99 protein-coding genes, 1 tRNA gene, 3 pseudogenes and 1 riboswitch (2 of these 104 only partly in view) are annotated in these 115,343 nt (G+C 42.1%); of the genes and pseudogenes, 45 read left to right on the top strand and 58 right to left on the bottom strand.

The genetic code is table 11. From position 1 onward, the window contains the following. Positions 1–17, bottom strand: partial view of a sulfite exporter TauE/SafE family protein gene (locus P9989_RS20595; protein ID WP_283076706.1) — the 5' portion only. The gene continues 703 nt to the left of window position 1, outside the view; only the first 17 of its 720 coding nucleotides appear in the window; its start codon is at positions 15–17; its stop codon lies off the left edge, out of view. Positions 18–235: 218 nt separating this feature from the next. On the opposite strand from P9989_RS20595, the gene P9989_RS20600 reads away from it, so the two are divergent. Then, positions 236–481 (top strand): DNA alkylation repair protein, encoded by a 246-nt coding sequence (locus P9989_RS20600; RefSeq protein ID WP_283076707.1) that lies wholly within the window; start codon positions 236–238, stop codon positions 479–481. Positions 482–589: 108 nt separating this feature from the next. Here P9989_RS20600 and P9989_RS20605 read toward each other — a convergent pair whose 3' ends face one another. From P9989_RS20605 to P9989_RS20615, 3 genes are all read right to left on the bottom strand, one after another. After that, positions 590–1,189 carry a hypothetical protein gene (locus tag P9989_RS20605; RefSeq protein WP_283076708.1) on the bottom strand — a complete coding sequence of 200 codons (600 nt, stop codon included), beginning with the start codon at positions 1,187–1,189 and terminating at the stop codon, positions 590–592. Between the two features lie 9 nt (positions 1,190–1,198). Then, positions 1,199–2,371 (bottom strand): ParM/StbA family protein, encoded by a 1,173-nt coding sequence (locus P9989_RS20610; protein ID WP_283076709.1) that lies wholly within the window; start codon positions 2,369–2,371, stop codon positions 1,199–1,201. A 434-nt stretch (positions 2,372–2,805) separates the two neighbouring features. Continuing rightward, entirely contained in the window at positions 2,806–4,002 is a 1,197-nt protein-coding gene (locus P9989_RS20615; protein ID WP_283076710.1) for a class I SAM-dependent rRNA methyltransferase, read from the bottom strand. Positions 4,003–4,188: 186 nt separating this feature from the next. Here P9989_RS20615 and P9989_RS20620 point away from each other — a divergent pair, with 186 nt between their 5' ends. The 4 genes from P9989_RS20620 to P9989_RS20635 all read left to right on the top strand — a co-directional run bounded on the left by P9989_RS20620 (position 4,189) and on the right by P9989_RS20635 (position 6,459). Next, a complete protein-coding gene (locus P9989_RS20620) occupies positions 4,189–4,605 on the top strand; it encodes a MarR family winged helix-turn-helix transcriptional regulator (protein WP_283076711.1) in 417 nt (138 codons plus the stop codon). Positions 4,606–4,615: 10 nt separating this feature from the next. After that, the gene (locus tag P9989_RS20625; RefSeq protein ID WP_283076712.1) at positions 4,616–5,821 is read left to right on the top strand and encodes an MFS transporter; all 1,206 of its coding nucleotides are present in this window, start codon (positions 4,616–4,618) and stop codon (positions 5,819–5,821) included. A 129-nt stretch (positions 5,822–5,950) separates the two neighbouring features. Continuing rightward, positions 5,951–6,304, top strand: a complete 354-nt coding sequence (locus tag P9989_RS20630; protein ID WP_283076713.1) for a DUF488 domain-containing protein — start codon at positions 5,951–5,953, stop codon at positions 6,302–6,304. Between the two features lie 20 nt (positions 6,305–6,324). After that, a complete protein-coding gene (locus tag P9989_RS20635; RefSeq protein ID WP_283076714.1) occupies positions 6,325–6,459 on the top strand; it encodes a hypothetical protein in 135 nt (44 codons plus the stop codon). Between the two features lie 46 nt (positions 6,460–6,505). On the opposite strand, the gene P9989_RS20640 is transcribed toward P9989_RS20635, so the two are convergent. Continuing rightward, complete coding sequence (locus tag P9989_RS20640; protein WP_283076715.1) at positions 6,506–7,855, bottom strand: dipeptidase; 1,350 nt, start codon at positions 7,853–7,855, stop codon at positions 6,506–6,508. A 144-nt stretch (positions 7,856–7,999) separates the two neighbouring features. Here P9989_RS20640 and P9989_RS20645 point away from each other — a divergent pair, with 144 nt between their 5' ends. Then, positions 8,000–9,640, top strand: coding sequence for an SLC13 family permease (locus P9989_RS20645; RefSeq protein WP_283076716.1), 1,641 nt, complete (start codon positions 8,000–8,002; stop codon positions 9,638–9,640). 142 nt (positions 9,641–9,782) lie between these two features. Here P9989_RS20645 and P9989_RS20650 read toward each other — a convergent pair whose 3' ends face one another. Together P9989_RS20650 and P9989_RS20655 are read right to left on the bottom strand one after the other, a co-directional pair. Further along, the gene (locus P9989_RS20650) at positions 9,783–11,345 is read right to left on the bottom strand and encodes a BCCT family transporter (RefSeq protein WP_283076717.1); all 1,563 of its coding nucleotides are present in this window, start codon (positions 11,343–11,345) and stop codon (positions 9,783–9,785) included. A 408-nt stretch (positions 11,346–11,753) separates the two neighbouring features. After that, positions 11,754–12,608: a MurR/RpiR family transcriptional regulator gene (locus P9989_RS20655; RefSeq protein ID WP_283076718.1), complete on the bottom strand. Its 855-nt coding sequence runs from the start codon at positions 12,606–12,608 to the stop codon at positions 11,754–11,756. Positions 12,609–12,745: 137 nt separating this feature from the next. Between P9989_RS20655 and gnd the strand changes: the two genes are divergently transcribed. The 4 genes from gnd (at position 12,746) to P9989_RS20675 (ending at position 18,263) form a co-directional block, all read left to right on the top strand. Then, positions 12,746–13,642, top strand: a complete 897-nt coding sequence (gene gnd / locus P9989_RS20660; RefSeq protein ID WP_283076719.1) for a phosphogluconate dehydrogenase (NAD(+)-dependent, decarboxylating) — start codon at positions 12,746–12,748, stop codon at positions 13,640–13,642. Between the two features lie 71 nt (positions 13,643–13,713). After that, entirely contained in the window at positions 13,714–15,255 is a 1,542-nt protein-coding gene (gene gntK / locus P9989_RS20665) for a gluconokinase (RefSeq protein WP_283076720.1), read from the top strand. A gap of 148 nt (positions 15,256–15,403) precedes the next feature. Continuing rightward, the gene (locus P9989_RS20670; protein WP_283076721.1) at positions 15,404–15,823 is read left to right on the top strand and encodes a hypothetical protein; all 420 of its coding nucleotides are present in this window, start codon (positions 15,404–15,406) and stop codon (positions 15,821–15,823) included. Positions 15,824–15,842: 19 nt separating this feature from the next. Further along, complete coding sequence (locus P9989_RS20675) at positions 15,843–18,263, top strand: molybdopterin-dependent oxidoreductase (protein ID WP_283076722.1); 2,421 nt, start codon at positions 15,843–15,845, stop codon at positions 18,261–18,263. Positions 18,264–18,332: 69 nt separating this feature from the next. Here the strand turns inward: P9989_RS20675 and P9989_RS20680 are convergent, their stop codons facing one another. The 3 genes from P9989_RS20680 to gltB all read right to left on the bottom strand — a co-directional run bounded on the left by P9989_RS20680 (position 18,333) and on the right by gltB (position 26,651). Then, on the bottom strand, positions 18,333–20,381 hold the full coding sequence (locus tag P9989_RS20680) for a catalase (RefSeq protein ID WP_283076723.1): 2,049 nt from the start codon (positions 20,379–20,381) through the stop codon (positions 18,333–18,335). 165 nt (positions 20,382–20,546) lie between these two features. Beyond that, entirely contained in the window at positions 20,547–22,034 is a 1,488-nt protein-coding gene (locus P9989_RS20685; RefSeq protein WP_283076724.1) for a glutamate synthase subunit beta, read from the bottom strand. Between the two features lie 24 nt (positions 22,035–22,058). Beyond that, positions 22,059–26,651: a glutamate synthase large subunit gene (gene gltB / locus P9989_RS20690; protein WP_283076725.1), complete on the bottom strand. Its 4,593-nt coding sequence runs from the start codon at positions 26,649–26,651 to the stop codon at positions 22,059–22,061. Between the two features lie 352 nt (positions 26,652–27,003). Here gltB and P9989_RS20695 point away from each other — a divergent pair, with 352 nt between their 5' ends. Beyond that, the gene (locus P9989_RS20695; protein ID WP_283076726.1) at positions 27,004–28,065 is read left to right on the top strand and encodes a DmpA family aminopeptidase; all 1,062 of its coding nucleotides are present in this window, start codon (positions 27,004–27,006) and stop codon (positions 28,063–28,065) included. Between the two features lie 44 nt (positions 28,066–28,109). Here the strand turns inward: P9989_RS20695 and purU are convergent, their stop codons facing one another. From purU to cudC, 4 genes are all read right to left on the bottom strand, one after another. Next, positions 28,110–29,009 (bottom strand): formyltetrahydrofolate deformylase, encoded by a 900-nt coding sequence (purU, locus tag P9989_RS20700; protein ID WP_283076727.1) that lies wholly within the window; start codon positions 29,007–29,009, stop codon positions 28,110–28,112. Positions 29,010–29,144: 135 nt separating this feature from the next. After that, positions 29,145–30,509 carry a sigma-54 interaction domain-containing protein gene (locus P9989_RS20705; protein ID WP_283076728.1) on the bottom strand — a complete coding sequence of 455 codons (1,365 nt, stop codon included), beginning with the start codon at positions 30,507–30,509 and terminating at the stop codon, positions 29,145–29,147. Between the two features lie 244 nt (positions 30,510–30,753). Continuing rightward, entirely contained in the window at positions 30,754–32,406 is a 1,653-nt protein-coding gene (locus P9989_RS20710) for a high affinity choline transporter 1 (RefSeq protein ID WP_283076729.1), read from the bottom strand. Between the two features lie 99 nt (positions 32,407–32,505). Then, the gene (cudC, locus tag P9989_RS20715; RefSeq protein ID WP_283076730.1) at positions 32,506–33,063 is read right to left on the bottom strand and encodes a choline uptake/conversion transcriptional regulator CudC; all 558 of its coding nucleotides are present in this window, start codon (positions 33,061–33,063) and stop codon (positions 32,506–32,508) included. A 274-nt stretch (positions 33,064–33,337) separates the two neighbouring features. Between cudC and P9989_RS20720 the strand changes: the two are divergent. Beyond that, positions 33,338–33,487: pseudogene (locus P9989_RS20720) on the top strand (aldehyde dehydrogenase family protein); the annotation flags it as partial. A 133-nt stretch (positions 33,488–33,620) separates the two neighbouring features. Continuing rightward, positions 33,621–33,786: pseudogene (locus P9989_RS21750) on the top strand (NAD-dependent alcohol dehydrogenase); the annotation flags it as partial. A 166-nt stretch (positions 33,787–33,952) separates the two neighbouring features. On the opposite strand, the gene P9989_RS20725 reads toward P9989_RS21750, so the two are convergent. The 15 genes from P9989_RS20725 to P9989_RS20795 form a co-directional block, all read right to left on the bottom strand. Then, positions 33,953–34,954: a S8 family peptidase gene (locus P9989_RS20725; RefSeq protein WP_283076731.1), complete on the bottom strand. Its 1,002-nt coding sequence runs from the start codon at positions 34,952–34,954 to the stop codon at positions 33,953–33,955. Between the two features lie 252 nt (positions 34,955–35,206). Continuing rightward, positions 35,207–35,908, bottom strand: a complete 702-nt coding sequence (locus P9989_RS20730) for an ATPase (RefSeq protein ID WP_283076732.1) — start codon at positions 35,906–35,908, stop codon at positions 35,207–35,209. A gap of 16 nt (positions 35,909–35,924) precedes the next feature. Continuing rightward, positions 35,925–36,512, bottom strand: coding sequence for a cob(I)yrinic acid a,c-diamide adenosyltransferase (locus P9989_RS20735; protein ID WP_283076733.1), 588 nt, complete (start codon positions 36,510–36,512; stop codon positions 35,925–35,927). A gap of 13 nt (positions 36,513–36,525) precedes the next feature. Next, positions 36,526–36,930, bottom strand: coding sequence for a bifunctional adenosylcobinamide kinase/adenosylcobinamide-phosphate guanylyltransferase (locus P9989_RS20740; RefSeq protein WP_283076734.1), 405 nt, complete (start codon positions 36,928–36,930; stop codon positions 36,526–36,528). After that, positions 36,891–37,493, bottom strand: a complete 603-nt coding sequence (locus P9989_RS20745; protein ID WP_283076735.1) for a histidine phosphatase family protein — start codon at positions 37,491–37,493, stop codon at positions 36,891–36,893. The genes P9989_RS20740 and P9989_RS20745 overlap by 40 nt, the downstream gene beginning before the upstream one ends. Beyond that, positions 37,466–38,242 (bottom strand): adenosylcobinamide-GDP ribazoletransferase, encoded by a 777-nt coding sequence (locus P9989_RS20750; RefSeq protein WP_283076736.1) that lies wholly within the window; start codon positions 38,240–38,242, stop codon positions 37,466–37,468. The genes P9989_RS20745 and P9989_RS20750 overlap by 28 nt, the downstream gene beginning before the upstream one ends. After that, entirely contained in the window at positions 38,239–39,711 is a 1,473-nt protein-coding gene (locus P9989_RS20755) for a cobyric acid synthase (protein ID WP_283076737.1), read from the bottom strand. Before P9989_RS20755 ends, P9989_RS20750 begins: the two co-directional genes overlap by 4 nt. Next, on the bottom strand, positions 39,677–40,240 hold the full coding sequence (locus P9989_RS20760) for a bifunctional adenosylcobinamide kinase/adenosylcobinamide-phosphate guanylyltransferase (RefSeq protein ID WP_283076738.1): 564 nt from the start codon (positions 40,238–40,240) through the stop codon (positions 39,677–39,679). The genes P9989_RS20755 and P9989_RS20760 overlap by 35 nt, the downstream gene beginning before the upstream one ends. Continuing rightward, on the bottom strand, positions 40,237–41,304 hold the full coding sequence (locus tag P9989_RS20765) for a pyridoxal phosphate-dependent aminotransferase (RefSeq protein WP_283076739.1): 1,068 nt from the start codon (positions 41,302–41,304) through the stop codon (positions 40,237–40,239). Before P9989_RS20765 ends, P9989_RS20760 begins: the two co-directional genes overlap by 4 nt. Continuing rightward, positions 41,279–42,238, bottom strand: a complete 960-nt coding sequence (gene cbiB, locus P9989_RS20770; protein WP_283079005.1) for an adenosylcobinamide-phosphate synthase CbiB — start codon at positions 42,236–42,238, stop codon at positions 41,279–41,281. Before cbiB ends, P9989_RS20765 begins: the two co-directional genes overlap by 26 nt. 2 nt (positions 42,239–42,240) lie before the next feature. Beyond that, the gene (locus tag P9989_RS20775) at positions 42,241–43,707 is read right to left on the bottom strand and encodes an adenosylcobinamide amidohydrolase (protein ID WP_283076740.1); all 1,467 of its coding nucleotides are present in this window, start codon (positions 43,705–43,707) and stop codon (positions 42,241–42,243) included. Further along, positions 43,704–44,729, bottom strand: coding sequence for a FecCD family ABC transporter permease (locus P9989_RS20780; RefSeq protein ID WP_283076741.1), 1,026 nt, complete (start codon positions 44,727–44,729; stop codon positions 43,704–43,706). Before P9989_RS20780 ends, P9989_RS20775 begins: the two co-directional genes overlap by 4 nt. After that, positions 44,722–45,714 carry an ABC transporter substrate-binding protein gene (locus tag P9989_RS20785; protein ID WP_283076742.1) on the bottom strand — a complete coding sequence of 331 codons (993 nt, stop codon included), beginning with the start codon at positions 45,712–45,714 and terminating at the stop codon, positions 44,722–44,724. Before P9989_RS20785 ends, P9989_RS20780 begins: the two co-directional genes overlap by 8 nt. A gap of 144 nt (positions 45,715–45,858) precedes the next feature. Further along, a riboswitch (cobalamin riboswitch) is annotated at positions 45,859–46,041 on the bottom strand. 87 nt (positions 46,042–46,128) lie between these two features. Further along, on the bottom strand, positions 46,129–47,361 hold the full coding sequence (locus P9989_RS20790) for a CynX/NimT family MFS transporter (protein WP_390305712.1): 1,233 nt from the start codon (positions 47,359–47,361) through the stop codon (positions 46,129–46,131). A 230-nt stretch (positions 47,362–47,591) separates the two neighbouring features. Next, positions 47,592–49,055 carry an aldehyde dehydrogenase family protein gene (locus P9989_RS20795; protein WP_283076743.1) on the bottom strand — a complete coding sequence of 488 codons (1,464 nt, stop codon included), beginning with the start codon at positions 49,053–49,055 and terminating at the stop codon, positions 47,592–47,594. A 141-nt stretch (positions 49,056–49,196) separates the two neighbouring features. Between P9989_RS20795 and P9989_RS20800 the strand changes: the two genes are divergently transcribed. Further along, positions 49,197–49,658 carry a hypothetical protein gene (locus P9989_RS20800; protein ID WP_283076744.1) on the top strand — a complete coding sequence of 154 codons (462 nt, stop codon included), beginning with the start codon at positions 49,197–49,199 and terminating at the stop codon, positions 49,656–49,658. 61 nt (positions 49,659–49,719) lie between these two features. Here the strand turns inward: P9989_RS20800 and P9989_RS20805 are convergent, their stop codons facing one another. The 11 genes from P9989_RS20805 to P9989_RS20855 all read right to left on the bottom strand — a co-directional run bounded on the left by P9989_RS20805 (position 49,720) and on the right by P9989_RS20855 (position 64,295). Beyond that, complete coding sequence (locus P9989_RS20805) at positions 49,720–50,862, bottom strand: thiolase family protein (protein WP_283076745.1); 1,143 nt, start codon at positions 50,860–50,862, stop codon at positions 49,720–49,722. After that, a complete protein-coding gene (locus P9989_RS20810) occupies positions 50,863–52,329 on the bottom strand; it encodes an AMP-binding protein (protein WP_283076746.1) in 1,467 nt (488 codons plus the stop codon). Between the two features lie 68 nt (positions 52,330–52,397). Further along, positions 52,398–52,973, bottom strand: a complete 576-nt coding sequence (locus P9989_RS20815; protein WP_283076747.1) for a biotin transporter BioY — start codon at positions 52,971–52,973, stop codon at positions 52,398–52,400. Positions 52,974–53,141: 168 nt separating this feature from the next. Then, positions 53,142–53,516 carry a PH domain-containing protein gene (locus P9989_RS20820; RefSeq protein ID WP_283076748.1) on the bottom strand — a complete coding sequence of 125 codons (375 nt, stop codon included), beginning with the start codon at positions 53,514–53,516 and terminating at the stop codon, positions 53,142–53,144. A gap of 162 nt (positions 53,517–53,678) precedes the next feature. Continuing rightward, positions 53,679–55,598 (bottom strand): glycoside hydrolase family 13 protein, encoded by a 1,920-nt coding sequence (locus P9989_RS20825; RefSeq protein WP_283076749.1) that lies wholly within the window; start codon positions 55,596–55,598, stop codon positions 53,679–53,681. A gap of 22 nt (positions 55,599–55,620) precedes the next feature. Next, positions 55,621–58,059 (bottom strand): glycogen/starch/alpha-glucan phosphorylase, encoded by a 2,439-nt coding sequence (locus P9989_RS20830; RefSeq protein WP_283076750.1) that lies wholly within the window; start codon positions 58,057–58,059, stop codon positions 55,621–55,623. Between the two features lie 24 nt (positions 58,060–58,083). Beyond that, complete coding sequence (gene glgA / locus P9989_RS20835) at positions 58,084–59,514, bottom strand: glycogen synthase GlgA (protein ID WP_283076751.1); 1,431 nt, start codon at positions 59,512–59,514, stop codon at positions 58,084–58,086. A gap of 83 nt (positions 59,515–59,597) precedes the next feature. Further along, positions 59,598–60,704, bottom strand: coding sequence for a glucose-1-phosphate adenylyltransferase subunit GlgD (gene glgD / locus P9989_RS20840; RefSeq protein WP_283076752.1), 1,107 nt, complete (start codon positions 60,702–60,704; stop codon positions 59,598–59,600). A gap of 13 nt (positions 60,705–60,717) precedes the next feature. Further along, a complete protein-coding gene (locus P9989_RS20845) occupies positions 60,718–61,878 on the bottom strand; it encodes a glucose-1-phosphate adenylyltransferase (protein ID WP_283076753.1) in 1,161 nt (386 codons plus the stop codon). Next, complete coding sequence (gene glgB, locus P9989_RS20850) at positions 61,868–63,757, bottom strand: 1,4-alpha-glucan branching protein GlgB (RefSeq protein ID WP_283079007.1); 1,890 nt, start codon at positions 63,755–63,757, stop codon at positions 61,868–61,870. Before glgB ends, P9989_RS20845 begins: the two co-directional genes overlap by 11 nt. Positions 63,758–63,983: 226 nt before the next feature. Further along, positions 63,984–64,295, bottom strand: a complete 312-nt coding sequence (locus P9989_RS20855) for a YrhK family protein (RefSeq protein ID WP_283076754.1) — start codon at positions 64,293–64,295, stop codon at positions 63,984–63,986. 147 nt (positions 64,296–64,442) lie between these two features. Between P9989_RS20855 and P9989_RS20860 the strand changes: the two genes are divergently transcribed. Both P9989_RS20860 and P9989_RS20865 read left to right on the top strand, forming a co-directional pair. Continuing rightward, positions 64,443–65,471: an LLM class flavin-dependent oxidoreductase gene (locus P9989_RS20860; RefSeq protein ID WP_283076755.1), complete on the top strand. Its 1,029-nt coding sequence runs from the start codon at positions 64,443–64,445 to the stop codon at positions 65,469–65,471. A gap of 3 nt (positions 65,472–65,474) precedes the next feature. Next, positions 65,475–66,191, top strand: coding sequence for a 3-ketoacyl-ACP reductase (locus tag P9989_RS20865; protein WP_283076756.1), 717 nt, complete (start codon positions 65,475–65,477; stop codon positions 66,189–66,191). A 57-nt stretch (positions 66,192–66,248) separates the two neighbouring features. Here the strand turns inward: P9989_RS20865 and P9989_RS20870 are convergent, their stop codons facing one another. The 3 genes from P9989_RS20870 to P9989_RS20880 all read right to left on the bottom strand — a co-directional run bounded on the left by P9989_RS20870 (position 66,249) and on the right by P9989_RS20880 (position 69,445). Then, entirely contained in the window at positions 66,249–67,067 is an 819-nt protein-coding gene (locus tag P9989_RS20870) for a carbohydrate ABC transporter permease (RefSeq protein ID WP_283079008.1), read from the bottom strand. A 54-nt stretch (positions 67,068–67,121) separates the two neighbouring features. Then, positions 67,122–68,015, bottom strand: a complete 894-nt coding sequence (locus P9989_RS20875; protein ID WP_283076757.1) for a carbohydrate ABC transporter permease — start codon at positions 68,013–68,015, stop codon at positions 67,122–67,124. 89 nt (positions 68,016–68,104) lie between these two features. Beyond that, positions 68,105–69,445, bottom strand: a complete 1,341-nt coding sequence (locus P9989_RS20880) for an ABC transporter substrate-binding protein (RefSeq protein WP_283076758.1) — start codon at positions 69,443–69,445, stop codon at positions 68,105–68,107. A 339-nt stretch (positions 69,446–69,784) separates the two neighbouring features. Between P9989_RS20880 and P9989_RS20885 the strand changes: the two genes are divergently transcribed. Next, the gene (locus P9989_RS20885) at positions 69,785–70,213 is read left to right on the top strand and encodes an SRPBCC family protein (RefSeq protein WP_283076759.1); all 429 of its coding nucleotides are present in this window, start codon (positions 69,785–69,787) and stop codon (positions 70,211–70,213) included. A gap of 46 nt (positions 70,214–70,259) precedes the next feature. Here P9989_RS20885 and P9989_RS20890 read toward each other — a convergent pair whose 3' ends face one another. The 5 genes and pseudogenes from P9989_RS20890 to P9989_RS20905 form a co-directional block, all read right to left on the bottom strand. Then, positions 70,260–71,654 carry a hypothetical protein gene (locus tag P9989_RS20890; protein ID WP_283076760.1) on the bottom strand — a complete coding sequence of 465 codons (1,395 nt, stop codon included), beginning with the start codon at positions 71,652–71,654 and terminating at the stop codon, positions 70,260–70,262. After that, the gene (locus P9989_RS20895; protein ID WP_283076761.1) at positions 71,655–72,353 is read right to left on the bottom strand and encodes an ABC transporter ATP-binding protein; all 699 of its coding nucleotides are present in this window, start codon (positions 72,351–72,353) and stop codon (positions 71,655–71,657) included. Between the two features lie 133 nt (positions 72,354–72,486). Continuing rightward, positions 72,487–72,594, bottom strand: a pseudogene (locus P9989_RS21755) (class D sortase); the annotation flags it as partial. A 39-nt stretch (positions 72,595–72,633) separates the two neighbouring features. Beyond that, the gene (locus tag P9989_RS20900; protein WP_283076762.1) at positions 72,634–74,154 is read right to left on the bottom strand and encodes an alkaline phosphatase; all 1,521 of its coding nucleotides are present in this window, start codon (positions 74,152–74,154) and stop codon (positions 72,634–72,636) included. Between the two features lie 275 nt (positions 74,155–74,429). Beyond that, the gene (locus tag P9989_RS20905) at positions 74,430–75,725 is read right to left on the bottom strand and encodes a globin-coupled sensor protein (RefSeq protein ID WP_283076763.1); all 1,296 of its coding nucleotides are present in this window, start codon (positions 75,723–75,725) and stop codon (positions 74,430–74,432) included. Positions 75,726–75,904: 179 nt separating this feature from the next. Between P9989_RS20905 and P9989_RS20910 the strand changes: the two genes are divergently transcribed. The 5 genes from P9989_RS20910 to P9989_RS20930 all read left to right on the top strand — a co-directional run bounded on the left by P9989_RS20910 (position 75,905) and on the right by P9989_RS20930 (position 81,363). Continuing rightward, on the top strand, positions 75,905–76,573 hold the full coding sequence (locus P9989_RS20910; RefSeq protein ID WP_283076764.1) for a response regulator transcription factor: 669 nt from the start codon (positions 75,905–75,907) through the stop codon (positions 76,571–76,573). After that, positions 76,574–77,944 carry a sensor histidine kinase gene (locus P9989_RS20915; protein ID WP_283076765.1) on the top strand — a complete coding sequence of 457 codons (1,371 nt, stop codon included), beginning with the start codon at positions 76,574–76,576 and terminating at the stop codon, positions 77,942–77,944. 73 nt (positions 77,945–78,017) lie between these two features. Then, positions 78,018–79,046, top strand: a complete 1,029-nt coding sequence (locus tag P9989_RS20920) for an ABC transporter permease (protein ID WP_283076766.1) — start codon at positions 78,018–78,020, stop codon at positions 79,044–79,046. Beyond that, positions 79,046–79,696 (top strand): ABC transporter ATP-binding protein, encoded by a 651-nt coding sequence (locus P9989_RS20925; protein ID WP_283076767.1) that lies wholly within the window; start codon positions 79,046–79,048, stop codon positions 79,694–79,696. The genes P9989_RS20920 and P9989_RS20925 overlap by 1 nt, the downstream gene beginning before the upstream one ends. Before the next feature lie 293 nt (positions 79,697–79,989). Beyond that, entirely contained in the window at positions 79,990–81,363 is a 1,374-nt protein-coding gene (locus P9989_RS20930; RefSeq protein ID WP_283076768.1) for a M28 family peptidase, read from the top strand. A gap of 70 nt (positions 81,364–81,433) precedes the next feature. Here the strand turns inward: P9989_RS20930 and P9989_RS20935 are convergent, their stop codons facing one another. Both P9989_RS20935 and P9989_RS20940 read right to left on the bottom strand, forming a co-directional pair. After that, complete coding sequence (locus tag P9989_RS20935) at positions 81,434–81,895, bottom strand: hypothetical protein (protein ID WP_283076769.1); 462 nt, start codon at positions 81,893–81,895, stop codon at positions 81,434–81,436. A 225-nt stretch (positions 81,896–82,120) separates the two neighbouring features. Next, the gene (locus P9989_RS20940) at positions 82,121–83,158 is read right to left on the bottom strand and encodes a TDT family transporter (protein WP_283076770.1); all 1,038 of its coding nucleotides are present in this window, start codon (positions 83,156–83,158) and stop codon (positions 82,121–82,123) included. Between the two features lie 347 nt (positions 83,159–83,505). Here P9989_RS20940 and P9989_RS20945 point away from each other — a divergent pair, with 347 nt between their 5' ends. The 9 genes from P9989_RS20945 (at position 83,506) to P9989_RS20985 (ending at position 92,339) form a co-directional block, all read left to right on the top strand. Next, entirely contained in the window at positions 83,506–85,617 is a 2,112-nt protein-coding gene (locus P9989_RS20945) for a BglG family transcription antiterminator (RefSeq protein WP_283076771.1), read from the top strand. Positions 85,618–85,639: 22 nt separating this feature from the next. Next, positions 85,640–85,906 carry a PTS sugar transporter subunit IIB gene (locus P9989_RS20950; RefSeq protein ID WP_244755292.1) on the top strand — a complete coding sequence of 89 codons (267 nt, stop codon included), beginning with the start codon at positions 85,640–85,642 and terminating at the stop codon, positions 85,904–85,906. Between the two features lie 29 nt (positions 85,907–85,935). Next, positions 85,936–87,303 (top strand): PTS ascorbate transporter subunit IIC, encoded by a 1,368-nt coding sequence (ulaA, locus tag P9989_RS20955; RefSeq protein ID WP_283076772.1) that lies wholly within the window; start codon positions 85,936–85,938, stop codon positions 87,301–87,303. Positions 87,304–87,439: 136 nt separating this feature from the next. Continuing rightward, on the top strand, positions 87,440–88,225 hold the full coding sequence (locus tag P9989_RS20960) for a TerC family protein (protein WP_283076773.1): 786 nt from the start codon (positions 87,440–87,442) through the stop codon (positions 88,223–88,225). 193 nt (positions 88,226–88,418) lie between these two features. Beyond that, positions 88,419–89,471 (top strand): Delta(5) desaturase DesA, encoded by a 1,053-nt coding sequence (gene desA / locus P9989_RS20965; protein ID WP_283076774.1) that lies wholly within the window; start codon positions 88,419–88,421, stop codon positions 89,469–89,471. A 159-nt stretch (positions 89,472–89,630) separates the two neighbouring features. Further along, on the top strand, positions 89,631–90,764 hold the full coding sequence (locus P9989_RS20970) for a sensor histidine kinase (RefSeq protein WP_283079009.1): 1,134 nt from the start codon (positions 89,631–89,633) through the stop codon (positions 90,762–90,764). Next, a complete protein-coding gene (locus tag P9989_RS20975) occupies positions 90,765–91,364 on the top strand; it encodes a response regulator transcription factor (RefSeq protein WP_283076775.1) in 600 nt (199 codons plus the stop codon). It abuts the gene before it with no gap. Between the two features lie 106 nt (positions 91,365–91,470). Continuing rightward, positions 91,471–91,704, top strand: a complete 234-nt coding sequence (locus P9989_RS20980; RefSeq protein WP_283076776.1) for a hypothetical protein — start codon at positions 91,471–91,473, stop codon at positions 91,702–91,704. Positions 91,705–91,844: 140 nt separating this feature from the next. Beyond that, positions 91,845–92,339 carry a GNAT family N-acetyltransferase gene (locus P9989_RS20985; RefSeq protein WP_283076777.1) on the top strand — a complete coding sequence of 165 codons (495 nt, stop codon included), beginning with the start codon at positions 91,845–91,847 and terminating at the stop codon, positions 92,337–92,339. 45 nt (positions 92,340–92,384) lie between these two features. On the opposite strand, the gene selA is transcribed toward P9989_RS20985, so the two are convergent. The 3 genes from selA to selB form a co-directional block, all read right to left on the bottom strand. Then, positions 92,385–93,794 carry an L-seryl-tRNA(Sec) selenium transferase gene (selA, locus tag P9989_RS20990; RefSeq protein ID WP_283076778.1) on the bottom strand — a complete coding sequence of 470 codons (1,410 nt, stop codon included), beginning with the start codon at positions 93,792–93,794 and terminating at the stop codon, positions 92,385–92,387. Between the two features lie 93 nt (positions 93,795–93,887). Beyond that, on the bottom strand, positions 93,888–94,028 hold the full coding sequence (locus P9989_RS20995) for an Rdx family protein (protein ID WP_283079010.1): 141 nt from the start codon (positions 94,026–94,028) through the stop codon (positions 93,888–93,890). An 88-nt stretch (positions 94,029–94,116) separates the two neighbouring features. Beyond that, the gene (gene selB, locus P9989_RS21000; RefSeq protein ID WP_283076779.1) at positions 94,117–96,051 is read right to left on the bottom strand and encodes a selenocysteine-specific translation elongation factor; all 1,935 of its coding nucleotides are present in this window, start codon (positions 96,049–96,051) and stop codon (positions 94,117–94,119) included. A 153-nt stretch (positions 96,052–96,204) separates the two neighbouring features. Here selB and P9989_RS21005 point away from each other — a divergent pair. From P9989_RS21005 to P9989_RS21035, 7 genes are all read left to right on the top strand, one after another. After that, positions 96,205–96,301, top strand: a tRNA-Sec gene (locus P9989_RS21005). A gap of 46 nt (positions 96,302–96,347) precedes the next feature. Beyond that, positions 96,348–97,400 (top strand): glycosyltransferase, encoded by a 1,053-nt coding sequence (locus tag P9989_RS21010; protein WP_283076780.1) that lies wholly within the window; start codon positions 96,348–96,350, stop codon positions 97,398–97,400. Between the two features lie 49 nt (positions 97,401–97,449). After that, the gene (gene selD, locus P9989_RS21015) at positions 97,450–98,499 is read left to right on the top strand and encodes a selenide, water dikinase SelD (RefSeq protein WP_283076781.1); all 1,050 of its coding nucleotides are present in this window, start codon (positions 97,450–97,452) and stop codon (positions 98,497–98,499) included. Between the two features lie 74 nt (positions 98,500–98,573). Beyond that, a complete protein-coding gene (phnD, locus tag P9989_RS21020; RefSeq protein ID WP_283079011.1) occupies positions 98,574–99,482 on the top strand; it encodes a phosphate/phosphite/phosphonate ABC transporter substrate-binding protein in 909 nt (302 codons plus the stop codon). Between the two features lie 11 nt (positions 99,483–99,493). Then, a complete protein-coding gene (gene phnE / locus P9989_RS21025; RefSeq protein WP_283076782.1) occupies positions 99,494–100,249 on the top strand; it encodes a phosphonate ABC transporter, permease protein PhnE in 756 nt (251 codons plus the stop codon). A gap of 60 nt (positions 100,250–100,309) precedes the next feature. Continuing rightward, complete coding sequence (gene phnC, locus P9989_RS21030) at positions 100,310–101,065, top strand: phosphonate ABC transporter ATP-binding protein (protein WP_283076783.1); 756 nt, start codon at positions 100,310–100,312, stop codon at positions 101,063–101,065. Between the two features lie 89 nt (positions 101,066–101,154). After that, complete coding sequence (locus P9989_RS21035) at positions 101,155–101,757, top strand: polysaccharide deacetylase family protein (RefSeq protein ID WP_283076784.1); 603 nt, start codon at positions 101,155–101,157, stop codon at positions 101,755–101,757. A gap of 51 nt (positions 101,758–101,808) precedes the next feature. On the opposite strand, the gene P9989_RS21040 is transcribed toward P9989_RS21035, so the two are convergent. Beyond that, positions 101,809–102,003: a thioredoxin family protein gene (locus tag P9989_RS21040; RefSeq protein WP_283079012.1), complete on the bottom strand. Its 195-nt coding sequence runs from the start codon at positions 102,001–102,003 to the stop codon at positions 101,809–101,811. A gap of 189 nt (positions 102,004–102,192) precedes the next feature. Continuing rightward, a complete protein-coding gene (locus tag P9989_RS21045; RefSeq protein ID WP_346274879.1) occupies positions 102,193–102,960 on the bottom strand; it encodes a redoxin domain-containing protein in 768 nt (255 codons plus the stop codon). A gap of 265 nt (positions 102,961–103,225) precedes the next feature. Between P9989_RS21045 and P9989_RS21050 the strand changes: the two genes are divergently transcribed. The 7 genes from P9989_RS21050 to P9989_RS21080 all read left to right on the top strand — a co-directional run bounded on the left by P9989_RS21050 (position 103,226) and on the right by P9989_RS21080 (position 112,431). Continuing rightward, positions 103,226–103,669 carry a MarR family winged helix-turn-helix transcriptional regulator gene (locus tag P9989_RS21050; protein ID WP_283076786.1) on the top strand — a complete coding sequence of 148 codons (444 nt, stop codon included), beginning with the start codon at positions 103,226–103,228 and terminating at the stop codon, positions 103,667–103,669. Positions 103,670–103,759: 90 nt separating this feature from the next. Continuing rightward, complete coding sequence (locus P9989_RS21055; RefSeq protein ID WP_283076787.1) at positions 103,760–105,190, top strand: MDR family MFS transporter; 1,431 nt, start codon at positions 103,760–103,762, stop codon at positions 105,188–105,190. Between the two features lie 136 nt (positions 105,191–105,326). Beyond that, entirely contained in the window at positions 105,327–106,787 is a 1,461-nt protein-coding gene (locus P9989_RS21060; protein ID WP_283076788.1) for a helix-turn-helix domain-containing protein, read from the top strand. 303 nt (positions 106,788–107,090) lie between these two features. Then, positions 107,091–108,758, top strand: a complete 1,668-nt coding sequence (gene hutU / locus P9989_RS21065) for a urocanate hydratase (protein ID WP_283079013.1) — start codon at positions 107,091–107,093, stop codon at positions 108,756–108,758. A gap of 18 nt (positions 108,759–108,776) precedes the next feature. Continuing rightward, positions 108,777–110,051, top strand: a complete 1,275-nt coding sequence (gene hutI / locus P9989_RS21070; protein WP_283076789.1) for an imidazolonepropionase — start codon at positions 108,777–108,779, stop codon at positions 110,049–110,051. Then, positions 110,048–111,034, top strand: coding sequence for an agmatinase family protein (locus tag P9989_RS21075; protein ID WP_283076790.1), 987 nt, complete (start codon positions 110,048–110,050; stop codon positions 111,032–111,034). The genes hutI and P9989_RS21075 overlap by 4 nt, the downstream gene beginning before the upstream one ends. Before the next feature lie 68 nt (positions 111,035–111,102). Beyond that, the gene (locus P9989_RS21080; RefSeq protein ID WP_283076791.1) at positions 111,103–112,431 is read left to right on the top strand and encodes a YjiH family protein; all 1,329 of its coding nucleotides are present in this window, start codon (positions 111,103–111,105) and stop codon (positions 112,429–112,431) included. Between the two features lie 89 nt (positions 112,432–112,520). On the opposite strand, the gene P9989_RS21085 is transcribed toward P9989_RS21080, so the two are convergent. The 3 genes in view from P9989_RS21085 to P9989_RS21095 are tightly spaced (at most 24 nt apart) and all read right to left on the bottom strand, a layout consistent with a single transcriptional unit that may run on beyond the window. Then, the gene (locus P9989_RS21085) at positions 112,521–113,531 is read right to left on the bottom strand and encodes a C40 family peptidase (protein ID WP_283079014.1); all 1,011 of its coding nucleotides are present in this window, start codon (positions 113,529–113,531) and stop codon (positions 112,521–112,523) included. A 24-nt stretch (positions 113,532–113,555) separates the two neighbouring features. Beyond that, a complete protein-coding gene (locus tag P9989_RS21090; RefSeq protein WP_283076792.1) occupies positions 113,556–114,620 on the bottom strand; it encodes a dipeptide epimerase in 1,065 nt (354 codons plus the stop codon). An 18-nt stretch (positions 114,621–114,638) separates the two neighbouring features. After that, a protein-coding gene (locus tag P9989_RS21095; protein ID WP_283076793.1) for a DUF819 family protein crosses the window boundary here: on the bottom strand, positions 114,639–115,343 show its 3' portion. The gene runs 462 nt beyond the window's last position; the window shows 705 of its 1,167 coding nt (coding positions 463–1,167); the start codon falls outside the window, past its right edge — the gene reads right to left on this strand; it ends in the stop codon at positions 114,639–114,641.

Genomic DNA, 115,343 nt, shown 5'->3' on the forward strand with positions numbered 1-115,343 from the left:
AAAATAACGAAATCCATCTCTACATCTACCTTTCATAAAACGCAAAACCACGCTTGGCACCATATAAACCATACTTTTAGTAAATCGTTTTTTTATATTTCCTCATACTTTGTATAATTTCGTCGACATTTCCCGGGAAATGTCCATAAAAAGTTTTCTTTCTTCCGCAGGTTATCTGTTATTTTTTGTATAATCAGACAATAGTTGTGCAAAGATAATCCTGGAGGTGATCTATATGAATCCTTATCTTTGTCCAAACTGCAAGACAAACCGTTCGAGATTTAATAAAATCAAACAACTTTCTACTGCTGTCAAACTAGATCCAAGAACTGGAGAAGTTTTGTCAGAATGTGATAGCGGGCAGTTAGCTACCTTCCATATGGATTATAGAGGTCCAGAGTATAAAGTGCAATGTGGAGCATGTGGATTGATTGAGAATGAAAATACTTTTCTTGCTTTCGCAGAACATAACCCATTATAGAGAACTGCACTTCAATAGCAGTTCTCTTTTCTTGGCTTAGTTCGTGGATTTGGTGAGGTTAGTCCGGGTTTTTGAAAACCAAAAGCTGTGATAGCTTTTGGCTGAGTATCATTTATTCATATTTGAGAGAAAGTCATCGAGCATTCCTTCCTCTTCCTCTTCTTCTTTTTCCTGAGGTTGCTCTTGTTGTAGCTCATCCATAAGATTATCCAAGTTTAAATCGCTTAGGTCATTTTCTTCAAACTCAACCGCATTTTCTTCTTTTTCATCTTTATTCATTTCTTGAGGTTCTACTGCTTTTAAGCCCTCAATTGATGTGGCAGCAGCTGTTTCTTCTTGAAGAAACAGCGCCTCATTGATGTCTATAGCATTGCTATTTAAGGAAGCCAGGAGGCTCATAGCCCTTGTCGGATCAATCATAAGCTGATAAATAATGCTTCCCATGAGCGCTTCAGAATGTTCATGTTTGATCCAGTTACGTTGTTCTTTGGTGAGTTTCCGGGGCAACGGAATGGTGATGGTTTCCTTATCTTGTGAAATCGTTGAGCTGACTCCGTCCATAACGTATTGAGCTATCTTACTTGAAAAATTTCTTCTCTCTTGTTCTTTTAGTTCAGAAAGCCGTTTCAATATATGATCCGGCGTGTCAGAAGGGACACGGAATGTAATGGATTGTCCCCTCTCCACGCTTTTTTTTGCATTACTCATTCAATCACCTTACTTTGATGATGAGGCAGTTTCGGTTTTCTTGTCAGCTTTCTCAAATTTACGCACAAAGTCAGAAATGAGTTTGTAATACGCATTGGCCATCATCCAAATGCTTTCATTTTCGTCTTCAAAGAAGTCAATGTTGAAGCCATCCAGCTTATTGTTGAGGGTCTTAATGTAATCTTTAAGGACTGCTGATCCTCCACCGACAAAATAGCAAATTTCAGACTGAGAATTCTTCTGCCAGACATTTCTTAAGAAGCGGTATTGTTTTTTAGCGAGTTCTAACAAGATGCGATCTGTAATATCATGGACACTTGTACGGCTTCCTTTAACCATGATGTGGTGACGATCATTTTTTCGGGTAATAATGTCTACCACGTCACGGCGGCTATCTAACTCTACTCCATGTTTTGTCAGAATTTCGTCTCTAATCTGCTCTAGTGATTCAGATACTCCCAAGTTATAGCCCTGGGCCTTATCATCATCTACATTTCTATTTCTGATGACTGCAATATCTGTTGAGAGACCACCAATATCTTGTATTAGGATTTGTTTATCAATCAGATCTTTATTAATGATATTTAAGTCATTATCCATCACAAGGTTTACGAACGCGGCAAACCCTTCCGGATAAACCTTGACCTCATCAAATTTAAGATTTACTTTCATTCCCTGGTATTGAGGTGTAACAAGAAACTCCACTTGGTGAACAGACCCGAGCAGCTGGGAACGGTATCCTACATCCTTTCCTTCTTTCACTTCACGGAGAGGGAGGCCCGTACCCAGCGTATAATTTGCATCTACGACGTTGTTTTTGGATGATTTAGCATCTTTATTAGATACTGCATCTAAAGCTAAAGAGGCAAATAGCATAACCAATGTCTGGTCTTCTTCCGCTTTACTGCTCCCTGGATCCAGTTCAGTAGAATTATCGCTTTTTGCGGCTAGTGTTCCCACACGATAAATAGCGTTATTTTCATCTAGCGCAGGGGAGTGCACTCTGATATGTAAATTATCAAGCGGGTCTTTGTCATCTAATTCTTCAATCCCGATAACAGGGCGATCTTCCAAGTCTCTAGCCATAACATTAGGGATGTACAACTCAGATTCCATTTTCCCGAAGTTTGCTTTTACTGCATCATTTCCTACATCAACAGCAGCAATTCTTGATTTTGTCATTTAAAACTCTCCTTTAAATTCAAATAGCAGGTTACTAGAATAACCTTACTCTACTATTAAACATATTAAAATCGACCCTAATAGTCAATGTGCCATTTTATGCATTCTTTTCCGCATACTTGAACACAAATTTGTTTTCTTGCAATCTTTTTTGCACGCATGTTGTTTCATCAGTTTGTATTCGCTTTTGTACACATGTAAACTTATTTGTACTCAAAATGTATTCATATTGTTTTCATGTAAACTTATTTGTGTGCACTTCAATAATGGATGAGCTTTCCATTATTGATGAACAGCACTAACTGATTTGTCCCCATAAATAAAAGAGCAGCCAACTCTTGCTTTTCTGCAAGTTAAGCTGCTCTAATCATAAAATTGGAGACAGAGAACCACTAGATTATTTCTTAATAATAGATTTTATTAAGAGGTCCTCATCACCTCTTCTTTTGAATAAACAGGACTTTAAGGTAATTACCTTCTTTAAATTGCGATATAGTTTTAAAGTCCTCCGGGAGGGAGTATTCTTCAAGTATCTGATAACTCATAGCGGATTCCTTAAAGGCTTGGTCAACAAAGGATTTGAACTTCTTCATATTAAATTTACTGCAATTTGTGGAGGCAACAATTACACCCTTGTCCTCCGTAATTGAAATCGTTTCTGTGAGGAGGCTGGTATAGTCCTTCTCTGCACGAAAGGTGAATTTTTTGGAGCGTGCAAAGCTTGGTGGGTCAAGGATGACCAGATCAAACGATTTATTTTTCCTTTTGGCATACTTAAAATACTTAAATACATCATCGACAATTATATCGTGTGCCTCATAATCAATACCATTTAAACTAAAGTTCTCAATCGTTTTCGCATAACTTCGGTTTGCTAAATCGACACTTGTTGTTTGGGAAGCACCTCCTAATGAAGCAAATAAAGAGAATGCACCGGTATAGGAAAACGTGTTAAGTACATTTTTTCCATAGGCGTATTGATCCTTTATGGTGCGTCTGACCTCTCGCTGATCAAGAAATACCCCCACCATGGCTCCTTCGTTTAGATAGACAGCAAAATTCACGCCATTTTCCTTCACGATGATAGGGAAGTCACCGCGCTCCCCTTTCACAAATTCGTCTTCCTCAATATACTGGCCTTGCTTACCAAAGCGTTTCTTTTGATAGATAGCTTTATATTCAACGTTTTGCTCTAAGGAACTGATCAAATGGTCGCTAAAGGAATAGGCCCCTTCGCTATACCAGTTAATTAAGTAATATCCGTCAAAGTAATCAATGGTAAGGCCGCCAATGCCATCTCCTTCTCCATTGAAAACCCGGAATGCAGTTGTTTCCTCATCCTGGTACAGGTTATTTCGATTTTTGACTGCCTTCTTCAACTTCTTATCAAAAAAGCTGGCATCGATAAGTTCTGATTCGTTGTGGCTGATCACCCAGCCATAGCCTTTGTTTTGTTTACCATAATAACCTTTTCCGATAAATTGACCTTTTTCATCAATAAGCTTCATGATCGTGCCTTCTACTCGCAGATTCTTAGAAGCAATGATTGCTTCCTTATGGATTAACGGATAGCCTTTTCTATATTTTTCTGCATACCTATTGCGTACTGTTACATTTATTTCATTAACCATTCCATTCTCCTGCCCTTTCGTGAGAAGTTATACCTTCTAACATATCACAAAATCGTATGACCGCCTAATAGATGGATATACTTGTCCTTTATCCCTGATACATAATCCTTTACAAGAGCTTCAGTTTCTTATAAGATAGCCTTTATGCACATTACTTACCTAGGTAAATAATTGGAGGGAAGGTAATTGGATTGTTCTAACCATCATCTGTTACACCTTTTAAACCAGCAAGTTCGCATATTGAATAAACAGATTAACGACAAGCTAAAAGATTTTGGCTTATATACATCACAATGGTCCGTTCTCTATTGTCTTTACAAAAATGGACCAATGACACAAACAGCCATTTGGCAATATTTAAACGTTGAAGCACCTACGGTTACTCGAACGCTGACCCGTTTAGAGGAGAAAGGCTGGATTACTCGAAAGCCAGGAGTGGATAGACGAGCGCGTATCATCCAGATTAACGAGTCTTCCTTTGATCAAGTAGCAGACTTGGCTGATATCATCAGAACATATGAAGATGAGGAACTTCTTGGGTTAACAAAAGAGGAGGAACACCAATTAAGGTCGCTTTTAAACAGACTTGGAACCAAGGAGTGATCGAACAACTATGACAAACAAAAAAAATCCAATTTGGACAAAAAGCTTTGTAAGTATTTCCTTAACCCAGTTCGTCGTATTTATTACGTTTTACACGTTACTAACCACATTACCTATTCATGTCATCATCAACATGGGAGGAAATGAAGCACAGGGCGGACTGCTTGCGACAATAATGCTAGTTGCTGCCATCCTTGTCAGGCCATTTTCAGGAAAAATACTTGAACGCACCGGTAAAAAGAATGCCCTCATGATGTCAGTCTTCATATTTGCTGTTACTACCTTTTTATATATGTGGATTACTCAGTACGAAGCTTTGCTAGCATTAAGGTTTTTCCATGGACTATCCTTTGGAATACTAACTACGGCGACGGGAGCCATTGCAGCAGATGTAATTCCTCCTGAGCGGCGTGGTGAAGGACTTGGGTATTTTGCTATGGCCATGAATATCGCAGTGGTTGTAGGACCATTTATCGGTTTGTCCCTGCTGCAATTTACTACATTCCAAACCGTTTTTCTAACTTTAAGCTTATCCATGTTACTTGGCGTTATTTCCTCGTGGATCGTATATGTGCCGCAGCAAGCTGAGGAAATCCCTGCTCCAGTTAGAAAAAGGTTATCATTACACGATCTATTTGAAGTTAAAGCCCTGCCCATTGCAGCAATAAGTGGTCTCACTGGTTTTGCCTACTCTGGCATTCTGTCATTTATTTCTTTATACGCTAATTCTTTGGGCTTAGCGGCCATATCCAGTTACTTTTTTGTCGTATTTGCCTTCTTAATGATTTTATCCCGACCTTATTTGGGGCGTGCTTTTGACGTACGAGGACCAAGCTTTGTCATTCTGCCCTGTTTAGTTATCTTTGCTATTGGACTCGTAAGCTTGAGCTTTACACAATCTGCGTGGGGTTTATTGATTTCAGCTGGATTAATTGGACTGGGTTATGGCTCATTATTGCCAAGTTTTCAGACGATGGCCGTCCAATCAGCCTCTAAACACCGAAGCGGACATGCTACGGCTACGTTTTTCACCCTATATGACACAGGGATAGCCGTTGGGTCTTATGTGTTAGGTCTGCTTATCACCTTTGCCAGCTTCTCAACTCTCTATATCATGAGTGCAGCTGTTGTTTTAATGGTGGCTGGGTTGTTCTATTTCTATCAATCTAAGCGTCATCGAGGTCCACAAGAGGAACGTACTACCATGAATGCATAGCGGGAGACTTAAGCTGTCCAGCTTTGGGCTGCTATTCTGCTTCGAGTGGTTCGAAAGAGATTTCCCACGATGGAAAAAGGGTATACCTTTAGAAATAGAATCTTATAAATAGTAGGGAAGGTGATTGTGATGTCAATCGTACTTCATAGAATTTACGACGAAGAGAAGCCTACAGGAGGTCATCGGATCCTAGTCGATCGTGTGTGGCCGAGAGGAATATCTAAAGAGGATGCCGACCTTGATCAATGGATGAAAGGAATAGCACCAAGCTCCTCCTTAAGAAAATGGTTTGCTCATGACCCTGATAAATTTGATGAATTTAAGCAATCGTATAAACAAGAGATTGAGCAAAGTTCTGAACGTCAGGATAAGCTGAAGGAGTTAAAGGAATTGGCAACGAATGAACGGCTTGTTCTCCTGTTCGCAGCTAAGGAGACGAAGTATAATCATGCTGTTGTTCTTAAAGAATTAATTGAGAATTAATAATAGAGGATGGTGTACCCATGAAAGAACATGTAGGCCAGTGCTCCCTATGCAAGAAGGAAATTTATTGCCTAGATGGATTTCTAGATGGTGTAGTATCTGAAGATAAAACCCTTTATTGTTTTAAATGTGCAGCCAAACAAGAAGAATCCTAAGGAGTGAGGCAGCCTCTCATAAATAGAGTGGCTGCCTCACTTTTTACTAGAGCTTATATAAGTACTCGCAAACGGTCTCGATTCCTTTTGTGAAATTATCGATGTAAAAGTGTTCGTTTGGTGCATGGAGGTTTTCCGATGGAAGCCCAAACCCCATCAACACCACAGGAGTATCAAGAACTCTTCCAAACACTTCGACGATTGGAATGGACCCACCCTCTTTCGGGAACATCGGACGAACACCATACACTTTCTCATAGGCATCAGCAGCTTTTTGAAGCATGGCTTCCTGAGAATTCAGGGAAACAGGCTTAGCCTGGATCAGAGTTTCCGTTGTAATATGACTTCCTTCTTGCTTGTGTTTTTCCAAATGCTGTTTAATCCGCTCATAGATAGTTTGAGGATCCTGCATTCCCACCAGCCGACAGCTAATCTTCGCACTGGCTTCACTAGGGACAATTGTTTTAACCCCTTCTCCTTGAAATCCTCCAGTGACCCCATTTATTTCTAGAGTTGGGCGAATTCCGGTTCGTTCTTTAAAGGTAAATCCTTCTTCTCCGTACAAATGGTCTAACCCTAATTCCTCTTTTGTGTGTTCCTCATTAAAGGGAATGGCTGCAACTTCTTTCCTAAGCTGGTCTGTTAACGTCGGAACCCCTACATAAAAGTTCTCCACGGTGATCCTTCCCCCTTCATCATGAAGGGAGTCTAGAATATGTACGAGCGAATGAATTGCATTTGGTACCCCACCGCCGTACGAGCCAGACTGCAAATCAGTATTCGCAGTCCTGACGTTAACGGTCATGGCAAGTGCTCCTCTTAATGAGGTGCATATTGCCGGCTGGCCTTTTTCAATAAAAGAAGTATCGGAAATGAGTACAGCATCTGCAGAGAGCTTCTCGGCATTCTCATGTATGAAAGGAGCCAGACTTGGGCTTGCTATTTCTTCCTCGCCTTCAATGCAAAATTTTACGTTAACGGGAAGTGACCCATGTTCAGCCATCAGTAATTCCAACGCTTTTATATGAATAAACAACTGACCTTTATCATCAGTAGCCCCTCGAGCGTAGATTTTACCCTCTCTAATAGTCGGGTTAAAAGGCTCTGATTCCCAAAGTTCAAGAGGGTCAGCGGGCTGGACATCATAATGACCATAAATAAGAACTGTAGGTTTACCCTGAGCATGCAGCCAGTCTCCATAAACGATCGGATGACCATTAGTTTCTAAAATATTAACATTCTCCATTCCTATTTCCTGAAGAGCATTGACCACCCAATCCGCCCCTTTACGAACATCCTCGCGATGCTCCGATAAGGAAGAAATACTCGGAATCCTTAAAAAATCTTTTAATTCTTCTAGAAATCTATCTTTTTGCAGATGAATATGTTCTCTCATATAAAAACCTCCGAAATGTTTATTTATCTGTATTATAATGGAGTTCAACAGCAATTTACAAAATTTCACTAGTATAAATAACTTGAAATTCAGTTAATTTCGTAATAGTTTTAAAGTTCACACACTTATTAAGGAGGGTAACCTATGAAATATGCAATTTCTCATTGGTGGAATGATATGTGGAAACTTCACCAGCAAGCAAAAGATTTATTGAGTTTTTTTGCAAGCGGAAACACAAATGCCTCTGTGGATAAGAAGAATTCACAAGCTGAACATAATGGTGATGATGAGCCGCCCGTAAGCTATAAGTCTAGTCAAAAAGTAGGTCTATGGCTCGGCCCGTTATTATTTGTTCTTACGATGATCTTTTTCAACCCTGAATCTTTATCGAGTGAAGGACAGGCTATCCTGGCTTCAACTATATGGATCGCAACCTGGTGGATTAGCGAGGCTGTTCCGATTCCTGTTACTTCGCTATTGCCGATCGTGTTGTTCCCGGTTACTGGTGGCTTAGACCTTGATACCACGACCTCATCCTACGGATCTGATACTATATTTTTATTTATGGGTGGATTTATTATTGCGCTGGCAATGGAACGCTGGAACCTGCATAAGCGGATCGCACTCAGTATCATCGCCGCGATTGGAACCAATACGGAGCGTATCATCCTCGGCTTCATGGTTGCTACTGGTTTTTTATCCATGTGGATCTCGAATACAGCTACGGCCATGATGATGGTCCCAATTGGCCTCGCGATTATTTATCAAGTGGCTGACTCTCTCAAAAATGACCCCATTGATACCTCTAAAGAGAATTTCAACTTTGGTAAAGCTCTTATGCTTGGTATCGCTTATTCTGCATCAATCGGGGGACTTGGAACGTTAATCGGTACTCCACCTAACACCATATTTGCGGGCACAATTGACGAACTTTATGGCATTGATATTTCCTTTGCCCGCTGGATGTTATTTGGTGTCCCGATTGCCATCATCTTATTAGCTATTGCGTGGGTGTACCTCGTGAAAATCGCATATCCAATGAAGTTAAAAGAAATTCCTGGAGGCCGCAAAGTTATTTCTGATGAACGGAAGGCTCTTGGGAACATGAGTTACGAGGAGAAGGCAGTCATGACCGTATTTGTTATCACTGCTTTAGCCTGGATTTCACGCTCATTTATTCTAGCCAATTTCATACCAGGGATTGATGACGCGATAATTGCCATCGCTGCTTCCATTGTCCTATTTATCATTCCTGCTCGAAATAAGAATGCCAAAGCCTTAATGAACTGGGATACTGCCAAGGAACTGCCATGGGGGATCCTCTTACTGTTCGGTGGTGGATTGGCTATTGCAGCAGGCTTTAGAGACTCGGGACTGGCGCAATGGATTGGAGAGCAGCTCACTGTTTTAGAAGGGATATCATTCTTTATCATCCTGCTTGCAGTGATTACTTTAGTTATTTTCTTAACAGAAATTACATCAAATACGGCAACAGCAACCATGATGTTTCCTATTATGGCATCGCTTGCTGCAGCGATTAATGTACACCCTTATAGTTTGATGATAGCAGCCGGCGTAGCCGCATCATGTGCATTTATGCTTCCTGTTGCTACACCTCCTAACGCGGTGGTGTTCGGTTCAGGTTATCTCAGGATTCCTGATATGGCTAAGGCGGGGTTCTGGCTAAACCTCATATCCATATTCATCTTAGCCATAGCTGTATATTTCTTAATTCCACTAGTGTGGGGAATCACCTTAACTGAATTCCCTAGTAATCTGCGATAACACAAACAAGCTAAGGGGATTAATTGGATATTCATACAAATTAACCCACCTCAGGTCATCCAGAATATGGATGACCTGAGGTGGGTTTTTCTGACATGAAACATAAACAAACCCTGATCCTGCAGAATCAGGGTTTTAGTATTTATGATTTCGTTTCCTTTCGTTTTCTTAAGGAAGCAACTTTAAACCTATCTTTATTAAATTTCATCCTTGGTCGCCGTTCGGTATGCTTTACTTCGTTGCTCGCTACCTTATAGAAGGAGGCTCCCATCAACAGGATAACGAATGAGAAGGGAAGCGCAGCTATAATCAATACATTTTGTAAGCCTGCTGTTCCGCCGAAGTACACGACTACTCCCGCCATGGCTGACTGGGCGAGTCCCCAAACAATCTTCACATTGCTTGGCGGATTTAAGGCTCCTTTAGTACTCAGCATTCCAAGTACAAAGGTTGCTGAATCTGCCGAAGTAATAAAGAAAATGGCTACGACAAATACCGTAATTAACGACATGAGTTCCCCAAGCGGGTATTGTTCAAGCACCCCAAAGGTAGCTGTTTCTAAAGAGAAATCAGATATCATAGCAATTCCGTTTTGTTCAAGGTGTAAGGCAGATACCCCAAACACTGTAAAGAAGATAAAGCACACAATCGCAGGAACGATAAGCACACCGAGCATAAATTCTTTTATCGTACGACCTTTTGAAATCCGTGCAATAAAGATCCCGACAAAAGGAGCCCATGAAATCCACCATGCCCAGTAAAAGATGGTCCAGTTATTAATCCATGTCCGATTCTCCTGATCCAGTGGTTCAAGGTGAAAACTCATCTCAAAAAAGTTCGCTAAGTAACCGCCAATGGTACTTGTAAACATGTTTAATATATAGAGGGTGGGGCCTACGATAAACAGCATGAGTAACAAAACGAAAGCTAACCCCATGTTAATGTTACTAAGGTATTTAATCCCCTTCCCTATTCCTGACCAAGCTGATCCAATAAATAATACAGTTGCAACAGCGAGAATAACGATTTGAAACCAAAAGGTATCGGGTGCACTAAAGAGAAAAACCAGTCCTTCCTTGATTTGCGCAGAGCCAAAACCTAAAGTTGAGGCTACCCCTACAACGGTTGCTACCACAGCAAGCGTATCAACAACCTTACCCGGGATCCCACTCATGCTTTTTTCACCGAAAATCGGGACAAGCGTTGCGCTCACTAAACCAGGCGCTCCTCTATGAAATTTGAAATAAGCCAGCACAAGAGCAACTATTCCATAGACAGCCCAGGCATGGACACCCCAATGGAAAAATGAGTATTGTAGGGCTTGCTTAATTGCAGTATCAGTCCCTAACTCTCCACTCGGAGAACTCTTAAAAGCATGTGAAATTGGCTCGGCTGTTGTCCAAAAAACGAGCCCCATCCCCATCCCTGCACTAAATAACATGGCAAACCAGGTAGGCAAGCTGAATTCCGGCTTGTCATCCTCTTTTCCGAGTTTAATTTTGCCGATTTTTGAAAAAATTAAATATACACAGAAAGCTAAAAAGATCATAATGATCAATAAATAATACCAGCCAAAATAAGTAGAGAAAAATCCAGTGACGTCAGCTGTTACTGTCTTCAAGTTATCCGGGGCTATGCTTCCCCAGATCACTACGGCAAGACAGACAGCTAGTGCGTTCCAAAATACAACGGTAACTTTCTTCAACCATTCCACTCCCTATTAAATTTATATACGTATAACGACATCAGCATCTATAAATACCCAAAAAAACAACCAACAAAACACCATTTCAACAAACCAATTATTACCACCTCAGGTCATCCATTTAATGGATGACCTGAGGTGGTAATAATTTGAAAGTAAAAACCCACCTTAGCTAGGTGGGTTTGTTTGGGGGGCAGTCCTATTAAAACAGGGAAAGTATGAATCCTATAACTACTATTAACCCGATAATCATTAGTATGGTTCGTATCATAAGAACACCCTCTTTTCGTAGTAATCTTCATTTTTCTTATTCCTTATTATGCCCAATATGAAACAATTACCACGAAAATTCGTTCCTTCTTCCTGTATTACGCTAGTATCTCATTACCAGAAATTTGTTGTTTATTTCTAAAGTCGTTTTAAAGCCATCGCTTTCCGCATATTTTGCAATGCCTTATTCCCCTCTTTTTCTTTAGCCATCATTACATTCGTATACAAAGCATCGATAATACTCAATTGAGCTATTCGTGAGGAGAATGCTTCAGAACGGAAATCAGTCTCCTCAGCTACCGTATAAAGGGGAACATCGGAGGATTTTGTCAGCGGTGATTTCGCAAAGTTTGTAATACTAATCGTTTTTACTTCATTCTCTTTCAACACCTGAAGTACGTCCAAAGTATCTTTCGTTGTGCCAGAATGTGAAATCACGACAGCTACATCATCTTTCGTCAGTTGTGAAGCAGCCATCAGCTGCATATGGGACTCAAGCTGAGCATTCACTACAAGCCCGCTGCGAATAAATTTGTGATAAGCATCTAATGCTACAACAGCAGACCCCCCACATCCAAAAAAGTCAATTTTGCGAGCTTTTAGGATGACATTTACTGCTTCTGTAATCGTTGTTCCATCAACAATTTGCAGCGTGCTTTCCAAGGTTTTTATATTTGACCTGAATACCTTTTCCGAAACTGTTGAAATACTATCTCCATCATTTATCTTGTCGTGAATGTCTTTGATCGGGGTAACAATTTCCGCAGCAAGCGCTATCTTTAACGCCTGGTAACCCTTAAAACCAATCCGTTTACAGAAACGGAATACCGTTGATTCAGCTACACCCAGCTCGTCCGAAACTTGATTGATAGTATGGTGAATGATTGTTTCAGGGTTATTCAGAATGTAATCGGCTATTTTCTTTTCCTTATCACTGAATTTTCCATAGCTGCTTCGTATTCTTGCTAATCCATGCTGTGTTTCATTCTCCATTACTTGATCTCCTCGCTTCATGATAATAGTTATATTATATAAGAAAAGAAGTCACATTAATATATTGAATACGAAAAAAAATTTGATATAATCATAAATATACGGAAAATAATTTTTCCCTTTAAGGAGGAACATATATGAAAATCGGCATGGTAGGTCTTGGTAAAATGGGCCTGAACTTAACTTTAAATTTACTAGATCATGAACATGAAGTAGTAGGATACGATACAGATTTAACCGTTCAAGACAATGTTTCACACAAAAACTTCTCTTATCAGGATTCGTTAGCCAAACTTGTAAACGAACTTCCTACTCCCCGTGTGGTCTGGATGATGGTTCCTGCAGGTGAGATCACTGATTCCGTCATTGAAGAGCTGTCAAATCTTTTAGAAGCTGGGGATATGTTAATTGATGGCGGAAACTCCAATTACAAAGAGACATTAAAACACGCGGAAACTCTTGAAGAAAATGGAATCTATTTCTTTGACTGCGGAACAAGCGGTGGTACGGATGGAGCTAGAAATGGTGCATGCACGATGGTAGGCGGACATCCTGATAAATTTAAACATATTGAACCTCTTTTCGAAGCCGTTTCCATTGAGAATGGATATCTGTACACAGGAAAAGCAGGCAGCGGACACTTTTTGAAAATGATTCATAATGGAATCGAATACGGAATGATGCAATCCATTGCTGAAGGCTTTGATATTCTTAACAAAAGTGAGTTCGATTATGATTACGAGAAAGTTGCTAAAGTATGGAATCACGGTTCCGTTATTCGCTCATGGTTAATGGAGCTGACAGAGCAGGCCTTTTCCAAAGATGCGAATCTGGATGAAATCAAAGGTGTCATGAATTCATCAGGTGAAGGGAAATGGACTGTGGAAACAGCTCTTGATCATCAAGTTGCCGCCCCCGTTATCGCATTGTCCTTAATGATGCGTTATCGCTCATTGGAAGACGACACGTTTACCGGCAAAGTCGTTGCTGCTCTGCGTAATGAGTTCGGCGGTCATGCTGTCGTTAAGAAATAAGATAGGATTCGGGCAGCTTCGCCACTGCCCTTTTTCTTTTTACGGAACTGATAATCATGAGGAGGTCCAGCATGAACGCACATTATTACTTAGGTGTTGATATCGGTACTACGAGTACAAAGGCGGTTCTTTTTAACAAAAAGGGTGACATTAAAACTCAGCATACGGTCAACTACCCTCTCCACACACCGAATCCGCTGGTAGCTGAACAAGACCCTGCAGAAATCTTTGAAGCTGTACTTGATACCATTCGAGAAGCAATTAACAAGGGTGAAGTTTCGACAGATCAGATTCAATTTATTTCATTCAGTTCAGCTATGCATAGTTTGATTGCAGTGGATAAGGACGGAGAGTTATTAACCAACAGCATTACATGGGCTGATACAAGAAGCGCAGCATACGCAAGAGACATCAAAGAAAACCATAATGGTCACGACATTTACTTACGGACAGGCACCCCGATCCACGCCATGTCACCTTTATCAAAGTTAGTCTGGTTAAAATCTGAGAAACCGGATGTATTTACACAAGCTGCTAAATTTATTTCCATTAAGGAGTATGTGTTTTACCGGTTATTTGATCAGTATGTAGTCGATCACTCGATAGCTTCAGCTACCGGACTGTTTAACTTAAAAGCCTTGGATTGGGATCAGGAAGCTTTAGCATTAGCAGAGATTACTCCTGACCATCTCTCTTCCCTTGTACCGACTACTTACTCATTAACAGGCTTAAAGGAAGAATACCAGCAAATCCTCGGGCTTTCGGAACAGACCCCCTTTATCATAGGCGCCAGTGACGGAGTGCTTTCGAATCTTGGTGTAAATGCAGTTGATCCCGGGGTAATTGCTGTTACGATTGGAACGAGTGGTGCGATTCGTACAGTATCTAACGAGCCTCGAACCGATCCTAAAGGACGAATCTTCTGTTACGCGCTAACAGAGAAGCACTGGATCATTGGCGGACCTGTCAATAACGGCGGAATGGTGCTGAGGTGGCTGCGTGATGAGTTCGCCGCAGCTGAAGTAGAAACGGCTGAACGCCTTGGCATCGATCCTTACGATGTATTAACGAGGATCGCTTCAACGATAGAACCCGGATCAGATGGACTGCTTTTCCATCCATTTCTTACTGGAGAGCGGGCTCCATTATGGAACTCGAGTGCACGAGGGTCATTTTTCGGCTTAAGTATTCACCATAAGAAGCAGCACATGGTTAGGGCAGTATTAGAAGGAATTATTTATAACTTATATACGGTCCTGCTAGCTCTTGAGGAACTAACTGGAGAACCTAAGCGCATTCAAGCTACCGGCGGCTTTGCAAGGTCTGAGATGTGGAGACAGTTGATGACTGATATTTTCGACAAGCCTGTTGTTGTACCTGAAAGTTATGAAAGCTCCTGTCTCGGGGCCGTGGTTCTCGGGATGTATGCTACCGGAGAAATTGATGACTTTAGTGTCGTTTCCGATATGATTGGTCAGACTCATACCCATCAGCCAAACAAAGACACAACAGAGGTTTATCGGGATCTTCTCCCTATCTACATTCGCTTATCCAGATTATTTGAAGAAGAATATGAATCGATTGCAAGTTTTCAGCGCAAGCATATTAAATGAATATAATCACCCCCCTTCACATCCAGTTTGTGAAGGGTTTTTTTTGCCTATTGAAAGGTTTAATGCTTCTTATGACGGGAAGTGTCCTATTACTATTCGTTTTTGTTAAAAAAGGAAATGCCTAGTAATGTTTTAAAAGGAGGCCCTTATGAAAGAAGGATATCAGCACCTATCAAACGCCTATCGGATAACTAATTACTTACTTAACTTACCGACCGTCAATGATAATTCCCTTGAACAACGGTTTAGAATCACTCTAAAAAAGAAACAAATAAGCCTTTCTAAAGTGTTAGCTATGATAGATGAAGAGGATATAACCAGGGAAAAATTTCATACGTTATCGTTTGAAATCTACCATGCAGATGAAGTGGGAAATTTACTCTTCGGAGCCTGGAAGCGCACTACTAAGTGGAATGGTCTGCAAGGAGAGGATACCGTAGAGAAAATGAGCAGATACACAGGGCAAATTAAAAGCGATCTCCAGCTCGCAGTGCCCTTTCTAATAGAAATATTAGGAGAGGACGTTAAATACGCAGTACCAGCCTTATATCGTTCTAAAAACAGATAGATAGATGGAGGGAGTCATTATGAAAGAATGGGGACCAATAAAAAATGATCAACATATTAAAGATCAACAGAACGTAGACAGATGGGTCCATAGCACTTGTAACCTTTGTTCCATTGGCTGTGGATGTGAGATTGCTGTAAAGGACAATAAGTTAATTGGTGTCAAAGGCATGAAAGAACACCAAACTAATCTCGGGCGTCTCGATCCAAAAGCTAAAGATCAATGGATGGCCAATAACAGTTCAGATCGTTTGCTTCATCCCTTAGTTCGTAACCAGGAAGGCAAGCTAAAGAAAGCAACCTGGGATGAGGCAATGAGTACAATTGTTGATAAAGCGAAAGAAGTGATTGATGAGAAGGGGCCAAATGGTGCCGCTATTTATAGTACGGGACAAGGATTTCTTGAAGACTATTATACGATTGCTAAGATTGGACGAGCTGGGATTGGCACACATTTGTTAGATGCGAATACTAGATTATGTACGGCAACAACAGAATACTGCTTGATCCAATCTTTTGGTTCTGATGGGGTACCCGCTTCTTTTGAAGATTTAGACTATACAGATACTGTCATGTTCTTCGGTCACAATCCTGCCGAAACGGGCTCCGTCCTTTTTGAGAGAGTAATGACCCGTAAAAAAGAAACCGGTAAACCTTACATCATTGTGGTAGATCCACGCGAAACATTAACAGCGGAATCAGCGGATTTGCATTTATCTTTAAATACGGGATCAAATTTGGCTTTATTAAATGGGTTAATAGGAGAGATGGTCCGTAGAAATTATGTGAACGATTCTTTTATTCGAAAACATACAGTGCACTTTGATGAAATGAAAGAAACAGTTAAAGAATGGTCTTTAGAACAAACCCAACAATACACCGGTATTTCCATTGAAAAGTTAGAAGAAGCTGTAGAACAGCTTGGCCGTACCACTAGTCTTGTGAGCACAACGCTTCAAGGGGCCTATCAAGCTGCTGATGCTACGGCAACGTGTGTTGCCATTAACAACATGCATCTGATGAGGGGATTAATTGGAAAAGAGGGCTCTGGACCATTACATATGGCCGGGCAGCCGAGCTCGTCAGGAAACCGGACTGTTGGTGGTGTCGGGACATATCCAGGGAACCGCAACCCGCTCAACCCTAAACATTTAAAGGAGATGGCTGAACTATGGAATGTTGAAGAAGACAAACTAGAAGTAGGACCAGAGAAAGGGATTATTAAGCAAATCGAGATGATGGAAAACGACCAAATTGGATTCTTCTGGAATATCCATACGAATCCGCTTGTTTCCTTGCCTAACCGTCAGCGAGCAAAGGAGGCTTTAAAGAAAACCTTTGTAGTTGTTCAGGATCCCTTTTTAACAGAAACGACAGAAATAGCTGATGTTGTTCTTCCTCCAGCCATGTGGGGCGAAAAAGAAGGTACAATGGAAAACGCAGATCGAACTATAAATCTACTAAGAAAAGCTGTTGAGCCGCCCAATGGAGTAAAAGCTGACTTTGATATCTTGCTTGATTTTGCGAAAAGGATGGGCTTTCAAGATAAAGATGGGGACCCTCTCATCCAGTTTGAAACCCCTGAGGGATCTTTTGAAGAATGGAAAGTGGTTTCTAAAGGAAGACCAAGTGACATGACAGCTATGAGTTACCAAAACCTTGAGGAAAATAGAGGTATGCAATGGCCGGCAAATGAAGAAAACCCTGAAGGTACAACTAGACTGTATGAAGATTTTCAATTCAACACCGAAGTGGATTATGCACAGAGTTATGGGAAAGATATCATCACAGGGAGACCGCTTGCCAGGGACGAATATAAAGAAAAGAGTGAAGCAGGGAAAGCAATCTTTTATTCAACACCCTACTTCCCTCCTTCTGAACAGCCAAGTGATAGCTACCCTTTCTGGTTTAACTCAGGAAGACTGATCTGGCATTGGCATACAAGGACGAAAACAAGCCGTTCCGCTTCCCTTGATCAAGCCGCCAAAGAAGCCTATGTTGATATCCAAGAAGATGATGCTGGACAAATGGGAATCCTTCCAGGAGAAGAAGTGGAAGTAATCTCTCCGCGAGGATCGATTAAGGTTCCAAGCAGAGTATCGAATTCTGTGCAAAACGGAACGGTATTTACTCCTTTTCACTTCGGAAACTTTGAAAAGGAACCCTCAGCTAACGAATTAACGATTGACGTAGTGGATCCCTTATCCCATCAGCCTCTCTACAAAAATTCAGTCTGCCGAATAGAGAAAAATAGAGGTTCGCATAAAGTAAAAAAAGGTGAAACAGTAAATAGTATTGCAGCGAACTATCATTTAACTGTTCCACAACTAAAAAGAGCGAATCGATTAAAGGACAATTTTGTTAAAGAAGGAGCCACTCTGGAAATCCCATTACGCATTCGTGAAGTTGAGGTTAAGGAATATCCGATCCCATTCGATTAATCGAAGACACTAAGAGGCCTGATGTCCACCTATAGAGGTAGTCATCAGGCTCCTTTTTGAGATAATAAATTATATTAATTGACGATCCCAGAAGCGATGAGAAGCGATTGCCTTACTGAAGTTACTGGCAAATTCACTTGAATCATCTCCAAGTACAACTCCTTTGCTATTTACTAGATCCGCTTTTTTCAACCACTTTTTCCCTTCATGGGTAGCTCCGAGAGGTTTGAAATGTCTGAATGCTTCATCAATAAAGTACATAGCATCCTGATGGAACCTATCGCTTACCTTGCTGCCGCCCACGGCATAGACAGCATCAAACAACACCGAGTCCACAGTTAGAAAGGTGTGATCAGCAGTAAATTCAATGTTATCTGATCCCTTTACATTTCCTAGCTTCTCGCTGATGATTTCGGGAATAACCCCTTCAACTTTTAATGCAGCTAGCACGGAAGAAACTTCCGTACCATCAAACCCTTCACCAACCAGGACGGCCACTTTTCTCGTCGATGGGTTTTTCTTTGTATTTTTTTGACTTAGAGCGGGTGAGGATTTGGTTACATCAGAACCTCCACCTTGAGGATGATCTACGCCAATGTTATCAGCGACAGCTTTGGCCAGGTCCAGACTGACATTCGCAAACATATCAACATTTTGCTGCTGAACTGATTTGCTCCCTACCTTGCCAAGTTCAAAGCTAAAAGCAGAAATGATATGTTGTTTTTCAGGTTCACTCATACTGTTCCAGAAAAGTGTGGCTTGAGAAAAGTGATCCTTAAAGCTCTCACTGCGTTTTCTCACCTTACGCCCTTCCACTTTCTCCTGGTAATGGACGTAGCCTCCTTCTTCTTCACTTGAAGTAGCTGGTGTATTGTCAGCAAGGGAATTATTATGGTAGCTCACTGGACCCTTGTTTATGGTCATACGCCCGTAACCATCACGCTGGTTATTATGATAAGGGCACACAGGCCTGTTGATCGGCAGTTCATGGAAATTCGGACCACCCAAGCGAATTAACTGTGTATCAGTATAGGAGAACAAACGTCCTTGTAATAGTGGATCGTTCGAAAAGTCTATTCCCGGGACAACATTTCCAGGGTGAAAAGCAACTTGTTCTGTTTCCGCAAATACATTATCAACATTCCGATTCAGTGTCATTTTCCCAATAAGTTTAACCGGCACGTCTTCCTCGGGCCACAGTTTCGTAGGGTCAAGGATGTCAAAATCTAAGTTGAATTCGTCTTCCTCTTTAATGATCTGAACCCCTAGCTCGTATTCAGGGAAATCGCCATCTTCAATAGATTGATATAAGTCACCCCGGTGGAAGTCTGGGTTCTTCCCGTTTATCTTCTGAGCTTCATCCCACACCAGTGAGTGAGTTCCTAAAACAGGCTTCCAGTGGAATTTTACAAAATGTGCTTCTCCCTGTTCATTTACAAGACGGAATGTATGAACACCAAACCCTTCCATCATCCGGAAACTTCTTGGAATTGCCCGATCTGACATCGCCCACATGACCATGTGAGCCGCTTCTTGGTTATTGGCGACAAAATCCCAAAACGTGTCATGAGCCGTAGCAGCTTGTGGCATTTCATTATGAGGTTCTGGCTTTAGAGCATGAACTAAATCAGGAAATTTAATTGCATCTTGTATAAAGAAAACCGGGATATTATTCCCGACTAAATCATAGTTCCCTTCTTCTGTGTAAAATTTAGTAGCAAAACCTCTCGCATCGCGAACTGTTTCACCTGAGCCCTTCGATCCGGCAACCGTTGAAAACCGGACAAATACAGGCGTTTTCACTGACGGATCCTGCAAAAAACCAGCCTTTGTGTATTCTTTCATAGATTCATAGACTTGAAATTCTCCATGTGCGGCAAACCCACGAGCATGTACAGCTCTTTCCGGTATTCGCTCATGATCAAAGTGTGTCATCTTTTCACGGAAATGAAAGTCTTCCATCAGCGTAGGTCCACGCTCTCCCGCTTTTAAAGAAAATTCATCTTCTGAAACTTTTACTCCCTGGTCTGTCGTCATTTTCTTCCCATTATCATCAGATCTAAATTGTTCCAATTGCTTATTCTTTTTATTCTTTTTTCCATGAGATGCGTCACTCATCTATAACTCCTCCTTATGGATAAATATAGGAACGAATCTTTCTCTGGTATCGTACCCGTTCCTCATTAATTTAAACTCATTCTAATCTATCAAAAGAGCTTACTTAATATAGAAAACACCTGCTCGCTTACTCCGAGCAGGTGTTTAGCAGGACATATTCAATTACTAAGGTAGAACCGTTTCGCCCATTAAATAGCGATCACATTCACGAGCAGCTTCTCTTCCTTCATTGATTGCCCAAACAATCAAGCTTTGTCCGCGGCGCATATCTCCAGCCGAGAAAATTCCTTCCTCGTTGGTTGTGTATTGTCCGTACTCCGCTTTGACATTCGAGCGATTGTCTGTTTCAATTTCTAGTTTTTCAAGAAGGTCTTGTTCGGGACCACTGAAGCCAATCGCTAACAAGACGAGATCAGCCTTCCATACTTTTTCTGTACCCGGAATCTCTCTTCGCTGGCGGTTACCGTCTTCGTCAAAGACTAGCTCCACATTGATCGTGTGGACTTCCTTCACGTAGCCGTTCTCATCGCCAACAAACTTCTTGGTCATGACTGAATAAGCCCTAGGGTCACGGCCAAATACCGCTCCTGCTTCCTTTTGACCATATTCTACACGATGGACAATTGGATACTGGGGCCATGGGTTCGTCAAATCATCACGGCTTTCCATTTTCTTATCGTAAATATCGAATTGAGTCAGGCTCTTACAGTTATGGCGGACAGAGGTGGAGATACAGTCAGTCCCAGTATCTCCTCCTCCGATAACAATAACGTCTTTCCCTTCAGCCGAAATGTAATTTTCATCATCATGGTTTGAATCCAGTAAACTCTTTGTATTTGCATGAAGGAAATCCATTGCGTAATGAATCCCTTTCAGCCCTCTTCCTTCAGCTTCTATATTACGCGGAATAGTCGCCCCGCCACATAGAATAATAGAGTCAAACTCTTCACGCAGACGTGAAACTGGATAATTCCGGCCCACCTCTGTATTCGTGACAAACTTAATTCCTTCCTGCTCTAATAACGTAACTCGGCGTTTAACTACGGAATAAGGAAGCTTCATTTCCGGAATCCCGTACGTAAGCAGTCCTCCAACACGGTCATTACGCTCAAATACAGTAACTGTATGGCCTGCTTTATTCAACTGTGCGGCTGCAGCAAGCCCTGCTGGACCTGAACCCACAACCGCTACCTTCTTACCGGTACGGCTTTCCGGAGGCTCTGGGACAACCCAGCCTTCATCAAAACCTTTCTCTATAATAGATCGCTCCACGGTTCGAATAGCTACCGGTGGTTCATTAATCCCAAGGACACAGGCTCCTTCACAAGGAGCCGGACAAGCGAATCCAGTAAATTCAGGGAAGTTATTCATTTCGTGTTCTTTCTCTAAGGCTTCCTTCCATTGACCCTTATAGACAAGGTCATTCCATTCCGGAATTAAATGATAGACGGGGCACCCTGTCGTCGATCCATTGATCTCCATTCCTGTATGACACGTTGGGACGCCGCAATCCATGCAGCGTGCTCCCTGTCTCTGAACCTCTTCATCTGACATTGGTATGGTATAGTCTTGCCAATCTTTCGTCCGTGTTACCGGGTCTCGTTCGTCTTGCGTCTGACGTTGATATTCCATAAATCCAGTCGGCTTTCCCATCGTATCCCCTCCTTAACGATCTGATTAAGCTTCTACAGGTTTCTTCTCTTGTTTACTCTCTTCGAATGCTTGCATTTCGGCATCAAACTTACTCAATCCCTGGTCCTTTAATGTTTTGATTCGATTTTGTACTTCAAGGTAAGCTTTCGGGATGATACGTTTAAAACTTGGCACGATTTCCTCCCAGTCTTCAAGGATTCGCTGCCCTTTGGGACTGTGAGTGTAATTCACATGTTTTCGAACTAGTTCATGCAATTCATCAATTTCCTGCTGGTCAGTAAGCTGTTGTACGTACACTAGCTCCTGATTACATTTCTGCTCAAAAGCCACTTCTGAATCATCTAGTACATAAGCGACTCCGCCAGACATACCAGCCGCAAAATTCCGACCTGTGCCGCCAAGAACAATGGCTTTACCGCCTGTCATATACTCACAGCCATGGTCTCCAACACCTTCTACAACAACCTCTGCCCCGCTGTTTCTGACGCAGAAGCGCTCACCAGCCAGTCCGTTGATGTACGCTTCACCAGATGACGCTCCATAAAGCGATACATTACCGATAATGGTATTTTCTTCTGGGATAAAAGTTGACTTCCTTGATGGATTGACGATAATTTTTCCGCCAGATAAACCTTTCCCAACGTAATCATTGGCATCTCCTACAAGTCTAAGGGTCATACCTCGAGGGATAAATGCACCGAAACTTTGTCCGGCAGAGCCTTTAAACGTCAATTGGATCGTATCTTCTGGTAAACCAGCAGCACCATAACGCCTAGTAATTTCACTGCCAAGCGTGGTTCCCGTTACACGATGGATGTTCCTAATCGAACCCGTGCTGCGAACCGGCTCCTGGTGATCTAGTGCCTTTTTGCATAACGGGATGAGCTCTTCATGGTCCACTGTCTTATCTAAGCCATGATCCTGTTTATTCATGGCGTAATGTCCTACACTGGGATCAACCTCCGGCTGATAAAGCAAAGCAGATAAATCTACACCTTTGGCTTTCCAATGATCAATCGCTTCATTCGTTTGAAGGACATCAGTTCGTCCGATCATTTCATTAATCGTTCTAAAACCAAGTTCAGCCATTAATTCTCTGGCTTCCTGAGCAATAAACCGCATAAAGTTGGCCACATGTTCCGGGTCACCGCCGAATTTCTTTCTTAGTTCCGGGTTTTGAGTAGCAACGCCTACAGGACATGTGTCAAGATGACAAACGCGCATCATCACACAGCCTAGCACCACAAGTGGCGCTGTAGAAAATCCGTACTCTTCCGCCCCGAGCAGAGTGGCAACAATAATATCTCTGCCTGTCATCATTTTTCCATCTGTTTCAACAACGATTCGATCCCGTAAACGATTAAGCATCAAGGTTTGATGGGTCTCAGCTAAGCCGATTTCCCACGGCAGTCCTGTATGCTTGATACTTGTTCGTGGTGCAGCCCCGGTTCCCCCGTCATAACCACTGATTAAGACAAGATCTGCTCGTCCTTTGGCAACACCAGCGGCGATCGTGCCCACACCAACAGCGGAAACAAGTTTCACACTGACACGTGCCCTCGGATTTGCATTTTTCAAGTTGTGAATCAGCTCAGCCAAATCTTCAATCGAATAAATATCGTGATGAGGCGGCGGTGAAATCAGTTCAACACCAGGGGTTGATCCGCGTACTTCGGCAATCCACGGGTAAACCTTTTTGCCAGGAAGGTGTCCACCTTCGCCTGGTTTCGCCCCTTGAGCGATCTTAATTTGAATCTCGTCGGCATTGACAAGGTAATCGCTCGTCACCCCAAATCGGCCTGAAGCGACCTGTTTTATCGAGCTTCGGCGTGAATCCCCGTTTTCATCCGGAGTAAAGCGATCAGGGTCCTCTCCACCTTCACCAGTATTACTGCGGCCCCCTACACGGTTCATCGCGATGGCCAGTGCTTCATGGGCTTCCTGACTAATTGATCCATAAGACATTGCACCTGTTTTAAACCTTCTCGTAATATCTTCAACTGACTCTACCTCTTCAAGAGGGATAGATGGACGCTGCTTAAAGGAGATTAATCCTCTCAGTGACTGTAAATTATTCGTTTCATCCGTGAGAAGACTCGAATATTTTTTAAAAAGTTGATAGTCATTTGTACGGCATGCATGCTGCAGGGTATGAATGGTTTTTGGATTATATTGATGGTCTTCACCATTTCCCCGATACTGGAACTCATCGCCTGCATCAAGTTTCTGTCCACTGGTTCTTTGATCGACAAAACCGCGGTCGTGACGCATACGTACCTCTTTTTCAATAATATCTAAGCCGACTCCGCCTAAACGGGAAGCTGTTCGCGTGAAATACTTGGCGATCACATCAGGGTGAACCCCTACAGCTTCGAATATTTGCGCTCCACGGTAACTTTGGATAGTTGATATTCCCATTTTAGAAAGAACTTTAATGACCCCGTCTGTGACGGAATGAATGTAACGATCTACAGCCTTCTCTAAGGAAGGGACGTTTATATCTCCCTTTTCAATTAGAGCACCAAGTGATTCATAGGCTAAATATGGATTGATTCCTTCTGCCCCATAACCAAGCAGTGTGGCGAAATGATGAACCTCGCGAGGCTCACCAGATTCAACCAGCAGGCTGACCTTCGTTCTTGTTCCTTGACGAATTAAGTGGTGGTGCAATCCTGAAACAGCTAGTAATGCAGGAATCGCCGCATGGTTTTCATCAATGCCACGATCTGACAATATCAACAGGGTCGAGCCATTTTCGATAGCTTGATCAGCCTGAGAAAATAGCGACTCAAGGGCTTGTTCCATTTGCTCAGATTCACCTGTTGTATCAAATAAAATAGAAAGTGTTTCCGCTTCGAAACCACCAAGTGTCTGTTGACGAAGCTTTTCCAATTCCACATTTGTTAAAATAGGCGTTTGCAGTCTGATTTTTCTACAACTTTCCGGCTGTGGGTCCACGAGGTTCCCTTCCGCTCCAATTGTCGTTTCAACCATGGTGATGATTTTCTCACGAATGGCATCAATCGGTGGGTTCGTAACCTGGGCAAAAAGCTGTTTAAAGTAGCTATATAAAAGTTGAGGTTTTTTCGATAGCACGGCGAGCGGAGAATCGTATCCCATTGAACCAACTGGGTCTTTTCCATCTGAAACGAGTGGGATCAATATTTTATTTAATTCCTCAGTTGTGTACCCGAAAGCCAATTGATGATCAATCAAATTCTCAACCTGTGACGTTAGCTGATGAGAAGGTTCTGGCAAATCCGTTAAATCCCATTTATACTCATCAAGCCATTCTCTATATGGTTGTTCACCAGCAATTTGCATTTTAATTTCTTCATCCGGGATAATTTTGCCTTTTTCTAAATCAACCAGCAGCATTTTTCCTGGATGCAAACGGTCTTTATATTCAATGTCATCAGCAAAAATATCTAAAGCTCCCACTTCTGAACCAAGGACAATCATGCCGCCTTTTGTAACATAATACCGTGCTGGTCTCAATCCATTTCGGTCTAAACAAGCACCAATTTGTTTTCCATCAGTATAAGCCAGTGCAGCAGGCCCATCCCAAGGCTCCATAAGACAGCTATGGTACTCATAGAAATCTTTTTTCTGCTCATTGATCGACTCATCGTTTGCCCATGGTTCTGGTACCATCATCATGGCTGTATGAGCGAGTGAACGCCCGGACAAGTAAAGAAATTCAAATGCATTGTCAAACATCGAGGAATCACTGCCCTCATCATCAATAATCGGGAGCATTTTTTCTAAATCTTCTTTACTGAAGTGCTCTGACTCACATAGCTCCTGGCGAGCCCTCATCCAGTTCACATTCCCTCTAAGAGTATTAAACTCACCGTTATGAATGGTATAACGGTTAGGATGGGAACGTTTCCAGCTCGGGAACGTATTCGTACTAAAGCGTGAATGTACTAAAGCAAGAGCAGTCTTATAATCAGGATGATTTAAATCGATATAAAATGAATCCATTTGTTCAGGTATGAGCATCCCTTTATAGACAATCGTACTAGTTGAAAGACTGGATAAATAAAAATCGTCAAAACCATCCATCTTAGCAATAGTCGTCTCAGCACGCTTACGAATAATATATAACCTGCGTTCAAAATCCATTCTATTCTTTACTCCCTTACTAGGAGCAATAAAGGCCTGACGAATAAATGGTTTCGTCTTTTTTGCGTCCTTGCCGACAAAGGAGTCGTTAACCGGCACTGTGCGCCATCCGAGGAAAGTCTGCCCTTCATCTTCGACAATCTCTTCAAACATTTCTCTACACTTCATACGTTTATCATGATCATAGGGAAGGAATAACATCCCTACACCATATTCGCCTTCATTCGGAAGTTCAATATCTTCTTTTTCACACTGTTTCTCGAAAAAATAATGAGGGATTTGCGTTAATATTCCCGCTCCATCCCCTGTACTTATGTCGGCAGCCTGGCCACCACGGTGTTCCAAGTTACAAAGAATCGTTACAGCATTTTCAACAATGCTATGTGATTTTGTCCCATCTATATTTGCGATCATACCAATACCACAGGCCTCATGTTCAAAGTCTGGATGATATAATCCTTGTGCTATAGGATAGCCGTTCTTCTGCATTCCAGGTCCCCCTCATCTACGTTTTCATCAGTAGTGTTAAAATTCTGTCTTTTGCAGTTTTTTACTAGTATAGCATGAAAATAATCCTTCTTCACGCGCCAAAGACGGATTTTCTTCGTTCTGAAGGTTAGTTTTCAGAAAATACAAACTATTATCAATTCCATTAACCTACTGAATTCATTGACTTCAAATAAATTGCTCAAAAAATGTAAGCGCATCCATTCTTGTTCAAAAATTTTTTAAATTTTTTCTTTAACTATTAAAATTTTTCCGTGAATTTTTTTAAAATAAAGGACTATTTGTAAATAAGTTGAATGAGTCAAATAGGAAGTTGAAAGAAAGGTGAGTTGAAATGCATGACCAAAAAAGAATTCGGGATTATGGTGTTATTATCGGAAAGTTACCCACAGGATACTACAATTCAATCACAGATATAGACGAAGTCACAGTTGGTCACGTCACATTAAGCCATGAGGAAATGCAAACAGGCGTTACCGCTATCCTCCCCCATCAAGGAAATCTATTTAAAGAAAAATTGATCGCCTCCAGCCATATTTTAAATGGATTTGGCAAAACAATCGGTACGATTCAAATGAATGAACTAGGCACTCTTGAAACACCAATTGTATTAACTAACACGTTAAATATAGGCACAGCAGCCTTAGCTCTGACGAAATACATGATGGCTGAAAACCCTGAAGTTGGCCGGACAACAGGAACACTCAACCCGATAGTAGGGGAATGTAATGATATGTATCTTAATGATATCCGTGCTCAATTCGTAGAAGAACATCACGTTCTCACAGCATTGGCTCACACCTCTTCTGAGTTTCAAGAAGGTGCAATCGGTGCTGGAACAGGTATGGTAAGTTATTCACTAAAAGGTGGGATTGGAACAGCTTCAAGACAAATGGACCTGGGGCATGGCACTTATACACTCGGGGTATTAGTCCTGACAAACTTTGGAATGCTGAGCGATTTAAGAATTAATGGAAGAGCAATTGGACAAGAATTGAAAAAGGTCATTCTTCCACTCGCTGAAGAAAAGGACAAAGGGTCGATTATGGTGATCACAGCTACAGATCTCCCCGTGTCCGAAAGACAGTTGCATCGAATCATCAAACGTTCTGTAACTGGACTATCCCGGACTGGATCAACCATTTCGAATGGGAGCGGAGATGTGATTATCGGATTTTCTACCGCTACAAAAATCCCTCGTGAAAGGCCGCCTCACTGTCTCACCTTGCCAATGATTCATGAGGAAGACATAGACTTAGCGTTCAGGGCAGTAGGAGAAGCAACGGAAGAAGCTGTACTGAATGCATTAATTACGGCTCCCCCTAAAACTGGAAGAGATGGGAATGAAAGTCCGGCATTATCAGACTTACTTACAACATATTCTATTACTTTATAAGTAGGAAGAGAGCGCCCCAGAAGGACGCTCTCTTCCTAAATTTCTTACAGAACAATTGTCTTATTCTCATAAACGATTATACGATCTTCTAATGCCCATTTCACTCCACGGGCCAACACACTACGTTCAACGGACCGCCCTTTCTTTTTCAAATCTTCTACGTTATCCCGATGGTTAACACGAATAATATCCTGTTCAATAATCGGTCCCTCGTCCAAGTCATTCGTCACATAATGGGCAGTAGCCCCAATCAATTTTACGCCTCGTTCAAAAGCACGCTTATGAGGATTAGCTCCAATGAAGGCTGGCAAGAAAGAGTGATGGATATTTATAATTTGCGCCTTATGTGCTGCTACAAACTCAGGTGTTAGAATTTGCATATAACGGGCAAGCACGATCAAATCAACTTCGTAGTCCTCTAATAGCTGAAGCTGCTTTGCCTCTACTTCTTTGCGGATGTCCTTGTTTGCAGGAATATAATAGAAGGGAATGTTGAAGGATTCTACAATCCCACGGCATTCCTCATGATTACTTATCACAACGACAACATCCGTCATCAGGTCCCCACTTTGCCATTCCAGCAAAAGTTCACGTAAACAATGAAGTTCTTTGGATACAAAAATAGCGGTTTTTTTGACATCATGAAGGAAATGAATCTCCCAATCCATTGAAAATGATTCGGCAATTTCTCGGAATTGATTCTCTAGCCTTTGGCCTTTTTCTTGCAAGTCAGGACATTCAAATTCCATACGAATAAAAAATGTTCCACCCTCATGGTCCGTTGTAAATTGATTAGATTCAATTATGTTAGCGCCGTTTTGCTTTAAAAACAACGACATGGCCGATACAATTCCTGGTTGATCAGGACATTTAATGAGCAGCCTTCCTTTGTTTTTATTTTTTTCTATGAAAGCATCGATATGCTCTTGAATATATGATTTCATAAAATATTCACCCCTCCAATATGTACTGTACTAAGTATAAACCTTTAAAGACGACATAGCACCACCCTATATAGCCATTCCCTATGGCAGAATGTATAAAAACGAAAGTGCCAGAGCTAATCAGAGGGCTTCCATTTATATTTGGTGTTTCTTTAGTTTTTCATAAAAGCTCGATTTACTTAAGCCTAATCGACGAGCAGCTTCTAATTTATTCCCGTCAGTTTGCTGCAACGTATTTTCAATTGCTTTTTGTTCTGTATTTTGTATGATTTCCTTTAACGTCAACCCTTCGACTGATGACAGAGTAGGGGATTGCAGATATCCCGGTAAATCAGCCATTGTAATAGTGGAAGAATGACATAAATGTACAGCAGCCTCTACTACATTCTCAAGTTCCCGCACATTTCCCTGCCATTTGTACTGCTTCAGTCGCTCCACAACTTCAGAGGTGAATTCCGTCACCCTTTTCCCGGTTCGATCCGTAACCTTCTGCAGAAAGAATTCGGCCAGCATCGCAATGTCTTCAGATCTTTCTCTTAAAGGAGGAATATCGATTTGTATCACATTAACACGATAAAATAAATCCTCTCGAAACCGTTTTTCTTCTACTAGTCTTTCAAGTGATTTATTGGTAGCCGCTACAATTCTTATATCTATCTTTTGTGGGTGAACCGCGCCCACCGCTTCGACTTCTTTTTCCTGCAGGACTCTCAACAGTTTTACTTGGGCGTTTAGAGGCATATCCCCAATTTCGTCTAGAAAAAGCGTTCCACCATCTGCCAGCTGAAACTTTCCCAACTTCCCTCCCTTTTTCGCTCCTGTAAAGGCACCCTCTTTATAACCGAATAATTCTGATTCAATTAAATTCTCCGGAATGGCTGCACAATTCACCTTTACAAACGGTTTCGTATGGCGTTCACTCAGCAGATGAATGCTATGCGCAAATAATTCTTTTCCTGTACCACTTTCCCCATTTAATAAAATGGACACATCACCAGGGGCAATTTGTTTCACAGTTTCCTTAATTTGTACCATTTTAGGAGAATTAGCAGCAATATCATGAAGCGAGTACACAACACCATGATGACTCTTCATCTGCTCCCGGTAGAACTCAAGCTCTAACAATAAGTCTTTGATGTGACTATTTAACACCATCCACTCTTTTGTATCCCGGAACAATACAGTTCCTACTGCGCCAACTACTTTCTCCCCTGACATTACAGGAATCCGGTTGGCAACCATGTGATTGCCACGAATAAACTGAAGGTCAGCTATTTCCTCCTTGCCAGTACTTGCGACAATGTGCATACGAGTGTTTTCGATCACATCTGTTACGTGCTTGCCAATAACCTCAGATTCATAAACCTCCAGAAACCTGCAGTACGTTTTGTTCATATACGTCACAACACCATTACGGTCCACTACTACAAAACAATGATAGGCATTTTCCAGAATAGTTTCAAAAAGCTCGTCTTTATATTCGCCTCTTACACTTAACACGCCAAGTACCCTCCACATAATTAGATAGTCATTCCATAAAAACGGTGTACCTCACTTCAGTAAACGTTATCATAATAGAGCAACCAAACACCCCAAACCCTTTAACTCCTTATTCTATCTATAATAGTGTATGAATTTACCCCCTTTTTCAAGTTCAGAAAGCGAGACTATCGTTTATTGAATTGAATATTTAATAAACAGCCCCGCTAGATTAGCGGGGCTGGTTTCTGTCATTTCTATCACGTTAAGAGGACAATTTTTGTTCAGCTTGTTCTTTATCTCCCGGCATAACAAGTGACTTTGGCTTGCATGTTTTCTTTGTGAGTTCAGACACTACGTAAATCATCACAAAAGCCGAAACACAGGCAAGTGTTCTAAATGGAAACAGGACGATGCCACCGTCTGTAATCATTGGGTATGGCAGAAAAGCAGGCAATCCAAGGGCCGGCTCACCTCCCCCAATACGAAGAAACAAAGCAACTACGAAACCGGCAATCGACCCGTAAAGATTTGCATTCTTATAGAATAAGGCCATCGTCAATTGTGGAAATAGAATCGTATAGACTAAATCTGACGCCAGATACCATAACGTATAAACACTCTGCACATTTAAGGCAATAATCATAGAGCCTACCCCAACGATAATAATCGTTCGCTTAATGACTTTCTTAAGTTTATCCGCACTGGCATGAGGGTTAATTAATGGTCGATAGACGTTCCATGATGCCATTGAGGAGGCTGAAAGAATGGAAGAGTCCATAGAGGACATAACGGCCGCAGCCAGGGCTCCAAGTCCGATCGCGGCGATCACTTCAGGCGTCAGATAACGTAAAACGTGCGGGAGGATAACCGCTGCATTCTCTGGTGTCGGCAGTCCCATGGCGGCCCAATCGATGTTAGATCCAACGACACCGATAATGACAGCAGGTACAGCTGCAATCAGGCAGATAATCCCTGCAATAATAGAGAACCACATCGCCGTTTTTTCACTTTTGGCGGAAAGGACACGCTGAAAATAAACCTGCCAGGCAATACCACCAAAGATAAGAAGCAGAGCGTAATCAATCCAATTCCAATACCAGTTACCCCATGCAGGGTCCTGCCAGCCGTTGAGCGGTGGGAAAAGGTTAGCATAAGAACCAAATTCTGCGGAATAGCTACTCCAGGCACTTTCCAAGCCTCCCACCTGGCCAAGAGCAAATGGAACGACGAGGAATAGACCTAGTAGTAATACAGCCATTTGGAAGACGTCTGTGTAGGCAACCGCCCACATTCCCCCAGCCACTGTATAAGCAATGGCGATTGCGCCGGAAAGAATAATAGATGTGGTGAAATCAATATTTAGTATTGTTCCAAAGGTTGTACCAAGAGCCGTAAGAATGGCAGCACTCCAAAACATTTCACCTAGCAAAGCAGGTATGTATAGAACACCTGCCATCTTCTTACCAAAACGTTGTTCAAGTGGATCAAGGATTGTCATAAATTCGTAGCGGCGCATCTTACGGGCATAGAAGATCCCGCCAATAATCAAGCTTAATGCATACCCCCATGGCGCTTGTGCCCAGACCAGACCATCACTATATGTGAATTCAGCAGTCCCATTTATATATCCGCCTCCAACCCATGTTGCGGCCATTGTAAACATGGCTACTCCAAGCGGGAGACTTCGCTTCGCAACCATCATATCCGAGAGAGACTCTGATTGTTTAGTTGCGAAAAATGCTCCTATATAATAAACGATTGCATAAAAAACGAGCATCGCGATAAAGCCGCTCCATAATATATCGTCATTGGTTAAAGCTATATACACAACAAAGGCAGCCAGTAAGACGGCCAATAACAATAGAGGACCATTTTTTTGTAAGAAAGATTTATTTGGGTCTGATTTTTTTACCATGTACATCACTCCTATTATCTGAATATTCTGTATTTTATAACAGGCGTACGTCTCCCCTTAAATAACGTAAAGAGTTATTTATGAAGAGGCGTTATTCTTTTATTCGTCGCTTTCATCAATCGGAATCATTTCAAATAATTCTCCGCTCTCGATAGAAGCAACCAGCTTTTGCAGCCAATGATAGTAAGGCTTTGAAGCTTCCAACTTTATATAGGTCTGTTCTGCCTCCTGTCTTATATCTTCTTCTAACTCTTTATCTTTGAGAAGATTGTCCAGGTCTTGCTGTGCTTGCTTAATAGCATCTAAATTAACCTTAGCTTCTCTCACCCATTTTTTCGTAAAAAAGTTCGTGAAGAATTGAAAGAAATCCTTTTCTGCTACAAAAGTCTGTCTGCGTGTTCCTTTACGAAAGGTTTGTTTGACAATGTTGTAATCCTGAAGCTTTTTCACGCCTGTACTCATGCTGGGCTTACTCATGCCGAGCTTCTCGCGCATCTCATCTAAAGTCATATCTTCTTCAAAATACATCGTCCCGTATAAGTTACCGGCACTTCGTGTCACACCATATAAATCCATTGTCTCCGCAATTGAATCGATCACATAAGCCTTCGCCTCTTCAATAGAAGTACGAGCCTGATCATTATTTTCGTTCGACATTTACAACCTCCTCCAACGAAAGGCAATTAATTTTATTAAATTTTTTCTTTACAAACTTATCTTAACGAATAATCTCAGCTTGTCAAAAAGCAAATCTTTTTAAACCCAATCTCAGCCCTATCAGCACATAGGCTGAACATAAATTTTATTTTTTTCCACTTTTGACATATAAAAAAGAGGGTGGTAGAGTGAAAATTTGTTCAAAACGTTAAATATTTTCTTAACTAAGTTAACAAAAGAAAGAAAAGGAGTGAAGCGTGTGGAACTATAAAAGATGTATATCAATAAAGAATGGGTTGGATCCCAATCCAAAAACACTCGCTCCATTATAAATCCTTACAATCAGGAAGTTGTCGCTTCCGCGGCTGAAGGCGATGAGCACGATGCGAAAGAAGCCATTCAGGCTGCGGATAACGCCTTTGATTAAGGTAAATGGGCCAACACACCTGCGAACGAACGCGGTGAAGTTGTTTATGCAGGAATACGATTATCGTCAAGCCGAGTGAAATTACTTCATTAACGACTGTAAAAGTATTCTAATTAATGGAATAAACCAGTGTAACTGGAAGGGGAACCCGGAGAAATTTGCGCCATGGCTGAAGTATTTGGCGTTGATACTTTCCACATGCTACAGAAGAAGCAGCCAGAGCAGCTGTTCAATGGAGGTATGACCTAGTGGAAAATCTGTATGTTCCTACCATCCAAGCTCAAGGTGTGCCGGAATATTAAAAAGGTTGCCCTCCACCTAGCTAGGAAGAGTTACGGAGGGTGAATACTGAGAGACTTCAGCGGAAAGCGAGTGGTTTCGCCGGCAAAAAAATAGCTTGCAGAAAAACACGGGGTTTCTCTACAAGCCGAAGACCTCCCTCAGGAAGTCTTTTTTAATAATTCATTTAGTAGAATAGGATGGTGCTGAACTTTCTTGTTTTCTATTATAGGTACTAAATAAGCTTTCTAATTTATCTTGAAGAGCTAATGATAACAATCCATTTCCTTCTGCAATCTTAGAATTACCAAGAGATACTGTACGCTTCACCAACTGTGAGAAGATTTCAGCTTCGGTCATACGTCGCTGAAATTGCTCTTCTGCTAAACTAATGATTAAAGCTAGGGCTCCCGAAACATGCGGCGTAGCCATTGAAGTTCCAGATAGTTTTGCATACTTTCCTTCTAGATGAGTTGATAAAACTTTCACGCCAGGGGCTACGAGGTCAATCTCGTTGTTTGTATTGGTAAATTCTGCGAGATTACGTTCAAAATCAACCGCCCCCACTTGAATAACTTCATTATAGGCGCCAGGATAACCGTACTCAGGGGTGTCCCCTCGTCCGTCACCTGAATTACCAGCTGCACAAACAACTGAAATGTCATGTTTCAGCACGGCATCCTTAATGACTGTATGAAGTTCAGGTATATCCTTTGGACCGCCCAGGGACATCGACATAACTCTCACCTTTTCACCGTTTGGTCCGGTCCAGTTGGCCGCATATTCTATGGCATCAATGATCCACTGCATTTGGCCACTACCCTCGCCAGTCAGCACCTTTAAAACGAGAAGATTTGCCTGAGGAGCTGCTCCGACTACTCCATTCCCATTTTCAATAGCAGCCACAGTGCCTGATACATGAGTTCCGTGTCCATTGTTGTCGCTGAAATTCTTTTCGTCCCCATCATAATCCGTAGTGAAGTTCTTACCACCGATAATACGGCCTTTAAGGTCAGGATGGTCCATCTGGCAGCCTGTATCAATGATAGCAATGACATTCCCTTTACCTTGCTCTGTTGGCTCCCAAAGAGCAGGCGCTTCGATCATCTCAATTCCTTCAGGTACTTCTGAGGTCGTTTCCAGCACTTCTTCCGTTCGATACGGAATCAATCTCACTTCACTCATGAATTTCCCTCCCAGGATTGAATTGTAATACGTAGAAATTATGCTTACTTACCAGATTACCAAGGCATATATTGGAAATCTTATACACAATTATATCATTCGATTAAATTCAGAATAATATGTCAATGTACTCAAAATATTCTATTCCTATAGTACCAATAGCGTAAGTGTGTTTGTTTATAAAGAATTCGATTAATGGCCTAAAGATATAAGTATACGAGTTTTTAATATATTTTAATTACTGCTACGTATTCATTCATTATGGAAAAGGGTGGTATATTTACCCGTTAAACTTAATAAGTCTTGCCGACAATTCTGATCATAAGTAACTATAAAACTAGTCGAGGGACCGCCAGATGCCCTCACATCGAACGGAATACTTAAATCTGTTTTCCCCCAACGATTCCTTTTTTCCAACTCCCTGACACAGTGTTGGATGCCTTTTGAACCAACAGGCAAAATTTCATAAACCCATTCCTGTTTCGTAATCGTTTGAAAAAGTTCAAGCGGAGCTATTCTTTCAGGATGTGAGAGCACATCCTCCCCGACTAGCGGTTCGCCGATCATCGCTACTCCACACATTTCCGGGGAAATACTGATTCTTTTTTCTGCAGGGTCAACCCATCCAAGCATCGATAAGCTTATTGCCGACTGACTCATTTCCATATTCGATTCCGTACTTCCCGTAATAGTAAGAGAGTACCCAAGTGAATTACCAAGGTTTCTAACGGTTTGTTCAAGCTCATCCCATACTTCGTCGCCAACAAAATTACTGATAGTTACGGCAAAGGGAGCCGCCCCCCATGCTAAACAATCCATGAACGACACACGAAATAAGGATTCCACAACTGTTTTATAAGATACGTGAACGAGGTCATTCGGCTTTGAACCGATTCCTCCTGCGTTATCGGTAGCTATAACAAGTTCACGCCCCTCCTCAATAGGTATACACAAAGGCTGTCCCACCAGATCACTCTTCGTCTTTCGATTTCTTCTTTGCGGAACGGAACACTTTTGCACTGCGGATGTACTCAACATCCTTTGTTTCAAGGATCATATTCACATAGCGTGCAAGAGCAAAAAAGTAATCGGATAGTCGGTTTAAATAAGTCAGGCAGACGGGATGAATCGTTTCATGTTTTTGCAAGGAAACGACTAAGCGTTCGGCACGGCGTGTAATAGTCCTGGCAATATGCAATGTGGATGCAGCAGGAGATCCGCCTGGTAAGATAAATCGTTCTAACTCGGGAGTTTGCTTAATGTAATCATCCATCCGCTGCTCAAGCCATTCGACGCTCTCTTCTTGCAGCTTGAAAGGGCGATTTGATTTCTTATTTGCCAAATCGCTACCACAGTCGAACAGTTCATGTTGGATTTTCTCAAGTTCCTCTTGAACATTACTAAATCGAGGGTCTATTAATTCTGTGCGTGCCTTCCCTACAAAACTATTCGCCTCATCAACCGTTCCATAAGCTTCTACACGCACGTCATCTTTATCCACTCTGCCGCCAATGATACTCGTCTGCCCTTTGTCACCTGTCTTTGTGTATAATCTCATGTCTATCACACTCCTATTTTAGTTGTTGAGGGATGCCGAACCACACTCGAAAGACTCGTTGGGCATCCTTTGTTAATTGCTGATAAATAAAGCCTATCTTATCTCTCCATAAACGGTTTTGCTGATCGATAGGGACGATCCCCCCTGTAATATCTGTTCCTATTATGACAAGCTTTCTTGATGTAGAAGTTTGTTCCCATTTTATTAAGGAATGATAATATTCCTGCCACTTATCCACCCCTTCTTCCTGGTCCCTTAAGAAGTTATAAATCCTGTCTTCGAGCTTATCCACAATCATTAGGGGGGTATCAACTGTTTCAGGCCGATGGTTCTCCTTTAAAATTGCGTAATCGCTATCATAATTCTCAAGCACCCAGTCTAGCTTCCCGTTATAGACTCCGCCTGTGACAAAATCCATTGATCTTCCCCCTTAACTAGTATAACTCTGTAAGCCTCTCCCGGTGCTATTAGCCAATCCCACATCGAATCGGATTGCTTTGACCAATGATGTAGCATCGTTCGTATCACCCCGCCATGAGTTACAATAGCAATAGGCTCATCTGAATGGTGATCATCCTCTAGTATTTGAGCAAAAAAGTGCAAAATGCGATCCTTGAATTGAGTAAAACTCTCCCCGTTTGGCGGTGTAATATTTTCCATATGATTCAGCCATTGCATATAGCTACCTAGCTCCTTCAATTCCTCATATGTACGCCCATCAAAATCACCAAAATCATACTCGCGCAGCTGCTCTGTCACTTTCGTTTCAACTGATGGAAAAAGGATAGACGCTGTTTCACTGCAACGATCTAGGTCACTGGCATAGCTTATAGGCCGTTCAGGCAGGTGTCTTTTTAAACATTCTATTTGTATTTGCCCTTGTTCAGACATCGCCTCATTTCGCCAACCTAAATAACGTCTTTGGACATTTGATGGTGTTTCCCCGTGACGAACTAAATACACAACCAAACGATGAACCATAAAAAAGTCTCCATTCCTTCTAGTGTAGCGCCGCAGACATCCCCTGTTATTCCGCCAAACGACCGTAACGCCCAAACTCTGATACCCCACATTCCTATTAAAGAGACCAGAAGCATAGCGAAACTAACCATAAAGTAACTGAGGGAGTGCAAAGACACTGCAGCACTTGTCACGAACATAAGCCCAATAATTGTTAGGGTTACATTGTGGTGATAATGGCGTTTAAAGAAATGGCTTAGCCCCCTGCTTCTAGCTGGTAACGTGTTTCCTAACAGCATTACCATTACACCTCTTGAGAAAATTGGAACGATGATTATAAACAAGATTGCAGAACTGTCAGTGAGAAACGTTTCATACATGAATACAAAACGCATAATCAGAACAGCCAAAAGAACCAATACACCGAAGGCACCTGTACGAGGGTCCCCCATAACTTCTAACCGTTTATGCGAGTCCTGATAGGAAAAGAAAGCATCTCCTGTATCCATCAAACCATCGAGGTGAAGACCGCCGCTCCAGATCGCTGGAAGCATGATCGCAAAAATGATTAAACTGATTAAACTCATGGTAGTTATAGAGGCTAAACCATAGAAGATGAATGCATTAATTATCCCAATGACTAATCCTAGAACTGGTAACCATATAAGACACGAACGCACTACCGATGAGTTGGGTTCAATGTTTTTCCGTATAGGACACACGGAGAAAAACTGCAAGGTAAACAAAGCACCTAATCCTACGTTTTTCATAAGCCGCTGCCCTCCACCATCTCAAAAATTTTATCCATATTAAGGTGAGCCTCTAAATGAGCAGCCAAATTGTCATAACGCTCCTCACGGTTAACTGTATAGACAATAGGCTGTTCGGGCAGCTCAGACCTCCTGCGCAAGCGATTGAGCCATTCCGTACGCCAGTTATCGTTGTAAAAGCAATCATGAAGATAGGTTCCAACTAAACGACCCTGGTCGAGGCTGATGCCTTCCGGGCCATCTTCTAATTGAAGGAACGGTTTCGTGATAGACCCAGCCGTTCTCCCAAGGTGAATCTCATAACCAGACATGGGTACAGAAGAATAACCGCTTGCTTCATGAGTGTAACCGCTCACACGAATCGTCTGTTTAGATTTCACAAAAGTTGTGGATAGAGGGAATATCCCTATTCCTTTCTCACCCACTTCATCTGTTTCATCCCGATACATGACATCAGAGAGAATCTGATAACCACCGCAAATCCCTACCACTACTCCTCCCCGCTCGGTGTAAGCTCTGATTGCTCCTGTCAATCCCTTCTCCTTACATACAATGTAATCTTCGATCGTGCTGCGCGTCCCCGGTAAAATAAGCGCATCTGGGCTGCCAAGCTGATCGACTGACCGAACGTAACGGATCGATACGTCTTGCTCTTGAGTAAGGGGAGTTACATCCGTTTCATTGGATAAATAAGGCCAATGAATCACAGCTATATCCAGCGATTTCTCCCTTTTTGCCAGGGTAGGTTGAACCGTTAATGAGTCTTCTCCTTCAATACCGTGCTCTTCTAAATGAGGCAGTACACCTAAAACAGGAATACCTGTATAGTTCTCAAGCCATTCTACTCCACTTTCAAATAAAGAACGTTCTCCGCGAAACTTGTTAATGATTAGTCCTTTAACACGCTTGCGATGGTTATCAGGCAACAACTCCAGCGTCCCAACAATACTGGCGAACACCCCGCCCCGATCAATATCTGCAACTAGAATGACCGGCACATCAATAAGCTCAGCCACTGACATATTTACCAATTCGCGGTCATTTAAATTGACCTCAACCGGACTTCCCGCTCCTTCGATAATCAGAGCCTCATAATGGTTCTCCAACCGGTGAACAGACTGCTGAATTGCAAGCTTACCTTTTTCATACCAATGGTTGCGGTACTGTAATCCTGACCAGGCATCCTGGCTGACCCCATGGATAATAATTTCAGACCGCTGATCACTTGTTGGTTTTAATAGTATCGGATTCATATCGGTCGTTGCCTCAACCCTTGCAGCTTCAGCCTGAATACCTTGGGCACGGCCCATTTCCTCTCCATTAACGGTCACATAGGAGTTGTTAGACATATTTTGCGATTTAAATGGAGCTAAACGCATACCTCGATTTACGAGCGTCCTGCATAACCCTGTAGCAATCCAACTTTTCCCCACATTAGAAGCTGTTCCTTGAATCATTATTCCTTTCATACTTTTCCCCCTTATGAAAAATGGGCTGGCCAAACACCATTTCGATCGCTTGATCTGCCTGGCGAATAACATATTTATGTATGGTACCAAGGATGTAAAGATAGTCCTGAACCAGTTCAGAAGAAGAAGGTAGATCACGGGTAAGGTCGTTTGAAATAATATATAACTCTCCCGTATCAGCGATGAGCCGATCAAGCTGTTCGATTAAAAAATCTATCAAATCATCGGGGCGTTTGCCTTGAGGAACCATCATTTCATTCGTTACCCATGTGGTTAAACAATCAAGCAGAACGGCATCGTCTTCTGTAAATGAAAGCTGATCAATTGTTGTCGGCTGCTCCCATGTTTGCCATGACCGCCTGCTTTGCTTGCGGTCCTTTTGGTGACGGAATACTCGTTCTTGCATTTCTGAATCTGTCACCACTCCCGTTGCCACATAGTGGAGGTGCGACAGATTCGATTGCAACATCCAACCCTCTGCATAACTTGTCTTCCCACTCCTTACACCTCCACAGACAAAGGTCATCATGCTTGTACCCACCTTTCCAAAAGTTCAAGCAAGTAATCATTCTCCTGTTTTGTACGGATTGCCAGTCGCACATAATCTCCATTTAATCCAGGGAAATTATAAGTATGACGTACAGCCACTCGGTTTTTTAACAGAAAAGGCAGTAAAGTATCACTTAAAGAAGGGTATCCTCCTAACAAATAGTAGTTGACATCACTTTTCGATACAGTAAAAGATAGTTTCTTAAGCCTGGAGAAAACCTGCTCTTTTTCTGAATAAATGAATTCTCTTGTCTGTTGACGATAGGAATGATCATTGATGCAGCCTACCGCAATGTGCTGCGCCAACGCATTTACGCTCCATGTGGGTTGATAGGAAGCTAGTTTCTGAACTAGTCTCTCAGATCCGGCAAGATAACCGACCCTTAATCCCGGAATAGAGTACATTTTCGTCAAGGAACGTAATATAATCAGGTGAGATGATTCGTTTATGTGCTGAATAAGTGTAGGCTCATTATGAACAAAATCATAAAATGCCTCATCGACAAGGAGCGAAACCCCTCTTCTTTCAAGTTCATTTAATAGCTCAAAAAGCTTGTTTTGTTTATAACTCACACCAGTGGGGTTATTCGGATGGCAGATGACCACGAGATCTATACCACCAAGCTTAGACTTGATCCGTTCTAAAGGAAGCCCCCACCCTTCCGACTCTGTTAGAAATACAGATTCTACTGTACAATTGTTCATGCTTGCAATCATTCGGTATTCAGAAAAAGTCGGCTCAACAATCAATAGTCGTTTTCCAGCAAACTCCCTTCCTATTAGTGTCAGCAGCTCGGAAGCACCATTGCCAACGAGAATTTGTTTTTCTGAAATCCCTTCTTGTAAAGCAATCGTACGACGGAGATCTTCAGCATGGGGATCTGGATAGTTCGTGATGAGTTCAAAAAAACTTCCCCATTGTTCCTGTAACCAAGCCGGAGTCCCTAACGGATTTACATTTACACTAAAGTCATAAGTCACCTCTGGCAGTTGTAGTGGGTCTGTTAAATATTGCGGATTAGCTCCATGTGACGGCCACTTCAATAACTGCACCTCCTATCCATAACAACAAAATCATATAAAGTGTAGCTCGCATCATAATGTGATGGGCTGCTTTAATATGCTCAGCACCCATCTTCTCATAGGGAATCCCAATCGTAGGACGCATGGATATTTCACCGAAATACCGATTTTCGCCTCCTAACTGAATTCCCATTAGAATGGAAAAAACTGCTTCACCCCATCCGCTATTTGGGCTCGGATGACGCTTTGAATGACGGAATAATAAAGTGAATGCTTCCTTTTTCGTTTGAAAACGAGTTTTTTCTAGTATCAAAAGTAAAATCGATGTCAGGCGGGCTGGGACCCAGTTCAGTACATCATCCAATCGTGCGGAAGCCCAGCCAAAAAAGTAGAATCGTTCATGTCGATATCCTACCATCGAGTCACATGTGTTCACGGCACGATAAAGCATGGCTAAAGGCCCACCGCCTAAAAACGCAAAGAAAAGCGGCGCAGTAATGCCGTCGCTCGTATTTTCAGCAACGGTTTCAATCGCTCCTCTTGCCAGCTCAGATTCACCTAAATAATCGGTATCTCTCCCGACAATCATGGATAAATGGTGGCGTGCCCGAGTATAGTCGGACTCCATTAATGGGATATATACATTCATCGATGCTTCTTTCAAGCCTTTTAATGCAATCGTTGTCCAAATAAAGAAGGATTCTATGACAACCCCCAGCACGACATGAACGTGATAGCCGAGTGCAGTAATAGACCATGTAAGCACGAAGACAACACTGCATACAATAAGCACCATTGCCACCCCCTTGAAGCGACGAAGCCTCCCTTTATTCCAGCTGCTTTCAAGAAAATGAATCAAGCCCCCCATGAGGCGGACAGGATGTGGCACCCAGCGTGGATCTCCAATCCATAAATCTAATAAAAACGCTGCGGTTAAAGCAATCAGATGTTCAATCATTAAGTCTTCATTCTTTCCATGTAACGTTCAATAGCCTCTTTGGTAGCTTCATAAATCATCTGTCCAACCTTGCTTCCGAGAAAGGTAATCGGTCCCGCATATTCCAGCTGTCTTCCTGTTTGAGTACTCGCAATCATAATACTGTCTGTGGACGTTCCTGTAGCTGAAGTATTTGTCAGTGGGTCTTTAATTCCACATGTAGAGAAAGCTTGCGTCTTCGCTTCCGTCGCCGTTACGATTCCTTGAATAAATGCCTGCTCGGAGAGGTGGCCATCAATGAAAACCCACGTATTTACTGTCCCGGGCTGATGCTCCTTTACTCGCTTATCCCCGTGAACAACATCTACTGCGTTACCCAGACCAGCTGTGACTAAAATCAAGATGGACATACCCTCTGCCTTAAAATAGCGCTCCGAATAATCTGGCAGGTAGGCTGCTGTCATCATCGCTAACGTGTCATGTTCAGGCAGCTCCCACTGCTGACATTTTTCTATCATGAATTGGGTTGGAAACTCACAATGAAAGCTTTTATCAACATGGTAGTTTATAAAGTTACGATACCAGCCAAATCCTCCTCCCATCACAGCTGATGAAAAAGTTTTAAGCAGTTGAGGTGTTCTTACTAGAACCTTCTCCTCTGTGGCTTCCACAAGCTCGGATTTGATAGTAGTCTTTGTCCTGTCTAAAAAATAATTCGGCAGCAAGTTCATCTGCGGGCTTGATAACGTAGGATTAGGATGAACATCAATAGAAGAATGATAGATGCTCTCAAGTAAGGGCTTTTGCATCACTTCTTCCGGCTTGCCTACCTTAGTGATCTGCCCTTGGTCGATCAATAAAAGCCGATCACAATACAGGCTGGCTATATTTAAGTCATGAAAAATCGACACCACCGTTAAATGGTTTGTCAGCGAAAGCTGTTTTAGTTCATCAAGGAGCTGTTTTTGATAACTGAAATCAAGATGGTTCGTTGGCTCATCTAGCAGTAAAATATCCGGTTCCTGAGCAAGGGCTTGAGCTAGATAGACACGCTGTCTTTCGCCTCCACTTAAGTGAGCAAGAGGGAGAAACTTCATGTCCACCAGTCCTGTTTTTTCTAACACTTTTTCAGTTACTTCTTTATCCCGTTCATTCGGCTGCTTTATGAAGCCCGACTGGTACGCGTAACGTCCCATCATTACTGTTTCATAGACATTATAAGAAAAAAAGCTCTGCTGAATCTGGGGCAATGTCGCTACTTTGCGGGCAAGATGTTTGCGTCCATAATACTCAAGAGGCTGACGGTCAATAATCACTTCTCCCTCCCAAAGGGGAAGAACCCCGTTCAGTAATTTAATTAATGTTGTTTTTCCACTTCCGTTAGGCCCAACGACACCAAAAAACTCTCCACGGTTAACCTGAAAATGGACATGATCAACAATGGGAGACTTATCATATCCTCCTGTTATGTTCTTGACTTGAATCATATACTCGCTCCTTTTCTCCTCTGCCGATAAAGAATAAAAGCAAAAATCGGCGCTCCTATGAGTGAGGTGATCACCCCAATAGGTAACTCAACCGGGGCAATAATCGTTCGTGATACAAGGTCCGCCAATATTAAGAATGTCGCACCATTAATCAAAGAAAGCGGGATAAGGTGACGGTGGTCATTACCGAAAACTCTCCGGCAAATATGGGGAACGACTAGACCGACAAAGCCGATTGTCCCGGACACAGCAACTGCTGCCCCCGTTAAGATCGAAGCAGCTAATAAAATCAGCGCTTTTCTTTTTTCCGTAGGTACCCCGAGCTGCTTTGCCCGTTCCTCACCTAACGACATCGCATTTAATTCTTGTCCCTGCGTCAAAAGAAGCAGCACACCAACAATAAAGAAAGGTAACAGTAACCCTACATGACTCCACCCCCGCATCGCCACACTTCCTAGAAGCCAACCGACAATTTGCCGAAGCTCCTCTCCTGTTAGAGCAATCATGAGGGAAATAACGGAGCCAAGAAAAGACCCCATGACGATACCTGTCAGTATGAGCGTCTCGATAGAAAGCGTTCGATCAAGCATGCGCGCAAACCCAATAACGAACAGCAGAGTAAGAACTGCCGTACAGATGCTGACAATAGGGAGAGTGAAGGAAGCAAAAACCGGGAAGGAAAATCCCACAAACAAAACCAACACTGCCCCGACAGATGCGCCGGATGACACCCCTAATGTATAAGGATCTGCTAACGGGTTTTGCAGCAGGCCTTGAAAGGATGCCCCGGCTATGGCTAGTGATGCACCCACTAGACCGGCCAATACCACCCGCGGTGTGCGAACATCGACAATAATACTGATATTTATAGGATCAATATTCGATTGATAAGGACTTATCGCTTCCGCTATCGCCCCGATAATGACTGGAAGCGGAATAGGTAGACTGCCTACAGCCACCCCTGCCAGCCATGCAGCTACTAGAAGCACCAAGCTTCCTATATATGCTAGCGGTTTATTCATCACCGAACGTTTCCGGATAAACAGCTTCAGCCAACCGCTCTACCCCTTCAATCAAGCGTGGACCCGCACGTGTAACGAGATCAGAGTGAACATCATAAACCTGTTTCTTCTCGATTGCTGGTACTTGTTCCCAGCCTTCTCTAGAAAGCACTTTTTCCACAGGCTTCTCTGTATAATAGCCATATGTTGTAATGATGACATCTGGCTGTAAGTTAATAATGGCCTCCTCGTTCATTTTCACCCATCCTTGTTGGTTTACAGCCGCATTCTCGGCATTAATCGCCTGGAGCATTTGATTCATGAAAGTACCTGTTCCAGTTGTATAAATCTCCGGTGCCGGAGACACTTCTACAAATACACTTTTAGGATCCTTGATTTCAGAGGCCTTTTCTTTAATCCCTTTAAGTTTCTTTTTCATCCCGGCTACAATACTCTCTGCTTTCTTTTGCTCATCTACCAATTTACCGATTGACTGAATCGTTTCATAAACACCCTTAAAATCAGAGGCGTTCTTAACCACATAAACCGAAATCCCTGCATTGCTGATTTGATCAATCGCTGCCTGAGAGTTATGAGCACTTGAACCGTGGGCAAGAACGAGATCAGGTTTTAATGACAATACTTTTTCGGTATTCATTTGCATCCCGCCAACTTTATTAATCTCCTTGACCTGCTCAGGGTAATTATCATGATCTGATACTCCGACAACCTGTTCTCCTGCGCCAACGGCAAACACAATTTCTGTATTACTTGGAATCAATGAAACAATTCGTTCAGGATCTTCTTCCAGAAAGACCTTATTTCCCGCAGAGTCTTCTACGGTCAGAGGGTAGGTCGTTCCCTCTTGAACTTGAGTCTCGTCCGTTTTAGTGTGATCTTCATTTTTGTTTTCCTCTGGCTGACTTGAGTTCTCATTGCCCGCACAGCCTACTAGCAAACCGACTGTCACCAGTAGCATAAGTATGTAATTCGATAGTCGTTTCAAGTTAATCTCTCCCCCTAAAATGTTTTTGAGCACAAAAAAAACACATCCCGCAATGGAGATGTGTACATGAAAAGATTTTGCAATGCCGCTTAATGGCATAACATGCAGTTACCTTTTCCTCATACACCTCCTATCCGCGTAGGTTATTGGTGAGAAAAACAGGTAGGTCTCCTGGCTTATGATCATTGCTCCCTGCTCCTTCCCATGCTTTTCACACAGTGGAACCGTGCAGGTTGCTCACAAATACAGTGGCGGGACCGCGTTGGAATTGCACCAACTTCCCTTTTAAGTGATGAATAACATCACGCCTGTTTTTTTACGCTTATTCAATTATGTATTATTGTACTAAATATGTTGGAAAAAAGCTCGGGTTTTGGAATTTTTCGTCATATAATAAAAAAATTTTGTTGTCTGCTATCGAAGAGGTGCTCGATCTTGTTGAAAGACCGTCTGGTTCCTCCCCGCTCCTAAACCAGCTGCCACCATAACAACTATAACAGCAATGAAAAGCAGCAATGGAACAGTCACTGATGCCGTAACATCGAGGAGTATGCCAATTAATACCGGTCCCACCGCAGCAAGTGAATACCCAATCGATTGAGACATACCGGATAATGCGGCACTTTGCTGAGCATTGTCCGCACGGAGTCCAAGTAAGGTAAGCGCTAAGCTAATAGAAGAGGCTTGACCAATACCAATCAGCATGACACTCAATGTCAACAGAGGAATACCGCTTCCGAACAAAACTCCTAACAAGCCTGTCGTGTAAAGGCATCCAATCATCCCTATAATTCCTCTTTGATTCTTAAAGCGAGTAGCCAGGACGGGGGTTAGGAAGGTCATTGGAAGACCCGTTAACTGCATGACAGATACCATCCACCCAGCAGTCGATATACTTAGCCCTCTGCCGCTTAGGATTTCAGGCAGCCATGCAATCATGGAATAAAATAAGAAAGATTGTAACCCCATAAAGATTGTCACTTGCCAAGCAATTGGGGAACGCCATATCGGATTTTCCTGCAGTGCTGGCGTTTTAACATCCTCTACTTGGGCTGGTTTGCGAAGTTGAGGCAGCCAAACTATCGCTGCCGGAATAGCTAATAAAACCCAGCATACTAGCGTTTTTTCCCAACCTAAACCGAAATCATTAGCTAAAGGAATGCTCAGCCCGGTACCAATGGCTGAAAAAATAGACATGCAAGTCGTATAAACGGCTGTCACTAAGCCAACCTTTTCAGGGTATTTCTCTTTAACAATGCCAGGTAACAACACATTTGATATGGCAATTCCAATACCAATTAATGCAGTTCCAGCAAACAGGGTAAACGTCATTGATATAAAGCGAATTAAGATTCCTGCTATTAAGGTTAGTAAACCCACAAACACGATTCGTTCTAACCCGAATCGTTGACCTAACCTGGGAGCAAGAAAAGAAAACACTGCAAAAGCCACCAAAGGAAGTGTTGTAATGAATCCTGCAGCTGCATTGGATAACCCTACATCAACTTTTATGGAACTGATTAGCGGTCCTACAGATGTAATAGCTGGACGCAAGTTAAAGGCAACAAAGATGATCCCTATAATGGACAATACCTTTTTCATATCTATATATTTGCTCTGAAAGTTCCGCTGTGACTTAGTTCTCATTCTATGTGGCTCCTATTCCCCGCTTGGCTCTTTTAAGAAAACCATTTTTATTCTCACATCATTTCTTTTTCTATATACCTTCCTCTAGTACCTTCTTAATTTCACATCATTTTATGTTTGATTATGGTCATTTATATGTGGCAGAATGATCTACATCCAGTTAATGAAATAATAGAAAAAGAACAAGTACATCCTAAAGTAAAGAGATGTGTACTTGTCCTGCTTCTCCGTTAAAAAGGAAATTCCCTATATTTTTCTTGTACCGAAATCCATTTCAATTTAGTAAACTCATCAATTACCCATGGATTTCCAAACCTGCCTAATCCGCTTTGTTTATTCCCACCGAACGGCACATTGGCTGCATCATTTACCGTCTGGTCATTAACATGTGTCATGCCACTATCTATCTTCAAGCCATACGCTTCTCCTTTTTCTAAATCAGATGTGAATATCGCAGAGGTAAGCCCGTAAATGGTATCGTTTGCTAACTCAATGGCATTATCATCAGATTCTGCCTTGATTATAGAGACAACCGGAGAGAATAATTCGGTCTGTGCGATATCATCTGTGTTTTTCACATCGACAAAAACATGCGGTGTCAGTATATTTCCTTCCCGGTCCCCTTTCAAGGCAACTTTTGCCCCATCTTTTTCAGCCTTCTCAACGGCTTCCAATGCTTTCTCCACTTGCTGGCTATTAATTAATGGTCCAATCACTGTATCAGGATCGGTTTGATCGCCATACGGCAATTGGGATGCCCGTTCAACAAATTTTTCCGTAAATCTATCATAGACATCTTTGTGGGCAATAATCCGATTGATACACATACAAATTTGTCCTTGGTGCATAAATTTACCAAAAATTGCTGCATCAACAGCTTTTTCAACATCCGCATCTTGTAAAACGATGAACGGGTTATTACCTCCCAGTTCCAATGCTACCCGTTTTAGGTTTTTGCCGGCAATTTCTCCTATGTGTTTTCCAAACCCTGTAGAACCCGTAAAAGCAACTAATTGTACCACAGGGTTTTCCAACATCTCGTCACCAATTTCATCTGGTGTTGTCAAAATAGATTGGAACACGCCTCTTGGTAATCCAGCATGATCAAATGCGCGTGCTATGATCGATCCGCCTGTTAAGCCTACCTGTAAATCTGCTTTATGGACAACTGTATTACCAAGCGCTATGGCTGGTGCAATCGAGCGCATCGATAAATTCATTGGAAAATTAAATGGAGAGATGGAAGAGATCACCCCAAGTGGCTGCCGGTAAATTTTATTTCTTTTCCCATCAATCGTCGCATGGACTTCTTTTACTTCGTCAACTGCGTCCATATAATCGAACGTCTCTTTTAAAACGTCAATAGTGAGGTTTAATTCCAATTCGACCTTAAGTAACGTTCCACCTGTTTCCAAATTAGCAATCCGAATAATTTCTTCACGATTACTTTCCAGAAATTCAGCTGCCTTACGAAGTATTTCTTTTCTTTTTTCAACAGAAGAATGTGCCCAATCTTTTTGTTGATCCTCAGCAATTTTATATGCATTCTTGAGTTGTTGTAGAGAGGCCAGTTGAACAGTTGTAATGACTGATCCATCATATGGGTTAACAATATCGTGACCCGTCCCTGTATCCCCGTTTATCCACTGTCCGTCTATATAGTTTTTATTATACTCACCCGTAAAATCCTCCATAATCTTACACTCCTTTCAAATCACTTTATTTATCATCCCTCATTTATTATTTGCTATTAATTTTGCTAAACAACCCGAATATCCCAAGAATCTTAAGATACAATAACTACCAATCGATCTTTAGTATTGGAGAGAATTCAAATGATTACAAACATATTGTTAAATATTTCTTTATTTCTGCCTTGGGTTACATTATTTTTCGCCTCCAAACAAACCATTAAGAGGTATATGCCTGTTACCATCTTCACCTCATTTTTAATGACTATCATCTTCCAAATTGCGTACACCTACAAATGGTGGTTCATCCATGAATATATAGTCCCGTGGGGGTATATGATTGACGTCAGTTTTGCGTACGGAATTTTTGCTGTGGGAACGTTTTGGATTTTCAGACTAACCTCCCATAACTTTTTACTTTATACGGTGGTTAATTTGGTACTTGATGGAATTATGTGTTTTATAGCTCTTCCTACACTTGAGAAGCTAGGTATTTCTGAATATAACCATATCTCTCCGTGGCAATATTTATTAGTCACTTATGGTCTCTCATTCGTTATTTATTTCTACCATAAGTGGCAGGAAAAAATTTTTATAAAAGATTAATGTAATCTGTTCTAAACAAACCTTGCCTTCTCCAGGAAGATGACAAAGCGCTTGGCCTCCCCTAACCGTTTGATTCAAAAATTGTCGCAAGTCCCATTCCCCCGCCAATGCCGAGTGTAGCAATTCCTCGTTTAAAGCTACTACTATTTGCAAATTCATGTACTAACCGTGTCACGAGAATAGCTCCTGATGCGCCATAAGGATGGCCTAAAGCTAGTGCACCACCAGACCGATTTACCTTTTTGTGCGGGATTTCCAAACTTTTCAATGAAGCTATAACTTGGGACGCAAATGCTTCATTAAATTCTACAAGGTCGATATCTTCTTCGGTTATGTTCTGTCGTTCCCATAACTTTTTCACAGCCGGAATTGGGCCGGCCCCAAGTACATGAGGGTTTACACCCGCTGATGTACTATCTACAAACCGGGCTAGCGGGGTTAAGCCTAGCGAACGACATTTTTCCAGTGACATAACCAGGACCGCAGCCGCTCCATCATTCATAGGACAAGCATTTCCCGCTGTCACCGTGCCGCCTTGCTTAAAAACCGGTTTAAGAGTAGATAGTTTGGCTAGCGACGTGTTCGGCCGTGAGCATTCATCTGCTTCTATTCCATCTACCGGCATAATTTCCTCTCTAAAAGCCCCTTCACGCTGGGCTGCAGAAGCCTTCATATGACTGATATATGCAAATTCATCCTGTTCTTCACGTGTGACACCATAATGTGCAGCCACATTCTCAGCTGCTTCCCCCATCTCTGGGTCCCCGATAAATTCTGGAGAGAACTGTGCTCTCGTATAAAGTTCCGGACCTCTCGGGTCATGCAGGGAAGCAGGTTTCTTCACTTTCCATGGAGCCAGACTCGTACTTTCGACACCTCCAGCTATAAACATGTCTCCAGCTCCTGCCTGGACTAAGCGGGCTGCGATATTAATTGCTTCCAGACCAGAACCGCATTGCCTATCTATGGTTACACCGGGCACCGTCACAGGTAGCCCAGCACATAATAAGGACAGGCGTGCAATGTTCCCTCCAGGCCCTACAACATTTCCTAGTATCACGTCATCAATAGCAGCAGAATCCAGCCCCTCTATTAAACCTTTTAAAACAGGTTGAATGAGTTTTTCAGGAGGAAGATGCGAAAGACTGCCCCCTATTTTTCCTATAGGCGTTCGTTTTGCTCTAACAATAACTGCTTCATTCATCTAACCACTCCTAGTGGGAAATTGAAGTTCTTTTCTTGCTATTTTCCCGCTGCTTGTGTAAGGGAACTGGTCCAGCTTGATCCATTCCTTCGGACATTTATATTTTGGCAACGCCTTTGTTATATAAGATTTCATGTCATCTATAACTAGTTGGTGATCTTCAGCACAAGTGACAAAAGCTACTACCTTCTGTCCCCAATAACTATCGTCCATTCCCAATACCGCCGCTTCATCAATAGCCGGATGCTTTCGGATAACTTGTTCCACTTCTTCAGGATAAATATTCAGACCGCCGCTAATGATCATATTTTGTTTTCGTCCTTGAAGGATGATATAACCTTCTTTATTTAAGAAAGCAAGGTCCCCGACTGTCGCCTGATCACCATGAAAAACCTTCGATGTCTCCTCAGGGCGATTTAAATAGCCGTTAAACACCCAGGGACTGCTAACAAACAAATTACCAATTTCCCCTTGGGATACAGGTTTTCCCCCATCATCAAGAATCGAAATTTCTACCTCAGGAAAGGGCTGTCCTATAGCTCCTTCAGGGAGTGTTTCGTCATTTACTTTGCGATAACTAACGAAGCTTAATTCAGAAGCACCATAGAACTCATAAATGCAAGCTTGCGGAAATACCTCTTTAGCTTTCTGCTTCGACGAGTCTGACCACTTGGCTCCAGAGGAAATTAATGTGATTAATTGATCAGCAGTACCGCTGGTTCTTTTTCGATTTAGCGCTTCAAACATAGTCGGCACCATATACATCACTGTGATATCCTGTTTTTTAATTAGACCCCAAACCTCTCTTGCAGAAAAAGGGCATAGATGGAGGGTCGCTCCTATATGTAAACACTGCACAGCAGCATAAAGAAAATGGGAATGAACAAGGGGACCAGGGCATAAAATTTTATCTTCTTCTGTTAGGGAGAAAACTTGACGCCCCAGGGAGAAACAATCTGCCCAGGACGCATGGTTTCTTATAAATCCCTTCGGTTGACCTGTGGTACCTGATGTATATCCTATATAAAAAGGATCATGGCCAGAAAAGTCACTTGCCACCTTCCTAGTTGGAGAAAGCAGCTCTAAGGCTTTTATCGTAAAGGTTTTAACTGAATTTATACCTTTGAATTGATTAGCAAAAGTCTGATCATAGACCACTAGATCTGGTTCAGCATCTCTTATTACCTCGGACAGCTGCCGGGGACTCCATTTAGGATCAAATGGAATAGCGATCCCTCCCATTGAACTGATGGCTATAAATAGTTCTAACCATTTTGGTTCATTAGGAAGCAAGAACCCAATCTTTTTTCCCTTGCCTTTAGGAAATAGAAACGTAAGTTTACGCTGAAGGAGTTGAGTAGACTGGTAGAACTCCTGATAGCTTATTTGCCTCTCCCAGGTTTCAATAGCTACCCGCTCAGGGTCTCTCTTAGCTACTTCTCTTATACTCGTACCGATAACGGACACTTTGCACACCTCTCTCTACTTTTATGTCTTAAAAAAAGGTTTGCCCTGAATTAGGCAAACCCTTCTTCTTAGGCAGCTTTAGATGCTTTGTGAACATTTTTATCCCTTTCAATTAATGGATAGACTCGATTAATTTGTCTGGCTAGTAAGGAAGCTGCCACAACCTTAACAAGATCACCCGGGATGAAAACCAACGCAGCCCATGCCGCTTTTGTCCAAGGTGTTTCCGTTATGAAGGAAAGGTAGGTTACCCCAAGGGCATAAACCAGAATAATTCCACCTGCCACATTAATAGCAATATAGAGACCTATATTGAGTTTTTTCCAGAAAAGTTCTACAAGAAAACCAATGAAAAAAGCTGCAATCGGCCAGGCCATAATATAGCCGCCAGAGGGACCGAAAAGCACCCCGAGTCCTCCCCGACCTCCTGAAAGCAATGGTACACCGATCGAAACGAGTAAAACAAAGACTAATAGACTTAACCCGCCTCGTTTGGCACCTAATATAGAGCCTGCCAGCATTACACCTAGGGTCTGAGCTGTTATAGGCACCGGAGTAAAAGGTGTGACAATTGGCGGAAGCAAACCTAGTGCCCCGATTATTGCCGCAAATAAAGATGCATAAACCATTGTTCTGAGCTTCACTATCAACACCTGCTTTTCATTATGTATGTAGTGAAGATTATCTTATTCGCGACAAATTGTCAACTTAACTTTGTTTTAGGTTAACCTATGAATAATGGTTCTACAACGGCCAATTTAACAACAAGAAGCCAGCATTTTCATAACTAGAAAAGCTGGCTTTTTAAAAATTTATAATACATGCTTGGCAAGGCTTCTCTGAACTTCTTGAATTGGGCTGTCTTTCTTAAACGTTTTTCCAATTGGTTCATTGCTTCCAGACAACCATATTTTCAGCTCCGAATCTAAGTCAAAACCGCCAGCAGTTTCTACACTGAAATGGGTAACACTCTTATAAGGAATCGAATGATACTCTACTTTCTTCCCCGTCATACCTTGCTTATCAATTAAGAGTAAACGTTTATTCGTGAAAATAAAAGAATCTCTTAATACCTTATAACCACTTTGGAAATCTTCACCGTCTACAAGTACTTCCTCAAGTTCTTTGGCAATTTCCTCACGATCAACTTCACTTGCGTTTCCCATTAAACCATCTAGAAACCCCATTATGCTCACTCCTTCGTTTAAGATGACCTCTAGCTTATGTACAAGTATAGCATGTTAGGTTTCAAAAGTTCCAAGCTTCACCATGTGGTGGTTATATAGAGTTATGGGTGAAAGAAATGGGGTATTGCTATCTTGATTCATACCCCACTTCGAACCTTCCGCCTAATTCAAACGCCTTAGCAGTACACTTTCGCAAGGCTTAAGCGTAATTGCCAGTTCATTTTGTTTCACGTGAAACATTTGGTGTTTGTTTAATAAGTTTTGCCACTTTCCTTTTCGCACTGGCAATGCTGCCTCTCTTTCTTCACTGATATTCCGGTTCATGACATATAGTACATGATCGTCTTTTGAAGCATTACCAAAATGATCTACCCCATGTTCAATTAAACGTTCATACCCATATACATCCTCGTGCGGAGCGTGCGAGAGCCAGCTTCCTGTCCTTATAGATGGATGGTCTTTTCTTAAGTTTCCAATCGTTCTATACCAGGAAATAAGACGTTGATCTTCCCTGCCCCACGGGTAAGGTTTACGATTATCCGGATCTTCTCCTCCGGTCAACCCAGCTTCGTCTCCATAGTATAAGGAGGGGATGCCCGGGAATGTATAGAGCCATAGACTTAAGGCCTGTATCTGTTTATGAACTAAATCAGCTCGTTCCTTTTCATCGATACCTTCTGGCAGAAACCCCTCCAGCAGTGTTTTAATTCGTTCAACATCATGAGTGGATAACATATTCATGAGAGAATAAAAGTATTGATTTGGATAATGCTCGCTGAGAGTAAGAAGACGACGATTAAGATAATAAGCATCTACTTCGCCTTTTATAAAACCAAGCATCACATCACGTAAAGGGTAATTCATGACAGAATCCAGTACACCACCTAAGAAATAATCCCTTCGTTTTCCATAAGCAGTTTTATTGGATGCATCCTCCCACACTTCACCTAATAGTACACTGGAAGAATCGTACTTCTTAAGTTGTTTATTGATCTGCTTGATCAAATCATCTGTCAGCTCGTCAGCCACATCAAGGCGCCAATGCTTCACCCCGGATTGCTGCCAGGTCTTTATGACACTGCCATCCTCATGAATCAAGAAGTCCTGGTAGCTTTTATCCTCTTTATTTAATGTTGGGAGCGTTCCAATTCCCCACCATGCTTCATAGTCGTCAGGATAATCATGAAAGGTATACCACGAGTAATAGGGGGATTTCGTAGATTGATAGGCTCCAACCGAATCATATTGATTTCTCTGGTTAAAGTATTTGCTGTTGCTTCCTGTATGACTGAACACACCATCGAGCATGACTTCAATACCCAGCTCGTCAGCCTTTCTAATCAGTTGCTCGAATTCTTCTTTCGTACCTAGAAGAGGATCTATCTTGTGGTAATCGCCTGTGTCATAGCGATGATTGCTTTCTGCCTCAAAGACAGGGTTTAAATAAATAACTGTAACACCTAACGAATGAATATAATCTAGTTTTTCAATAATCCCTCTTACATTACCTCCGAAAAAATCCCAACGAACCACTTCCCCTTGCTTGTTACGAATATAAAAAGGGTCGTTATCCCAATGGGTATGCATCAGGCTCGTTTCAGGTGCATCTTCAAGCTTTACTTCTCCTGATGCATGAAATCGATCAGGAAAGATTTGATACATGGTCGCATGTTTCCACCAAGCGGGAGTTTCATAACTCGGATCGTACACTGTAATCTGCCAGGAAGGAGGTAAACCCTCATAGACTACACCTTCTCCACTTTCCTCGTTATTCAACCGCCCATAATAAAGCTTCTCCCCCTCCATCCTTACCTCAAAAAAGTACCAAATCAGCTGAGGATCTTCTGGCATCTTGAGGGTCGTTTCAAAGGAGCAGCACGGGCTCTTCTCACTCACTCTATCCATTTCGATCGTTTCTTCCTGATCTGTTTTATCGTAAATATAATGAAGCAAAACACATGAATCAGGATAACGGTGATTAATATCGATCGTTAACGTAACAGAGGAGCCTTTTGGTGCTGCACCAAAGGGCTCTCGGTACGTCAGTTCAAAACTATTATGGTAAATATCCTGAGGTTTCACGGTATAGTCTCCCTTCTCTGTTTCACCTTACTATGTTTACAGGCTGTATATTCCATATCTGTGATGCATACTGTTGGATCGTAAGGTCACTTGCGAACTTGCCGGAATGGGCAATATTGATCAAGCTCTTCATATTCCAGTCTCGTTTTTGTAGATAGTCATAGCCAATTCTTTGCTGGGTTGCAATGTAATTGGCAAAATCTTTGAGAACAAAATATTCATCATTGTACGTTATCAGTGAATCATAGAGATCCTGAAATTCGGTACTTCCTTTTGAAAATGGACTGTAATGGACGAGCTGGTCTACGGTGCGGCGCACACGTGCATCCGAATCATACACTTTTCTTGCAGAGTAACCACCATGGTGTGCATAGTGAAGCACTTCTTCCGAGCTTAGCCCAAACGTATAAATGGCATCGTCCCCTACCAGATCATGAATTTCAACATTGGCTCCATCCATCGTTCCCAGCGTCAATGCTCCGTTCATCATCAATTTCATATTTCCAGTCCCTGATGCCTCTTTACTCGCCGTTGAAATCTGTTCACTCACATCCGTTCCCGGAATGATTTTCTCAGCCATAGACACTGAATAATTCGGCAGAAAGACTACTTTCATTAGACCTTGTATGTCAGAATCGTCGTTCACAACATCTGCAATCGTAGTAATAAGTTTGATTACCTTCTTGGCAAAATAGTAACTTGGGGCTGCTTTCGCGGCAAAAATAAATGTTCTAGGTGTCATTTCAAAGGATGGATTTGATTTTAATTCATGGTAAAGGTACATAATGTGCAGGGCATTTAACAGTTGGCGTTTATACCCATGGAGCCGTTTAATATGGACATCAAACATAGATTGCGTGTCAACGGTAATATCTGTAACATCCTTAATAAATGCAGCCAACTGCTGTTTATTTTGCTGTTTAACCTTTCCTAATTGATCTAAAAAAGCTGAGTCGTCTTTCTTTGCCAGCAAATCTTGTAACCGTTCCGGCTGAGTGATCCAATGGTCTCCTATTGCTTCCGTGATCTGGTCAGCTAACGGTTGATTCGTATGCACGAGCCAGCGCCGATGAGTGATACCGTTGGTTTTATTAGTAAAACGTTTCGGAAAAACATCGTAGAACTTTTTCATTTCCCGTGATTTTAGGATCTCGGTGTGCAATTTTGCCACACCATTGACGCTGTGGCTCCCCACAATCGCCAAATGAGCCATCTTCACCTGACCGTCAGCTATGATCGCAAGCTGCGCAATTCGGTCAAAGTCACCTGGACCCTGTTTCCAAAGGCTTTGGCAAAAACGCTCGTTGATTTCTTCGATAATCATATAGAGCCTTGGAAGGAGCTCACGTACTAAGCCGATCGGCCACGTCTCCAGCGCTTCACGGAGTGTAGTATGGTTCGTATAAGACACCGACGATTGTGTGATCTCCCAAGCGTCTTCCCAGCTCATTCCTCTTTCGTCGATTAGGGCACGCATCAATTCAGGAATGACGAGGACAGGATGCGTATCATTAATATGAAGAGCTATTTTTTCAGGAAAGGAAGACAATGGAAGCTCCATGCGTTCAAAGGAACGAAGCACACTTTGTACACCAGCTGAAACGAGAAAATACTCCTGCTTCAATCGCAGTCTCTTCCCCTCTTCATGGGAATCATCAGGATAAAGGAAATCAGAGGTTTCTTCTAAAGACCGCTTATGTGTAAGGTAGTTACCAGACATACTCTGCTTATAAGCCAAAGCTAGGGTATCATCCTGTGTCGCTTCAGCTGACCACAGCCGAAGTGTATGAACGGTTTCATTTTGATAGCCGACTACAGGCACGTCATACGGCACAGCTCTCACTTGTTCATAGTTCTTGTGCTCAAAAGTCAACTGGCCCTCAGGAGTCACCCCCGTATCTACATACCCGCCAAATCGAACTTCAACAGCATCTTCAGGACGGCGAACTTCCCAGACATAAGGTTCAGAAAGCCATGGGTCAGGCAGTTCTACTTGATAACCATCGATCAGTTTTTGATCAAACATGCCATATCTGTAGCGGATTCCATGGCCATGACCGGGCAGCCCCACGGAAGCTAAAGAGTCCAGAAAGCACGCAGCTAATCTCCCGAGCCCGCCATTACCAAGGCCTGCATCATTTTCTACCTCTTCAAGATCTGCCAGAGAAAACCCTAAATCTGTCAACCCTTCTCTTACGATTGAAAGCATCTGCAAATTTAGCAGATTGTTGCCTAGCAGACGCCCTATTAGAAACTCCATCGAAAAGTAATAGACTTGCTTCGGTTGTTCTTTTTCGTATTGCTGATTCGTCTGCAGCCAATTTTTGTTGATATGATCTTTAACTAACGCACCAAGGGATCGATACGCATCTTGTTCTGTCGCTGTTTCTACTTCTTTCCCGATTGTTGTTCTTAGCTTTTCAGAAAAGGCCTGTATGAACTCCTCTTTGCTGTTAAACATATCGCATCCTCCATTCGTTCACTGCTATTGAAACGTCGACTCATACACCTCACTATATCGACGTGCTGAATGTTTCCACGGGAATTGAGTTTTTACCATATTTTTCACTAACTTTTTCCACCCGTCCTCTTCATGGTAAAGCTCAAGCGCACGGCGGATCGTAAACAGCATGTCGTGCGCATTATAATTTGTAAAGGTGAATCCGTTCCCCTCTTCTGTTTGTTCATTAAACGGCTGGACCGTGTCTACGAGTCCACCCGTTTCCCGGACAATCGGTGCAGCTAAATAGCGCAATGCAATTAACTGACCTATCCCGCACGGTTCGAAGCGGGAAGGCATAAGGAACATATCACTCGCAGCATACACCTGCCTGGATAGTGACTCGTTAAACATAATATTCGCAGATACCTTTTCTGGATACTTTACCTGCGCCCACTCAAACATTTTTTCATAATCTTGTTCACCTGTACCAAGAAGCACTAATTGAATATCCTCATGATATAAAAGCTCGTCCATGACTCTGGCAACAAGGTCAAAACCTTTTTGCTCAACAAGCCTGGAAACAATCCCTATCATAGGGACATCCTTTCTTACAGGCAATTGCAGCTGTTCTTGCAACCACATTTTATTTTGGAACTTTTTCACTAATGAACTGCGAAATGGAAAGGCTAGAGATTCATCACTTAGCGGATTGTAATCTTTTGTATTGATCCCATTTACAATTCCCGCTAATCGATCCGATTGTTTTCTAAGCACTCCGTCTAAGTTTTCCCCATAATAAGGAGTTTGAATCTCTTTTGCATAAGTTTCACTTACTGTTGTGATCGCATCCGCGTAATTCAAGGCTCCCTTCATAAAATTGATATCCCCGAAAAACTCTAATCGATCTTCTGTCATCATCTGTTCGTCCAAATCCATTAAATCGTGGAGTACTGAATCCGCAAAGATCCCCTGATACTTCAAATTATGAATCGTAAACACCGTTTTCATACCGTTTAATGCTTCATCAGCTTGATAATGAGTATGCAGAAACACAGGAATCAAGCCTGTCTGCCAATCGTGACAATGCAAAATATCAGGACGCCATTCGATCGTTCGTACCATCTCAAGCACTGCTTTATTAAAAAATACAAACCGCTCTGCTTCATCTTCATACCCATATAAATTGGAGCGTTTAAAATAATATTCATTATCGATGAAGTACACAGGGATCCCATCATATTCCAGATACTCTACCCCCGCATACTGATTCCTCCAGCCAATCTGGACATTCAGCTTATGTAATAATGTCAGCTGATCCTTCCACTCGTCGTTCATTTCTTCATATTTAGGCAGAACAACCCGGACTTGATGCCCCTGCTCTACTAGAGCCTGAGGCAGAGACCCAAGTACATCTGCCAGACCACCTGTTTTAATAAAAGGCGTACACTCTGATCCAACCATTAACACGTTCACCTATGATCCACTCCTCTATTTTCGCTATTATGTAAAAGGGGAACTGCCAGAATAGTAGCTTCAGACAGTTCCCTCCCGGAAATCTACATGGTTTTACGTTTCGCTAACACAAAGGGCTTTTCTGGGGCACCAATTAACGTACGTCCCTGCGAGATTTTGCAATCCTTATCTAAAATAACATTTTCAAGCACTGCGCCACTTCCAATTTCACAGCGCTGCATAATGATTGAATTTTTCACAACAGCCCCTTCTCCTACCTTAACTCCTCGGAATAGAATACTGTCTTCTACCTCACCATCTACTAAACATCCATTTGCCACAAGCGTATTTGTAACATGTGAATTCGGTGAATACTTCGCAGGGGCCTCGTTTTTCACTTTTGTAAAAATCGGGGAATCTTCTTTAAATAATTCACTATGGTTCGCTTCGTTAAGTAGGTTCGCACTGTGGCGATAATAGCTCTCAACAGAGTTGATCAGCGCATGAACACCATTATACTCATAGCCATGAATATGAATATCAGGAAGCTTTGCCTTGATTCCATCCAGAAAAAAATGTGAGCTGCCGTGTGCAATCCCCTCTTCAATCAACTTGTGCAGGAAGTTTTTATCGATCACATACATATCCATGTACACATTGGTATTCTGTTTATCATTATGGATAGCGGTAACCCTTTGGTTTCCATCAAAGTTGAGCTTATGAGCGAAATTATGTTCCGGATATAGCTCTTCTACACTTTTATAAATGACCGTCACATCAGCATTCGATTCTTTATGAGCCTCCAGAACATCTTGATAATTGATGTTACATATATTCTGTGATCCAGATACTAGAATGTAGTCCGCGTAAGTGCGATGAATAAAATCAATATTATTATGAAAATGCTGAAGATCACCGCGGGAAATATCAGTCGGGTCGTTCCAATCTGGTGGCAAAATAAACAATCCCCCACGCTTACGATCTAATTCCCATGCCTTCCCCTGTTCCAAGTGGTCCATTAAAGAACGATATTTGCGTCGAGTGAATACAGCTACCGACTCAATCCGTGAATTCGTCATATTTGAAATGGCAAAGTCAATCATTCGATAACGCCCCGCAAAGGGAACCGCTGCTCCACACCTGAAATAAGTGAGCTCCTCAAGTACATCTTGTTCATGATCTAAATTAATAATGCCGGCCATACGATCCATGAGATTCTCCTCCTTAATTATTGGCTGCATAACTGGTTGCCATGACACTCCCTTCATCTGCAATTAACGTGATATCACTTTCAGGGGATGGGTTTCCGATTACAGCATTATCCTCAATCACACTGCCCTCTGAAATAATAGACCGATAGATTTTTACATTTTTACCGATTTTCACATTAGGCATAATCACTGAATCTTTGACAATCGATCCTTCATTCACATGTACTCCGTAAAATATAACCGACATTTCGACCTGGCCATAAATGCGACAGCCTTCATTGATCAAAGCTCCGCGCACTGAAGCCGCAGGAGATATATATTGGGCAGGCTGGTTGGGGTTCTTTGAGTAAATTCTCCACGTTTGGTCACTCAAATTGAGCTCAGGATTTGATTTTAGAAGATCCATATTGGCTTCCCACAAGCTTTCGACTGTACCAACATCTTTCCAATACCCTTCAAATGTATAGGCCATTAACCTCTTCTGATCAGCAAGCAACGCAGGGATAATATCTTTTCCAAAATCGTGAGAGGAATGACTTTTCTCCTCATCCTCGATCAGATACTTTTTCAAAACTTCCCAGCGAAAAATGTACACTCCCATGGAAGCGAGGTTGCTCATCGGATACTCCGGCTTCTCATCAAACTCTGTAATCCGCCCCTGGCCATCTGTATTCATAATGCCGAAGCGGCTGGCTTCATTCCAGGGTACTTCAATGACAGAGATGGTCGCATCCGCTCCACTGCCACGATGGTAGTCAAGTAATTCTCCATAATCCATTTTATAAATATGATCCCCGGACAGGATCAGGACGTGTTCAGGTTCATATTGATTTAAAAAATCGAGATTCCGATAGATGGCATTGGCTGTTCCGGTGTACCAGCCGCCTCCCCCTGACCGCATATATGGAGGAAGAACCGACACTCCTCCATATTTTCGATCCAAATCCCAGGATGAGCCGATTCCAATATAATTATTTAATATTAGCGGCTCATATTGCGTCAGGACCCCAACGGTATCGATTCCAGAATTGGTACAGTTGCTTAATGGAAAATCGATAATTCGGTACTTGCCTCCGAAATAAACGGCAGGCTTAGCGATTTTCTTCGTGAGTGATTTTAACCTTGTACCTTGACCACCAGCTAATAGCATAGCTACGCATTCTTTACCTTGCATGGGTATCCTCCTTTGATTTCGATATACATTTTAGAAAACTTACAGCTAATGGCGGGATCCTCATGTGAATGTGATAATCCTGCCCTTGCCACGACTGCTTTGTCGTTTCAAGCTTAAGGCCATTCGTTTGTCCTGATCCTCCGAAATGGATTGCATCACTTGAGAAGATCTCTTTATACGTACCATTTTCCGGCACCCCTACTTTATAATCGTGATACACTTCTGGAGTAAAATTACAAACAACCACAAGCTGATCATTGGGCGATCGGCTGTTGCGGACAAAAGATAGAATACTTTGCTCAGTATTGTGCGGATCTATCCAGGAGAATCCCTCCTGCTCATGATCAAGTTCCCAAAGAGCAGGCATTTCCTGATACAACTGATGCAGTTGCTTCATATAATTGAAAATAGACTTATGTGATTCATAATCCAAAAGTTCCCAGTCCAGGTCATCCATATCCTTCCATTCATCAAATTGCGCGAATTCACTCCCCATGAACAGCAGCTTTTTGCCTGGATGGGCGTACATATAAGCAAGAAATAAGCGCAGGTTGGCGAACTTCTGCCAATAGTCGCCCGGCATTTTATTAAGCAGCGACTTCTTCCCATGAACTACCTCATCATGGGAGATAGGGAGTACAAAGTTCTCTGAAAAGGCATAATAAAGCGAGAAGGTCATTAAATGATGATGATGCTTTCGGTGAATCGGATCCAACTGCATATATTGAAGCATGTCATTCATCCAGCCCATATTCCACTTATAATTGAACCCGAGTCCCCCTGTGTATGTAGGTGCGCTAACAAGCGGCCACGATGTAGATTCCTCCGCCATCATCAACACATGGGGAACCTCATCAAAGATGGCTTCATTCATTTTTTTCAGGAATTCGACCGCCTCCAAATTCTCTCTTCCTCCATATTCATTAACTTCCCATTCGCCGTCTTCTTTGCCAAAGTCCAGGTACAACATGCTGGCTACTGCATCAACTCTCAAACCATCCAGATGAAATTCTTTCAACCAATAAATAGCATTTGAGATGAGAAAACTCTGAACCTCATTTCTGGCAAAATCAAACGTCAATGTTCCCCACTGAGGCTTTTCTGCCTTTTTCACATCAGCATATTCATACAAAGCTTCGCCATCAAACCGCCTTAGCCCGTGCTGATCTTTGCAAAAGTGCCCAGGCACCCAATCAAGAATCACCCCGATTCCATGTGCATGACACTGGTCCACGAAATACCGGAAATCATCCGGCGTCCCATACCTTGAAGTGACAGCATAGTAACCAGTAGCCTGGTAGCCCCAGGAGCGATCAAATGGATGCTCTGTCAAAGGTAAAAGCTCAATGTGCGTGTACCCAAGCTCCTTCACATAAGGAATCACCATCTCTGCATAATCACGATAATTGTAGTAAATCTCCGTCTCAATATTTTTCCATGATCCTAGGTGAAGCTCATAGATAGACAAGGGAGATTCATAGACATTCATCCCTTCCCGCCGCTTCATCCATTGCTCGTCGTTCCAATGATAAGCACCAAGAGGATGCACAACCGATGCTGTACGAGGACGAAGCTCACTTGCAAAGGCATAAGGGTCTGCCTTTAACTGTAAATGCCCGTGAGCTGTTAAAATCTCATACTTATACAGGGTGCCTTTGGTTAACTCAGGAATAAACAAACACCATAATCCGTTATCATTCAGCTTTTCCATGGGATGCCGTCTGCCATCCCACTCATTAAACATCCCTACGACACTTATCTTTTCAGCATTCGGGGCCCATACCATGAAGCGGACGCCCTGCTTTCCTCCTACTGTCATCAGATGTGCACCGAGGAGCTGATAGCTATAACGAAGATTTCCTTGATGAAACAAATACATATCATGATCAATAGCTGTTTCGTCTACCACATCTTCACTCCCCTATTCATATGCTAGAATTTCGATAACATAACTACTGTTTTTATGTGTACTATAAGCATAAAAGGTTCTAAGGACGATTACAATTAAATTTTTCAGAAGACTTTGTCAATTTATGATGAATTTTGCCTGACCATAAAAAAAGTGAGGAAAAAGTCTTTGACTCTTCCTCACTTACACATAACGATTATCGTTTCCTCTCATATTCTTCTTCATAGTGTTTCCTCAGCTGAAAGCGGTGGAATAAACGAATAGTGGGACGAATTAACATTTGCAGACTTCCTAATACAAATAATGTCACGCCCCAATCCTTTAACGCTTCAAAGTAAAAGAATATACTGCCGATTAAGAACCATATGCCAAGCAAGAAATCATTAAGCGTATATAAAATGTCATAACCTTTTTTCACGAACAAATCATGATTCCCCATTTTTATATCTACATAATCCTGCTTGCTGTCCGTTTGGGCGTTAGCGGTTTGTTCCTTACGTGTTGGCATGGATATCGCTCCTTTTTCTGACCTCTGTGTAGTATTTTTCCTCATCCACGGCACAATAAACTTTTTAAAAGCAGGATATTTTGAGACTCGAATGTTCATTGATAAGATAAAGTTGTATTCAAGTATTTAAAGAAGGAAGATGAAAACATGTCGGATAAATACGCACAAAATCAAATAGAAAGCACACCGTTTTCCGTGCTCGATCTGGCCCCCATCACTGTTGGAAATACAGCATCTGACGCCTATAAAAATACGATCGATCTAGCTCAGCATGTAGAACAATGGGGATTCAACAGATACTGGCTGGCTGAGCATCATAACATGCCGTTTATCGCAAGTTCTGCCACCTCTGTCATTATTGGACACGTTGCGGCTCATACAACAACAATGCGTATTGGGTCTGGTGGAATTATGCTGCCTAACCATGCTCCTCTTGTTATTGCAGAGCAGTTCGGTACATTAGAATCCTTGTTCCCGGGAAGAATTGATCTTGGTCTTGGTCGAGCACCTGGCACAGATCCAGTTACCATCAGGGCTCTAAGAAGGGATTCTAGAAGCGACGGTCATGATTTTCCTCAACAACTAGAGGAACTGCGTGCTTACTTTGACCCTGAACTGCGGTCTGAAACCAATCGTGTGAGAGCAGTTCCAGGGGATGGCCTGGATATTCCGATTTGGTTATTAGGTTCAAGTGGTTTCAGCGCACAGCTCTCGGGTCAGCTTGGCCTGCCCTTCTCATTTGCCAGTCATTTTTCACCAAATAATACAATGGCTGCCCTGGATTTGTATCGTCGCAACTTCACTCCATCAAAAGCGCTCGATGCCCCTTATGCTATGTTAGGGGTCAATGTAGTAGCGGCAGATACAGATGAGGAAGCTGAATATTTAGCAACTACTCTACAGCAACAATTCTTAAATATCATCCGAAATCGAGAAATACCGCTGCAGCCGCCTGTGGAAAACATGGACGAAGTCTGGACGGAGTATGAAAAGGCTTCTCTCCAACAACAATTAGGAGCCACCATTATCGGCAGCAAAGAAACGGTGAAGCAAAAGCTACAATCGTTTATTGAGGATACAGCAGCAGATGAATTGATGATCACTTCGCAAATCTACGATCACCAGAAACGCCTGCGTTCCTATGAAATTTTGTCCGAGATTAAGGAGGAATCATAATTCATGCAATCACTACAAGGAAAAGTTGCTTTAATTACCGGAGCCGGCCGTGGAATCGGCCGGGCTACCGCGATCGCGTTAGCGGAAGAAGGTGTACATGTTGGACTGGTGGGACTAACTGAAGCGAATATAGAAAACGTTTCAGCTGAACTTGAACATACCGGTGTAAAGAGATCCGTAGCCCAGGGGGATGTGTCTGACATTGATTCTGTAAATCAAGCCGTTAGAAAAGTTTCAAGTGAGTTAGGCCCCGTCGACATCCTGATTAATAACGCAGGAATTGGTAAATATGGAGGCTTCATGGATTTAAACCCTGAAGAATGGGAAAAAGTGATTCAAGTTAACCTGATGGGAACGTATTATATTACAAGAGCTGTTCTGCCAGGTATGGTGGAAAGAAAAAGCGGAGACATTGTTAATATATCTTCTACCTCAGGTCTAAGAGGAACTCCAAATTCAAGTGCTTATAGTGCGTCAAAATTTGGTATTCTTGGTCTCTCCGAATCGTTAATGCAAGAAGTCAGGAAACATAATATTCGTGTGAACGCGATCACACCAAGTCGCGTAGTTACCAACTTTTCAGGGCAATATCAAGAACACGAGGACACAGATCACCTTATGCAGCCTGAAGACTTAGCTGAATATATCGTTTCACAGCTCAAACTTAACCCGCGGACCTTTGTTAAATCTGCAAGTTTGTGGGCTACGAATCCTTTTTAAAAAAATAAACTCCGTCAAGGCGTCTATAAAGTCGCATTGACGGAGTTTTATATTAGTTTACCCTTTGATCGCTCCCTCCGTCATTCCTTTAGCTATACGCTGTTGGAAAATCGCATATAGAATAATAACAGGGACGATAGCAATGGTTAAACTAGCAAAGAGGGTGCCCCATGCATTCGTGTACTGGGCTTCACTGCTAATGAAATCAATAGCCAGTGCCAGCGTGTAATTTTCTTCTGTTTGAAGAAAGATAAGTGCCATAAAATATTCATTCCAAAATTGGATCGCGTTCATAATGGTAACGGTAATGATCCCCGACATCGAAAGAGGGGTAATGATTTTCAACAGTACCCCATAGGGAGAAAGACCATCTATAGCCGCTGATTCCTCCAGTGACTTCGGAATTGTACTCATAAAACTCGTTAATACAAAGATCGTGAAAGGAAGCTGACTTACGGCGTAAACAATTGCCAGTCCATATATATTATCAAGCATATTAAAACGAGCCAGTAAAAAGAATAGTGGAATCCATCCTAATACCATTGGAATCATCATGGCTGAAACATACAGGGTGAATAATAATTGACTGCCACGGAAGCGCAGACGTTCGATAGCGTAGGCTGTTGGAATTGCAAGGACCAGCGTTAACAAAGCACCTACGACCGTGACAATCAAACTATTAAATACGCTGGTATCAATATTGTATTCTGTCCAGGCCGTCGTAAAATTTTCCAGATTAAGAGACTTTGGCAGCCCCCACGGGTTTGCATAAATCTCGCCATTTGATTTAAAGGAACCAATAAACATCCATATGATTGGATAAAGCACAGCAAGCGACCATAGAACCAACGGAATTCGAATTCCCGTTCTCTTCATGATATGCCCTAAACTACTACGTTTCACATTCTCCCCTCCTTCGTCTCGATCACCTTAGTATTCTACTCTCTCACGACGCATAAAGAATTGCAGGATCAACACGGTAACTAGGGACAAGATTAAGATCATAACCCCAATCGCTGCGCCATAACCAAAGTTATATTGCACAAAGGCCTGTTCGTATAAATAAGACCCCATAACGTGAGTAGAATTATTAGGGCCCCCGCCCGTCATGATCTGAACGATAATAAATGACCCATTTAATGTGGTAATCACGATGTAAAGAATAGAGATTTTGATTTGCGGCCAGACAAGCGGCAAGGTTACTTTCCAAAACTGCTGCCATTCATTAGCACCGTCTATTTCCGCTGCTTCATAATAACTTTTTGAAACATTAGCAATCCCGCCCATAAGCATTAGCATGAACAAACCAATCCCTGCCCAGACAGATGGAATTACTAAACTAGGGAGCGCCCATTTTTCACTCCCTAACCACGGCCGGGCCCAGTCTTCTAATCCGATAAACTGCAGTCCGGAATTAATCAGTCCCAAGCTTGGATTGTAAATGAACGTCCATAGAATCCCGATCACAACGACTGACATGATGTTAGGGAAGAAGAAAACAATACGGTAAAATGGTGCTTCCTTTATCTTTAACTGTGTTAAGGCAACAGCAAAGAAAAGGGCCAACACCATAATTCCCAGCACTTTCGCTGCAACGAGAAAATAGTCATGAACAATGGTCATAGGGATGATCTCGTCATTTATTAGTTGTATGTAATTGCTAAATCCAATAAACTCCTTGTCCTGTGAAGCACCAGACCATTCAAAAAAGGAATAGTATAAGCCACTGAACAATGGATATAAAGTAAAAATAGAGAACATCACAAAGGTTGGAATTAAACAAAAGGCTAAGAACAGATACTTTTGTTTTTTAGATTGTACCACCTTAATCCCCTCTTTCTTTGGAGATATAAAGAAGTATGGAATATAAAGACAGCAGCCCCTATATTCCATACCGTAAACATCTCACTTGCTTACTTACTGTTTCGATACTCAGCAGCAGCTTCTTCAGCCTGTTGGCAAAACTCTTCTGCTGTAATATTGCCAAGCATTAACGACACTAATGCATTACTAATTGGTGTTTCCAAATCGGCACTCATTGGATGTGGTTTTTGATAGATTTGAACTTGCTCTGGATCGTTTATCATCGCATTTGCTTCGATAAGGTAACTTGGAACATTTTCATTCTCGGACAAATCCACACCATTGATGTTCATAATCGCTCCCGTATGTTCAGAGAATAAAGTTGCATACTCTTTCGTAAATACAAAATCCACAAAGGCTTTCGCAGCTTCAGGGTTATCCGCTTCCTCAGCAATCGCCAGTGGACGCAAGTCAGGAACTACCGCAAAAGGCTCGCCTGCATCCTGCATGGGGGAAGGAATAAATCCATATTTAAAGTCTTCCGGCTTATCCTTCTCCATTTCATTTGGCAGCCAAAACCCTACAGGAATAAATGCATTTTTATGAAGAAGGAAGTTCATTTGGGATTGGGTATGATTCAAAGCCCCAAATCCTTTATCGATATAGCCCTCTTTCTGCATTTGTTCCACTTTTTTCATAACCTCAAGAACAGGTTCACTCGTCCAGGCACCTTCCTTCCCTGTAATAACGTCTTCAAGGAGTTGATCTCTGCCGGCTGCTCCAAAGGCAGGGTATAACATCCCACGAAGGAAGTAGTAAGGGTGTTGTCCAGTTGTCACAAACGGGGCGATGCCCTCGCCTTCTTTAATATCCCCCATTGTGCTCATAAAGCTCTCAAAGTCAGTTGGCACCTTGTAACCTTCTGATTCGAACCATGCTTCATCATACCAGGTTCCCCAAGTATCAAAGACTAGTGGTAAAGAATAGATTTCCCCATCATATTTAGCCGGATCTACAATAAAACTTTCTAAAATAGGTTTACCGTCAACCTCAACATCCTTCACCCAATCGGTTAGGTTCATAAGCTGACCGTCCTCAACCATCTGTGTTTCACTGGAGCCAGCCCCATCGATATAGACAACATCAGGCGGATCCCCTGAAACCCAGCGCGATCTCATCTCTTCGTTTATATTTGGACCGGCATGCTCCGTTACGGTTACATCAGGATACTTTTCTTTGAAATCTGCAATAACCTCTTTCCACCAGGAGTCTCCATATCCGCCGACAAAATACTGGATTTCAAGCTCGCCATTTACCTTTCCATCGTTCATAAGCTCACTGTTCTCCCCATTAGAAGACGCTTCTTCATCTGATGAACAGCCTACAACTAGAATTAAGCTAAGTATTGCTATCCACCCGAACAAAACAGGACCTTTGAATACCTTCTTCAAGTTGCTTCCCCCTTTGATTAAATTAAATATATGAAACGCATCAACCCTTCATGCCGTGGTTAATGTTGTTTCCTAGCGAACTGAACATCCATTTCACTGGAGATTCACCACTCTACTTTTCAACGAGCAGCTAATTCATCTAAGTTGTTATAAAGCGCTTTCATAATATTTTAAAAAAATTAAGTTGCTCTAATCATAGTCTTACTGAACTATTTTGTCAATAAAGTGACAGATAATTAGAAATTTTATTTCAGTATAGTTTATTTTACTTGGTTCGATTTTATTACTCGGGTAATGGTAACATGAGAACTAAATAACCTATTAAAGGAGAATAGGCATATGAATGAAAAGGTAAAAGCAGTTGTCACTCACCCCTTCACTCAATCGCCAGAGGAAATTTTCAAGGCTTGGCTAGACCCTGAAATTGTAAAAAAATGGATGTTTCCTAATGGAGATGTTGGCCGCATCGAAATAGATCCACGAGTGGGGGGCAGCTTCTCTTTCGTTGACCATCGAGACGGTATGGCAATCGATCATCGTGGAGATTATCTTGAAATTGGATACCCTCATCGGATTGTGTTTACATGGGGAATTCCAGAAGATTCACCTGACAAAGATCGAGTTGAAATCAACATAGCGCCCACAGATAGTGGCAGCAAACTTACCTTGACTGTGGAGATGGATCCGAACTGGGCTGACTACATACAGCCTACGGAAAAGGCGTGGTCCATGATGCTCAATTCTATGGATGAAGTCCTGAATCAATAGAATTAAAAGCTTCTGTACAATCCCTTCTTTTGATCAGAAAGGGTTCTTAATCAGAAGCTTTTATATATTTCCCGATCCATGGCAATAAAAGAACAGCTAACATGATCGGCGCAAAATAGATTCCCAAGCCCAGGAACACATAACCAGCAAGTTGGAGGAAATCATTTTTTTGATAATTTAGTCTTTGTACTTTGTACATTCGCTCCCTAATTTGTTGAAGAAGTTCATATACGGCTAAAAACATAAATCCAATAACTTGAATGAATAGGCTTATCCCCAGACCTGAGAGCAACCAAGTGGTTATGAAAAAAGTGATGGCTAGTAAACTTACTCCTGATACCGCCCATTTGAAATACGTCGTCTTCCAGCCTTTTTCCTCAATCGGAAGGATGCGGAGAATTGGCTGCTGATGAAATTGTTCTTCAAACAAGCTCACAGCTACTTCAATATAAATAAACAAAGCGATAGGCGTTGTAATCCATAACATCCATTCTACCTGTATCGGTAAAATCGTAAGGATGACGATACAAGCGACAATGGTGATCCCTATATATTTAAACTGAGACTGTAAGTGGTTTCTCCAAAGCCTATGATATAGGGAGTAAATGTTTGTGAATCGCTGCTTCGCCCGACGACTCCGCAAGTACGTCTGCAAGATACCATAACGTTTCGGCGGCTTGATTTCTATATTGGTCATTTTCCCGATTAGCTTAATATTCCAAACCTTAGCATCGTTAACACTGATAACTTTAGCCCAATCGACATGTCGTAATACATTGGGCAATATATAGAAGTTGACTCCTATCAAGACGATACATAGCATAACTCCCACAATGAAGCCACTCCAGCCTGCCACTATAATTAAAAAGCGAAGGCTGCCAACGATTATAAAAAGGAGCACAATGATGAAAAGTTTTTTCCACCGTGAGATCGAATACATCTTCCAATGAACCATCATGGTTAACAAGAAAAATAGATTATATATGGCCGCCACTTTTAATAGAAACAGAAGTGAAAACGGTGTGATGATCCCTATTAAACTACCTGTGGTAAAGGAAACAATACCATGAACAAGTCCCCGTTCCACTACTATGAACCAAAACAAACCATGCTTAGAATGAGTGAGCAGGCTCATCTTTAATTCAGATGACGTAAACAAAACCCCAGGATGAAAGAAGGACTGACTGCATGCCCGGAGCAACACGGCGAACGGCAACAACCATAGCCAATAACCGAAGGAACTTTGCCAGGTTTCAACCAATGGTAGGAAACCCTGCAGCCACTCATATATCGCAACCAGCATGATACCTGTGTAAATGGTTAAATAGAGGGCAAGTGTCCAATCAAAGTTTAAGCTAAACGCCTGCTTATACAAGTTACGTTTCTTTCTGGCCCGCTCCCCTCTGACCCATCTATAAACAGTCCAAGTTGAGGATTCCATTTATGGGTGCCTCCGGTCGAGTTCATGAAATTCCTCAACAGCTCCTGTTGAAGATACAGCGCCATCTTTTAACATCACAAAATAATCAGCCAGCTCACGTACTTTGTCCAGTTGGTGTGTGGTTAAAAGAATGCTTGTTCCGGCCTTTTTTAGTTCTACTAATACTCTCTCAAGATATGCCCCCGCATAAACATCAAGCCCCATAAATGGTTCGTCAATAAGAAGCAGCGGAACATCAGGCAGCAAAGCACAGATTGTTTGCGCCTTTTGCCTCATCCCTTTTGACAAGGACTCAGGGTAATCGTCTAATTTATCCGTTAACTCAAATGCTTCACTATATTGATCCACCTTTCTTCTAAATGAGTCATCTGGTATGTTGTAACTCTTTTGATAAAGTTGAAAATGCTGATAGACGGTTAACTCGCTCATTAACAGTGGCTCCTCTGGAATATAACTGAATTGGCGCTTATATTCGGAAAACTGATCGTCTTGACCGACTCCAACAACTGATATTCTCCCGGCCGATTTTTCTTGTGAACCAATAATAGCTTTTATTAAGGTGGACTTTCCCGCTCCATTATGTCCGACTAATGCCGTAATTGTTCCTTGAGGGATTCGAATAGAAACATTCGCAAGAATAGAATGTTCCCTTATATTAACATCACATTTGTCGACTTCTAACACGTTCAATTCATTCATGCTTAAACCCTCCCAGGCACGACCTTTTCATTATATACGATTAAGGACGTGCTTGGTTTCATCCAGACGGAAGGTTAAGAAAGATTTCGTAAAAAGCCAGCCGCTCCCCATGAGAGGCAGCGGCTGGCTTGTTTCAACCTTTATCCACTTTGGCTTTACTAATCAATCCAGCTTGAACAATATACCGATCAGGAGCCGGACAAATATAATCAAAAGGATAGCATGTGGTGAGCGTTAAGGTGATCTTTTTCATAATAAGGTCACCTTTTTTGCTGAAATATTAATGAACAGACTTTTTCCGGAAAAGGATCATACCACCTGCGCCAAGGAGAAGTGTTCCAAGGATAATTCCAGCAGGGTAGTTTGTCGCCGTATCAGCTAGTTCCCCACCTTCACTTCCAGAAGGAGACGCACCTAAGATTTTGAAAATATTCTCCGCTTGCTCGGTATTATCAATATGACCGGCAAACATGTCTGAGCCAGGTCCATACGCGTAAACAGGAACATCTACTCCTGTATGTCCACTGGTCGTCCAGCCAGTTCCAGATCGTTCGTTAAATATTTTCTCAATGGCGTTATCAACTTCGGTCAAACGGTCTTCTTCAGATGAGGTTTCCAAGGCCTCTTTTATAGCTTGGATTTCATCAGATTTTAACTCAAAATCAATGTTTTCATTCAATGTTGCTTCCACTTCTGCTCCTTCTTCCACTATTTGTTGAGCCATGTAATCAGGAGTGTGCTGAGCTGCCTTAATGACGTCGGTATTCCACTTATACGGCCCGCCTTCACCAATGGAAAAACCGCCAGTAGAGTGGTCAGCAGTAGCCACAACCAATGTATGTTTATCTTTCTTAGCAAACTCAATTGCTTCCTGGAATGCTTTTTCGAAATCTTCCATCTCACTCATCGCAGCCACAACATCATTGTCGTGACCCGCCCAGTCAATTTGGCTGCCCTCTACCATAAGAAAAAAACCATCTTGGTCCTGACTTAACGTTTCCAACGCTTCCGAAGTCATTTGTTGAAGCGAAGGCTGCTTTTCAGGACGATCGATTGCCTTATCAAGACCCACAGGCGCAAATAATCCTAACAACTGATCACTTTCGTTACTCATTAAACCTTCTGTAGAAGTTACGTAATTATATCCATTTTTCTGAAATTCCTTGGCCAGGTTACGGTCATCCCGCACAAAGTAGTCCGTACCGCCTCCGAGGAGAACATCCACTTTATGTTCGCCATTAATTAAATCATCATAATAATCATCAGCAATTTTATTATAGCTTTGACGAGAATTTTCATGTGAACCAAAGGCTGCCGGTGTTGCATGTGTAATTTGTGAAGTAGAAACGAGTCCGGTTGCCTTCCCTTTTTTCTTCGCTACTTCAAGCACTGTTTGGGTATCTTTCTGTTGTAAGTCAACAGCAATTGCCCCGTTATAGGTTTTCACTCCGGAGGACATAGCAGTTGCCGTAGCAGCAGAGTCCGGGATATTTTCCTTTTCATCATCAGGACCGCCATCGAAGTGAGGATCATATGAATATGTTGATTGCATGCCTACTAAATGTGGGTCAAAGGCAGTCTGTTCCATCTTCTTCGTATCCGGATTGTCTTTTAAGTATCGATAAGCTGTCGTATAGGCAGGACCCATACCATCTCCAATTAAGAAAATAACGTTCTTAATTTCCGGGTTCTTTTCTCCTTCCGCTTCCACCGGCTCTGCAGTCATCCCAGTGGTTGTCCCAAAGATCATCGATGATAACACCGTCACCGAAAATACCTTTCTCCAAATACTCTTTTTCATCGTTTCTCCCTCCCAATGATATAATTTAACCACATCTAACGTATCACTCATTTGTAAACTGGAGAATAAGAAATAGTTAAAAATTTACTAATCGTTATTTTGGTACAGTATAATTGTTTCAATATTCAATTAATTAATTGCATTTATTAGGAAAAATGAACCAAGTATTAACAGGTTGTGCCGACTTTTTACACAGGACGCCAGAGCAATTATGGATCTACACTAATAGGAGGCATCAAAAAGTGACCCTTTACCAGGGTCACCTTCAGATCATGCTATTCAGTTATTTCTGGTAACTGTTGGGATGAGGCAGCTACTTGCGATACTGCATCATTAATTTCCTGGATCACTTGAGAAAAACCTTCAAGTTCCTGTTCAATGCCTGAATTATATTGTTTGTTTTTAGCCATCGCCTCTACAATCTCAGTGAAGAAGTGGTTGGTTTGGTCCATTTTATCAGTGCCCTCCGTGATTAATTGGTCAATATCAAGCACATTATGGGAAACATTGTGAATCTGGCCATTTGTTGATTGAATAAGCTTAGAAACCTCGGATACAGAAGACTTTGTTTGCTCTGACAATTTCCTCACTTCATTCGCAACCACTGTGAATCCTGCCCCATGTTCCCCTGCGCGGGCTGCTTCAATCGAAGCGTTTAGTGAAAGCAGGTTTGTTTGCTCAGCAATGGAAGAAACGATGGTGACAATTTTACTAATCTCCTCCGCAACGCCTTTTAAAGATTCCATCTCGGTTGAAATGTTCTTGATGCTTTCCTTAATATGGTTCATTTGCTGTTGCTGTAGTTCAAGCTGCTTCTTTCCCTCAGAGGATTGATGTTCAACGTCTTGCGCAACTTCAGTTCCTTTTTTAGAATCGGCTAAAATTTTCTCCGATTGATCCGTTAACTGTTCCGTAGAGGCACTGGCTTGCTGAGAAATAGCCGCCAACTCCTGAGACATCTGCTCAATTCTGCGGTAAGATCGCTCTTTTTCTTCTGCATCCTGTGCCCTTATTCGTAAGTTTTCTTCTTCAAATAGCTCCAGTACGATTTGCTGCTCCAAATTTAAGATTTTTGTAGCCGCACGGACCGCTTTACTAAAATGAATCTGATCCGTTATCTCCTTTTCTAAAATTCCAATTAAGGAGAGCAGTAAGTCTTGAAACGCACACATGTACCATTTGGGCTGCAGACCGATGTGAACATGAACCGCAGCAATACGCTTTCTTGTTTCGACAAAATTAGTATCAATCACACCGTTAAACATCTCTTGAATATGTACAGTCAGTGTCTGCTTAAGCCGCTCTATTGAACTATGTTCGTTAATGATCGTCATAAGCGATTCCTGATGCGTAAGGTTTTTGTAGAATTGGTTGACAATTTCATGAATGTTTTTTGAAACGAACGGTTGCAGAGCTTTCAATGTAGACAAATCGTTGGTCGTTAAATCAACCATTTTAAGCTGTTTATCTAGATCAGAGCCTCGCTCAAGCTGGATCAATCCTTTAACGTCTTCATCAAATGAAAAAGATGGCTGCTTCTCTTTTGTTTTTATGGCAAAAAGTTGGAACATGGTCATCCTCCTATTGTTTCTATGCTGCTTTTTATATCGGCCAAAATCCCTATCTATTAAATGTGAAAAATCATGAACAAGAGAACAATAAAAAAAGAAACAGAGGAGAATAAATGAATGTACATACAGCTCTGATATAATCTAAGTACTAGCTGACATATAAAGATTGAGGTGATTAGATGATCAGAATACTAGTCGTTGATGATGATACTCATTTGCGGAAACTCGTACGTGTTCATCTAGAGCAGAACGGATACAACGTTCTTGAAGCAGCTGATGGAGCAGATGCTTCAACCAAGCTCGAAAACCATACGATAGATTTAACCATCGTGGATCTAATGATGCCGAATAAGGATGGCTTTCAACTGTCAAAAGAGATAAGAGAAGTTTATGATATTCCGATCATTATTTTAACAGCAAAGGACAGTCTGTTTAATAAGGCAAAAAGCTATAAAGCAGGTACGGATGATTATATGGTGAAGCCGTTTGAAGAGGATGAGCTGCTATTTCGTGTCCAAGCCATTCTTAGAAGGTTCAACCGTGTCAGTTCACAAGTGATTGAGTTGAATCGAACAAAGCTCGATAAGCGTTCATATGAGGTGAAACAGGGTCCAAAAATTACCATCCTTCCCTTAAAAGAGTTTGAACTACTGTACCAGCTCGGCAGCTTTCCGAACCGGACATTCACAAGAGAGGAACTCATAGACAAAGTTTGGGGATTAGAATTTGAAGGAGACGATCGAACTGTTGACGTTCATATTAAACGGTTACGCCAACGATTCAAAGATTCTGCCGACTTTTCGATCAAAACAGTGCGTGGGGTTGGATACAAGTTGGAGGAAGCATAAATGAGGACACTTTATTTGCGAATTGTCGTTGTTACTTTGTTAATTATGCTGGTTAGCAGTGTGATCGCCTTTATTGGGGCGAATATTTACTACCAGCAGGTTCTAAAACCTGCCAATGACGCCAAAAACACTGAAATTGCAAAAGACATTGTTCAGCTTTATCATGATACCACTTTACAAGCTGATACTTTTTTCAAGCAAACCGCTGAACTAAGCTATCAATTTTACTTAACGGATGGAGAAGGGAGCGGCACCTTTTACGGAGCTCCTTTTCGTGATCAATCTCTCTCTAATGAGTCTATAAACAAAGTTCTCAGCGGCGCCACGTACCACGGGATGGAGAATTATCCCGGCCAAACCTTTGTTACCGGATTTTTCTCAAACGAATTGACGAACAGCATTGGGGTGCCGGTCGAGATCAACGGGGAGACACATGCATTGTTTATGAGACCTAACATTGAGCAGCAGTTCAATGAGATCCACATCTTGCTTGCCGTGCTGCTCGTATTTACAATTCTGTTGAGCATGGTTCTTGTGCTGTTCAGTACCCGTTACATTGTCCGCCCAGTGAAAGACTTAACGGACGCGACTGAGAAGATTGCTGATGGACAGTACTCGATTCGGTTAAAGCAAAACCGTAAAGATGAGATCGGAACACTAGCGAAATCGTTTCATTCCATGAGCCGTAAGCTTAAGCGTGTGGAGAATATGCGTCAGGAGTTTGTCTCAAATGTTTCCCACGAAATCCGCACACCCCTTTCTTCCATGAAAGGCTATGCGAGATTGCTGCGCTCGTCTTCCCTCTCAACGAAAGAGCGAGATCATTACTTGCAGGTCATCGAATCGGAAAGTACACGACTTTCGAAGTTGAGCAGACAGCTGCTCACACTGGCAGCTCTTGATAAGGATACGATCATCGATCAGCACGATGCTTTCAAGGTAGCTCCTTTATTGCAGCACCTCCTTCAACAAACACGCTGGTTGTGGGAATCCAAAGATATCGCTGTCAGCCTTGAAGCTGAAGATGTTTCTTACAACGGTAGCGAAGAACTACTTTACCAGGCTTTCGAAAATCTTTTGACAAACAGTATCAAATACACGTCGGAAGCAGGCGAAATAAATATGACCGTAACCAAATACAAAGAAGGAATTCAATTTACCATTGAAGATAACGGCATCGGGATCTCTTCTGAAGATCAGGAGAAAATGTTTGATCGTTTTTACAAAGCGGATGCATCACGAGGCCAGCAGAAAGACAGCAGCGGACTCGGCCTGTCGATTGTTAAAAAGATCATTACCCTCCATGATGGCGATATCACCGCCAAAAGCCAACTCAATAAAGGAACAATATTTACTGTGACCCTTCCTTAATGACTTGTTCATCTTCCGTTCATACTTCCCTTTTATGATAAAAGAGAAGTCATGAAAAGGAAGGTGATTTTTTATGTTTCTAGCATGGAAAGAAATGCGCTATGCAAAACTCAGATATGTATTAATTATCGGCATAATTACGCTTATTACAGCCCTTATTCTCTCGATCTCAGGACTTGCGAATGGCCTGGCTGTCGATAATGCCTCCGCCATAAAAAGTATACCAGCCGAAGCTTATGTTGTCGAAGCGGCTGACAAACATCAGCTGGAACGATCACAATTAGCTAAAGCAGATATTGAGGCGATTCAGCGAGGTTCCCTGCTTGGTATGCAGATGATCGAAATAAAGCAGGATGGCGAACCATTGAATGTTAGCTTATTTGCCTTCGATCAGGTGAGTAAATTCATGCCCGAATCGAACGGTGTTTCCAAATTGGAACCGTATGAAGTGCTGGCAGATCCCAGCCTCAAGCAACAAGGCATAAATATAGGTGATTCCTTCACATACAACGAAACGACATGGACGGTGAAAGGCTTTACTAAACAACGATATAGCTACGGGCATACTCCAGCACTGATCACTGGGTTAGACACCTGGCAGTCAGTTTTTGACACGTATCAGGCAGTCTTGTTTTCAACAAAGGCCTCGAAAGATCTTCCTGCATCGGTCGACGCCGTCCAAAAGGAAGATATCCTTGCTAATGTCCCAGGCTATTCAGCTGAACAAGGATCATTGACCATGATGGTAACTTTTTTACTCATTATTTCAGCCATCGTTCTCGCAACCTTTTTCTATGTGATGACCTTGCAGAAGCTTCACCAGTACGGTGTGCTGAAAGCCATTGGAACTAAAGTACGTATCCTGCTAAGTGCCCTCTTTGCCCAAATATCTATGTTGTCAGTAGTTGGGATTGCTGCAGGGGTCGCCCTTACCTATGGACTGACCTTGATCATCCCAGGAGGCGTACCGTTTGAGTTGTCGATCGGAATGATTTTGTTCAACAGTGGACTTATTTTACTTATGGCGTGGATTGGATCCCTCCTATCCTTTAGAAGTATCTCTTCTGTTGATCCACTAGAAGCTATCGGGAGTGTGAAATGATGAGTGAAATCTTAGAATTGGACCATGTATCGAAGAAATATGAACAAGGAAACGAAACGATCACTGTATTGAACCATGTGTCCATGAGCGTAAGGACAGGTGAATTCGGAGCCATTTTGGGACCATCTGGATCTGGTAAAAGTACACTGCTGTCGATCATCGGGGCGTTAACCAACCCTACGGGGGGCGAAGTGAAACTAAGCGGACGAAATGTCCATCACCTTTCAAAAAAAGAACAGACCAACTTGCGCCTTGAGGAAATTGGCTTTATTTTTCAAGGTGCGAACCTAGTCCCTTTCTTAACCGTGAAAGAACAATTACAACTCATCGGTCAACTCATTCATCAGAAAAATAAAATTACGAAGCGCGCGGAAGACTTGCTTACCCATCTCGGCTTAACCGAGCGCAGCAGCCATTACCCTGAACATCTATCAGGAGGAGAACAACAACGTGTTGCCATCGCTCGTGCCTTGATGAATCAGCCAAGCCTTATTCTGGCAGATGAACCGACCGCAAGCCTCGACCGTGATCGAGGAAAATCAGTAGTCAACTTGCTTGCTAACGAGACGAGGAAACGAAACATCGCTACAATTATGGTGACCCACGATGAAGCTATGATCAAAAATTGTGATTGGGTTTACCGGATGTGAAGACTCTTGAAATGTGTAGAACACAAGAGGAGGGCCCTCAAACCGGCCTTCCTTTTTTTGAATCCAGAAAAATGATTCATTGGTAGCATGATCATCGTTCTCCCCTCTGTTATTTAAAAATTTCCAGATCTATTGTCTCATCCATTCGACATATCCGTATAAACCTCTACAACCAATATTAGGAAATAAGTGTGCATCTCAAGAGAAAGCTCTCTCTTTATTCGATTTGCCAAATTTTGAAAAAATGGAATAATGACATTAGTAGATTTTCATTACACGAGGAGGAATAAAGAATGCCTAAGAAACTGCTTACCTTTTTATTAGCTGCTGGGTTGGTAGTAAGTTCAGTACCTTTAACCGCAACTGCGTATGAACATACTCCCAACAAGAATGCAGATCATGCTTTTGACAATAAGGTGATAAAGAAAATTGACGTGAACCGGATGTACAACCATATTGCCTTGCTTTCGGAGAACCCCCGCGAAGCAGGAACACAAGGAGAATATGAAGCTGTTCAATATATTAAAGATGAATTTGAGAGCTATGGATATGATACGGAGATTCAACCATTTACGTTTCAAGAATGGGACGGCGGCACTTCAACTATTTCCATCAATAGCCAAGAGTTCTCAGGTGACGTCCATACTTTCAATGGCTCTATAAATACCAGTGTGGAAGCACCTCTAGAATATGTAGGTTTAGGAGCCCCCGAGGAAGCAGGAAGTGAAGTTAAAGGGAAAATCGCATTAATCGAACGAGGAACTTATACTTTTTATGACAAGGTACAAAATGTAATGGAAAATGGGGCTGTCGGTGTCATCATGTTTAATGGTGAAGGCCAGTCAGGTAACCATTTTGGCTATACGTATGATGGACAAGACATCCCTGCCGTTGCAATTAAACGGGAAGCGGGGCTGGAACTTGTCGAACGTTTGAAAACGGAAGAGGTAAATGCAACCTTAACGGTTGAAGATGCAGGACCGATCGATAAAACCTCCTACAATGTCATTGCAACGAAAGAACCTCACAAGAAAAAGGATAACGGTCAGATTGTGATGATCGGGGCACACCATGACTCTGTAGCAGGAGGGCCAGGGGCCAATGATGATGCCTCAGGCGTATCCGCCGTATTAGAACTCGCTAAAATTATGGCAAAAACGCCAACGGACACAGAACTTCGCTTCATGACATTTGGAGCAGAGGAAAAGGGGCTTGTCGGTTCTTATCATTACGCTAGCACTTTAAGTGAAGATGAAGTTGAGCGTACTGTGGGGCACTTCCAAATGGATATGGTCGGAAGCCGTGATGCGGGAGAACTGATCATGTTCACACCTGATGGCCAAAAGAATCTCGTCACAGATTTAGGCGCTGCAGCCGGAGCCAGGGTTGCGGAAGTAGTTGAATACGGTCAGCTTGGGCGAAGTGACCACGTTCCATTCTTCCAGCGCGGCATACCAGCAGCTCTATTCATTCATGCGCCACTTGAGCCTTGGTACCATTCTCCACAAGATACTCTAGATAAAATCAGTAAAGAAAAACTTCAAGAAGTAACAGAAATTGTCGGGGCCGCTGTTTACCAAATTGCCCGACCTGATACCCCCGCACTTGAGAACGCAGCGGTTGCTCCTGGGCCTGTCCATTATAAATTCGATGACCGGCCACTATAAATTCTATCGAGCCAATCTTCCTTTTTGGGAGATTGGCTTTTACATTCCTATATATGAAAAGGGTGGATCATTACTCGGTACCCACCCACTTCCTCACTATTATTCTCACAAGAAATCCGACTGCTACACCAGGAATCACGGAAAGGATGGGCAGCCAGATTGGCCCCCACAACACACCAAGCACCCTCGTCCCTGAAAACATAGTCCCGACCGTTACAAAGTAAGCAGCAAATACAAAAGGGAAAAAGGAGAAAGCAGTCCTGCCGCCTCCCGCATCCTTATAGGCATCCCACATCGCAAAAAAGTATAAACATGGATAGAACATCAGCCAGCCATAATTTGCTTGCTCAATCGCCTCTTGAATCTGACCACGGAAGCTTAACAGGATGACCTGGTTAAAGTTAGCTTGAACATTAATGATAAACTCAAGTGCTATGAAGAGAATCCCCTTCACGTATTTTCCATTTAGCAGTTGGCCAAACCCCGGCAGGGCAATACTCCAGAACAGTTTCTCAATAGAATTTTTCCCCATTCATAAGCATCCTCCCTCGTCATTCATTCTCCTTTTCAAAATCCCTCCTGATACACCCGTTTTTATAAAAAATAAGGTTGCTGCCATAATCACACCATTTTGACGTCACATAAAAAGATATTATGTAGTCTGCTGCATTTCGTTGAGATTATTCTTAAGGTAAAAACCATAATAAAAAGGCCCCTGATATACTGGGACCTGTGAGCCATCAGCCTGCAAAAAGGTTTAAATAGCCTTTTCATTCATTTTTTCATCAAGAATACCCAACTTCGAATCAGCCCAGAGGAAAGTTTCTATAATGAGAGCAATTAGAACAATCCATGCCCAAATGGCTAAAAATGATTCGTGGAAGTTATACATAGCATTCATATAATGAGGATTACTATGCATAGTCATCGAGAACGCGTAAAACATGCCAAACGTAAAATTTCTTGACCACTGACTAATATTGTACGTAAACAGCCCTTTCCTCCAGCCTAATTGGCGAATTCGCTTTACTGCCCGTATTGCTTCTAACGATTCAACTACAATAAGAAGGGCAAACACAACTAACCAGAAGATCATCAAAAACAAGGAAGTCCCTGCATCAGCAGACACAAGTGCCAAGCCTGTAATGGAGAGCGCCCCATGAATAATGCAATTCGTATTAGTCCAATGGTCAGCTAACGTCCATTCCGCTTCACTTCCATAACGAACAACAATTAATGTTACACCACACAAATAAAAGATGAACCCAAGCCCTATCACTATATTGATCAAAGATTGTGGTATAAAAGAAAACAAATTAATCCAGGCAATGACCACAGACTGGGTAGCCACTGTCGATAACAAAACGACTCCATGAATAGCATGACTCGTAGGACGCGCCATTAACTCTTTAAAATTATAGGCACAGCTTAGTAGAAAAACGACCCACAAAAGAGTGTTTACAGCTGCGATGGTTTGCACGACCAGAATCGTCGCAGGATAATACTTCTCTATCACATTACACAGGACAGATATCCCTGCGATCCACGTCCCCATCGTAAAGGAGTTTACCGGATTCCTTAAAAAAGGAATCAGGAAATTCCGATCAAAAAATTGCCTCGTCAAACCCTGATAAATGCTAATCCCTACTATACCAAGTCCAGCTGCAAGTATCCCTCCCAGCACTTGATGTAAAAAAGGAAAAGCATTGATCGGGGCAAACAGGAATATCCCGATCGCCATGACAATTGCCCCAGACGCTGGATTTATTGTTTTAGAATTTCTTCTGCGAACCATGATCGTTCCACCCGCTTCTGTCTTTAATCCATTCCTTCATTATACGACTTTTATCCCGAGGAAAAAAGCCACGCTTTTTTTGGTCTGGTTTATCGTGTGGCCTTTCTTGCTTTATCGGCGCTCACTCTTCGAATAGGCCAAATTGGCCTATTCATCATCGTTCGCCCTCCTTAACCAACTATTCGTTCACTTTTGCAAATTTAGTTTATACAAATTATGAACAATGAAACCACTTACATATTGATGCAATAGGGATTATACTTAAGTCAAGTGATGATCATCCACTCATAAACAAGTATAAATTTGCAAATTAAGACAATGAAAATACCGGTAAAGGGGAGAATCACATGGTACTGGATAAAAGGCGTGCACACTTATTATCCGTCATTCGACAATCTACGACTCCCATCCCAACTAAAAATCTGGTCGATAAAATGAAGGTGTCACAACGAACCATTTATTATGATCTTGAGCATATTAATGGCTGGCTTACAGGTCAGGGATTAGATCCAATCGAAAATAAGCATGGCAAGGGATATTTCTTACCTCAACGTTCTAGAAACAAAGTTATTATTTCCAATGAGGAAAGTTTTGACGTTTGGCAATACCAACTATCTAAGCCAGAACGTGAACTGCTCATTAAAGCGAAAATCCTATTAGAAGAACACGATGCCTCCATGAAAACATTCATGGAAATTACCGGGATGAGTCGAGGAACCGTGGCCAAAGCTCTACAAGTTATCAAACAAGATTTTATGCAGCATGGGTTGTTTTTGCATTATAACAAAGGAGTAGGCTATCACTTGAGTGGGTCAGAGGAAGTAAAAAGAAAAATACTTTCAGACCTCCTGTCGACCATTTTCTCTCATGAAAATTGGCATAATGTTCGTCCTGAAGTTCATAAGATGGTTCAACCCGAATCGAAAGACCCTTCCCAAAAACTAGACCGAAGAGAACATGTAAAGAGCCTGCTATACGACGCAGAAGAAAAAATGGGATTAACACTCACAGATGAAATGGTAGAGATGTTATCTCTGCAAATTTTAATTATTATAAGGCGAATTCATTCGAAGAGCTTCATCCATGTGGACTCCGAGGAAAAGGGAATCCTAAAACAAACCGAAGCCTACCAAGCTTCCTTGCTTATCACCCAAAAACTTGAGTATTTATGGGACATTTTATTTCCAGATGATGAAGTTTGTTTTGTTGCAATGAATCTGCTTGGGGCAAAAGTGCAACATGACGATTTTAGTAGATATACCAGACAAGAAATGGCTGGGCTAAAACAAGTCGTTCAACGCATGGTTTCTGACTTCCAAACCTATTCCTGCGTCATATTTGACGATAGACAAGGCCTGGAAGAAAATCTGATCTCCCATATAAAACCAACCTACTACCGGTTGAAATATGGTGTGCAAATCGCGAATGAGCTCTCAGATAGTATACAAGAAAACTATCAGGATATTTATCATTTAACGAAGCGTGTCATGATACACTTAGAATATTATGTCGGTCAACCAATTCCCGACGAAGAAGCCGCCTATATTACCTTACACTTTGGCGGCTGGCTTACTAAGGAGAAGAAAAAGGTAGAAACGAAGTTCAAAGCCATTATTGTCTGTGAAAACGGGATAGGCACTTCTAACATGCTACGATCACAACTAGAAAATTTAATTGCAGGACTAGATGTGACAGCCACCCTTTCTATGAGGGAGTATCAGGCAGGTCACGATCATGCAGATATTATATTTTCTACTAATTTTATTAAACCGAAGAACACCCCTGTTATACATGTCCCAGCTATTTTGACCAACCTTGAAAAAGAACATGTTATGAAGCGGATGAATGAGCTCTTCTATTCCAAAGGTTCTCCAAAAGATCCTACCGACCATGTAATGGAGGTCATAGAGCGTCATGCAACTATTCATGAAAAAGATGAACTTAGGAGATCCTTAAATCAGTTATTGGAGAACAAAACCTCCGGAACAAAGGAGTTAAGAAAACCAATGCTCAATGAATTATTAACCGACCAAACCATTCAATTTAGAGACTCTGTTTCAAGTTGGGAGGAAGCGATTACCTTTGCTGCTCAACCATTGATTGAACAGCATTCTATCCACTCCCATTACGTTAATGCAATGATTGAAAATGTAAACGAGTTAGGTCCTTATATCGTGATCGCTCCACGAATTGCCATTCCACATGCCCGCCCAGAAACAGGGGTGGAACGTTTAGGAATGAGCTTACTTCGGCTGAAAGAACCCGTCTATTTTTCTGAAAAAGAAAAGCATCGGGCACAGCTAGTTATTGTACTGGCTGCGATCGATAACCAGACTCATCTAAAAGCATTAGCCCAGCTGACCGAAGTTTTATCAAACGAGGAAAATGTTGAGCAGTTAATTGCAGCAAATGACAGCAATAGTGTGATTCAGTTGATTAACCAATATGTTCAAGCGTAGAAAATAAGAGGAGGAATTTGAAATGAAAAAAGTATTAGTTGTATGTGGAAATGGATTAGGAAGCAGTATGATTGTTGAAATGAACGTAAAGGCCGCCTTAAAAGATATGGGTAAAGATGCTGAAGTATCTCATACAGACCTAACAACAGCCAAGACAGAACAAGCTGATTTATTTCTAGGTTCTGAAGATATAGTTGAGAGCCTCGAAGATGGAAACAAAAATGTAGTCAAGCTGAAAAACTTAATGGATAAGAACGAGCTCCGTGAAGCATTAGAAAACAATTTGTAATTCAAATTTGAACTAAAGGGGCGTTACAAATGGTTGATTTAATCATGAAAGATATCTTAGGTACTCCCGCTATCCTAGTCGGTCTATTTGCATTAATAGGCCTGCTTGTTCAACGTAAGAATTCAGGGGATGTTGTTTCAGGAACATTGAAAACAGTGATGGGTTTCGTCATTCTTAATGCTGGTGCTAATGTACTTGTCCAATCCCTGGCTCAATTCAGCAGTATGTTTGATGAAGCATTTGCTGTGGAAGGTGTCATTCCAAACAATGAAGCTATCGTCGCCCTTGCTCAAGAAAGTTTTGGAACAGAGACGGCAATGATTATGCTCTTTGGTATGATTGTCAATATTCTCTTAGCACGATTCAGTCCTTTTAAATATATCTTTTTAACCGGACATCATACAATGTTCATGGCATGTCTAATTGCCGTAATCTTAACAACTGGAGGGTTTTCCGGAGCTTCTGTAATCGTTCTAGGTTCCATTATATTAGGAGCCTTAATGGTGCTTTCACCAGCTATGCTTCAACCCTTTACACGTAAAGTGACAGGTTCTGATGATTTCGCAGTTGGACATTTCGGTTCTATTGGATATTTTGTATCTGCCGTTGTTGGAAAATCCGTAGGAAAAGGTTCCAAATCTACGGAAGAAATTAAGGTTCCAAAATCGTTAGGATTTCTACGTGATACATCAGTGTCAGTATCCTTAACAATGGTTATTCTATTTTTCGTAGTTGCCGGGTTTGCAGGTCCTTCATTCGTTGAATCAGAATTAAGTGGAGGTCAAAACTTCCTTGTGTTTGCCTTTATGCAAGGTCTTACATTCGCAGCAGGGGTGTATATTATTCTAGCTGGTGTTCGTATGCTGTTAGGGGAAATTGTACCAGCCTTTAAAGGGATTGCTGATAAGATTGTTCCTAATGCTAAACCCGCCCTTGATGCTCCGGCCATCTTCCCTTTTGCAGGAAACGCTGTGATTATTGGCTTTCTTTGTAGCTTTGCAGCAGGACTTGTCAGTATGTTATTCCTTCCGCTGTTAGGATTAAGTGTAATTGTACCGGGATTGGTTCCTCACTTCTTCACAGGGGCTGCAGCAGGAGTCTTTGGAAACGCAACAGGTGGCCGCCGAGGAGCTGTTTTTGGCTCCATGGCAAATGGTGTAATGATTAGTTTCTTGCCCGCGTTATTACTTCCTGTACTTGGTTCTCTTGGCTTTCAAGGAACCACCTTTGGAGATGCAGACTTTGGTGTAGTTGGAATTGTTCTTGGAAACTTCATTCGCTTGATTGAGTCGAACCTATTCGTTAGTATAGCTATACTCGGGGTGTTGGCTCTCCTATTCATATTAGGAGCGAAAACTAAAGCAAATGTGAATAAAAAGGATATCAATGCGGCTTAACTATATAGAAGAGGGGGAATTCGGGATTTGATCAGAGCTCGAATTCCCCTTTTTTAACGGAAGAGGTCGCCAAGAGTTTATTCCATTTTCCAATAGGGAAAAGACTATCATGTCTAGAGTAGAAAGGTGGTTTCCAATGGGATTATGGCTTGAATACGGATGGGCGCTCCTCGTGATCATCGGCCTAGAAGGATTACTATCAGCTGATAACGCCCTCGTCATGGGTGTACTCGTAAAAAACCTCCCTGAAAAGAAACGAAAAAAAGCTTTATTTTACGGAATCTTCGGGGCATATGTTTTTAGATTTGCTGCCTTATTTGCTATCTCTTTTGTTGTGAATATATGGCAAATCCAAGCGATTGGCGCAGCTTACTTAATATATTTAGGTGTTAAGAATGTGATACAGAACAAGAAAGAGGATCAAGAGAAATCCAAATCCGATTCCAATTCACAATCCGATAGCAGCCAGAGCTTGTGGAAGGTTATTGCTAAAGTGGAGTTTACGGATATTGCCTTTGCTATCGATTCTATTCTTGCTGCCGTTGCTATCGCTGTAGCCCTGCCTAACACACCCCTGCCGAGCTTCGGGGGCATGGATGGCGGGAAATTTTTAGTTGTCTTCATTGGGATGGCCGTTGGTCTGGCTTTTATACGATTCGCAGCCAACTATGTCGTCAAATATATGAGGAAATATCCCGTTCTAGAAAAAGCAGCATTCATTATTGTCGCATGGGTCGGGGTAAAACTTGCGATTCACACACTTGCACATCCTGATGTTCAATGGGGCTTGGTTCCAGAAGGCTTCACCCACCACACGTGGTGGAAAATTACGTTCTGGGGAGTTATGGCTTTAATTGTCATTATAGCGATAATATTTTCTAAGAAAGGTGCAAATAAAGAAGAAGAAGCTAGTTCTTCTTAGTCTAGAACTCAACTAACACTATAGAAGCAAAGTGTCTGTCCCCAGCATCAGGGACAGACACTTTTTATTCTCGTTGTGAATCCATACATGACATTTATCATATACCTCACCTGACGTTTATGTCTTATAACTCCCTGGTATTTTACCTATAATAAAGATATAAATAAAGTTTGTAACACTAAGGAGTAATCCCATGAGTATACAAAAACAGACTGAACTGAAAAAGAATGTAGCTTCGTTTGCTAAAGCAGATACAACCGCAGGGGTAAGGCAGTTAATCAATACACTTGTACCTTTTTTCTTGCTTTGGTTTCTTGCCTACCAGAGCCTGGCCGTTTCCCTTTGGCTGGCGATCCCGTTAGCTATGGTGGCCGGTGGCTTCGTTATTAGAATCTTTATCATTTTTCACGATTGCACGCACCAGTCATTTTTTAAAAATAAAAAAGCCAACCGCATTATTGGAACAATTACCGGAATTCTTACCTTGTTCCCTTTTGAAAAGTGGAAACGAGATCACTCCATTCACCACGCCACAAGTAGTAATTTAGATAAACGCGGTACAGGAGATGTGTGGGTGATGACAGTCGATGAATATGTGGCTGCAACTTTCTGGGGCAGACTGGCGTACCGTCTCTACCGCAATCCAATTATAATGTTTGGATTAGGACCGATCTACCTGTTCTTAATCTCAAATCGCTTCAATCGTAAAGGTGCGAAACGTAAGGAGCGACTGAACACATATGTAACGAATGCTTCCGTAGCTATCATTTACAGCCTTTTAATCTGGGCGATTGGGTGGCAGGCGTTTCTGATCATACAAGTTCCAATTCTTTATGTGTCAGGCACACTTGGGATTTGGCTGTTTTATGTTCAGCATCAATTCGAAGATTCATATTTTGAAGAAGAAGACCAGTGGGATTTTGTTAAGGCAGCTGTTGATGGAAGCTCCTACTACAAGCTACCGAAAATCCTGCAATGGGTGTCAGGAAGTATTGGGTTCCACCATGTTCACCATTTAAGTCCAAGAGTTCCTAATTATAAATTGGAAGAGGCGCATGAATCCACGCCTCCTTTACAAAAGGCAACGACCATTACACTTGCTTCTAGTTTGAAATCGATTAGGTTTCGTCTATATGATACTGAAAACAAGACGTTTGTCAGCTTTAAGGAAGTTAAACCGCTTCTACGCAACGCGAAGTCTGGCAGCACGCTCCCAAATAAGCAGCCTAGCTTGCAAGAGAAATAATATCCATGCGAAAAATCCCATTCCATACGTATTGGATGGGATTTTTCCTTGTTTATATATCGGTTCACTATGTAGTAAGATGGAAAGAACAGACTAGAAACACTGGTATAATGACCTTATGGGAAGAGCCTTCTACTGAAAACAATGGAGGAGACAATTATGCAGCATTGGTATCACATTATCCCGAAAAACACAGGCTTAAGTTCGTATATTTGGATTATTTTCTGTGGACTGCCTTTCTTTTTCATTTTCCGATCATCGTCCATAGTCGAAATTATTTTTGGTATTTTTATGATCTTATTATTTTTCCTTTCTTATCGTCTCTCTTTTATTTCTAATAGTGGGGTTGTTTATTTGTGGGTCAGTATAGAAATGGCGATAAGTATGATTATGACGATGTTTTTCGGGTACATTTACTTTTCATTGTTTATTGCTTTTTTCATCGGAAACATCAAAAGTAAGGCCGGTTTTCTTACGTTATACGTCATTCATCTTGTTAGTACAATAGCGGTAACTGCACTTGTTTTTTTTACAAAGAGCCCATTACTATTTACGCAATTGCCTTTTATCATCATTAGTATGATCGGTGTGATCCTGCTCCCTTTTACAATATACAACCGCAATAAGCGGCTAAAATTAGAGGGTCAATTGGAGGATGCTAATAAGCGCATTTCCCAATTAAGAGTAATTGAAGAAAGAGAGCGCATCGCCCGCGATCTTCATGATACTCTAGGTCAGAAACTGTCCCTTATCGGGTTAAAAAGTGATTTGGCCGGAAAGTTAATGGACACTAAACCTGACACCGCAAGAAATGAAATTCACGATATCCACCAGACGGCACGCACAGCGCTAAAAGAAGTTCGAGAGATGGTTTCCAACATGAAGGGATCCAAACTTGAAGATGAAATGATCCGTGTCCAACAGATATTGGAAGCCGCACAAATAGAGTTCCATTTCGAAGGGGAGTCAGAGCTAACCCATACCCCTTTATTAGTTGAAAACGTACTAAGTATGAGTTTGAAGGAGGCCGTTACCAACGTTGTCAAACATAGTAAGGCTACCTCCTGCAGCGTGACCGTTAAACAGACACCTAAGGAAACAGTTATTGCTGTGGAAGATAATGGTGTAGGCGTTCCAACTAAGAAAGATGTTTCTAAGGGGCATGGACTTCAAGGTATGAAGGAACGTCTTGAATTTGTAAATGGCAGCCTGGATGTGTCATCTTCCAACGGCACAACCCTTCATATTCGTGTACCTAATGTTATTAAACAAACTAAACGGGAGGGGTTGTAATTGATTCGAATTGTTATTGCTGAAGACCAGCAAATGCTGTTAGGGGCTCTTGGTTCTCTTCTGGATTTAGAAGAAAATATGAAAGTTGTAGCGAAAGCCAAAAACGGTGAGGAAGCATGTACTCTAGTAAAAACACACAATCCTGATATTTGTATTATGGACATAGAAATGCCATTAAAGAGCGGTCTTGATGCAGCAGAAGAGCTGAAAGAGCATCCTTGCAAAGTGATCATTTTAACCACATTTGCTCGATCAGGCTATTTTGAACGTGCGCGACAGGCCGGTGTCAGCGGGTATCTATTAAAAGACAGCCCCAGTGAGGAACTAGCCAATTCCATTCGCACCATCATGGAAGGACAACGTATTTTTGCCCCTGAATTGGTTGATATGGCGTTTGGAGATGAAAATCCACTTACGGAACGTGAAAAGCAGGTCATTCAACTGATGGCTGATGGAAAAAATACGAAGGAAATTTCGAGTCAGCTTTATATTACTCCTGGTACAGTACGGAATTATATTTCTGTCATTCTCGATAAGCTTGAGGTGAGTAATCGAATTGAAGCCATTTCTCGTTTTAAGGAGAAGGGCTGGTTTAAATAATAGGCTAGGAGAGAAAGCTTCAGCCTTAAAGGACTACGACAGCCCTATTAGCTGTACACTTAATAACATAATTATTATGTTTTCCGTGTTTAAGTAGAGGGAAATAATGATTTGGAGAATATGGCTATTATTGGAGGATTTCATCGTGATCGTTTCAGGTACCATTCGTTACAACCATAATCATGTAGATTTTGAGGTAAAGCTCCCTCATGAAGAGGTGAAGGATGAATCCACTCCTGACCCTGCAGCTAAAAAGGCTATTATAGACGCGGTTAATCGAAAATTCCGTGTGAAATATCCTTCTACAAGTACGTTAGATTCGTTGCATATTAGAAACTAGAGGTTTCTGATTAAAAGTCTGTTCGGTGTTTCGATGTGGATGGAAGCACTCCGAATAGGCTTTTTTCTTACACAATTCCCCCTATAATTGAGTGATAATAGATTATAGCAGATACATATAAGGAGAAGGAGCGTGTAGAAGTGAAGGAAATTCTTGAAGCAAGGCCAGAGGATGCATCAGAGATTCTGCGCATACAAAAAAAGGCGTATAGGAGTGAAGCTGAACTATATAACGACTATGATATCCAACCTTTAAAACAAACCCTATCAAGTGTGGAACAAGATTTTGAGAGCCATTTCATATTAAAATATCTACTCGATGGCAAAATTGTCGGATCCGTCAGAGCTATTGAAGAGAACGGAACTTGCCTCATCGGTAAGTTAATGGTCGATCCAGAATTCCAGGGAAGAGGAATTGGTAAAGAGTTGATGCATGAAATTGAGGGTTTGTATAGTAATGTTCGCTTTGAGTTGTTTACAGGAAATAAAAGCACCAAAAACATAACTTTTTACGAAACATTAGGTTACACAGGTTATAAAACCGAGCAATTACCTCGCGAAGACACAGTATTTCTATTTATGGAAAAAAACCCGAAAAGTAAAATGGTAAATTCCCCCACCTCAGGTCATCCATAATATGGATGACCTGAGGTGGATATAATTGGAATGTGAAAGATAGGCTTAGTTTCTCTGACTTATAGTTGAGAACCCTTCGATAAGCTCTTTCATTTCTTTTTCTGCAATGGTTCGAAAGTCGACACACACTCGCTCATCTTGTATTCGGGTAACGATAACAGGTGTATGCGCCCTTAATTTGGCTGCCAGTTCATGGGCAGAAAGAAAAGCATGATGGATAGCGGCAATATAGGTAGGGAGATGCACACCAGGCATCGTACCTCCTCCTACTTGGGAAGTGCTTTCTTGAATGTCCACCTGATAGGAGGATGTCTGCGCTTGCAGCTCATCCGAAAAAAATTCCGCTTGTCTTCTTATATCCTCAGCAGCCCTTGTAACATCACGAACGGTGGGAAGTTCATCAGTTACCGAATCTTCTGAGACGTATGACTTTAACGTTTGCTCTAATGCGGCGAACGTCATTTTGTCCACCCTCAACACTCTCGCTAATTGATGTTTTTTCAGCTTTTGTACGATGTCTTTCTTTCCTGCAATAATACCTGCTTGCGGACCACCCAATAATTTATCGCCGCTAAAGGAAATCACATCAACTCCGGAGCCAATCACTTCCTTCACCGCTGGCTCATCACCTATTCCATGTGCTGTAAAATCAAAAAGAGAACCACTCCCTAGATCCTCATAGAACACCACGTCCCGATCATTTTTTAAAGCAACCAGATCCTCTGTGGCGACGCTTTCTGTAAAACCAACGGTCATAAAATTACTCGTATGAACTTTCATTATCATAGCCGTTTCCTCACTAACGGCCTTTTCATAATCGAACAGATGGGTTTTATTAGTTGTGCCTACTTCTACCAGATGGGCCCCACTCTCTTCCATAATCGACGAGACACGAAACGATCCGCCGATTTCCACGAGCTGTCCGCGAGAAACAATGACTTCCCGCTCTTTAGCTAATGCACTTAACACGAGAAAGACCGCAGCTGCATTGTTGTTTACCACCATGGCAGCCTCTGCCCCGGTTACCTCTTTGAGCAAATCTTCAATAATATCATGACGAGATCCGCGCTTACCTGCCTCTACTTGATATTCGAGATTGGAATAATTGCGAGCAACATCTGCTACATGCCGCACCGCCTTTTCACTCAGTCGGGATCGGCCCAAATTCGTATGTAACACTGTACCCGTCCCATTAATTACCCGTGTTAAACGATCCAGCGTCCACTGCTCAACCCTTTTTTCTACATGTTGAAAAATAACTACCTCTATGCCATCGTTAAAAAATCCGTTTGGAATATGGTTATTCAAAATTCGCTGCCGTAAATCGCCCATCTCTTGTTGTAAGAATTTGGTTAATTGACCTTTAGTGATAGCAAAATTAGCTAAGATGCGTTCAAACCGTTCCTCCTTTTGCAATTCGTGAATAGGGGGCAACTGCCTTAAATATTGCTTCATCCTTTTCAATCCTCCATTGAACTCCTCTTTGCACAAAAATCTAAAAAAAGATGCCTCAAACTAGTTTCGTTCCATGAGGCACCTTGTGGACAGTCATACTTGTTTCTCCATCACTTCAATCATTTGATTTACTTCAGGATATTCCTTCGTTTCAAGCTTTGAATGAATCTTTTTGCCATTAACAGTAATTTCAAAAGCTCCTCCCGAACTTGGGATCAGCTCTATGGAAGTAATGTCAGTGCGAAAATGAGTAAATAATTGTTCCGCAAAACTTGCGGCTTTTGGTGAATAGTTTCACTGCATGCAAAATTCTATCGTAACCTTATAACTCATTATGTTCCCCTCCCTCTAAGTTTTCACTATTGCTCATCCATTTTCGTTCATCCTCAATGCGGGTTGTTATTTTCAACTGATCAAGCATCTCTAAAAATGGGATTAAATATTTTCTAGATACATCCAGGATATCTTTCGCCTCTTTTATATCAAAAGTCTCGTCCGTTTGCTGCTTCAGTTTAGCTAAAGCTGCATCAACAGCTGATCGGTGGATCAGTCTATCGTTCATAATTCGAAACGCTTGTTTTGTTTGCACAAGATATAAAGCTAGCTCGTCAGCATCATGCTTCGATAGCAAGGTGCCTGTAATATACTCCTCCCATTTCTTTACGGTGACCCCATCCTTATCGAGGGTGTTGATCACCTCAAGCATCCTTTGCTTCCACTGTCTTGGTAAATACGGGTGAAACCCTGCCAAAGAAACAAATTGTTCTTCCTTATCCAAGTTACCCTTTTGAACTAACTGATTCAAACTGTATTCAATCATCATCTTCGAGTACAACCCACTTAGCATCTGGACAATCTCTGCCTTACTAATGCCCAATCTCATAGGATACTCCTGATGATAGTTTTCAAGCCGGGATATGATTTCATCTTTTATCTTATTAAATGTTTTCGTTAGCCCATATGTTTGCCTATTTACCTCGATAAGATACCCCGCTTCTAACCCTTCAGCAACCGCACGATTTACTACATGTTCATCCAGAGAGGTATACTGAATCAACTGTTTCACGTCAAGTAATGTATGCTGGCTTAGTACGTCTTCAATCAAATCTTCTGGGGTGCTTTGCTTCTTATTTTGCAGCATATCAATGGTTGCCTTGCCGAAACGATATTTGCCACCTTCAGGCTGAATGACCCAGCCTCCCCCGATTGTTTCTACAGGAGTCGGCCGCCTCAAAATGAAACGGTCACCGCGCCGAACAACAATTTCTTCGTCTAGTTGAATTTGACAAAGAATTTCTCCGTCTGCCTGCTTCAATTCATTTCTGTCAAAAAACACAATTCTCCCCATAACTTCAGACGTACCCACATGAATTTTTACCGGCATGCGTTGTTTTACTGAGGTACGGAGCTCTTCTACAAACCGAAGGGAAACGTCAATGGTTTTTGTAACCAAGAAATGATCGGAAGCAACTAGCACATCCCCCCGACGAACATCATCTTTATCAACCCCTCCAAGGTTGATCGCCGTTCTTTGTCCCGCCCGTGCAATGTGCTGTTCTTCATGATGGACCTGTATTTGACGGGCTCTGACTTTGTGATCCTTAGGAAGTAACCTTAACTGACTTCCTTGTTGAACGATTCCTTCATAGGTCGTCCCCCTGACAATGGTACCTTGTCCCTTTACAGTAAAGACTTGGTCAACGGGCAGTCGAAACGAGCCATATGCATCCCGGCTTCCGACCAATTTCAATTCACTGATAATCGTTTGATTCAGATTATCTATCCCTCTTCGTGAAATACCATCCACATAAACAAAAGGAGCATCGTGAAAAATCGTTCCTGCAAGCCCATCTTTAATATCTTCTGTAACGAATTCCAACATCTCCTCATCCACACGGTCCACTTTTGAAATAGCTACAATACAATGCTCAATACCAAGAAACTCTAGTATTTCCAGATGTTCTTTTGTTTGTGGCATAACTCCTTCATCTGCAGCGATCACGAGCACAACGAGATCAATGCCGGCAACGCCCGCAATCATTTGGCGGATAAACCGCTCATGTCCGGGGACATCGATGATTGAAATATTGACTCCTTCTTCTATTTGTAAAGGGGCATAACCCAACTCAATCGAAATACTCCGCTCCTTCTCTTCTTTCAAGCGGTCTGTATCCACACGGCTTAATGCTTTTGTCAGGGTCGTTTTTCCATGGTCAATATGCCCTGCCATGCCAATCGTAAAATACGTGTCACTCATTTTCGTCACCCGTTTCTGTATTTACCTAATACTTCTATCTTAATAAGGAACGAAACCTGGTTCAAGTTCTGCGATTTGCTAACTTATGCTCCCCAAACCCATTTCTTGAATTAAAAAATGATCTCCGTGTATAATGTGAGTATTCACTTATACGGGGTTGGATGGGTGACTGGTGTTCCCCTGGGTCTTCAAAACCCTGAGGGAGGCGCGTGCCGTCTCCGGTGGGTTCGATTCCCACACAGTCCCGCCATACATAAATAATACAAAATAGATCGTCATTTGGGCGGTCTTTTTTTATGATTTTCGGAAAAGATAAAACAAATTACCAAGCATTTGATACTGTATTAAGGATGATTCATGTGAAAATTTTGCTGGCCTCGCCAAATTTCCATCAACCACGAGGCAATACCGTAACCGTCCAAAGGATTGCAGACAGTTTAGCGAAACTAACCATTGATACAGAGATCATTTCAACAACCGAGAAGGAATGGACGTCCCTTCCGGAAGCTGATCTCGTTCACGGGTTCCACGCTTATCATTTTTACAAGTTTATGCAATCATTAGACAAGAAACCTGAGCCGTATATAGTTACCATTACAGGAACTGATCTCAATCATGATTTGTTTGATGAGAATAAGCGAGAGGATGTTTTTGCATCTCTAAGAGGAGCTGCGGCCATCCACGTCTTTGATGACAAAGCCAAAAGCGTTATCACGAATGAACTGCCGGACGTAGAAGATAAAGTTTTTACGATTGCCCAAGGAAACAGTGATTTCCCAGAAGAGATCCCCCCTGTCGAAAAAGAAGAAAATTCATTTCTATTTGTATTGCCGGCAGGAATCAGGAAAATTAAAAATGTTCCTGCTGCTATTCAAATGATGGAAAATCTTCATGAAAAATTCCCGACTGTTCGACTTTGGCTAGTCGGGCCTATAATTGAAGAAGAAGAAGGGAAAACTGTACAAGAACTCGTTAGACAACATGACTGGATCCAATACTTGGGACAAGTACCCCATTCCACTATGGGATCCATTTATCAACGCGCGGATGTTGTAATAAACACCTCCCATTCAGAGGGCCAGCCTTCTGCTCTAATAGAAGCAATGGGGTATGGTATTCCTGTTTTAGTGTCCAATAACCCCGGGAACCAGAGTATTGTTACACATCAAAAAACGGGTTTTGTCTATAGCAGCCCAAACGAATTTCTTGATTATAGCGAGCAAATCATTAATAATAACGAGATAAAACAAAAGATTGGGCAGCAGGCTAAACAATATATTATCGAGCACCACTCAAACACCTATGAAGCCAATGCTTTCGTTACTATTTATAAAAATATCATGAAATAGAGGCAGCATGCCCATCTTTGTTTCCTTTAAGAGGAAAGGAGTGTATACGATGGTTGGACAAGAAAACATAAAATTAACTTCTCTATCTAGTAAAGGTGGCTGAGGCTGCAAAATTGGTCCTGAAGACCTGACGCAAGTTTTGCGTCATTTACCAAAATCTGTAGCCGACCCGAATTTACTGGTTGGATTGGACACCTCTGATGATGCAGGTGTTTATAAGATCAACGAGGAAACAGCCCTCGTTCAAACATTAGATTACTTTACTCCCATAGTCGACGATCCCTATATGTTCGGCCAAATTGGAGCGGCGAATGCTTTAAGTGATGTGTACGCGATGGGCGGCAAACCGATTACTGTTATGAATATCGTCGGCTTCCCTGTCAATACATTAGATAAAAGTATTCTGGCGGACATCCTGGCAGGAGCCTCTGACAAAGTCAGTGAATCTGGCGCTGTTTTAGTAGGTGGACACTCCATTGACGACCAAGAGCCAAAATTTGGCCTGTCTGTTACAGGAACTATTCATCCAGAACAAATACGGGCCAATGCTGGAGCTAAGCCAGGTGATCGACTCATTTTGACCAAGCCGATCGGTGTAGGGATTTTAACTACAGCTATCAAGAAAGATTTGCTCAACGAGGACGAACTGAATGAAGTCATGAACGTTATGGCTGAGTTAAACAAAAAAGCAGCCGAGACTATGAAGGACTATACGGTTCATGCATGTACAGACGTCACAGGCTTTGGCCTGCTTGGTCATACCCTTGAGATCGCTAAGGGAAGTCATGTAGGGATAACTGTCTCAAATAAAAATGTTCCTGTTTTGTCCAAAACAAGAGAACTTGCTGAACAAAATATCATCCCGGGAGGTACACGTAAGAATCATCAGTGGCTCGCTGAGAATATTGACTATGATCCACACATTAGTGAAATCGATCAATTCATTCTTTGTGATGCCGTGACATCGGGCGGACTCCTTATCTCTGTACCTGAAGCAGAAGCTGAATCATTGCAACGAGAACTAAAGAATAACCATGTCCAATCCGCCATTATTGGTGAAGTGACTCATGAACATGAAGGTCGAATTCATGTTATTTAAAATAAGGGCTCTGCTTGAGCCCTTATTTTATAGCAGAAAACATTTTTGAACTTATATTTAATGAGGTGAACATGATGAAAAAATGGCTGTTAGCCGTCTTATTACTTAGTCTTGCCTTGATTATAACAGCGTGTGGTGAAAGCAATGAGAAATCCGGGCAAGAAAAATCTGGAGAAAAACAAGCCGGAAAGAACTTTACAATCGGTGTTATCCCTGCCCAGACAGAAGGGGCGATGAATGACGCCATGAATAAACTTCAATCCATTTTAAATAAGAAGTTGAACCGTGAAGTAAATATTGAAGTGTATCCTGATTATAACGGTGTTGTGGAAGCCATGAATTACGATAAGATCGACATGGCTTATTTAGGACCGCTAACCTATGTTATTGCCCACGAAAAGAGCGGGGCAAAAGCTATCATCACTCAATTAATTGATGGAGAACCTTTTTATCATTCCTATGTCATTACTCATAGTGACCACCCATGGAATTCCTTAGATGAAATGTTGCAAAATCCTGAAGAAGTCGCCTTTGCTTTTGGCGACCCAAATTCGACATCTGGTTCCCTAATTCCGTCTATTGAGCTAGAGGAGCGTGGGGTTTATAAAAGCATGGAGAAAAACCAATTTAAGTCTGTACGTTACACAGGCTCGCACGATGCATCAGCTTTAGCTGTCCAAAATAAGCAAGTGGACGCTGCCGCTATAGATAGCGCCATCTTCCATCAACTAGTTGAATCAGGCAAAATAGATGATAAACAGCTTCGAGTTATATGGGAGTCCGATAAGATTTTCCAATATCCGTGGGCTGTTCATAAAAATACAGATCAAGAAACCATCCAAAAGCTACAGGAAGCATTTCTTTCAATCAAGGATCAAGAAATTCTTGACGCATTCGGTGCCACAGGGTTTACAAAAGCAAGCAATGAAGATTATAAGAACATCAGGCAAGCTGCCCTTAAACAAGGAATTATTGAAGAGTAGAGTTGATCTTAATGTGGTTTAAAAGACGAAACATCCTAACGGTTGTCCTTCTTATTATATTCATTTACTTCAGTATGAAGCTGACTGAATTTGATTTAACGAAATTTAAAGATTTCCGTAATATGATTGATTTCATGTCGCAATGGTTTCCTATTAATTTTTCAAACCTTTCAGGAATAATTAGAGATACATTGCAAACATTGGCTATGGCATTTCTAGGCAGTTTATTAGGTCTGATAATCGCTTTACCCATAAGCTTCATAGCCGCCCGAAACACATCGCCATCCCCCATTATTTATCACTTTTGGCGGGTATTCCTAAGTTTCATTCGATCTGTACCAGAAATTGTCTTTGGACTGATTTTATTAACAGCGCTTGGGCTCGGTCCCTTCCCCGCTGTTATTGCCATCATGCTTCACAATATCGGTGTGCTGGGAAAATTAATTTCAGAATTAATTGAGGCCGCCGATCCTGGCCCTCAGGAAGCAATGAAGACCGTGGGAGCAAAGGGGTGGATCGTCTCCCTCTTTAGCATTTTGCCACAGATATGGCCCAATGTACTTTCCCATTATTTCTATCGTTTCGAAGTCGCAATCCGAACATCACTGATTCTAGGATTTATTGGCGGTGGAGGGATTGGGCAGCGATTATTTAATGATTTTAAGACCTTCCAATATCCATCTGTTTCGCTTGATGTCTTAATCATCATGATCTTGGTGATTATCGTTGATTTATTCGGAGGATATGTGAGAAACAGGGTCATTTAAGGGGACTTCAGCTAATTAGGCTCTTGAAAGAGGACGATTAGTAAGAAAGGAGGCCGGCAAATGATTGAGATGAAGAATGTTTCCGTTCGTTATCCAGGAACAAAGTTTGATGCGCTTTCTGATATCCATTTAACCTTTGAAAAAGGTGATTTTGTTTGCATTCTTGGTAAAAGCGGTGCTGGGAAGTCCACGTTTATCCGTTGTATTAACGGATTACAGCAGCTGACGCAAGGCGAAGTTTTTTTAGACGGCAAACAGGTTTCCAATATGAAAGAAGAACAATTGCGTCAGGTCCGCTTGGAGATGGGGATGATTTTTCAGCATTTCAACCTGATCCCACGTATGAGTGTCATACAGAATGTCTTAACTGGAATCTTTGGTTACCGTAGTAATTTTAAAAACTTAATCGGCCTGTTTTCTGCAGATGAACTGGAACAAGCCAAACGCATAATCTCCGAAGTCGGTCTCTCAGACATGATGGACCGCAGAGTCGAACGGTTAAGCGGCGGCCAGAAACAAAGAGTAGGCATTGCACGTGCTATGGTCCAGCAGCCAAGAATCTTACTAGGAGATGAACCCGTAGCCAGTCTGGATCCAGGGACATCTAACCATATTTTCAAACTGCTGAAAGAGATGCATCAACGTCTTGACTTACTGACTATTATAAATGTACATGATATAGATCTGGCTAAACGTTATGCAACAAGAGTTCTAGCCCTTAAAGATGGGAAACTAATCTTCGATGGCCACCCTGATGAATTCGCAGAAAGTAACTATAAGGAAACGTATGAATCATCTGATCATCTATTTATTTGATCACAGATAATTGTTTTTTAAGACCACCTATATAACGGGGAGGAAAAATAATGATAAAAAGTCCATGAGTAGTCGATTGTACAAGGGTCGTGTACGACTCTCAAGATTCAAATATTGTCACCTCTGCCCCAAGTAAAACCGACAAGTCCGTTGTGTTAACTTTTGATGATGGACCAAGCAAAGTGTTAACACAGATACTAGATATCTTAGATGCTGAAAACGTGCCAGCGGTGTTCTTCTGGCAATCTCGGCTTTTATATTCAAAGAGGCCTTGGAAAAGAGTATTGCAGGAAGGGCATATCATTGGTTCACATACCACAAAGCATCCAAATATGGTTAAGCTCTCCTATGAAAAGCAATATAAGGAAATCCAAAACAGTATTACGAAGATTGGGCGGATTACAGGGAGTAAAGTTGAATATTTCCGGCCTCCATTCGGTCAATATAACGCTGATACGGTTAAAGCAGCTAACCAATTGAATGTAACACCGATTATGTGGAGAATTGCATCTATTGATTGGGAATTAAAAGAGGACCCTAATCAAATCATTACTAACGTCATCGATCATCTGGAAGACGGAGCCATTATTCTTATGCATGAACTTACACAGACGGTTGAAATTTTGCCAGAATTGATCAAAGCGATCAGAGAAAAGGGATACAATTTTAAGCTGTTAAATGAAACGAACTAATAGTAAAGCAGGCGCCTCACCATTTCCTGAGACGCCTGCTTTTCTTCTTTATTAAGATTGGGCGAAGTCTTTCACCTGCTCTTCTGGAGCAAAGCCGACAGAACGGTCCACTTCTTCTCCTTCTTTAATCAAGATTAAGGTTGGAATACTTTGTACTCCAAACTGTCCAGCTAAATCTGAAGATTGGTCCACATCAACGTAGTAAAAATCAACATCATCGAGCTGTTCAGATACGCTTGAGACCACCGGTCCCAATTGACGACAGCCTGGTCACCAGTCTGCCCCAAATTCGAGTACAATCGGTTGACTCATATTTTTAGTTAGCGTTGCATATTCTTCGGCCGTAATTGTTTTAGCCATTTTAAAACCTCCTTACTTGTATTATTTCTTAGCTAGATTCTAAATATTCTTCTATCAAGCTTCGCAGATATCCGCTCACGTTCCGGGAATATAACACCCTTCCGGACCACATACCATGCCATCTTTCAATTGAGCTTCTTCCTGCTTTTCTTTTTCCAGCTGCCTTTGCTGCCATTCTATATCAATTGTTGGTGTGAATTTTTCAGGGTAGAGGAGATACCAACGTTGCTTCCGAATTAAAAAGTTGTCTGAATCGAGCCGTAACGCTTCATCAAGTTCTTGAATAGCCTTGTCTTTTTTATCGTTTTTAGAATATTCCATAGCGAGCTTAAATTTCGTCTCTGCTAGTTGTCTTTCTACACCAGAAGCGGCGTTCTTCGGCTGATAATATGGATCATCTAATTCAACTTGATCCACTTCTTTATTTATAAGTTTTACTACAGCTTGAACATGATCTTCATCATCTACCTTAAAACCTTGTTTTAAAAGACGAATAGTCCCATTCTCATCAATAAAGATTCCATTTGGAACCACTTTGAACCCAAAGTGATTAGCTAGTTGATTTTCCTCGTCAACGACTGTTGTAAAGCTCGTGTCCTCAATATAGGGCTTAACAACTTCAGCACCTTGGACATCAACCGCTACAGAAAGGACCTCAAAGTTTGCATTCTTATGCTGATTATAAAAAGATTGCCATCCAGGCAATTGTTCACGGCATCTTCACCAGGAGGCCCACATAAAGATTAACGTTTGTTTCCCTTGATAATCATCGATAGATACTTTGTTTCCATCAACATCTTTTAATGTGAAATTCGGAATCTTTTCCTTTAACATGCTGATCATCTCCTTTTCTCTTTAGTTTAAAACATGTAGCGTTATATCAAAAATAGTTTGTTTGTACAGCTGGATAATCAGAATCAAAAAGTAGGAAAATGTATAATTAACCCACCTCAGGTCATCCAGTTTTTGGATGACCTGAGGTGGGTTTAATTTGATCCATCTAATTATTTTTGAGTAATTATATCTTAAAAGGGCGTTATTATCGATTATCCGCACTTTACAACTTAGAATGTTTGAATTAAAATTTAAATTTGTGAGGTGAGCAACCATGGATGAATATTCGTTTGTGAACATAGATATGTTAGTAGATTCTTACAATGAGTTATCGGATAAGATGACGAAACACCGAGTTTATGCCTATATACGTCATTTAAAGAAAAATGACTTAACACCCAACCAGTATTCTATTTTACACTTTATAGAGCATAATGGACCCTGCTCTTCTATTAAGTTGGCCGAGCATATGGAATTAAAGGCTGCGACAATTACCTATTTGGTAGATTCCCTTGAAAAAAGAGGTTTGGTAAGCAGAACACCTAATCCTCAAGACCGCAGGAGTCACCATGTCACTTTTACAGAAGAAGGAAGAAAGATTGTCCTGGGTACTTCTGAGGAAAAGAATCAAGCTATTATGAATTCTTTTGAAAATTTGAACCGAGATGAGCTTGAGTCTCTGTACATTATGATTAATCTATTAAACCGCAAGTTGTAAGCTAATGACTGGAACTACTGGACTCCACTTGAACATTTGGGTGGGGCCTTTTCATTTCATTCGTTACTATTTTGGCAGGGGGGGACCGAAATGGAGTCTAATAAACGCGCTTTTTGGCTAATTATATGTTCAATTTTCTTCGGCAATTTCCTGGCCATTCTCAGTATTACAACAGTTACAGTAGCCTTTCCTGTAGTAATGGATGAATTTAATGCTAATCTAAGTACTGTTCAATGGTTGATGGCGGGATATCTTTTGGCAACTGGAATCATTGCACCGGTCGTAGGATATTTGGGGGATCAATTAAGTTATAAATATTTGTATATTATCGCATTATTTGGATTTACTTTGTTCTCTTTGTTCTGTGGTCTGGCTTGGGATATTCAAATCCTGATTTTATTTAGAATCATACAAGGTGTATTTGGCGGAATGATCATCCCGATAACCTTAACAATCATTTATCAAACACTTGAACGGCATCAGCAATCGAAGGCTATGGGATTATGGAGTCTGGCTTCTATGCTTGCCCCAGTAATCGGTCCGACATTTGGCGGCTGGCTTGTTGATTATTTTGGCTGGTCAGCGATTTTCTTTTTTAATCTGCCAATAGGGATCCTGGGCATAATCATTGTTAGTAGATGCATTCCTTATTACCGAATAGGAACCAGCCAATCCTTTGATTTTATAGGATTTATTTCTGTGGTCGCCAGTAGTTCCTTACTTTTATTTGGTTTTAGCCAGGTAGGATCCTGGGGCTTTGGTTCATGGAAAACGCTGCTTTTACTAGGATCCGGAATCATACTATTGGGTTTTTTCATTCGCTGGGAACTGAGGTCAAAAGCTCCGCTGCTGCAATTAAGTGTGTTTAAGTTTTCTCAATTCACTTATAGCCTGATTATAAACTGTATCATTACAGCCTCGATGTATATTGGTACGCTGCTTGTTCCCCTATATTTGCAAGACGTTTTGCATCTGTCACCGATGGATACTGGTTTAATTATGCTGCCAGGAGCGATTGCGATGGCGGCGGCTTCTCCAGTTGTTGGGAATGTGTATGATAGGATTGGGCCGTTCAAATTGGTTTTTACCGGTGCTTCACTCGTAGTTATATCAACAGCTTTGTTTAGCAGTATCGGACTGGAAACTTCCGCTTACTTAATTGCTATCTATCAACTCATTCGTTGCATTGGTATTTCGTTATGCACGGTTCCCTTAACTAATGCAGGCATGAGTGCTGTGACCAGGGACTATTCCGGCCACGCTTCTTCCATCACGAACTGGGCCCGGCAAGGTATGGCATCGATGTCGATTGGAATATTCAGCGCTCTGGTTGTAGCAAGAAGTTCCGGTTACTTAAAATCAGATGGTACTACTGTTACTGCTGCAATATCTATGGGGATCAGTGATGTCTTTTGGATTGGAACTATCCTTGCGATTACTGCCATCCCATTAACTTTTATGCTAAGAATCAAAAGCCAGGCAAAAATCAATTCAGCCAAACCGAAAGCAGCAAACCAATAATGGGTATATTTTCCCTTATCTTCCACCTCAGGTCATCCAGAAATTGGATGACCTGAGGTGGAAGATATATCCGGTTATGAGAAAGTAGCTGTGGTAAGTTAGAATGAGGATAGTAGGTTGAAAAGGCGGGGTCTCTATGTACAAACTATTAATCGCAGATCGGGACAGACAAGAACTTGCTGGTTTAGAATGGCTGATTACTAAATATTCCTTCCCTATCACGGATACTATATTGGCGGATCAGTTGGTAAACATATTTAACATATTAGAGAACCAACAACCTGATATATTCTGCATTGAGCTTGATATGATCCCAGAGGATAAGTGGGAAATGGTGCAAACATTTATCGAACGATATGCGGGGCAAGTGATTGCGGTGACGGCAGAGCCGACTTTTGAACGAGCCATGCAGGCAATGGACATGGAAGCAGTAGATTTATGGGTAAAGCCGTTATCACCCTCCCGAGTAAAGCATTCGTTGCAGCAAACCTTCCGTAACCTTTCTAAACAAACTACCCGAAATCCTGCCAATGAATTAAAGCAAGCTATTCGTTACGAATCGTTATTTATTGATGATGGATTACCGTTCCAACATCCTGTATATTTAATAAAAACGGAACACGTGGCAGATTTAAATGATTTAAGATCTTTCATTGAACAGTTTGATTTTTACTACACCCCCTTAGTGTTTTCGACAAGTGACCGCCTTGCCCTGGTATTTCAGGAATCATTCCCTGAACCTGTAAAGCAGGCCCAACGCTTTTTACAGGAGTGGGAACGCTTTGCTGGTAAGCCATTAGCTATCGTTGTCCACGCTGAGCAAGGTTCAGACTCTCTCCATCAAATTTATATGAAGTTGAGAAAGATCATGGAAACTACTTTTTTTACGGGCTACCAGCAAGTATTAAGTTCCTTCCACCATCACGAATGGGAGGATATGGATCCGTTCTTAACGATGAATGAGCAGCGGAACTGGGTGTATATGCTTGATGAAGGGCAAGGGGATGAGATTAAAAAGTGGATGTACGAGCAGTTCTTCAGTATGGAGCCTCCCTTCCCTGACCCAGGACTGCTACGTACCCGCTTGACGAGTATTCTCGCACAAGTACGCCGTTTTATGATTCGAAAAGGGATCACAGACCCTGCCAGTGAGGAAAAATATAAGGCAGTGTTTGACACCATTTTATACAGTCCTGTCCTTTATCGGATTGTCCAGGATATGATCCTGTACATGAACGGTCTACTTCAATCGATTGCGGAAAAACCTGCCACAACGAAGATTGATGTCATTGAAGAAGCGATCGCTTATATGGAAGATCACTTTGAAGACTCATCACTTTCTCTAAAAGAAGTAGCAGAACACGTTAAGCGGAGCCCCTCTTATTTCAGCCATATTCTATCACATAAATACAGGCGTTCTTTTCGCGAGATGTTAAGCTACATTCGTGTCCAAAAAGCGAAAGAAATGCTGGCTTCCTCAGACGAAACCATTTACCATATCGCACACTCAGTAGGCTTTAGAAATCCGAATTACTTTAGTCGGGTTTTTAAAGCAACGACGGGCCAGACACCACGTGAGTATCGAATGTATCATTAAAAATCGATCTAGTTATTTATGTAAACCGGACTCCTAATGCTTTGGGAGTTCTTTTTTATTGGAAAAATATGAGTGATCCCATCCTTGCATGGCTGCCTGAAGGGTAAAGAAAAGACAATTCTGTTTTATAAACTAATATTATTTACTTTTCTAAAATATATGCTATTAATTGAAAGCGTTTTTGTATATATATTTATCTTTATCATATTTAAATATATAAATTCAAAAACCATTCACCTATTTTACGTCATTGCCCCTTGGTACCATTAAATTATTAGAAAAATTTAACTCGAAAGGATGAAGATGATGTCTGAAACGAAATCAGGAAAAGTAAAACAATATAGCGGTACAGAATTGCACACGAAGGGGTGGGTTCAGGAGGCTGCTTTACGCATGCTGAGCAACAACCTGCATCCAGATGTTGCGGAAAATCCGGATGATCTCGTTGTGTACGGTGGGATCGGTAAAGCAGCCCGTAACTGGGAGTGCTTCGAAGCGATTGTAGAATCTTTGAAAAAGCTTGGGGAGGATGAGACGTTACTGATCCAGTCTGGAAAACCAGTTGCTGTCTTTCGCTCCCATAAAGACGCCCCGAAAGTGTTAATTGCGAACTCGAATCTAGTCCCTGCCTGGGCAAATTGGGAGCACTTCCACGAACTTGATCAAAAAGGTTTAATGATGTACGGCCAAATGACAGCGGGAAGCTGGATTTACATCGGCAGTCAAGGAATCGTTCAAGGCACATATGAAACATTTGCGGAGTGTGCCAGACAACATTTCAACGGCAGCTTACAAAGTACGATTACGTTAACCGCTGGTCTTGGCGGCATGGGTGGTGCCCAGCCATTAGCGGTAACATTAAATGGCGGTGTTTGTATTGCTATTGAAGTTGATCAGCAGCGGATCCAGCGACGTTTAGATACGAAATATTTAGATACCTCAACCGATAGTCTGGATGAGGCCATTAAACTGGCCGAAGATGCTCGCGACCAGGGTAAATCCCTCTCTATCGGACTGCTAGGTAACGCAGCTGAGCTTTTGCCTGAAATGATTGCCAAAGGATTCATTCCGGATGCCTTGACAGACCAGACCTCTGCACACGACCCATTGAACGGTTATGTTCCAGTGGACATGAATCTTCCAGAGGCCGATGAACTGCGTAATAGTAACTCCGAGGAATATATTAAACTATCAAAACGCAGTATCGCATCTCACGTCAAAGCCATGCTCGATATGCAGAAACAAGGGGCCATTACGTTTGACTACGGGAACAACATCCGCCAAGTCGCCAAGGATGAAGGAGTAGACAATGCTTTTGATTTTCCCGGCTTCGTTCCTGCATACATTCGCCCACAATTTTGCGAAGGAAAAGGACCTTTCCGCTGGGTGGCATTATCTGGTGATCCAGAGGATATTTATAAAACAGATGAAGTCATCTTAAGAGAGTTTAGCGATAACGAGCATTTATGTAATTGGATTCGTATGGCTCGTGAAAAAATCAGTTTCCAGGGCCTTCCTTCCCGTATTTGCTGGCTTGGCTACGGTGAACGCGCCAGGTTCGGCAAAATCATCAATGACATGGTTGCGAGCGGAGAATTAAGTGCACCGATTGTAATTGGGCGGGACCACCTGGATTCCGGTTCTGTAGCTTCGCCGAACAGAGAAACCGAAGCGATGAAAGACGGCAGTGATGCAGTGGCTGATTGGCCAATTCTGAACGCCATGATTAACAGCGTAGGTGGTGCCAGCTGGGTTAGTGTTCATCACGGAGGCGGTGTGGGTATGGGCTATTCCCTTCATGCCGGAATGGTCATTGTTGCTGACGGGACGAAGGATGCAGAACAGCGACTGGAACGCGTCTTAACGACAGACCCTGGCATGGGTGTCGTACGTCATGTAGATGCTGGTTATGAACTGGCCGAACAGACCGCTAAAGAAAAAGGCATCCGAGTACCAATGCTAAAGAAATAATAGGGGGAGGATTTTTATATGACACGAAAATTGCTTATTACGAATGCAGCACAATTGATTACCATGGCTGGACACACCGATCAACCAGCAAAGAAAGAAGCAATGTCCCAACTAGGGGTGATTGAAAACGGGGCTGTTTATATGGAAGATGGAAAGGTTGTTGAAGTAGGATCCGATCAGGAAATACGCGAAAAGTATCAAGACTCCGTAAATTCTGATCAACATATCGATGCGACAGGAAAAGTCGTTACACCAGGTTTGATAGATCCACACACACACCTCGTGCATGCTGGAACGAGGGAAAATGAATATGCGATGCGCCTTAAAGGAAAAACTTACATGGAAATTATGGAATCTGGCGGTGGCATTCATGCGACAACTCGTGCTACACAGGAAGCGAGCCACGAAGAGCTATATGAGCAATCACGAAAACGCCTCGATCAATTTTTGCTGCACGGGGTAACAACGGTAGAAGCAAAAAGTGGCTACGGGCTGACACTTGAACATGAAATAAAACAGCTTGAAGTTGCTCAGCAGCTATCCAAGAAACACCCTATGGATCTCGTTTCGACATTTATGGGAGCCCATGCGATTCCGATTGCTGAAAAAGATAACCCAGAGCCATTTGTTGATCGCGTTATTAATGAAATGATTCCGGAAGTCGCTAGTAAGAACCTTGCCACCTTTAACGATGTTTTTTGCGAACGTGGGGTCTTCACTCCAGAACAATCCAAACGTATTTTAGAGGCCGGTAAAGAGCACGGACTGACTCCAAAAATTCATGCAGATGAAATTGAACCCTATGGAGGTGCGGAACTGGCAGCATCAGTTGGCGCGATCTCGGCCGATCACCTTTTAAAAGCATCTGAACAAGGAATTAAAGATATGGCGGAAGCTGGGGTGGTCGGTGTCCTGCTTCCAGGTACTGCCTTTTTCCTAATGGCTGAATTCGCTCAGGCTAGAAAAATGATTGACGCAGGAGTTGCTGTTGCTCTTTCAACAGACGCAAATCCTGGCTCATCGCCTACGATTTCCCTGCCTTTCATCATGAATCTGGGTTGCTTAAAAATGGGTATGACACCAGAAGAGGTTTTAACAGCAACAACTATTAATGCCGCACATGCGATCGGCTGTGCAGAGGAAGCAGGCAGTCTGGAACAAGGCAAAAAGGGAGATGTGACGATCTTTAATGTACCGAACTATCTGACGCTATCTTATCAATATGGAATGAACCATGTAGACACGGTGATTAAAGCTGGTAAACCGCTTGTCGTAGGAGGTCAGCTGCAATGACAGACTACCCTTATCCGCTGCTCGAGCGGCCCAGCATGATCTGGACGAAGCAAACAGATAAAACCACTGACCTGAAAGTACATGAATGGATTGAAACAGTTGGGGATCCTTTCCCCAACTGGCACGATTACGATGTGACAATTCTGGGCGTGCCGCTTTCAAAATCGTCGATCAGTACATCAGCTGCCAGCGACAATCCCGATGCGATGCGTCAGGCATGGAAATCATTCGGCACGTATAACCTTGACGAGGATATTGATTTAGCCACATTAAAAGCGATCGACCTTGGAAATGTGAAACAGCATGCAACAGATATTGCTTATACCCACCAGCAAATCGAGCAGGCAATGGCTGCTATGAGGACCCATCATCCACATACTTTGCCTGTCGTAATGGGTGGTGACCATTCGATTACAGCGATGTTGATTAAAGGCTGGAAACAAGCCCATCCGGAGGAGACAGTAGGTATTTTACAGCTCGATACACACTTTGATTTGCGTGACTTGAATGTGTTTGGCCCCGCAAACGGCACACCGATCCGTAACTTGATCGAAAGTGGCACAGTCGAGGGCAAGCATGTTCACAATATTGGGCTGCATGGATTTTTCAACGCAAAGGAATTGAAGGATTACGCAGATGAAACAGGTGTTCATTATACAACTATGAAACAGGCGCGGAAAAAAGGAGTTGCTCACATCATCAAGCAGGCTTTGGAACAATTGCACAATCAAGTCGACACGATTTACTTAACCGTCGATATGGATGTATTAGATATCGCTCATAACCCCGCTGCCCCTGCAGCGACACCTGGAGGGATGTACACAGAAGAATTGTTTGAAGCGGTGCAGATTGCTGGAGAGCATCCAAGTGTAAAGGCGATGGATATGGTGTGCCTTGATCCTAGAAAGGATATTGGCGGGATGGCCGTTAAAAGTGCTGTGCATACGATGCTGTCATTCTTAACGGGCTACTGCAGGCATTGAAGGCGAGATTCTTTCGCCTTTTATCCGAAAACTATTTTCCGAATATTAAAATAATAGGAGGTAAGACAATGGAGTCCTTACAAAAAGATTTTCACGGTGAATCATCAGGTCCTTCAAACGCCAATATAGTAAATTTTTTTATATTCAGCCTGATCGGCATTTTCACCTTTTTCATACCGATTACTATCAACGGCACCTCTTCCATTCCACTTGACCATATCGTCACCTACATCCAAACCACATTTGCGTCCCTTGTACCTTATTATGCACTCATTGTGATTATCCTTGGGGCTGGCTATCCTTTTATCAACCGAACTTGGAATAAAGATGCTATTACTATTGTTCTATCTCTTTTTAAAGTTTTCGGTGTCGCTGTGGCTGTCATGCTGATCTTCGGCTTTGGTCCGGCCTGGTTATTCACTCCAGATATGGGGCCGTTTCTTTTTGAAAAGCTAGTGATTCCAGTCGGGCTGCTGGTACCAATCGGAGCCGTTTTCCTCACTTTACTCGTTGGATATGGTTTACTAGAATTTATCGGAGTCCTGCTTCAGCCTGTCATGCGCCCAATTTGGAAAACACCTGGACGCTCAGCTGTTGATGCCGTTGCCTCGTTCGTAGGCAGTTATTCGATCGGTCTTCTCATTACCAACCGTGTGTTCAAAGAAGGTAAGTACACGATAAAGGAAGCAACGATTATCGCAACAGGATTCTCGACTGTTTCTGCTACTTTCATGATCGTCGTTGCCAAAACTCTTGGCTTGATGGATCTCTGGAACATTTATTTCTGGGTCACTCTCTTTGTAACTTTTTTAGTCACCGCCATAACTGTACGGATCTGGCCATTAAATAAAATTAGTGATGAATACTTTGAAGGAGAAGGCCACCCAGAGAAAGTCATTAAGAAAAACCGATTGAAAGCAGCCTGGACGCAAGCAATGGAGGCAGCTGAACAATCCCCTTCCTTTGGCAAGAATATCTGGATGAACTTAAAGGATGGCTTTATCATGACCATGGCCATTCTGCCTTCAATCCTGTCAGTAGGTTTGTTAGGGTTAGTCCTCGCTGAATTTACACCCGTATTTGACATCTTAGGTTATATTTTTTATCCATTTACCTGGATCATGCAAGTGCCTGAACCTATGCTGGCTGCCAAAGCATCAGCCATTGAAATAGCTGAAATGTTTCTGCCAGCCTTGTTAGTTGCAGACGCTCCCTTAATCACAAAATTCGTCATTGCGACGGTATCGGTATCAGCAATCCTATTCTTTTCAGCCCTTATTCCCTGCATTCTGTCTACTGAGATACCGATCAGTATTCCAAAACTGCTGATCATCTGGGCTGAACGTACCATCCTCACCCTCATTATCGTTACACCAATCGCCTGTCTATTACTCTAAAATGCCCATTAAACCAATTACCCCCACCTCAGGCCATCCAATATTTGGATGACCTGAGGTGGGGGTTTTTACCATTTCGATTCTATAAGTTAATCAATATATCTTCTTGCCCCGGAGAATTCAGAAGAGTAGTAGTCTGATTCAAAAACATCAATAATCTCGACTGTACTGCTGGAGTTCGGAGAATGAATCATTTGTCCATCACCGATATACATACCGACATGGTGAACGGAGCCCTCACCTTCGTTATAGGCAAAGAACAACAGGTCGCCTTTTTGCAAATCTTCTTTAGCAACGGGCGTTCCGTGTGTCGCTTGTACAGAGGAATCGCGCGGAATCGTTATGCCGTTAGCTTTATAAAGCGTATGAGTAAATCCAGAACAATCAAATCCAAAGCCAGATGCACCTGCCCATAGGTACGGCAAGCCTAAAAATTGTTTTCCTGTTTCTACAAGATCCTGCCCAGTTGGATCAGGAATATCTTGCCGTGAATCATAAACAGAAATGGCCTCTGAGGAAATCCATTTCATGCCATCACTCGGTGTAGCGACAAGAGCCATATCCCCTACTTGAGCAACGACCGGAAGTTTCGTGTTAAAGCTGATTTCTTTAAACTTCCCTTGATGCTGTTTATCATCATAAAGCCATGCAGTCGTATCTGTCACAAGGGCGAATGATTTACTTTCTTTTAATGCAGCAAAATAATTCTCATCTGCCAGTTGAACTTTTGGCATCCAGGCGGGATAGCCTAATTCATTTTTCGGCGTCGGCTGCCCATGAACTGCAACTTTCACCCAATCTCCACGCTCCTCCAAGATCGTAACCTCCTGCCCATACAAAGCCTGTGTCTGCAAATTGCCCACCAGCCACAGCTTTTGGTCAAGCGTCATGCTTTCTGTCCACTTCCACATATCTACTGGATTTCCTACAGACGGTTCATCAACTGGACGTGTGATGTCAGGCTCAGACCATAGTGTTGCTACGGAGACATCAACATAAGCGGTTTTATCTTCTAAGTCTTCCTCAGCCTGTAACGACACAGGGGCAGACAAACAGGATACGAGAATGACAGCCAGTACAAACATAGACCATTTCTTAATCAAAATGAAGCACCTCCAAATTTTTTAATTAAAACCAATCCCCGGGGCATCTGACAAGCGAATCGAATTTCCTTCGAATTGCATACCCCCTTTCATGTTTTCATCCGTCATCCATAATGGAGCATCTAAATCATAGTACGTAATATTGGGGTGAGCGGCTGCCAGATGGCTTGCAGCTGTAACCGAAACTACCGACTCCATCATGCTTCCGATCATGCATTGAATTCCAGCAGCTTCACACAAATCAGCGATCTGCCAGGCCCGACGTACACCACCACACTTCATCAGCTTAATATTTATTAGATCAACTGCCCCAAGCTGTAGCAGCCGTGATGCATCCCTTGGGGTGAAGACACTTTCGTCTGCCATAATCGGAGTTGACACATGATCTCTGACAAATTTCAACCCTTCCAGGTCATCGGCAGGGACAGGCTGCTCAACCAGTTCAATCCCCCATTTCTCCTGTTCCAAAAATTGAATAATATGGACAGCTTGCTTGCTAATCCAGCCTTGATTAGCGTCCAGGCGCAGCAGGACATCACTGCCCACCGCTTCTCGCACCTTTTCGATACGGAGAAGATCCAGTCTCTCATCATTGCCCACTTTGATTTTTAATACGTTAAATCCTTCCGCCACTTTTTCCTTAGCAGATTGGTACATTACACCGGGGTCATCAATGCTTACCGTCATATCTGTTTCAAGCTTGTTTGTATAACCTCCAAGCAACGCATAAAGCGGCATCTTAAACAGTTGGCAATAGGCATCATGTAAAGCGATATCAACTGCGGCCTTAGCACTGGTGTTGCCCGCACAGCTTTTTTCTAAATCCATCACCACTCTGTTTAGAAAAAGAATATCTTGATTTACTACTGCTTGCTTTATTGGGCCATTAATTGCTGTGATGATTCCTTCTAATGATTCCCCGGTAATTTGCCAGGTAGAAGAAGCTGAGCCGAGGCCGGTTATGTCATTTTCTAGATCCACGTACACATCAATAACGTCGATCTCAGTTACGATTCTAAGAGCTGTTTTAAACGGCTTTTTTAGTTTTACCGTACGCTTCTGGCACTTTATATTTCGAATTTTCACTACGATGTCTCCTCTTTATTACAAGAATGATAGAATTTTAGCGACTAGTAAGCCGTAATATGTTCCAAGAAAAGAACCAGCAAGTGCCATTAACACCCCGATTGGAATAAGGGAACGGTGATAGGCCCCTGCGAGAAGCGGTGCTGAGGCCATTCCGCCAATATTTGCAAGACTCGACACCCCTAATGTAAAGAGGTCCATTTTAAATAATTTAGCTACTAGCATGAGAATCAATCCATGAATGGCTAGAATAACGAAACCAGATATGATATAGATTGGTGCTTGAAACAGTTGAGAAAAATCTGCCCTCGAGGCAATCAAAGCAATGACGATATACAGCAATACATTAGCCACATCCATTGAACCAGGAACTTTTGAAATTCTGGTCATTGCCAGCAGCACCCCAACAATCGAAACAATAAAGATCGTCCAAGTAGTCGCATTGACCACCGTTCCGAATTCAGGGAGCAGCTCACCCAGTCTAGCAGCAATGGCTGAGACAAAAATGGAAATGGAGATCAACCCCATTAAGTGAACAAAGGAGATGGACTTCTGTTGTTTTTCCTCGTATTCTTCCTTCAAATCAGCCGTAATTTCATCAAGGTGAGAGGTGTCGGCCTTTGCCCATTTATTGAACACCGTAGCAAACGGAACCAGCCAGAACATCACCATCACCCACGTTGAATAGTTGACTGTATCCATAATCAAAGCGTAGCCGAAAAT

The organism is Halobacillus naozhouensis, from assembly GCF_029714185.1.
GTDB classification, from domain to species: Bacteria; Bacillota; Bacilli; order Bacillales; family Halobacillaceae; genus Halobacillus_A; species Halobacillus_A naozhouensis.

What these genes read in the sequence shown, in the direction of transcription:
- P9989_RS20600 (WP_283076707.1), top strand. Translation starts at nt 236, where the DNA reads ATGAATCCTTATCTTTGTCCAAACTGCAAGACAAACCGTTCGAGATTT.
- P9989_RS20605 (WP_283076708.1), bottom strand. Translation starts at nt 1,189, where the DNA reads ATGAGTAATGCAAAAAAAAGCGTGGAGAGGGGACAATCCATTACATTC.
- P9989_RS20610 (WP_283076709.1), bottom strand. Translation starts at nt 2,371, where the DNA reads ATGACAAAATCAAGAATTGCTGCTGTTGATGTAGGAAATGATGCAGTA.
- P9989_RS20615 (WP_283076710.1), bottom strand. Translation starts at nt 4,002, where the DNA reads ATGGTTAATGAAATAAATGTAACAGTACGCAATAGGTATGCAGAAAAA.
- P9989_RS20625 (WP_283076712.1), top strand. Translation starts at nt 4,616, where the DNA reads ATGACAAACAAAAAAAATCCAATTTGGACAAAAAGCTTTGTAAGTATT.
- P9989_RS20630 (WP_283076713.1), top strand. Translation starts at nt 5,951, where the DNA reads ATGTCAATCGTACTTCATAGAATTTACGACGAAGAGAAGCCTACAGGA.
- P9989_RS20635 (WP_283076714.1), top strand. Translation starts at nt 6,325, where the DNA reads ATGAAAGAACATGTAGGCCAGTGCTCCCTATGCAAGAAGGAAATTTAT.
- P9989_RS20640 (WP_283076715.1), bottom strand. Translation starts at nt 7,855, where the DNA reads ATGAGAGAACATATTCATCTGCAAAAAGATAGATTTCTAGAAGAATTA.
- P9989_RS20645 (WP_283076716.1), top strand. Translation starts at nt 8,000, where the DNA reads ATGAAATATGCAATTTCTCATTGGTGGAATGATATGTGGAAACTTCAC.
- P9989_RS20655 (WP_283076718.1), bottom strand. Translation starts at nt 12,608, where the DNA reads ATGGAGAATGAAACACAGCATGGATTAGCAAGAATACGAAGCAGCTAT.
- gnd (WP_283076719.1), top strand. Translation starts at nt 12,746, where the DNA reads ATGAAAATCGGCATGGTAGGTCTTGGTAAAATGGGCCTGAACTTAACT.
- gntK (WP_283076720.1), top strand. Translation starts at nt 13,714, where the DNA reads ATGAACGCACATTATTACTTAGGTGTTGATATCGGTACTACGAGTACA.
- P9989_RS20670 (WP_283076721.1), top strand. Translation starts at nt 15,404, where the DNA reads ATGAAAGAAGGATATCAGCACCTATCAAACGCCTATCGGATAACTAAT.
- P9989_RS20675 (WP_283076722.1), top strand. Translation starts at nt 15,843, where the DNA reads ATGAAAGAATGGGGACCAATAAAAAATGATCAACATATTAAAGATCAA.
- P9989_RS20680 (WP_283076723.1), bottom strand. Translation starts at nt 20,381, where the DNA reads ATGAGTGACGCATCTCATGGAAAAAAGAATAAAAAGAATAAGCAATTG.
- P9989_RS20685 (WP_283076724.1), bottom strand. Translation starts at nt 22,034, where the DNA reads ATGGGAAAGCCGACTGGATTTATGGAATATCAACGTCAGACGCAAGAC.
- gltB (WP_283076725.1), bottom strand. Translation starts at nt 26,651, where the DNA reads ATGCAGAAGAACGGCTATCCTATAGCACAAGGATTATATCATCCAGAC.
- P9989_RS20695 (WP_283076726.1), top strand. Translation starts at nt 27,004, where the DNA reads ATGCATGACCAAAAAAGAATTCGGGATTATGGTGTTATTATCGGAAAG.
- purU (WP_283076727.1), bottom strand. Translation starts at nt 29,009, where the DNA reads ATGAAATCATATATTCAAGAGCATATCGATGCTTTCATAGAAAAAAAT.
- P9989_RS20710 (WP_283076729.1), bottom strand. Translation starts at nt 32,406, where the DNA reads ATGGTAAAAAAATCAGACCCAAATAAATCTTTCTTACAAAAAAATGGT.
- cudC (WP_283076730.1), bottom strand. Translation starts at nt 33,063, where the DNA reads ATGTCGAACGAAAATAATGATCAGGCTCGTACTTCTATTGAAGAGGCG.
- P9989_RS20725 (WP_283076731.1), bottom strand. Translation starts at nt 34,954, where the DNA reads ATGAGTGAAGTGAGATTGATTCCGTATCGAACGGAAGAAGTGCTGGAA.
- P9989_RS20735 (WP_283076733.1), bottom strand. Translation starts at nt 36,512, where the DNA reads ATGAGATTATACACAAAGACAGGTGACAAAGGGCAGACGAGTATCATT.
- P9989_RS20740 (WP_283076734.1), bottom strand. Translation starts at nt 36,930, where the DNA reads ATGGATTTTGTCACAGGCGGAGTCTATAACGGGAAGCTAGACTGGGTG.
- P9989_RS20745 (WP_283076735.1), bottom strand. Translation starts at nt 37,493, where the DNA reads ATGGTTCATCGTTTGGTTGTGTATTTAGTTCGTCACGGGGAAACACCA.
- P9989_RS20750 (WP_283076736.1), bottom strand. Translation starts at nt 38,242, where the DNA reads ATGAAAAACGTAGGATTAGGTGCTTTGTTTACCTTGCAGTTTTTCTCC.
- P9989_RS20755 (WP_283076737.1), bottom strand. Translation starts at nt 39,711, where the DNA reads ATGAAAGGAATAATGATTCAAGGAACAGCTTCTAATGTGGGGAAAAGT.
- P9989_RS20760 (WP_283076738.1), bottom strand. Translation starts at nt 40,240, where the DNA reads ATGATGACCTTTGTCTGTGGAGGTGTAAGGAGTGGGAAGACAAGTTAT.
- P9989_RS20775 (WP_283076740.1), bottom strand. Translation starts at nt 43,707, where the DNA reads ATGATTCAAGTCAAGAACATAACAGGAGGATATGATAAGTCTCCCATT.
- P9989_RS20780 (WP_283076741.1), bottom strand. Translation starts at nt 44,729, where the DNA reads ATGAATAAACCGCTAGCATATATAGGAAGCTTGGTGCTTCTAGTAGCT.
- P9989_RS20790 (WP_390305712.1), bottom strand. Translation starts at nt 47,361, where the DNA reads ATGAGAACTAAGTCACAGCGGAACTTTCAGAGCAAATATATAGATATG.
- P9989_RS20795 (WP_283076743.1), bottom strand. Translation starts at nt 49,055, where the DNA reads ATGGAGGATTTTACGGGTGAGTATAATAAAAACTATATAGACGGACAG.
- P9989_RS20800 (WP_283076744.1), top strand. Translation starts at nt 49,197, where the DNA reads ATGATTACAAACATATTGTTAAATATTTCTTTATTTCTGCCTTGGGTT.
- P9989_RS20805 (WP_283076745.1), bottom strand. Translation starts at nt 50,862, where the DNA reads ATGAATGAAGCAGTTATTGTTAGAGCAAAACGAACGCCTATAGGAAAA.
- P9989_RS20820 (WP_283076748.1), bottom strand. Translation starts at nt 53,516, where the DNA reads ATGGGGTTTCTAGATGGTTTAATGGGAAACGCAAGTGAAGTTGATCGT.
- P9989_RS20830 (WP_283076750.1), bottom strand. Translation starts at nt 58,059, where the DNA reads ATGTTTAACAGCAAAGAGGAGTTCATACAGGCCTTTTCTGAAAAGCTA.
- glgD (WP_283076752.1), bottom strand. Translation starts at nt 60,704, where the DNA reads ATGGATCGTATGGCCGGCATTATTAATTTAGATCATGAACAAGATGTA.
- P9989_RS20845 (WP_283076753.1), bottom strand. Translation starts at nt 61,878, where the DNA reads ATGCAAGGTAAAGAATGCGTAGCTATGCTATTAGCTGGTGGTCAAGGT.
- glgB (WP_283079007.1), bottom strand. Translation starts at nt 63,757, where the DNA reads ATGTATTTGTTTCATCAAGGAAATCTTCGTTATAGCTATCAGCTCCTC.
- P9989_RS20855 (WP_283076754.1), bottom strand. Translation starts at nt 64,295, where the DNA reads ATGCCAACACGTAAGGAACAAACCGCTAACGCCCAAACGGACAGCAAG.
- P9989_RS20860 (WP_283076755.1), top strand. Translation starts at nt 64,443, where the DNA reads ATGTCGGATAAATACGCACAAAATCAAATAGAAAGCACACCGTTTTCC.
- P9989_RS20865 (WP_283076756.1), top strand. Translation starts at nt 65,475, where the DNA reads ATGCAATCACTACAAGGAAAAGTTGCTTTAATTACCGGAGCCGGCCGT.
- P9989_RS20870 (WP_283079008.1), bottom strand. Translation starts at nt 67,067, where the DNA reads ATGAAGAGAACGGGAATTCGAATTCCGTTGGTTCTATGGTCGCTTGCT.
- P9989_RS20885 (WP_283076759.1), top strand. Translation starts at nt 69,785, where the DNA reads ATGAATGAAAAGGTAAAAGCAGTTGTCACTCACCCCTTCACTCAATCG.
- P9989_RS20890 (WP_283076760.1), bottom strand. Translation starts at nt 71,654, where the DNA reads ATGGAATCCTCAACTTGGACTGTTTATAGATGGGTCAGAGGGGAGCGG.
- P9989_RS20895 (WP_283076761.1), bottom strand. Translation starts at nt 72,353, where the DNA reads ATGAATGAATTGAACGTGTTAGAAGTCGACAAATGTGATGTTAATATA.
- P9989_RS20900 (WP_283076762.1), bottom strand. Translation starts at nt 74,154, where the DNA reads ATGAAAAAGAGTATTTGGAGAAAGGTATTTTCGGTGACGGTGTTATCA.
- P9989_RS20905 (WP_283076763.1), bottom strand. Translation starts at nt 75,725, where the DNA reads ATGTTCCAACTTTTTGCCATAAAAACAAAAGAGAAGCAGCCATCTTTT.
- P9989_RS20910 (WP_283076764.1), top strand. Translation starts at nt 75,905, where the DNA reads ATGATCAGAATACTAGTCGTTGATGATGATACTCATTTGCGGAAACTC.
- P9989_RS20915 (WP_283076765.1), top strand. Translation starts at nt 76,574, where the DNA reads ATGAGGACACTTTATTTGCGAATTGTCGTTGTTACTTTGTTAATTATG.
- P9989_RS20920 (WP_283076766.1), top strand. Translation starts at nt 78,018, where the DNA reads ATGTTTCTAGCATGGAAAGAAATGCGCTATGCAAAACTCAGATATGTA.
- P9989_RS20925 (WP_283076767.1), top strand. Translation starts at nt 79,046, where the DNA reads ATGAGTGAAATCTTAGAATTGGACCATGTATCGAAGAAATATGAACAA.
- P9989_RS20930 (WP_283076768.1), top strand. Translation starts at nt 79,990, where the DNA reads ATGCCTAAGAAACTGCTTACCTTTTTATTAGCTGCTGGGTTGGTAGTA.
- P9989_RS20935 (WP_283076769.1), bottom strand. Translation starts at nt 81,895, where the DNA reads ATGGGGAAAAATTCTATTGAGAAACTGTTCTGGAGTATTGCCCTGCCG.
- P9989_RS20940 (WP_283076770.1), bottom strand. Translation starts at nt 83,158, where the DNA reads ATGGTTCGCAGAAGAAATTCTAAAACAATAAATCCAGCGTCTGGGGCA.
- P9989_RS20945 (WP_283076771.1), top strand. Translation starts at nt 83,506, where the DNA reads ATGGTACTGGATAAAAGGCGTGCACACTTATTATCCGTCATTCGACAA.
- P9989_RS20950 (WP_244755292.1), top strand. Translation starts at nt 85,640, where the DNA reads ATGAAAAAAGTATTAGTTGTATGTGGAAATGGATTAGGAAGCAGTATG.
- ulaA (WP_283076772.1), top strand. Translation starts at nt 85,936, where the DNA reads ATGGTTGATTTAATCATGAAAGATATCTTAGGTACTCCCGCTATCCTA.
- P9989_RS20960 (WP_283076773.1), top strand. Translation starts at nt 87,440, where the DNA reads ATGGGATTATGGCTTGAATACGGATGGGCGCTCCTCGTGATCATCGGC.
- desA (WP_283076774.1), top strand. Translation starts at nt 88,419, where the DNA reads ATGAGTATACAAAAACAGACTGAACTGAAAAAGAATGTAGCTTCGTTT.
- P9989_RS20970 (WP_283079009.1), top strand. Translation starts at nt 89,631, where the DNA reads ATGCAGCATTGGTATCACATTATCCCGAAAAACACAGGCTTAAGTTCG.
- P9989_RS20980 (WP_283076776.1), top strand. Translation starts at nt 91,471, where the DNA reads ATGATTTGGAGAATATGGCTATTATTGGAGGATTTCATCGTGATCGTT.
- selA (WP_283076778.1), bottom strand. Translation starts at nt 93,794, where the DNA reads ATGAAGCAATATTTAAGGCAGTTGCCCCCTATTCACGAATTGCAAAAG.
- selB (WP_283076779.1), bottom strand. Translation starts at nt 96,051, where the DNA reads ATGAGTGACACGTATTTTACGATTGGCATGGCAGGGCATATTGACCAT.
- P9989_RS21010 (WP_283076780.1), top strand. Translation starts at nt 96,348, where the DNA reads ATGATTTTCGGAAAAGATAAAACAAATTACCAAGCATTTGATACTGTA.
- phnD (WP_283079011.1), top strand. Translation starts at nt 98,574, where the DNA reads ATGAAAAAATGGCTGTTAGCCGTCTTATTACTTAGTCTTGCCTTGATT.
- phnE (WP_283076782.1), top strand. Translation starts at nt 99,494, where the DNA reads ATGTGGTTTAAAAGACGAAACATCCTAACGGTTGTCCTTCTTATTATA.
- phnC (WP_283076783.1), top strand. Translation starts at nt 100,310, where the DNA reads ATGATTGAGATGAAGAATGTTTCCGTTCGTTATCCAGGAACAAAGTTT.
- P9989_RS21050 (WP_283076786.1), top strand. Translation starts at nt 103,226, where the DNA reads ATGGATGAATATTCGTTTGTGAACATAGATATGTTAGTAGATTCTTAC.
- P9989_RS21055 (WP_283076787.1), top strand. Translation starts at nt 103,760, where the DNA reads ATGGAGTCTAATAAACGCGCTTTTTGGCTAATTATATGTTCAATTTTC.
- P9989_RS21060 (WP_283076788.1), top strand. Translation starts at nt 105,327, where the DNA reads ATGTACAAACTATTAATCGCAGATCGGGACAGACAAGAACTTGCTGGT.
- hutU (WP_283079013.1), top strand. Translation starts at nt 107,091, where the DNA reads ATGATGTCTGAAACGAAATCAGGAAAAGTAAAACAATATAGCGGTACA.
- hutI (WP_283076789.1), top strand. Translation starts at nt 108,777, where the DNA reads ATGACACGAAAATTGCTTATTACGAATGCAGCACAATTGATTACCATG.
- P9989_RS21075 (WP_283076790.1), top strand. Translation starts at nt 110,048, where the DNA reads ATGACAGACTACCCTTATCCGCTGCTCGAGCGGCCCAGCATGATCTGG.
- P9989_RS21080 (WP_283076791.1), top strand. Translation starts at nt 111,103, where the DNA reads ATGGAGTCCTTACAAAAAGATTTTCACGGTGAATCATCAGGTCCTTCA.